The organism is Gordonia liuliyuniae, assembly GCF_021739025.1.
Taxonomy (GTDB): domain Bacteria; phylum Actinomycetota; class Actinomycetes; order Mycobacteriales; family Mycobacteriaceae; genus Gordonia; species Gordonia liuliyuniae.
On the sequence record NZ_JAKKOT010000002.1, the window covers coordinates 576,228 to 691,570 of the forward strand.

Sequence of the window (115,343 nt, forward strand, 5' to 3'; positions counted from 1 at the left end):
TACGAGGGAATGGACCTGTGGTCAGACACACAGTACGTCTTCGACTCTAGTCGTCTCGTGCTGAGACAGCAGACGTTCACCTGTGAACTCTCGCGTCGAAACGAATACATCGACGCAATGCGTGAAATCCGCGACTGGTTTATGACAATCGTGCAGTAGTGCAGATTGTATCTCCTACACGGCGGCTTCTTTGGGGGAGATGATCTGGACCATTGTGTTTACGCTCGTCGTTATTGGAATATTTGGTGTTGGGTTCGTCGCTGGACGGAGTGGAGGGTAGGTCAGCTTGTGGCCTCTATGGGCGTCTGCTTGTTCGATGGCTTCTCTTCTATCCGGTTGTGCGACGTTCGTGGAATCTCACGATCGATCGTTCATGAGACACCCCCGATCGCTGATCTGTTCGTGCAGGTCGTGGTGTGTAACCTGACTTTTATCAATTTAGTGCGCACTTCTGATCGCTCCGAGGGTCGCAGCCGGGTCGTCCGGTAGCGGGTCTGCGGCGGTGACGGTCTGATCGCCGACGCGGGTCTCGATGGTCCTGTAGCGGCGGGTGGTGGTCACGAACTTCTTGATCGACCAGCCCGTTCGTTCCTCGATCACGCGGGTCACCGCGAGCGCCATGACGATCGCCAGGCGTGCCCGGATGGAGTCCTCGGTCCGATGGTAGATCGGCCGTGCCGCCAAATCACCTTTTGACACGGGTGAAAGTCTTCTCGATCCGCCACAGCTGGTGGTGGGCGCCGATCACGAACTCCGGTGTCGGCGCATCGATGTTGGTGATGTAAGCCTTCCACCCAGCCACGTCCGTGCCTTCGTCTCCAACTCGCGATTGACGCTCTTATCCGCACCGGTGAGGGTGACGAACCGGTTGCGCTTGACCGGGGTCATCCCGGCTACGGCCTTCTCGGCCTTGCCGACCTGCTCGTTGACCCCACGCAGACATCCGGATCCGCGGCCAACACGTCATAGCCGAAACTCCACTCGAAGGCGACGCCGCCGACATCATCGCCAAACTCCGGGCGTCAGCAGGGCACTAAAATGGCACGAGTCAGGTCTGACTGAAATCCGGAGAGTCCTTAAACTGACCGCGCTTCTGTCATATCGATCGGCGGTGCGGCGGACCTGGACGCGTCTCGGCGAACCCGACCCGATGAGGCGCGGGGTGGACCGACTCAGGGACGCCGGCTCCCCCTGTAGCAGTAGTGACAGTCCCGCCGCGCCGGGAACTCGGTAGGGCCGGCCCAGGCCCCGGAGCTCGACATCCCAATGGACTTCCGAATACGTTCCGAATACGATTGACGCATGACCACACCAGCGTTCCGCACCACCACGCGTCGCTCCTCGGACTTGAGCAAGCACTCCGCAGAGGTCTTCACTGAGGCCGAGGACCACCCGGTGACCGTGACTCGTCGCGACGGCGAAGACCTCGTGCTGATGTCTCGGCGTCACCTCGAGAGCCGCAACCGAATGCTGGAGTTCGCGGCACAGCTGATTGGCGTGGCAGTAAACGACAACGGCTCCGTCGCCGACCGGATGGCGAACGCGTTCCCGTGGATGCTCGCACTGTCGGCGGAGGATCGGGAGACCTGCGCACAGGACCTCGTCGACGCCGCGCGTGCCTCGTTCTTCACCGACCAGCCACATCGTGTACTCGCGGAGCTGACCTCGTGGCGCGAGACGGCAACCGCACTGGCCGCCGGCCTCGGCCAGACTGATGTCGAGTGGCTCGATGACGACGATGCCGCCACGGTCGAGCGTCCGTAGTCGTGGGGCAGCGCGACGAGGCTGTCCCTCGGCCAACGAAGAAGTCTGAGTACGCGATCAAGTTCGCGTCAGCTGGCGCGAAGAAGGGATGGAGGGATCTCGCGGCGACGATTCGCGGCCCATTGGCCGACGCCTGGGATTTCCTCACCCGGACGCCGACTAGAGAAACTCCGACGAACTACCCGCTCCGCGGCGATCTCGAACGGGTCACGCGGAACGGGCAGACCCACGACCGCTGGCAGCACAAGCCGACGGCCAAGGGAGACGCTCGCATCTGGTTCTACGTGCAGGACCACGCGGTGTTCCTGGAGCAGGTGCATACCAATCATCCGAATGAGACCAAGTAACTCCTGTAGCACGGTCGACCAGGGCGACGCATACGCTGCCCGCGAACCGGCCCCGGTAGACGATGCCGTCGAGCTCGTCGTGAGCGCGGTGGATGGTGCGTCGGGCCGCAACGCAGCGATGTCCCCACTTTTTCAATCAATGATTGAAACGGTGGCGTACCCTTCGATCTATGGCTAGAACAAGTTCCTATCCGTACCTCCTCGGGCGGGGCCAGATCGGCCCGATGCCACTGCGCAACCGGGTCGTCCTGCCCGCGATGGACATGAACGTCTGCGTCGACGGCGTCATCGAGCAGGAGGACATCGATCACTACGCCGCACGCGCGGCCGGCGGTACCGGCCTGATCATCACCGGGGCGGCAGCGGTCGCGTACCCGATCGGCGCCACCAGCACGAAAGAGCCGGGGCTATCCGAGGACCGGTTCATCCCCGGCCTCAAGGCACTGGCCGATGCCGTTCACGAGGCGGGCGGCAAGCTCTGCGTGCAGAGCACGCACCACGGCAAGGTCGCCCGCATCGACACCCTCAACGACCGCCCGCTGCTGGTGCCGTCGAAGCCGAACTACACCTACGACATGTCTGCGCTCGTCGACAGCACCCCCGAAGAACTCGGGAAGATGGCCGCCGTCACCGGCGGCAAGACAGGGTCCACCCACACCGCCACCGCCGACGACATCGCCTGGCTGATCCAGACCTGGACCGAGGCCGCCGTCCGTTGCCGACAGGCGGGCGTCGACGCCATCGAGATCCACTGCGCCCACGGTTATGTCCTCGGCGCATTCCTCAACCGGATCGACAACCTGCGCGACGACGAGTACGGCGGCAGCCTGACCAATCGTGCCCGGCTGGCCTGCGAGGTCATCGCCTCGGTCAAGGCCGCGGTCGGTGACACGATGGCCGTGCTGGTGCGCGTCGCAGGGGCCGAGTTCGGCCAGGAAGGTGCGCTCACGAACGACGAGGCGTGCGCCGCGTCGGCCCTGTTCGAAGAGGTAGGCGCCGACGCCATTCACGTGACCGGCTGGGGGCGCAACCCGTTCTCCAACTTCACTGACGGCCCGCTGCCGAACAAGGTCGGCGCCTACCTCGATCTGGCGGCCGAGATCAAGAAGCATGTACAGATCCCGGTCATCGCCGTCGGGCGCATGCTCCCCGACGTCGCCGAGGAGGCGATCGCGGCAGGCCGCATCGACTTCGCTGCAATGGGCCGCCAGCTGTTGGCCGATCCGGAGTTGGTCAACAAGCTCGCCGCCGATACGCCCGAGCAGGTCCGCCCGTGCATCAACTGCTACGTGTGCGTGCAGGAGAACTTCTGGGATGACACCCCGCTGTGCGCGGTCAATCCGGCCCTGGGCGACGAGAGGCTCCTTCCGCTGCAACCGGCGCGTCGCGGTAAACGGGTCGTCGTCGTGGGCGCCGGACCGTCGGGCCTGGAAACCGCACGCCTGCTCACCCTGCGCGGCCACCACGTCACCGTCGTCGACAAATCCGATCGCCTCGGCGGGACCCTGTGGTTCTCGACTCTGACCACCCCGGACAACGAACGACTGCTCGACTGGCTGACCGCCGAGATGAAGCGGTTGAACATCGAGATCCGACTCAAGACCACCGCGACCCCGGAGCTGATTCGCGGCCTCGCCCCCGACCACGTCGTCGTCGCCACCGGCGCCGTGCGCCCCCGCCCCGACATTCCCGGTGGTGATCTACCGCATGTCCACACCGGCGATACTCTGCGAAACCTGATGTTGGGCAACGCCGCGGCTTCCGACGGGTCACTCGTCCTGCGCGCCATGGGCAAGCTCGGCAAGCTGTCGGGCGTCACCAAGAGTCCTACGGCGATTCGCCGACTCACGCGGTCGTTCCTGCCGATGGGGCACGACGTCGTAGTGATCGGCGGATCGCTGGTCGGCCTAGAGCTCGCGGAGTGGCTGGCCGACCGCGGACGCAACGTAACCCTTCTCGAATCCGGTACGCCCCTCGGACTGCCGATGGCCATGCCGCGCCGCTGGACCGCGGTGCGCCGGGCCGCCGAACTCGGCGTGCACGTGCACCGCCAGGCGACGGTCACCCGCATCACGTCCGATGCCGTCGAGTTCACCGTCAAGGATGAGGCACATACGGCGCCGGCCTCGATGGTGGTCTACGCCGCCGACACGGCGGCCGACGCTCCGCTCGCGCGCGAACTCGAGGCGACGGGAATCCCCGTCGAGGTGGTCGGCGACGCCGGGCAGGTCGACTACATCGAAGGTGCGATTCACTCGGCGTGGAAGTTCGCCACGGCGTACTGACCGGCCGGCTGGGGCGTCGGCCAGTTGGCTGATCCGGAAGTCGTTGCGGTGGAAAGCGAATAGACTCGAATGTCGTGAGCCGTAAACCGTCCCGGTGGACCCCCGCGCTGCTGATCAGCCTCGTCGTGACTCTCCTCGTGGCCGGTTGCGGCTCCGACGGCGGTGATCGGCAGACCGACGAATCGAAGCCGCCGGCCTCAGGTGCAGTCGATGCCGACCTGGCGGGCCGGGTCCCGGACGACATCCGGGCGGCGGGCGAGCTCACGGTCGGCACCAGCGCACCGTACGAGCCGATGGTCGGCATGGGCGAGGACGGACAGTTGACCGGCTTCGACGTCGACGTGTTGAATGGGGTCGCCAAACTCCTCGGCCTACGACTCAACCTGCAGCAGACCAAGTTCGAGCAGATCCTCCCGGGAGTCGTCGACGGAACCTATGACGTGGGTTCGCGCGGATTCTTCGACACTCGGGCCCGCCAGAAGACCATGGACATGGTGACCTACTTCCGTGGCGGCACCCAGTGGGCGCAGCGGTCCGGTGACACGGTCGACCCGAACAACGCATGCGGGCGCACCGTCGCAGCAGCGGCCGGTACCGTCCAGCACACGGTCGAGCTGCCCGCCAAGAGCAAGGCGTGCGTGACAGTCGGCGACAAACCCATCAAGATCGTCGCCGCACCCACCCAGGACGACGCGGTCCGTGCGCTCACCGACGGGTCGGCCGACGCGATGTCCGCCGACTCCGTCGTGGTCGCGACGACTGTCCGCCGAAGCGCCGACGAACTGACCGCAGCGGGCGAGGTGTTCGACTCCCAGCCGTACGGGTTCGCGATCGCGAAGAAGTCACCGTTGGGCGAGGTACTGCAGTCCGCCGTCCAGAAACTGATCGACCGAGGCGAGATGACGACGATCGCTCAGAAGTGGGGGCTCGACGGCGAGATCAACGCTTCGACCATCAACGGAGCGACCATATGAGAATGCGCACGCTCGGCCGTCTGATCACCGCGTCGACTGTCGCGGTAGCGCTCGCGCTGACGAGCTGCGCCGCGGATGACGACGCGGCCTCGGACGCCACCCCTGCCGAGCCGGCAGACCGCGGGGCTGCGGCCCGTGCTCTCGCGAACGTCGAATCGACGTCGGACGTGACCGTCGACCGATACCTGTATCCGACGACGACGGGCGACCGCGACGATCGACAGAACTGGGCGGACGTGTATCTGCCGCCCGGCGACCACGAGCCGGGCACCGTACCTCTGGTCGTGCTCGTCCACGGTGGCGGATGGCAGTCGAAACTCGGCGCCGATGTGTTCGTGTCGCTGTCTCGGCGGCTCGCCGAGCGAGGCCTCGCCGTCTACAACCTTGAGTATCGGCGGGTCGGCTCCGGCGGCGGATGGCCGACCACGTTCAAAGACGTCGCCGCCGCGCTCGACTTCGTTCCGAACGTTCAAGCGGCGCTGCCGGAGATCTCGACGGACGACGCCGTAGTCGCCGGACACTCGGCGGGCGGCCAACTGGCGATGTGGTCGGGGACTCGTCACAATCTCGAAGACGACGAGATCGGCGCCGGGCCGGAGTTCCGGCCCACCTATGTGATCTCGCTGGCCGGGACACTCGATATGCGGCAGGCGGCGCTCAATGGCAATCCGCGTGCCCGCAACGTGATGGGCGGTATGCCCAGCGAGGTGCCCGACCACTACGCGTCGGTCAGCCCGATCGAGAACATCGACCCCGACGTTCCGATCATCGCGATGACCGGCACCGCCGACACCGTTGTCGCACCCAGCATGGCGACGAAGTATGTGAGAGCGGTCAAGAAGGCTGGCGGCCGTGGAGCTCTCGTGAGGTTCCCCGGCGTCGACCACACCCAGATCGTCGCCTCAGATTCGGCGACCTTCCCGCAGATCATCGAAACGATCAGTCGGGCGGCGCACAACGCCCACCGTGACTGAACCGACGGGGATTGAATCGACGCCGAGGGAAGCTGACAGCCGAGGATGCTGACAGGCCGCGGCTTCAGTACACGGACATCGCGTCGACGACCTCGGTCTGCATACCGGCCAGGTACCAGACGAGCGCGAGCAGCGCCCACACGAGACATGAGGCCCCGGCCCAGACCGCGATGTTGGCGCGGCGGTAGTGGACCAGGCACGCCGTGTACTCGCGGAGGAACGCGGCGGGCAGATAGTAGGCGGCGGTCGGTGCGCCGACGACCGTGGCGTCCAGCCCGAGGCCGCGCGTCAGGGACGCAGTGCGCAAGACGTGGAAGTCGCTCGTGACGACGGTCAACTTCGGCGCGGCACAGCCGATGCCCGCGAGCACTGCACGCGAGTTGACCAGGTTCTCCTCGGTGGTCGTCGACGTGTCTTCGCGGACGATCCGATTCTCGTCCACGCCGGCGTCCACCGCGTACCGCGCCATCGCCTCCGCTTCGGAGACGACCTCGTCGTCGCCTTTGCCGCCGGACATCAGGAGCAGCGGCTCGTGGCTCGGATCCGTTGCCGCGTCGAGCATCTCGATTCCGCGGTCGATCCGGGCACCCAGCAGTGGCGTCACCGAGTCGCCGGAGAGTCCTGCGCCCAGGACGATGACGGCGTCGGACGGCGCAGGCCTGCTGAAACGTCCGTACACGGCCGCATACGCGGTGTAACCGCCGAGTGTGATCACCACGATGGCGATCGGGATCACGACGAACGGCACGAGCAGTGCGATCGTGAGGTACGAGTCGACAGTGGCCAACGCGATCCCGGTGGCGACCGTCGCGGCGAGAACCGCCAACAGGAACAGACCGAATGCGGCCGGCACCAGGGTCGCGACCCGAAGGCCTTCGCGGCGGACCACGACGACAGCGTTGAACAGCAGATACACACCCGTCGCGAACAAGACGACGAGCACCAGCATCACGGGACCGAAGACGGCGATGTCAGTGAGATCGGACTCCGGTGACAGTGCTGCGCACAGCAAGACGATGAAGACCCAGGTGGCGGTGGTGCATCCGATGATGGCCATGCCGTAACTCGTCCGTCGAGGCTCCCGAACGATCCGGGTCACCGTCACCGTCCACAGAGCAAGAGTGAGAACTCCGAAGCAGATTGTCGTGATCGTCATGACTGCACTCTATGGCCGGCGGTACCGGAGCCGTGGATGCACCGCGTACTGATCTCGGGCAGCGGGGTCACCACCTGAAATATTCACGCGTACCGATGTCGCCGACGTGGCACGTTTCCGCGAACCCGCTGGCGGCGGGTCGCGCCCGGGCGCGTCGATCGAAGGTCGCGATCGGGGCGGTGCCGGGTCTCCCGCTGTGGAAAGAATCCGCAGGTCAAACAGGCGATAGTGTCCGAATTTCCGCGATGGGAAGTGTCGCAGTCCGGATGGATCTGCCGGTCGCGCGCGGGACGATATCTCGTTCTGGTGCACCAGGGAGGCTCTTTGAAAAAGGACGCCGACGAGTCGGCGCTCATGTGCGCGCAGTCCAGCCGGGGCGATTCAGACCGGGGTTGCCTACCGTGCGGCAGGTAGATAGCGTGTGACCACCCCCACAATCCCAGGGAGATACCCACCGACTCCGAGGGAGACCGAACCTCGATGTACCTCCACCTATCTGATGAGATTCGCGAGTTGCGCCAGGCGCTTCGCGGCTACTTCACACGACTCCTCACTCCCGAGATCCGCAGCGCCTTGCTCAGCGAGGGCGAGGCAGGCGGCCCCACACGTGACCGAGTCCTCCGCCAGATCGGCAGCGACGGATGGCTCGGCCTCGGCTGGCCGGTCGAATACGGCGGCCAGGGTCGCGGCGAAGCCGCCCAGTACGTGTTCTTCGACGAGGCGTACCGAGCAATGGCGCCCATCCCGATGATCACGCTCACCACTGTCGGGCCCACGCTGATGAAATACGGAACGCAGGAGCAGAAGGCATACTTCCTCCCGCGGATCCTTGCGGGAGAACTGGTCTTCGCGATTGGCTACACCGAACCCTCAGCCGGGACCGACCTCGCCTCGCTGAGCACACGGGCGGTCCGTGACGGCGACGTTTACGTGATCAACGGCGGCAAGGTATTCACCTCGAGCGCCGACGGCGCCGACTGGATTTGGCTAGCGGCTCGCACCGATCCTGATGCTCCCAAGCACAAGGGCATCTCGCTGATTCTCGTGCCGACCACTGATCCCGGATTCTCGGTCACGCCCGTTCGCTGTCTCGGCGATGCAAGCACTACTGCCACGTATTACAGCGACGTGCGAGTACCGGCATCCAACGTCGTGGGTGAGGTGAACGGCGGCTGGCGGATGATCACGACACAGCTCAACCACGAGCGAGTCGGCCTCGCCGCGTACTCGGGGATGTGCGAGGGATTCCTCGACGACGTCCGCGCGTGGGCCAACGAGCAGCGCACTGCCGACGGCGGGCGGCTCAGTGACCAGGGCTGGGTCCGTTCGCTTCTCGCTGAGGCGACTGCGCAGTTGCGTGCGATGCGCCTGATGAACTGGCGGCTCGTCTCTGCCGCCGCCGATGGCGACGTCCATCCCGGCAACGCCTCGGCGGCCAAGGTCTTCGCGACCGAATCGGTGGTCGACGTGTATCGCAAGCTGCTCGAGATCACCGGCCCGCGAGGCCTGCGCGTGACCGACGAGCCGTGGCGGTTCGACGGCGGTCGACTGGCGCACCTGAACTTGTCGGCGCAGATCAACACCTTCGGCGGCGGTGTCGCCGAAGTCCAACGAGAGATTGTCGCGTGGACGCGACTTGGCATGACGAGGAGCGCACGATGACCGAGACGGTGACAACTGACCCCGCGCCGTGCATGGACTTTCACCTATCGGAGGAAGAGAACGGCCTCGTCGAGGCGGCAGTCGCGATGTTCTCCGAGCTCAGCACTGACGCCGCCGTTGTGGCAGGGGAGGAGGACGAGACTGCGTACGACGAGCGCATCTGGTCGCACCTCGTGGACGGCGGTCTACTCGAAGCGATCCTCCCATCCTCAGCAGGCGGCACCGGCCTCGGCATGTCGGGATTGGTCCAAGTCTTGCGCGTACAGGGCATGCACCTCGCTCGGGTTCCGCTCGCATCTACCGCGGTGGCCGCCCTCGCGATCGCTTCGCTGGGCGGGCCGTCGGCAACCCTCGCACAGATCGTCGCGGGCTCGGCACGGGTCGCGGCGCTGCTCCCTGAGGCGCTCACCCGCGTCGACGGAGCCGCAGCGTCCGCTGGCTTCACTCTCACCGGGGCAGTCGACTTCGGTTATCTGGCTCCGGCCGCCACCCATGTGATGGTCACGTTCCACACCCTCGACGGCGAACGGGTCGCCGTCGTTCCCGTCGACCGAATCGGAGTCTCGCTCGATCATTGGCGCGGCATCAGCGGCCAACTCCATGCCGCCGTAACCTTCATCGACGTGCAGATCGCCGCCGAGGAACTCGTCGGCGTCGGGTCGGATGCCGCTGGGTGGGTCCGGAGGCACTTGCTGGTTGCCGTGGCGGCATTGCAGGGCGGGGTGTGCCACGAAGCCGTCCGCCGCACAGCGTCGTACGTCTCCGAACGCGAGCAGTTCGGCCGTCCCCTCTCGACCAACCAGGGCGTCGCCATGCGCGCCGCCGACGCGTCGATCGATTCCGAGGTGATCGAGCTTACCGTTCTCGACGCCGCCTTCGGACTGGACGCGGCGCGTACCGAGCCCGGCGAGAGTGTCGACGTCCACGAGAGCGCTCTGGTCGCAGCGTGGTGGGCGAAGCAGGCTGGGATCCGGGTCGTCCACGCCACCCAACACTTGCACGGGGGCGCAGGCGCCGACCTGGACAACCACATCCATCGATTCTTCGTATGGGCGCGTGAGATCGACATCCTCTGGGGTGCAGCCGATTCGATCCGGGACGAACTCGGCGCGCTCGTGACGACCAAGGACGAACAGTGAGTACCCCACCGGTATCGACGCTGAAGGGCGGGGTCGTCGGCACCCTTGTCGTGCTTGTCTTCGCCGAAGTCGTCGCAGCATTTGAGACCACGATGGCGACCCAATTGCTGTACACCCCCGGAGAGTTCTTCACCAAAGACCTGTCGGCGCTGATCTGGATCGTCACCGTCTACGCGTTGGCCGCGGCGCTCGCGACCTGCTTCGTCGGACGTCTTGGTGACCAATTCGGTCGGCGGAACGTACTGATCGCCGTGCTGATCGTCTCTCTGGTCGGCTCGGTGATCAGTGCGTGCGCCCCGTCTTTGACCGTCCTCATCGCCGGCCGCGCTCTGCAAGGCGTCAGCGGGGCGATCCTTCCGCTGACGATCGGAATCGTCCGCGCGTCGTTCCCGGCGGGCCGGGTCGCGCTCGGAGTGGCCGTAGTGAGCACGTCAGCACTGGTCGCGGGCGCCTCGGGTTCCCTAGTCGGCGGCGTGCTGCTCGATCACGCAACCTGGCACTGGATCTTCTGGTCTGCCGCCATTCTCGCAGGAGTGTCAGCCTTCCTGGCCTGCACCATGATTCGGCGCGACCCGCCCGAGACCTTGGCGTCGGCGAAGGGTATCGACTGGTTCGGCGGCATCCTGTTCGGCGGTGGCATAGCTGCGACACTCTATGGCGCAACCACGAGCAAAGATCTCGGCTGGAACAGCACGCAGGTCCTGGTGTTCATCGTCATCGGTGTGGCAGCCCTGGTGCTCTGGTATCAGTGGGAGCGCCGCATCGCCGACCCGATGATCGATCTAGCCATGTTCGCCGACCGAAAATTCTCACTCGGTATGGTCGCGACCGCGTTGATCGCACTCGGCCCGATCGGCATGGGGACGGTCCTCTCGATCACCCTGTATCGCACGCCCAACGTCATCAACTCCCCGAGCGGCGACATTTCCCTGCCGGTCGGCCTGGGATACAGCGCGACGATGGCCGGCGTCCTCGGATTCCTCACCGCCGCAGCGTCATTCGCGATCGCTCCGTTGATCGGAAGAATCAGTCAGAACTATGGTGCTCGGACCGGCCTCATGGCCGGCTCGGGTCTGGTCATCGTCGGCTTCGGGATCGTCTCCTTTGCCCCGACGGATCCGGTCGTCGTCATCGCCGGGCTGCTGCTGAGCGTCTTCGGAAACGGATTCCTGTATGCGGGAATGCCGACGGTGATCGTCGAATGCGTCACTCCCGAGCACACGTCGACCGCCACCGGGATCAATGCGGTGGTGCGCACTACCTTCCAAGCGGTCGCCGCGTCGCTGGTGGCCATTCTGCTCACCGTGTCACCGATCATCCTCGGCGACAACAGTTTCACATCCCGAACCGGTCTGAACCTGGTGGTCGGCGTCTGCATTGCCGCCTGTCTGCTCACCATGGTGGTCGTCTCGCGGATCCCCGCGCAGCAGCCACCGCACGCGCAGGGCGAACCGTCCGCTGCCCCTTCCCCTGCTCTCGATGAGGAGATCCGATGAACACCGTCCTGACCACTCGCGATGCGTTGGACCGTCGCGCCGACGACGACCACGTCGGGTTGCTGTTCGAAGACGAGTCCTGGACCTGGCGCCAGTTCGTCTCCGAGAGTCGTCGGCGCGCGAACATGATGCTCGCCCTGCACGACGACGCACGCCCATTCCACATCGGTGTGATGCTCGAAAACGAACCGGAGTTCCTGTTCCTGGTCGGTGCGGCCGCATATTCGGGCGCGACAGCTGTCGGCGTCAACTTCACCCGTCGGGGCGAAGAGCTGGCCAGAGACATTCGCTTCACCGATGTCGAAATCCTCGTCACGACATCAGAATTGATGGCGCATCTCGACGGCGCCGACACCGGCATCTCGTCGGACCGCGTACTGTTGCTCGACGACCCCGCCTACGCCGACCTGCTCGGTCGCCACTCCGATGACCGGCCGGACGTGGAGTCGCCAGGGGATCCGCAGACCCAACTGCTGCTGATGTTCACCTCGGGTTCGACCGGGTCGCCGAAGGCGGTGATCTGCTCGACCGGACGCATGGCGCGCACCATCGACTACGCACACATGGGTGTGACCCGCGATGACATTCCCTATAACTGCATGCCGCTCTTTCACGGCAACGCGTTGTTCGCGTGCTGGGCTCCCGCCGTCAACGTCGGCGCGGCGTTCGCGATGGCCCGGAGGTTCTCGGCGTCGAGATTCGTCCCCGATCTGATCAAATACAACGTCACCTACTTCAACTATGTCGGTCGCGCCCTCGCCTACCTGCTGGCACAGCCCGAACGGGAGGAGGAAGCGCACACCAGGCTGCGAGCCTGCTTCGGCACTGAGGCATCGGATCTGGACCGTCGCGAATTCCATCGACGTTTCGGAGTCTGGCCGACGGAGTCGTACGGATCCAGCGAGGGTGGCTTGAGCATCAGCCGAACCGAGGACTCACCTCCCGGATCTCTCGGCCTGCCGCATGCGGGCACCGACGCCGCGGTGATGAACCGCGAGACGATGACCGAGTGCCCGCGCGCGCTCTTCGACGAGAAGGGACGCATTCGGAATGCGGACGAGGCGACAGGCGAGCTGGTGAATATGCGTGGCGCCGCTGGCTTCGAAGGGTATTACCGAGATCAGGCCGCGATGGACGAACGCATCCGCGGCGAGATCTTCCTCACCGGAGATCTCGGGTACCGGGACGAGCAGGGCTACTTCTACTACGCGGGCCGCGGAAGTGATCGGCTCCGGGTCGACAGCGAGAACTTCTCGGCGGCCCCGATCGAGAGGATTCTGGCCCGCTTCGACCACGTCCAGGTCGCGCTCGTCTACCCGGTGCCCGATGCGCGCACCGGTGACCAGGTGATGGCGACGCTGCAGGTCGCGGATCCGACGTCGTTCGATCCGGCCGCGTTCGCAGAGTTCCTCGCCGCCCAGTCGGATCTCGGAGCCAAGTGGGCTCCGAGATACGTCCGTGTGGTCGAGGACGTACCGGTAACCGCGACGCGCAAGGTCGACAAGCCTCGCCTGCGCCGGCACGGGTGGGACGTTGCCGAACCGGTGTACTACCGCCCGACTGCGGCACTCGCATACACCCCGATCGACGCGGGGATCCGCGACGACATCGCACAGCGGTTCGCCGAGTGTGGTCGCGCCAACCTCGTTCCCGAAGGTCAAACGAAGGAGATGCCATGATCAGCGACCCGTTGACGAGCGTCACGGCGATCATCGAGCGAGGCCACGAACGGGTGAGCGTCGCCCGTGACACCGTGAATCGACCGATGATTCATCATCTGTGTGAGGCGCTCGGGGACACCGATGCCCGCTGCTTCGACCCCGACGTGGCGCGGGCCGCCGGATACTCCGACGTGATCGCACCGGTATCGGCGCTGCAGGTCTGGAACATGACAAATCCGTCCGAGCCGGAGATTCGCACGGACGTCGAAGACGCGTACAGCGCGGTCAGCGACGCCGGATACTCGGCCGTGGTCGCCGTCAACAGCGACCAGGAGTACGACCGGGCGCTCGTGCCGGGCGACCTGCTCACCGCACACGAGCGCGTCGAGTCGATAGTCGGTCCGAAGACGACCGGGCTCGGTGAGGGGTACTTCATCACGACACTCGTCACCTATACCGACCAGAACGACGTACGCGTGGGAACCATGCGTTTCCGCACGCTCTGGTATGACCCCAGCAAACGCGACACAGCAGATCGAAAGGAAGAGCGATGACCGATGCGCTTCGACCCCGCCCGTCCGTCAACCTCGACAACGGCTTCGTCTTCGAGGCACTGAACGACGGCCGACTCGTCATCCAGAAGTGCGATGGATGCGCGGAACTCCGTCATCCGCCGGTGCCGATGTGCCCGTCATGCCACAGTCTCGACTGGCACGGCGAAGAGATGTCGGGCCGCGGAACGCTGTTCAGTTACGTCGTGCTGCATCACCCGGTGGTGCCGCCGTTCCGACCCGGATACGTCGTGGCGCTGGTCGAACTCGAGGAAGGCGCCCGTGTCGTGATGCCACTGGAGGACGTCGCACGCGATGACATCGAGATCGGAATGGCGCTGAGCGTCGCCCCCGAACGGATGGACGACGAACTGACCCTTCCCGTGGCGCGGGTGCGTGCGGAGGTGCCCGCATGACGCGCACGCTGAACCGTCCGCCCATCACCGACGTCGGAACGACGCTTCCCGAGTCGACGGTGCCGATCACGGCGACACTGATCGTCTCGGGCGCGATCGCGACCCGCGACTTCCAGAAGGTGCATCACGATCGTGACGTCGCTGTAGCCGCGGGCACCAAAGACATATTCATGAACATTCTCAGCACTAACGGACTAGTGAACCGATACGTGACGGAATGGGCGGGCCCGACGTCGCGGATCACCCGCATCAACATCCGACTCGGGGCGCCCAACTTCCCCGGCGACACGATGACGTTCACCGGCGAGGTGACCGCCCGCGACGGCGACGACCTCACGGTCGCGTTGGTCGGGACGAACAGCATGGGCGCGCATGTCACGGGAACCGTGCAGGTGGGGTTCCGGACCGACGAGACACAGGGGCAGAAATGAGCAATATCAGCGACAAAGCAGTGATCGCAGGCATCGGCGCCACCGAATTCTCGAAGGCGTCCGGTCGTTCCGAGCTCCAACTGGCGCTCGAGGCGAGTCTCGCCGCCTGCACAGACGCAGGTGTCGACCCGCGAACGATCGATGGGATGGTGACGTATTCGATGGACACCTCGCCGACCATCGACGTCGCTCGCGGCCTCGGTTGCGACAACATCGACTTCTTCAGTCTCGTCGACTACGGCGGCGGCGCTGCGGCCGGCACCATCGCGCACGCGGCGATGGCCGTCGCCTCCGGTATGGCGACGACCGTGCTCTGCTATCGCGCGTTCAACGAACGCAGTGGCGCCCGGTTCGGTCAGGCGATGAGCACCGAGGGGTTCGCGCCGGACGCGCGTGCGACGCACTTCTCGTGGTATCTGCCGTCCGGGCTGATGACGCCCGCCTCGTGGGTCGCGATGTTCGCCCAGCGGTACCTGCACTTGTCCGCCGCGACGAGCGAGGACTTCGGTCGCGTCGCCGTCGGAGTCCGGGACTTCGCGGCGACAAACCCGAAGGCGTGGTTCTACGGGCGTCCGATCACGCTGGAGGAACATCAGGCGTCGCGGTGGATCGCCGAACCGCTGCACCTGCTGGACTGCTGCCAGGAGTCCGACGGCGGTCAGGCGTTCATCGTCACCACACCCGAGCGTGCCAAAGACCTCGCAGGTGAGGCGGTGACCATCCGGTCCGCTGCTCAAGGCTCGGGCTACGACCAGCATGCGATGACGAGCTATTACCGCAAGGACGGTGATCGAGCGCTGCCCGAGATGGGGGGCATCGCTCGACGTCTGTGGGCGGACACCGGTCTCACCACGACAGACATCGACACGGCGGTGCTGTACGACCATTTCACCCCGTTCGTGCTGGCCCAGCTCGAGGAGTTCGGTTTCTGTGAGCCAGGCGAGGCGAAGGACTTCATTCGCGACGGGCACACAGTCCGCGGCGGCTCGCTGCCGGTGAACACGCACGGCGGCCAACTCGGCGAGGCCTACATCCATGGCATGAACGGCATTGCCGAGGGGGTACGGCAGATCCGAGGCACGGCCGTGAACCAGGTCGACAACGCGCGAAACGTGCTCGTCACCGCGGGCACCGGAGTGCCGACGTCAGCGCTCATCCTTGGTGGGGGCTGATCCTGGGTGCGCTGGAGTGACCCGCTGCACTCCAGCGGTCCGTTTAGTCCGGTCAGGACTGCAACAGTCCGCGGATCACGTCCACTGCGACTTCCTGACGAGACTGGTCGTCGACGTCGGCAAGCGGGATTCGGTCATGAGCGTAGGTGAACTCCCGCTGCAAGATGTCCATTCCGAGCATCACGCGCACGCGTGTCTCGGCGTCGGCGCCCGGCGGCGTCGCCAGCTCAATGGCGCGCTCGATGTGCTGTCGGAAGCGCTCGTCCAATCCGTTGTCGTCGAATTCCCATGACCGCTTGCTCAGCAGGGTGATGACCCGCCGGTCCGACTGCAGTAGCGCGCCGTATGTCATCACGAAACGCCACCGGTCCTCGAACTCGTCGTACCGCGCGGGCGTCTCGCCGAGAAAGACGTCGATGCGCTGAAGCAATGGCTCCACGATTGCCATGAGGAGGCTGTCTTTGCTCGGAAAATGGTAGTAGAGCGACGCCTTGGTAATCCCGGCCTCAGCTGCGATCGCGCTCAGTGGCGATTCGACATAGCCACGCGTGAGGAACAGCTCCGTGGCGATTTCGACGATTCGATCGCGAGTACTTCCGCTGATGTTGCTCGTGGTAGCCATCTATTCGATGCTATACGGCGGGTGAGCAGGCGCTCATATCCGATCAGGCCTCGAAGGGGCGCGGCCGCGCTCGCTTCACCGGATGTAGGTCGATTAGATCGATCGTGATCGTCCGGTCAGCGATCAGCCACCGTCCGGTTGAGTGGTCGTACTCGTCGGTGTAGCGAAGGTGCCAGGTCAAGTCGTCCGCACCCTTGCCCGCCGACGTGACGTGGTGGGCCACACACTTGACGCTTCCGCGCGCGCGGCCCGATCCGGCGGTGGAGACCACCGCTCCGGCGAGTGCGTGATAGGTGACGGCGAACGCACCTAGGCGGCTCAGCTCGTCTACGATTGCCGATCTTCCGCCGCACGCCCGGACGGGCCCCATCTCGTCGGGCGGGTCCGGCGCCGTAAGCACCGCGTTGGGGACGAACAGGTCACCGATGCGCTCGAACTCTCTCGCGTCGGCGAGGTGCGCGTACCCGGCAACGAGATCGTCAATCTGACGACGGTCATCGAGTGTCAGCATCATCGCAGTTGCAGCCTGTCGGCGCAGGCAGACACTTCGTCCTTGAGCTCGTCGAGGTCCGCGGTCTCGGTGGTCGCGAGCACGAGTCGGTTGGCGCCGATGCCCTCCAACGACGCCACGCCTTCCAAATCGATCCGCGACGCGAGGTGACCCAGGGACAGGTCGATGGCGTCAGCATCCCGGCCAGCAGCGTCGGCGGCCGTGCGCATCAGATCCAGGAGTTCAATCAGCTGCTTACCACGCACGCCGAGTGGCTGAAAACCGTCGCCCAACCGACCTGCGCGACGTGCGGCGGCTCGGCTGTGTCCGCCGATGTGGATCGGTACACCGGAAGCCTGTGCAGGCTTGGGGTAGCTGACTGCACCGTGGTACGAGAAGAACTCCCCGGCGTGGTCGACGCCCCCGGCTCCGCCCGCCCACAGCTGGCGAAGGACCGCGATCTGTTCGTCAGCGCGGCGGCCGCGCGCAGCGAACGGGACATCGCACGCCTCGAGCTCTTCCTGCATCCACCCCATTCCGACGCACACGCGCAATCGCCCTTTGGAGAGCCGGTCGAGTGTCGCCAACCGCTTGGCAAGCACCACGGGGTGATGGTTCGGCAGGACCAAGACGCCGGTCGCGAGCCCGAGCGTATCGGTGTGGGCTGCGAGGAATGACAGCAGATCGAGTGGGTCGGGCAGGTCGCAGTCTGCGCTCAGATCGACACGCCCGGAAGGGTCGTATGGATACTCGCTGGAGTACCGGCTCATCATCACGGTGTGCTCGACCAGCACCAGCGATTCGAACCCGCACGTCTCCACGTGCTGCGCGAATGTCGCCATCCAGTCGGGGTCGGCCGATTGTCCAGCTCCAGGAGGAGCGATCACCGCGAATTTCATACCTACACCCTTCAAATCCCAACCAAGCGCTTGTTTGGTCAGCATACGACTGTTGAGCGTTCCCCGCGTGGCCTCCGCGAACATTGACGTCACTGAAGCCAATGGCTACAGTGACTGGGGTCACCGATCGGCGACCACCTGAGTCTGCGCTTCCACAGTTCTGCGGCACGCCTAGGAAGGACCCCTGATCGCGGCCGAGCCTCATTCGCTTGAGCCCCAGTAGATCTCAACAATCAGGAGAATCATGACCCAAGTACGTCGGTTCGAAGGTAAGACCGCGTTCATCACCGGTGCAGCGCGTGGGCAAGGGCGAGCCGAAGCAGTCCGGTTGGCGAGCGAGGGCGCCGACATCATCGCCGTCGACATCTGCAAGTCCTTTGATTTCCCCGCCTATCCCGGAGCGACCTCAGACGACCTGGCTGTGACCGTCGGTGAGGTCGAAGCGCTCGGACGACGCATTGTGGCGACGGAGGTAGACGTTCGTGACTACGACGCACTTCAGCAGGCGGTGGCAGACGGGGTCGGCGAACTCGGCCGGCTCGACGTGATCATCGCGAACGCTGGTGTCTGCAGCGCGGCCACAACGTGGGAACACGCGCTGGACCAGTGGCAGGAGACCATCGACGTGAACCTGACCGGGGTGTTCCACACGGTGAAGGCCGCGGTGCCGATCCTGCTCAAGCAGGGACAAGGTGGAGCCATTGTGATGACGAGTTCCGTTGCGGGGCTGCGCGGGGTACCGTTCGCAGCCGCCTACTCGGCGAGCAAGCACGGGGTCGTCGGCCTGTGTAGGACACTCGCGAACGAACTCGGGCAGCACCGGATTCGCGTCAACACCGTTCACCCCGCCGGGGTGAACACCGATATGCAACCCGTCGATATGCAGCAGTTGATTACGGAGCACGCCGACACCTTGGGTCCCATCTTCATGAATGCGCTGCCGGACACCATGAGCGACGCCGAAGACATAGCCGCGACAGTGGCGTGGTTGGCCTCCGACGAGGCTCGCCATGTCACTGGATCGCAGATTCCCGTCGACCTGGGAACCCTCATTCGCTGACTGGGCGTTGCCGGGAAGGCCTTCCGATGGAACGAATCGGGGGCGAGGGCGACTCGCAACGCGTCGATCTCCCGCGCGAGGTGCGTCACTACCTGGCTCGTCGCCGACTACGGCGTCAGATGGGTCGGCGTTTTACCTCGCGATCGCGGGTTGCCCGACCCTGGTCGCACTGCTCGTCATGAAGGAGACGCGTGATGTGGACCTCGATCGCGTGTAGCCGGAAACCAGTGGGACGGACACGGCGCACAGAAACGGCAGAGCCGAGGCGCGGATCAACGGCCCGCTCGACGCGCCCCCGGGCCCGGTGCGGTATGGACACCCCGGCGGTCGTCGATCCGATGACCGGCTTCGCAGTGCAGTTCGAGGTCGACGCGGGCGCCGCAGTCGTCGTGCCGGACCTCGAGCGACGGTCCTTCTGGGCCGGCGCGATGGGCGTCGCCCCAGGCTCGCAACGACAACAGAACGGGCTGGAGGTCGAGTCCGGCATCGGTGAGCCGATACTCCTTGCGGCGCCGGGCGCCGGGTTCTGTGTAGTCCGCCGCATACAGGACTTCCTCGTCGACGAGCTTGTGGAGTCGGTGTGCAAGCACCGAGTCGGAGGCCCCGGTATGCTCTTTGATCTGGTCGAATCGGCGGATTCCGTTGAACACTTCGCGCAGGATCAGCACACTCCAGCGGTCGCCGATCACGTCGAGGCTGCGCTGGACCGAGCAGTTGTCGGTGTCGTAGTCGAGCCAGTTCACGTCGTGAATCCTATCTGACTTCGTGATTGACAGTCAGCATCTCTGGATCTAACTTCGATTACAGAAGTCAGATGTGGTGAAGGCGTCGTTGATAGGAGAGTGTTGTGGCAGACGGTTCCGGAATGCCTGATGTGGGTATCGACGCTGCGAGCGAGTTCTTGAAGGCCTCCGGGCTTGAGGTGACTCTCGCGACGGGCACGCGGGTGGAAGGTCACGTCGACCTGGACGAGCGCCATCACACGCCGTGGGGTGTGGTGCACGGTGGCGTCTACGCGACATTCGTCGAGAGCGCTGGCAGTATCGGTGCGAGTGCCGCGGTCGCCGACAGTGGTCAGTTCGCCGTCGGCGTGCACAATGCGACCGACTTCCTGCGGCCGTCGAAGGGCGGTCGGGCGACGGTGGTGGCCGAGCCGATTCAACAGGGGCGGACCCAGCAACTCTGGCTCGTCGAGGTCGCCGACGAGTCGACCGGGAAGACTCTCGCGCGCGGGCAGTTGAGACTGCAGAACGTTCCGTTGCCAGAATGATCAGGTGATCGATTACCTGGTACCGCACTGGGCGCGGTCCGCGCTCGTCCTGGTCGACGTCCAGCAGGACTTCGTCGAATCGGTGGCGGGGACGCGAGATGTGCTCCCCGCGCTCGTGCACTTGAGCGAGGCGTTCCGGGCGGCAGGCCGACCCATCGTGCATGTCGTCCGCTCCTACGTCGCCGGAGAGTCGGACGTCGACCTTGTTCGACGGGCTTCGATCGAAGCTGGGCATGCACCCGTCCGGCCGGGCACGGTCGGTGCCCAGATCCCGGCCGAGTTGCTCCCCGGCGCAGTCGACCTCGACTGGGATCTCCTGCGATCGGGAAGGCCGCAGGAGATCGGCCCCGGCGAACGTGTCCTCTACAAGCCTCGTTGGTCGGCCTTCCACCGCACGGTGCTGGATGACGTGCTGCGCACAGCCGGAGTCGACACGGTGGTCGTCGCCGGATGCAACCTGCCGAACTGTCCGCGCGCGACCTTGTTCGACGCGTCCGAGCGCGACTACCGGACGGTGCTCGTCGCCGACGCGACCTCGCAGGTCACCGATGGCCGTCTCGCTGACCTGGAGTTGATCGGCACCCGGTTGCGCAGCGTCGACGACGTAGTGCGCGGCCTGTCCTGACTTCACGGCTCGACAATCGCGCCCGGCCGCGTCGCGGACGCGATCAGGAGAGCGGCGAGCAGTGACCCCACTGCTCCGACCACCGTCAAATCGTTCGTGCGGCAAAGCTTCTCGACCGAATCGTCGACCCGCGAGCGGACCTCGTCGCCTTCGGGGAGGCGTGGTCGACTCCCGAGCCGGAGACTGCTCTGCATTTCGCGATGGTCCGGCAGGTCAACGCGGATGCCGAGCACATCGATCCGGGCGTCCTCGCCGCCTGGCAGGACGCGGGTCCCCGGCGCGTGCGCGACGCGATCGCGGGTCACCTGCGCAGGCACGCGGACGACGGCGTCTTTCACATCGACGACGAGCGGATCGCCGCGGTCCAACTCGTCCAACTGACCGCAGGTTCGGTCGACTCCGTCGCCGGTGTGGACGCCGGGCAGATGGTGCGAGCAGGTGTTGACGTCTTTCTCGCCGCCTACGGTGCAGCCCGGTCGTGAAGCAGATCGGGCGTGAGGGCCCCGATCGTGATAGATCATGACCTCATGAGCACACTGCGCGTCGCCGTCGAACCGGCTCCCGATCAGCACCTCGCCTCCGCAGTTCGGGAGGTCGGCGGATCGGTCGTTCCCCTCGCCCAGGCGCAGGTCCTGGTGTGGATCGGTGGACCCGACGGATTCCCCGACCTCCCGGACACCGTCGAGTGGGTCGCACTCAGCACTGCGGGCATCGAGCGGTTCGTCGACGCCGGCGTCCTCGACGACAAGCGGGTCTGGACCAACGCGTCCGGCTTCTACTCGCGCGGGGTCGCCGAACACGCTCTCGCGCTCCTGCTCGGCGGCACCCGGCAGATCGTCCGATCGGCCAAGACGCGCTGGGCGAAGGACGCCGTCGATCCGGCCGTGCGGACGCTGCGCGGCAGCACCGTCGCGATCGTCGGTGCAGGCGGTATCGGTCGCGAACTCACGCCGCTGTTGAAGGCGTGCGGGGCGACCGTCCTCGCTGTCAATCGGTCCGGGCGGCCGGTCGACGGCGCAGACGTCACCGTCGCGTCCGATCGAACCGACGAGGCGCTGGCGCAGTCGGACCACGTCGTGCTGGCCGCTCCCGACACACCCGAGACGCGGCACATGATGAACGATCGGACGTTGGCCCTGCTCAGACCGCACTCGTGGATCGTCAACGTGGCGAGGGGGCCGCTCATCGACGAAGCCGCACTGCATCGCGCGCTGACAGCGGGCGTGATCGGAGGAGCCGCTCTCGACGTCACCGACCCGGAGCCGCCTGCCGACGACCACCCGCTGTACGACCTGGACAACGTGGTCCTCACTCCCCACGTCGCCAACCCGACGGGTCGGCTCACCCAAGAGATGGCGCCGTACCTGGCCGAGAACCTGCGACGGTATGTGGCAGGCGAGGAACTGCTCGCCGTCGTGACCGCCGACCGAGGCTACTGACCGATACCCGGGCTCCGGGACCGATGCAGGGCCGGTCAGAGGATCTGGTCGAAGGCCTTCTCTTCGACGCGGCGGGTGATCCGCCAGCCGTCCGCGGTGCGGACGAACGCGTCGACGTACCAGATTCCGCAGTACATGACCTGTTTCGGCTCGTCGGACAGGACCATCGGGTTGAAGCACATGGTCCGCCCGGTCGCGGTGTCGCCGTCGATCGACAGATCGAAGTTGCCGAGCATGTGGGCGTACGCGGGGAACCTCGGCAGGATGTCGGCCAACCACGCCTTCACCTCGGGGAACGGTCCCTGTGTGCCGCCGGAGGCGCTGTAGTCGATGTAGGCGTCGGGCGTGAACAGTCGGTCGAGGTCATCGAAGCGGCGCGAATCGATCGCCGTCGAATAGTCGATCATCAACTGCTGGATCTCGAAGCGGTCTGAGATCTCCTGCAACTCCATCATGTGGGCGCCAACCTCCATCCGCGTCCGGTCATTCGCCTGCGGTCTCGGCTTCGGCCTGTTCTTTCGCCCGACGACGGTCTGCGTGCAACGACCGGACCCGGCGCTCCTCACGGAGCACCTCGACATGCTGCTCCCGTTCCGCGGCGAGCCAGTCGGGCATCTCCGCGAGAAGCGCGTTGATCTGTTCTGTGGTCAGTGCCTCGGTGATCTCGCCGCGCACCAGCCCGGAATTCGAGATGCCGAGCTTGCCCGCGACGAGATTCTTCGGGTGTGGGCCGTTGGCACGCAGGTCCCGCAGCCACTGCGGTGGATCGGTCTGCAGTGCAGCGAGTTCGGTACGACTGATGGTGCCATCGCGGAACTCGGCCGGGGTCGCGGGCAGGTACACGTCCAGCTTCTTGGCTGCGGTGGCCGGTTTCATCGACTGCGAACTCATGAGACCAGCGTATCGGGCGGTAGCCTCGTTTCGTGAGCACGGCCGATACCCCGCAGCGTTTCCGCTTGGCCTATGTGCCGGGCGCGACCCCCGCCAAGTGGGTGCGGATCTGGCAGGACCGGAGGCCGGACGCACCCCTCGAACTCGTCCCGTTCGACGTCGCAGCGACGGCGTCGGCCGTCGCCGACGGTGCCGTGGACATGGCGCTCACGCGCCTGCCTGATGCCCTCGACCACGCCGATCCCGGCCCGCACCACAGCATTTCGCTCTACCAGGAGACGACAGTCGTCGTCGTCCCGAAGGATCACCTGCTGACCGCGGTCGACGAACTCACTCTCGCCGACATCGCCGACGAACAGTTCCTGTGGCCCGCCGACGAACCGATCATCGTCCCAGACCGTCCGGGCAGTGCCATCGCGCATCGACCCGAGACCACGGCGGACGCTGTCGAACTCGTCGCGGCGGGCGTCGGCCTCCTGGTGGTCCCGCAGTCGTTGGCGCGGCTGCACCACCGGAAGGACCTCGTCTACCGGCCGGTGACGGATGCGCCGACCAGTACCGTCGGATTGCTCTGGCCGGATCCCACCACACCTCTCGCCGACGAGTTCATCGGCATCGTCCGAGGTCGGCGCGCCACCTCGTCGCGCGGAGACGCTGAGCCCGCACCCAAACGGTCCGCCAGGGAGAAGGCCGCAGCCAAGCGCGCCGCCCGCGAAGCCGCCGGAAAGGTGCCGGGGAGAGGCAAGGGCGCGAAGCGCCGTCGCACCCGCTGACCCACACGTCAGCCTCAACGACAACAGAACTGGGGCTGCGACGACGCCGCGCCCACGTGCGAGCCGGCCTTGATCTCACTCACGGACTGCGCACACCTGGAACTCGGGGAATCTGTGGAAGCCCTCGGCGGGTCTGCTGACCATCCGCCACACTTCGACGAAGCCTGCGGCGGCTAGGGCGTCGACGATGGTGTCGGGGTGCCAGCGCCAGGCTCGCGAGACCGCGTGGTCGAACTCCCGCACGCCCGGCTCGTCGGACGACTGCCCGGCCAGCAGGATGATCGAGCCCGGTCGGAGACGGGCGGCCCAGTCATGCAAGGTCTCTCGGACGGCCTCGGGCGCCAGGTGGATGAGGCTGTACCGGGCGATGACACCGGCCGCCCGACCCAGATCGACGGTGCGCAATGACGCGTCGTCGTCGACGGCGTCCAGGTCGGGGTGCGCCTGGCGAGCCTGGTCGCGCATTCCGCGGCTCGGGTCCACGGCGGTGACCGCGAACCGCGCCGTCTTCAGGTATGCCGCCACGTGTCCGATCCCGCAGCCGACGTCGACGACCCCGGTGCCAAGGCCTGCGGCGCGGACGTGGACGGCGAACGCGTCGACCGCAGACTGCTCCAACGGCGACTGGAACGCACCCTCGATGAGTTCGGCGTAGGTCTGGGCGAGCACGTCGTATCCGGGTTGATGGCTCACACCGAGTATCTAACGTGGTGGGTGTCCGGGTACGCGACTCGGATGCCCAGATCGGTGGGGTGAGGCTCACACCAAGCTGCCGCAGTTTTGGCTCGGGAGGGGACTGGCCGCCCTACCGCTTCTGGACGCCCTGGAAGCTGATTGAGAGCTGCTGCGAACCGTCGCTGTTTAGAGGCCTGCCTGCAGGGTGATCCACGGGCCGAGCATCTTCGACAGCAAGGAACCTCCGCAATGCCAGATCGCCAGCAGGTCCACGTCGGAATCGACGTCGGCAAGACCGCACACCACGTGTGCGCCATAGACGAGAACGGATCAGTGATCGTCAGCCGCCGGGTCCTCAACGACCAGTGCGACCTCGAAGAGGTCATCTCCCAAATCGTCCCGGCAGAAAGAGAGGTCGAGGCCACTTGGGCTCTCGACCTCACCAACGAACTCGCCGCCATGGTGATCACCACACTGCTCAACAGCGGTCAGACAATCAAGTACGTACCCGGGGTACTGGTCAACAGCATGTCTCGGACGTTCCGCGGTGAAGGCAAAACCGATGCACGCGACGCGAAAGTCATCGCCGAAACCGTCCGACTACGCGGCGACCTCGCCACCGTCAGCGGGCCAGACGGGCTCGTCAACACTCTCACCATCTTGACCAGCCACCGCGAAGAACTCAACGCCGAATGGGTAGCAGGGGTCAACCGGATCCGGTCACTGATCGTATCAATCTGGCTCTTCGCCTTTGAGAGTGCGTAGCTGATGTCCGGCGGTGTCGGCGGTGACCACAAGATGTAGGCGGGCCCTGGGGTGTGAGTATGAGAGTTCCTACACACCACACTCACACGACCAGGACCCATGGACGAGCCTACTTGCGCTGTTGCTGACACGATCTGCCGAACCATCGAACTTGGCGTCGCGATTACCGGAGCGGGGATCGATCGCGACGGTTCTACGCATATCTTCTGCGAGGTTCGCGATCCTGATCCGAGATGCCCCGAGTGCGCAACTGCAGGTCAAGCACGGGATCGAGTCGACCGGGTCTTGACTGACGCCCCGGCGGCCGGGCACCGGGTTCTGCTGCACGTGGCGGTCCCACGCTTCGTCTGCCACGCTGCGGACTGCTCGAAATCGATCTTCCGCGCTGACATCAGCGGCATTGTCCGGCCCCGAGCGGCGGTCACGAGGCGGACAGAACGTTGGATCCTGCGGCGCATTGTGATCGACAAGATGAGTGTGGCGGCCGTCGCCGCGAACCTCGGGATCGCCTGGAAGAGCGTCAATCAGATCGCTGTCGATGCGGCCCGCGGACTCGCCTACGATGGCGGTCATCTCGACGGTGTCCGCCACCTCGGTGTGGACGAACACAAGTGGAAACACGTGCGCGGACAAGGCGATTCAAGCTGGGTGACCGTGCTGATCGACCTGACCCCAGTCATCGACTGCACCGGTCCGGCCCGGCTGCTCGACATGATCGCCGGACGGTCCAAACAAGTCCTAAAAACGTGGATGACTGCCCGCGACCAGCGGTTCCGGGATCGAGTGAAGGTCGTGGCGATGGACGGGTTCACCGGCTACACGAGCGCCACCGCCGAAGAACTCCCGAAGGCCCGGATCGTGATGGACCCGTTCCACGTCGAGCTTCTCGCCGGCGAGAAGCTCGACCGCTGCCGCACTCGCATCCAACAGGCCACCTGCGGCCACCGTGGCCGCACAGGCGACCCCCTCTACAGAATCCGACGGATCCTGCATACCCGCACCGACCTGCTCACCGACAAGCAGAAGATTCTGCTGTTCGAGTCGTTGACCAGCCACGATGAACACGTCGCAGTCGACGTCACCCACCAAGTGTATTTGCAGGTCATCGCCGCCTACGAGCATCCGCGCCGTCGCGAGCGCAAGAAGCTGATGTGGAAGATCCTCACACGAATCCGCGCCGGCCTGCCTCCCGGCCTGGACGAGTTGGCTCAACTCGGCCGCACCCTGTGGAACCGCCGCAAGGAAGTCCTGGCCTACTTCGACGTCGGCGTCTCCAACGGACCCGTCGAAGCCATCAACGGACGCCTGGAACACCTACGCGGCATCGCACAAGGCTTCCGCAACCTCGACCACTACATCTTGCGGTCACTACGACACTCCGGACAACTCGCCGAACGCATCAACGCACTCTGAAATCCGAAGAGCCACAAATCGTGGCTTGCGTCACGTCGATCGGACATGAAGTCATCCTCAGCGAAGAGAACGTCGACGGCGACGATCTCATCACTCTCGAGGTCGACGACATGCTGATCGACATGGAGCACGAGCAAGCCCTTCGAATGTGGGCATCACTCGGCGCCATGCTCAAAGACATCCCGAGTCGACGGTGCATGACTAAGTGTGAGGTACCCCAGGTGATCTCGCTACCTCTGCCAGGGCTCGCCGGGTGAATTGAACGACGATAGGAGGCGCGGGCGCTCTCCTCCGACCAGCGAGAGGGGTTCGCCTGTCGGAGGCCGACCAGCCTCCTGTCGTCGCTTGGCGCCCGATCCTCGATAGGCAACAGGGGACCACCGCGGAGCGAGCGCAGCTTTCGTCAGCTCGAAAGGCACCGAAAAGACCGATCCGTGCAGCAGGCTACGGAAACGGTCCGTATTGCAGGAACCGTCGTATCCAAGGGTGGCGCTCCATCCATGCACTCATTCGGACACCGTTCTCGCTCTCGGCCTGCTGACGCAATCTCCCTTCGAGGAATTCGCGCATTCTCGAAAATATTCCACTTTTCCCCTCGGGGTTATTCGCACTCAATTCTTCCACTCCCTTTTCCTTTTGCTGTTGCCGCGACCCAGAGATCAACTGCGTTACCAATAATGCAGGCCACACCGATGCCGATTATAATTGATGAGAATATCGCACTGTCACCAATTGTGTATCTGAATGAGCCAAAGGAAACGAGCCCGACTCCCGCGGCGATACATAGCGAGGAGAAGACAAGCCCGGGGAGGAGCCAACGCAATAGGGCGATAACCCCTATAGCCACCAGAACAATAAGTGATAGCCACACTCCAGAGCCGATGGGCTGCGGATCGCGGAATATCCAGGACACTAGAACGCCGACTCCTATAAAGGCCAGCGCAACGACCACTATTGAGGCCACATGCTTGGGCGCCAACGTCGGCACATCTCGATCGTCTGCCATCTTCACCTTCTCGCCTCCCTATACCAGATCTCGGATGTCAGACTGCCCACCGTTTGGGCCTTGCGCCGAGTCGGGGTTATGATCTGGCCCACCCTGCCCCGGGGTGGGGCTTTCCTGGGGCTCCTTTTTCGGATCTTGCGCGAACGCTCCACCGTCACCCTCGTCCCCTTCGGTGCCGGACCCGCTTCCATTATGATCCGACTGGTCCGGCTGTTCCGTACTCCCCCCAAGATCTGGTTGTTCTGGTTGTTCCGGCTGGGTTGGTTGTTCTGGCTGGGCTGGTTGTTCCGGCTGGGTAGGTTGTTCTGGCTGGGCTGGTTGTTCCGGTTGTTCCGGCCGGGCTGGCTGTTCGGGTTCCGGGTCCGTAGGATCAGGCGCCTTCTGTGGGTGCCCGTCCAAGCCATTCTTCCACTCGAAGAACCCTCTAAGGAATGGATCCGTTAGGAATTCCTTAGCGCCCTCCGTAAGGAACTTCGATAGAAGCTTCCGAAGCACGCCCCAAACAGCCTGACCGAAGATCAGCTCGCCCAGGGATCTCGCTGCGAGGCCAGCCAGCCATGCAGCCGCCCCGGCAAGTGCGGTCTCTGGAAACGCCGCGAGAATACCTATTGCAAGTAGTGTCGTAATTGCCACCATGAGGATTGATTTCCCAATGACGCCCAGGACTCTTCCTGACGTACCCTTAAAGAGCCCTCCACCGACACAGCCGCCGTCGTCGTGGTGGCCTAGGATGCAGAATCCCATCTTTTGGATGGACCGTGTCCCTTCGTCTGGCGAAGGGTTGCGCAGGTTGAAGTTTCTGGGGCTCTCTGGGTTGTGGTTCGGCAGGGTCTGGACATCGGCCGGCGTGGGCTTGAGGTCCGGAATCGTCGAATCGGGGGCGGTGCGGTCAGGTGAGCCGGTCGAACCGGGGGCAGTCGTCCGGTACGGGTCGGATGGCTGATCGCCACGTGAGTCGGATTCTGATCGCTGCGCGCCCTGGGTAGGAACAATCGGTGTCCCGTTACCCTCCCCAGCAGATGGTCCCGCGTCTCCTCCGATAACCGGACCATTGCCCGACGGTGCGCCCGGTGCGTTCGGGGTGGTCGGCTGAGTGGGCATGGTCGGTGGCGGTGTGTAGGTCGGCACCGATATGCATGGCCAGGCCGGTCCATGCTCGGCGCGCATCTGGTCACACAGCGCATCGGCGCTCGCGCGGCCGGCGCCGAATCCCGACACTAGGACAGCGATCATCGCAGCGAGCAGGCCGACGCAGACGGTCACTGAGACCGCTTGCACCGTCCGGCGCCTACCTCCTGACCGACGGCCAGAGTTTCTGCTCACGCGCGATCGCCCAAGCACGTCTGGACAGACATCGTCTATCGCTGCGTCAGCATGATTGCTTCGCATCTTCACGCGCTCCTTACGAACGTGCCTGTCACCAAATGCCAGGTCATAGCAGGTGCGGCTTGCCGTAGAGGTTGAAGGTGTTGTCGTTGGCCTTAGTCGTCATGGCCACACGCACATACGCCCGTACTGCCGGGCGGGCGCCCACGCACCCGGAGATCTCCACGCGGACCCCGTCGAGCCGGACACCCGCCGCAGGACCCGCGAGAGCCTTCTGTCCGAACGGGACATCGACCGACACCCCGTTCTTGAGCGTTGTCGAGATGTTCGGCATGACCTGCGCGCCTAGAACGACGGCGGGCGGATACGAGATCGACATCTGGGCAGTCGGACCAGCAGTAATCCCGACGTTCACACCGTCCATCTGCCACTGACAGGACACCTGAAACCCGGTCGAGACTACGGCCGCGTCCACTGGAACTTTGCCCGATCCCGAGATCTCCGCGGCACCACGAAGGGACAGGAATGCTTCATACGATCCATGACCGCGACTGAGCGCCGGCACGCTCCTGATCTTCTCCCCAGACTTCGATAGCTTCACTGTCCAAGCATCGTCGGAATGCTTGGATAGTGACTGATCGGCAAACGCGCGGGCGGGTCCGGCCGACGCCTCACCGCCGCCAGCAAAACCTACAAACGCAACAAGCACCGCACCAATGACGCCAAAAACTCTCTTCGCCGAGACTCCCCTTGGGGGCAGTAGTATTTCGACGTTCTAAAGTACATACAGGGCTGTGCGATGATCTTAAAGGCCCCCGCAGCCCTGGCTGATTCCTCCCTGAACCGCCGAACTGGACAGTCTGGACGGTACGCCCGGCCTAGTGTCGGAGCAATCGCACGGCAAATAGTGTGACAGGCATCATACTTCGAATCCAACGGAAGCCGGTGGGGCGTCTTGCTACTCAATGAACCGCAAACTGCGCCCCAACTACTAGCGGTTCTCAATCAGCGCGGGCCTAGCCTGGCCGAGCCTAGGCTAGCGGGGTTCGCGGACACAGCGTCGTTCCCGAACGCGCGCAGCGGGCACAGCTCGAAGACACTCGGCGACTGAGGGCCCACTATCCCGCGTCGACGATCGGAACCGTGTCCGGATCGGCGACGGGTCGTGGACAATAGCGATGTTTGGACGATCGATGGTCACATATCTACCCGATGGAGTTGCCACCGCGATTGAGAGTCCTCCTCGCGATACGCACGAGATCGGCTGCCGGGCCGCGGAGTTCGCGCGGCGGACGCCAGACGGCGCGCAGCGAACGAGTCAGGTCGAGACCGTCGACGTCCACGGTCCGCACGGTGCCCGACCGAGCGTCGCCGGCGATCGCGAGGGTGCTCAAGACGGCGGGGCCGACGCCCGCAGCCACCGAGGTGCGGATCGCGGCGCTGCTGCCGAGCTCCAGGAGTGGGTCGGCCTGCGCATAGCCGGACAGGGCATCGTCGAGTGTCGTCCGGGTGCCCGAGCCCGGCTCCCTGACGAGGAGGGGAGTCGAGGCGAGCTCTTCCGCGGTCACCGTCCGTCGCCGCCTCGTCCAAGGATGATCGGGCGGGACCACCAGGACGAGACGGTCGCGGGCGACAACGGTGCTGCACAGGTTGGACGGGACCGTCGGCGACTCGACGAAGCCGAGGTCGCACGCGTCGTTCGCGAGCGAGACGAACACGGTTGACGAGTTCTGCACGCGCAGGTGGACGGTGACTTCGGGGAACCGGCCGCGGAACTCGCCGAGCCACCGGGGGGAGCAGATGCTCGGCGACGGTCATCGACGCGCCGACCGTGAGCTCGGCGGTGTGGTCGGTGTGCAGGCCGGAAGCGACGTCGAGCAGCCGTGTCGCGTCATCGAGGGTGCGCCGCGCCCAGTGCACGAGAACGGTGCCCTGGGGAGTGAGCGTCGAGCCGGCGGTCGCGCGCTTGAGCAACGGGACTCCGAGCTGTCGCTCCAGACGGCCGATCGATCGGCTCGCATTCGGCTGCGCGATGCCCGACGCACGCGCCGCCGCACTCAGGCTGCCGTGATCGTCGACGCCGACGAGTAGTTCGAGTGCGCCGAGGTCGAGCGATCGCAAGTCCACGCGATCACTGTACCTGGGTAGATGCGAAATTGATATGGTGCCGACATATCACATCGATATGTATATATATCGAGAAGTCGGGTTCCAGTCGGAGGTCGATCTGCCGAAGCTGAATACATGACGATCCTCAAGACGCAGATGTCCGGTGCGGCTCCCGGTCTGGTGTTCGCCGCCCTCGGAACCGCGTGTGCGGTGGCGATCAACACGGTGCTGCCCGCCGTCAGCCCGCTGTTGATCGCGATCGTGCTCGGGGCGGTGTGCGCGAACGTCGTGGCGTTGCCCGCGGCGATCCGACCGGGTTTGGCGATCGTGTCGAAGGGTGTCCTGCGCGTCGGCGTGGCGCTGTTGGGACTCCAACTCGTTCTCGGCGACATCCTCGGTCTCGGATTTGGGGTGATCGCCGTGGTCGTCGTCGTGGTCGGCGGTGGAATCGCCGGGACCCTCTGGATCGGAAAACGCCTCGGCATTCCCTTCAGTCAGCGACTGCTCATCGCGTGCGGCAGTTCGATCTGTGGTGCGGCCGCAGTCGCTGCCGTCGACGGCATTGTCGACGCCGAGGAGGAAGACGTGGCCGCGGCCATCGCGTGCGTCGTTGTATTCGGCACGCTGATGATTCCGACGCTGCCCTTCCTGGCGCACTTGTGCGGGTTGTCCGACGCCGACGCCGGAGTGTGGGTCGGCGGGTCGATCCACGAGGTCGCGCAGGTGGTCGCCGCAGGCGGAATGATCGGAGGCAGCGCGCTCGCCATCGCGGTCGTCGTCAAACTGGCGCGAGTCGTGATGCTCGCTCCGGTGCTGGCGGTGATCAGTATTCGTCAACGTTCGGCGAGCGGCGACGGCGGGAACCGCCCGCCGCTGGTCCCGCTGTTCGTACTCGGCTTCCTCGCCTGCGTGGCGCTTCGTTCCTGCGGCATTCTGCCCGACCGCGTGCTCGACGTGGGCGAGCAGATCCAGGTGTTCGCACTGACCGGCGCCATGTTCGCGCTCGGTGTCGGAGTTCGACTTTCGTTGTTCCGATCCGTCGGTTCGCGGCCATTCCTCTTGGCGGCGTGGGCGACGGTGCTCGTCGGCGCCCTCGGTCTGGGAGGCGCGCTCATCGTCGGGTGACTCCAAGCGCGATGAAGTAAGCGACAATTCCGCCGATGCGTAATTGTCGGACCCTGTTGCTAGTCTGCAGTCAGAAGGTAAGAACAGGTCCTGACCAGTGGAATCGATGGATTCGAGGGGGTGGTTTCGGTGAGTGAGTCAATATCCGACGACGTTCTCCCGGAGTCGCCTGTCGCTCTGCTGAAATTGATGAACGCGGCCGCCGCGAAGCTGAACGACGTCTCGTTCACCTCGGCGGCGGCCGGGGATCTGCTCGTTGCGGCGGAGACCAACGAGCAGATGCGCGCTCGTGTGGAGGCGGCGACGACGGGTCTGATGATCGAACTGTCGGATCGTTTCGCGTTCCAGGCTCAGGGCTATATGACGGTGCAGAAGTATCTGACCAATGGGCTGCGGTTGGGAGTGCGTGAGGCGAATGCGCGGATCGCGTTGATGTTCGCGACTGGCGAGTTTCGGTCGGTGGTCGGTGATCGGCTTACGGCGCGTAATCCGGCGGCTGCGAGGGCTTTGCGTGATGGTGTGATCAATCGTGGGCATGTCGCCGAGATCTCCGCGGTGATCGACAAGATTCCCGCCCGGGTCGATCCCGACACGGTCGCTGCCGCTGAAGCGCAACTGGCTGAAGTTGCTCGGACGCTCTCCCCGGAGGGGGTTCGCACGGCTGGGCGGCGTCTGCTCGGCCATCTCGACCCTGATGGGGAGCTGACCGATGATGCCGATCGTCGACGGACTCGGGGGTTCACGCTGGGGCCGCAAGATGCGCGGCTGATGTCGACGTTGCGGGCGTCGATCACTCCGGCGTTGCGGGCCAAACTCGATGTGGTGCTTGGCGCGTGGGCTGCGCCCGGGATGAACAACCCGGAGGACCCGGAGTCGCCGCATGGCGCTGTGGATCGGGGCGATCTGGATGAGGCCGTCCTGATCGCGGCGCGCGACCGCGACACTCGTACGACGGCGCAGCGCAATCATGACGCGCTGGCCGCGATGGTCGATTTCGTCCTCGGTCACGGCGCGTTGGGGCGCCCGGATCGGCTGCCGGCCGAGCTGGTGGTGACGGTTACTGATCAGGAGTTGGCCGCCGACGCCGGGGTCGCGTTGACCGCGACCGGCGCGCACATCCCGGTGAAAGAGCTCGTCGAGTTGGCTGCTCATGCGGTGCCGCGTCTGGCGGTGTTCAAGAACGCCACGTCGGAGGTGTTGTATCTCGGGCGTGGTCGGCGGTTCGCGTCGAAGGCCCAGCGGTTGGCGATGTTCGTCCGCGACCGTGGGTGCACCGCTCCCGGTTGCAATGTTCCGTTCTCGCGCACCGAAGCCCACCATGTGGTGCGGTGGGAGAACGGTGGTCGCACTGACCTGGTGAACCTCGGCGCCGCGTGTGGCAGACACAACCGCGCGGAAGGTGTCGGTCCCGGTAAATGGGAGACGGCCATCGTCGCCGGCAGGGGAGTCAATGTCGGTCGGGTCGGGTGGCGGCCGTCTGGAAGCGCTCGCGGTTGGCAGGTCAATCCGATCCATCACATCGGGCAGTGTCCGGGTCTGCTTCCGCACGGTCCGCCCCGCGGGGCGAGTTCGGCCGTGGAGACCCTGCTCTCCCGCCTCCTCTCCGCCGCCTGAGCCGGCGTTCCCTCGACCAGCTGGGGCGAGCGCCGGGCACAGGTGCGCGGGCGGATACGCCTATGCGCGCCAGCCGTCGACGACTGCGGTCGCCGCCCGCGCAGGGTCAGCTGCTGACGGCCAATGCCCGCGACTTCCAGCAACTCGTCGTCCGGTTCGATTCCCGCTGCTCGGCGCGGGACCCCATCTCCCCAAGTGGAGGGGATTCGTCAAGCGCTCCGCGGACAAGAACGCGGTCGGGCTCTGGCATGAGACCTATGTGATCGGGTGCAGCGACGTCGTCCCAGCGCATGGCGGTGTGAGTGCGGATCTTCCCGGCTGTGCCGTCACGCGATCGGCAGGTCGCCTTCGGCGTCGCGGAGGAAATCGCCGCTGACCTTCAGTGCGGGCGTCGAGCTGTCGCCGCCGACGACCAGAGTCGCGAACGCGAGATCGTCGACGATGCCTGCGAACCAGCCGTGCGAATGCTTGTTGTCGCCGAACTCAGCGGTCCCCGTCTTGCCGCCGAGCCCCGGAATGTCGCGCAGACTCGTCGCCGTCCCCGACATGACCGCTTCCCGCATCGCCGATCGGATCGGGGTCGCGACGTCGGCGGGAATCGTGGCGCGCTCGGTGTTCGACCCGGTGCGCAGCCCGTCGATCAGCGTGGGAGTTACCGTCTTCCGGTCCGCCAGCGACGCCTCGACGACCGCCATCCCGAAGGGCGACGCCGTGACCGCCCCCTGCCCGATACCGCTCTCCACCTTCTTCGCCGGAGTGTCGGCCGTCGGCACCTCTCCGGTGATCGTCGTCAGACCCGGCACCGTGTAGTCGACGCCCAGGCCGAAGGTGCGGGCCGTGTCGGCGAGATCAGTGTCGCCGAGCCTCGTCGACAACCCGGCCATCGTCGTATTGCACGAGCGAGCGAATGCAGTGTGCAACGGGACGGTGCCGAGATCGAACTCGTCCTCGTTCGGGATCTTCCGATCGCCGAACGTCTGCGTTCCGGGGCAGGCGAGCCGGGCGTTCGCCGTGGTCACCCCCGCTTTCAAGGCGCTCGCCGTCGTGATCGTCTTGAACGTCGACCCCGGCGCGTACAGGCCGGTCAGTGCGATCGGTCCGTCCTCGTCGGCCGCGGAATTCTGGGCCACGGCCAGGATCCCGCCCGTCGACGGCCGGATCGCGACAATCATCGCGGGACGCTTCTCTTCAGCGACGGCGTCGTTCGCCGCCTGCGTAAGCGCGACGTCCAGCGTGGTGCGCACCGGAGCCGGAGTCCTACCGGGGAACTTCTGGACATCGCTCGTAGGCTCGCCGTCAGCGTTCACCACGGTGACGGCGGCGCCCGCCGCTGCGTCGACCACCGTCCGCCAATGCTCTTCGAGGCCGCTCGTCGCAGGCGACCGCAGATTCTTCTCCGCGGTCAACAACCGCCCCTCGGTACGCGTCGTCACACCGTCGATGCGCTCGAGCGAACCGACCCGTTTCGCATCCGCTGCACGCAGCGCGACGACCGTCTGCGGACCCTGCTTCCCGCGAAGCCCGGCACGGATCGACGACGCGGACACCTCCGGTGCGACCGCCTTCAGCTTCCCCGCCAGCGCAGACGCCGACGCCGATTCGGCCGACTCCGATTTCCCGGCGTCGAGCGACACGACCGTCACCGTCTGCCAGGTGAGCAGCGGACGGTTCTGTCGATCCGTCACCGGAGTGTCGAAACTCTTCAGGTCGCTGTACAGCAGGCGGCCGCCCGCTTGGAGACTCCGGTGAATGAGGGTCGGCGACCACGTCACGTGGTCGCCCGACGTCTCGACTGGCGTCCGGTAGGTGACCGTGCGGTCCTTCGGGAGCGTCCATGTCCACGTGAACTCGGTGTCGTCGTCGTTCACCGAGACGTCCGCGGTGGCCTCGCCCATCCCGTCGAACGTGTCGGTGAACGCCTTCCTCGCGGTAGGTCCCTCGGTCGTGGTTTCGGCCGCCGCGACCGGATCGTGGCCGGTCAACGCGCCGGCGAGCCTCTCGGTGGGTGACTCATCGGATCCGCAGGCGACGCCGAAGCCTGCTATGAGCGCCACGACCGTCGCCGCGGCGATGCGTCGCGTCGTGATCAGCACGGTCGCCCGCGTTCGATGACGACGGCCCGGATGTGTCGAAGCATGTCCATGCCCCGAATCTAACCTGTCGGCGACTTCGTTGACGTGACGCACACCACGCCCTACGATATGACATCAATCAGAAAATGTATGACGTAAAGGTGAATGTGATGAGATTGGGAAGCCGTGCTGTCGTGCTCGGAGGAAGCGTCGCGGGAATGTGCGCGGCAGGCGCCGCCGCCGAGTACTTCGACGAAGTGCTCGTCCTGGAACGCGATGTGATCCCCGAGGACGCCGAGCACCGCCGCGGTGTGCCGCAGAGCAAACATCCGCACTTCCTGCTCAACTCCGGCCGCCGCGCGATGGACCGGATCTTCCCCGGATTCGAGGACGCGCTCATCGAGGCGGGCGCACTGCACATGATGCCGTCGCAGGCCGCGGCTCACTGCGAGGGCGCCGGCTGGGTCCCGCGCGGGGAAAGCACCATGTCGATGGTCTACTCGTCACGGCTCCTCATCGAGCGGACGCTCCGGGCCAAGCTCGCCGACGTGTCGAACGTCGAGGTCGAGGAGGGCGTGGCCGTCGTCGGACTCGAGACCGTCGGGGGCGGCTCCGACGCCGGACGGGTCACCGGCGTCTGGGTCACTGGACGCGAGACCGGATCGAGCCGAGACCTGGTGGACGCGGACCTCGTCATCGACACCCTCGGCCGCGGATCACAGGTCTCCAAGTGGCTGACCAAGGCAGGTTGGTCCGAAACGCCGATCCAGTCGCTGGACGCGGGCGTCACCTATACGTCGCGCTGGTACCAGAAGCCGGCCGACCTGCCCGACTGGTGGTGGTGGGCGCAGATGTCGGTGATGCCCACGGCCGAGACCCGACCGCATCCGCCCGAGCACGATTTCCTCTGCCAGATCTTCCCGATCGAAGGGGACCGCGTCCTGGTGACGATGGGTTCGTGGGGCCATCCGATGCCGCGCGAGGACGAGGAATTCGTCGAGACCGTCCACAAACTGCGGGCGCCGGCGTTCGGCCAGGCCGTCGATCTGTGCGAGCCGATCTCGGACGTGTTCGTCACGAAGTCGACGGGGAACCGTCGCAGGCGGTACGACGAGCTGGAGAACCCGCCCGCCGGCCTCGTCGTGATCGGCGACGCCATCTGCGGATTCAATCCGTTCTACGCGCAGGGTATGAGCTCGGCGAGCAAGTGTGCGGTGCTGCTGGCCGATCATCTGCAGGGCGCGTCGGCGGTGGACGGAGCGTTCACCAAGAACTACTTCGCGGCCCAGCGATCGCTGCTCGACGACATCTGGACGCTCGCCCTGGCCCGCGACCAGGGTTACGCGAACGCGGAGGGTACGGAGCTCGCCCCGCAGTGGCGGCAGCGGCTCGCGTTCCGCGGGGCATGGCCGATCTTCAACCACATCTCGGCGACAGTCCGCGAGGACGCGAAGGTCGAAGAGCACTTCACCGCGGTGTTCAACCTCGACGAGTCGGTCACCGACATGGTCAAGAGCCCACGCGTCCTGTTCGGGCTCGCCCGGCACGGGGTGAAACGACTGTTCGGCCGGACCCGACTGCCGATGGGCTTCGACTGCGAACTTCCCCCGCCGTCGGACATCTGGCGCGACGGCGTCCCGACGCCGGGCGGCCGCGCCCAAGTCATTCCGCGGGGCGTCGACCCGCGCAGCCTGGCGCGGGCGTAGGGGGCGACGATGGCCGTCTGCGACCCGGACACTCCGGCATTCGTCATCACCCGGTATCTCGGTTTCGTCTGTGAGGACGCGAACCCGATCGTAACCCTGCGCAATCCGCTCGATCTCGCGAATTGGACGCTGCCGATCCTCGAACTCCTGATCGTCGTCGGCGCGATCCTCGCGCTCGTGCACGCCGTGCGCAGGCTTCGCCGCGACGGCGACCCGACGAACCTCGCACTGTGGTTCGGGTCGCTGGTCTACCTGTTCATCATCGAACCGCCGCTGTACTTTCCGGAATGGTTCGGCATGCAGGACGCGATGGGCTTCATGTTCGCCCACAACGTCTTCACCGTCGACCTCATGTACGACAGACTGCCGCTCTACATCGTGTGCTTCTATCCGGCGATGAGTCAGGTGGCCTACGAGATCGTCCGCGCCCTCGGCTTCTTCGATGGCGGTAAATGGTCGGCGCTGCGCGGTTCGGTGGTGTTCGGTCTCGTCTACCAGGTGTTCTACGAGATCTTCGACCAGCTCGGACCGCAACTGAAATGGTGGGCGTGGAACGTCGACGAGCCGTTCTACGGCGCGCAGCCCGACGTCCTCGGGAATCCATCGGCCGTCCCGTTGTTCGAATCGGTCCCGTGGAGCAGCGCGTGGCTGTTCGCGACCGTCTCGTTCGCGGTCCTGACGTTCATGTGCGTCGTCTTGGTGAAGAATCCGACGACCCAGGGTCGTTCGGTTAGGGGCTGGTCGCTCACCTGGCGGATCGTCGTCGCAGGTGCGGTCGCGGTGGTGTCCATGCCGCTGCTGTCGATCACCACTGCGGTCTTCGGGCGGGGCGACGGAGCGAACCTGACCGCGCAGACAGTGGTGTTCGCGATCCAAGTGTTCGGTGTCTGGGTGATCGGACTGGCTCTGCTCGCGTGGCAGCTGCGTCGTCTGCCTGCGACGTCGGCCCGACCGGCACGCGAGGCTGCGCCGTTCCTACGCTTCTTCCCCTGGCTGTTCCTCGGCGTGCACGCGGTCCTCTGGATCGTCGTGCTGCCGTCGTACTTCGGGGCCGTAGACGGCGTGACCGGCTCCGACGCCTCGCCGGAGTCCGGGACGCCGACCGGCAGCCTCCCGTACGTGATCGGCTGCTATGTGATCGCGATCGGGGTTCTGACCCTCGCCGTTCGACGCGGCAGAGCCGAGCGTGTCGAGTCCGCAGAGTCCGATTCGGCGTCGGACGAGACGGCGACGACCGTGTGAGAACATGGCCGGTGTGAGGACTCGTGGTTGGCAGGGGGATCTGCCGCAGAGCGCCGATGAGGCCCGTGATCGGATCCTTCAAGCGGCCACCCGTTGTGTCGAACGGTTCGGGTTGCGAAAGACGCGTCTGGGCGACGTCGCCGAAGAGGCAGGCGTCACCCGGCAGACCGTCTACCGCTACTTCTCCTCGGTGCACGACATGCTCGCGGCTGTCGCCGCGGCCGGGGCCGGCGACTTCCTCGACCGGATGGGCGAGGAACTGGGGTGGGTGGAGACCGTCGACGACGCGATCACCGAGACGATCCTCTACTGCCTGCGCCGACTCCCCGAGGAGCCCGCCCTCGGGCTCATGCTCCGCGAAGGCGAAGGGGAGTTGTTCACGCGGGAGGCCACGTCGTCGGGCGCCGTCGCACTCGGTGCGGAGATGCTGCGCCGACTGAACGTCGACTGGAACGGCGAAGGCTACGACAGCACCGCCATGGAGGGGCTGGCCGAACTCGTCATGCGGATCTGGTTGAGCTTCCAGCTCTACCCGAACCATCCACCCAGGTCCGACGACGAGCTGCGGACGTTCATCCGGACCTGGGTGTGCGGGTAGGCAGCTCGACAACAGAGTTGAGGCTGCGCCGTCGGTGAACTGCGGGTCGGTGAGTTATTCGAAGTCGGCACCGACGTTCGGGGGCGACGCCGCGAGGAGCGCGTTCTCGTCGTCGCTGAAGGTGCGTGAACGCGACAGGAAGCGAACGCCCTCCGGGGCTTCCAACGAGAAGCCCGCACCACGCCCGGGAACGACGTCGAGAATCAGCTGGGTGTGCTTCCACAACTCGAACTGGTCGCCGTTGATCCAGACACGGACCTCGGGGAGCGGATCGGGGAGGCCGATCGTGCCGACCAGCACGTCGCGTTGCCCGATCCGGTACTCGCCGACCGGATAACACATGGGCGCCGACCCGTCACAGCATCCGCCCGACTGGTGGATCATCAGACCGCCGTGCAGTTCGGAGAGCTTCGTGAGGAGTTCGACGGCGGACTCCGTCGCCGTCACCCGATCCGGGGTCTCAGACATGACCGTTGTCCTTTCACCATCAGTGTTGTGTTCGAGGTTAGGCGCCTCGACCCGGCTCGACAGCGGGTTGGTACTCGCCCGGGCCGGGGTCGCCGGCCCGGGCGAGGTCTAGGGGGCTTAGAAGAAGCCCTTGGCGCTCTGTGCGTAACCGACCAGCAGGTTCTTGGTCTGCTGGTAGTGGCCGAGCATCATCAGGTGGTTCTCGCGGCCGACACCGGACTGCTTGTATCCGCCGAAGGCGGCGTGCGCCGGGTAGTCGTGGTAGGTGTTCGTCCACACACGGCCGGCTTGGATGTCGCGACCGGCCCGGTAGGCGACGGCGCCGTTACGGCTCCACACGCCCGCGCCGAGACCGTACAGGGTGTCGTTGGCGATCGAGATCGCCTCGTCGTAGTCGGAGAACGATGCGACCGACAGGACGGGGCCGAAGATCTCCTCCTGGAACACCCGCATGTTGTTGCTTCCTGCGAACACGGTCGGCTGAATGTAGAAGCCGCCCGACAGGTCGCCGCCCAGGTCGGCGGGCTCGCCGCCGGTGAGGATCTTCGCGCCCTCCTCCTTGCCGATCGCGAGGTAGGAGCGGATCTTCTCCCACTGGTCGCTCGAGGCCTGCGCGCCCATCATCGTGTCGGTGTCGAGCGGGTTGCCCTGCTTGATCGAGGCGACGCGTGCGACAGCCTTCTCCATGAAGTCGTCGTACATGCCCTTCTGAACGAGGGCACGGCTCGGACACGTGCAGACCTCGCCCTGGTTGAGGGCGAACATCGAGAAGCCCTCCAACGCGCGGTCGAGGAAACCGTCGTCGGACGACATCACGTCGTCGAAGAAGATGTTCGGGCTCTTGCCGCCCAGCTCGAGGGTGACGGGGATCAGGTTCTCGCTCGCGTACTGCATGATCAGGCGGCCCGTGGTGGTCTCACCGGTGAACGCGATCTTGCGAATCCGGTTGCTCGACGCCAGCGGCTTGCCGGCCTCCACACCGAAACCGTTAACGATGTTGAGGACACCGTCCGGCAGCAGATCGGAGATGAGGCTCACCAGGTAGAGGATCGACGACGGCGTCTGCTCGGCAGGCTTCATGACGATGGCGTTGCCCGCTGCGAGCGCAGGCGCCAGCTTCCACGTCGCCATCAGGATCGGGAAGTTCCACGGGATGATCTGTCCGACGACACCGAGCGGCTCGTGGAAGTGGTAGGCGACCGTGTCCTTGTCGATCTCCGAGATGCCACCTTCCTGGGCGCGGATGGCGCCCGCGAAGTAGCGGAAATGGTCGACGGCGAGCGGAATGTCGGCGGCGAGCGTTTCACGGACCGCCTTGCCGTTCTCCCACGACTCGGCGACCGCGATCTTCTCGAGGTTCTCTTCGATGCGGTCGGCGATCTTATTGAGGATCACCGCGCGCTCGGCGACCGACGTCTTGCCCCACGCGGGCGCTGCGGCGTGTGCGGCGTCGAGCGCGAGATCGATGTCCTCAGCGGTCGAACGAGCGACCTCACAGAATGTCTGGCCGTCGACCGGAGACGGATTCTCGAAGTACTGGCCCTTCACGGGCGGCGTCCACTTGCCGCCGATCCAGTTGTCGTAGCGGGACTCGAAACTCATGACCGAACCGGTGGTGCCGGGCTTCGCGTAGACAGTCATCGCTGACTCCTTCTCATGTCGCTTTGCAGGACGGTTAGTGATGTGAGGCACACAGTAGGCTCGAGATGGTTGCAGTGACGTTGCAACGGCGCAACTGACGGCAGGGCGATCACTCACGGAAGACTCAGGTGACATGGCCTAGCATCGACGCGATGCCTACTCCGACTACAGCGCGCGCTCGGACGTACGCGATCATCGCGGCTGTGGCCGGGACGATCGCGATCGCAGCAGCGGTAGCTACACCGTTCCTGCCGGTCACCCAGCACGATGCGGCCATTGACTGGCCGACCGGACAACAGCTCGACCCCGCGAACGGGTCGATCGTCGCCCCGTTGGCCACGCAAACGCCCGCAGGGCTCGATGTGACGATCGGGCGCGACACGCTCATGCAGGACGAGTCGACGACGATCGTCTCGACCATGCCGTCGTCAGCCGAAGGGTTCCGCGACAACGCGCTCGCGATCACCGCCTCGCCCCGTGGCGCTTCGGTCGTCGTCCGCGGCGTCGAGGTCGCGTCGGCCACCCGCGGTGAGCTCGCAGACGTCGACCGTCTGCACGTGTGGACCGACGGCCCGACGGTGTTCGCGCAGTTCGTCGGTCTCGGACCAGCCGCCACGGATGAGGACGCGCAGAAGCCGCTCGTCGCGGGCGTGTTCACCGGGCTCGACGCGGCGCAGGTCGGAGCGGCACAGCAGTCGGGTCTCGCCGTGCACGTCGACGTCGACAACCGGTTCGATCTGACGCCGACGATCCTCAAGTGGCTCGCCCTGGTCGTCGGCGTGATCGCCGCCGCGATCGCGTTGTTCGCGGCGTACCGACTCGACGTGCTCGGCGGCTACCGCCACCGGTTCGCTCCCAAAGGTCGTTGGCGACTCCTGATCCCGCGCACTGCGGACATCCTGGTGACGGCCGCGCTCGTCGTCTGGCATTTCCTCGGAGCCGGATCGTCCGACGACGGCTACATCCTGACGATGGGTCGCAACGCCGACGACGCCGGATTCCTCGGCTCCTATTATCGCTGGTTCAACGTGCCCGAAGCGCCGTTCGACTGGTACTACTCGTTCCTCGGTCACTGGGCCGAGATCTCGACCGCGACCGTGTGGATGCGGCTGCCCGCACTCGTCGCGGGCCTGGTGTCGTGGTTCATCCTGTCCCGTGTCCTCCTGCCGCGTCTCGGCGTCGCGCTGCGCCGCTCCCACCTCGCCGTCCTCACCGCGGCGGCAGTGTTCGTGGCATTTTGGATGCCGTTCGCGAGCGGTCTGCGCAGCGAGACCGTCATCATCCTCGGTTCGCTCCTCACCTGGTGGATGGTCGAGCGCACCGTCGCAACGCGTCAACTCCTGCCCGCGGCGCTCGCCGCCCTGTTCGCCGGCCTGACGATGGCCGTCGCACCGCATGGGATCATCGCGCTCGCCGTCCTCATCGCAGGCAGCAGGCCCATGCTGCGGGCGGTGCGCGCCCGCCGCCGCGACGTCGGGCTGGTGGCGCTCGTGGCACCGGTCGGCGCCGCGTTCGCGTTAGTCGTGCTGATCGTCTTCCGTCAGCAGACCATCGCGACCGTCGCCGAAGCCATCCGCGTCCGGTACACGGTCGGGCCGACCGCCACCTGGTACCAGGAACTGCTGCGCTACTACTTCCTGACGCTCTCGCACGACGACGGGGCCCTCGCCCGCCGTCTACCCGTCCTGATCTTGGTCCTCGCGCTGCTCGCGACGCTCGCTGTGCTGTTGCGGCGCAAGCACATCCCCGGGATTGCGCGCGGTCCCGTCTGGCGTCTGGTCGGCGCCACCCTGCTGACCGTCCTGCTCCTATCGTTCACGCCGACCAAGTGGACCGTCCAGTTCGGCGTCTTCACCGGACTCGGCTCCGCTCTCGCCGCCGTCGTGGTCGTCGTGATGGCGCAGCAGGCGCGTCGCAGCGCCCGCGACTTCTGGATCTACCTCGCTGCGTTGATGCTCGCGTGCGCCGGGGCGACGGCCGGAGCCAATGCGTGGGGCTGGGGTTTCGACCTCGGAATCTCGTGGTCGGACAAGATCCCCAGCCTGGCCGGGCAGCCGCTCCCGACGATCATCCTGGTCCTCACGGGAATCTGCTTCCTCGCCGCGATCTGGTGCCATGTGCGTCCGCCCCGCCCCGTGGCGGAGCGGTCCGGCTGGCGTGCCGCGATGCGGTCGGCGCCCATGCTGATCATCGTCGTCGCGCTGCTGCTCGCCGAGTTCGCGCTGTTCGCGCGGGCCGCAGTCGTCCGCTCGGACACGTACACCCACCTGTCCGCCGACCTGCGTTCACTCACCGGCGACACGTGCGGCATGGCCGACGACGTCCTCGTCGAGCCCGACTCGAACGCGGGCATGCTCACGCCGATCGGCACCGACAGCGCGTCGAAGGCGCTGGCCGGCGATGAGCGCGGGTTCTCCCCCGACGGTGTCGCCGACGACCTGGTCCCCGAGAACATCGGGATCGGCGCGGGCACCATTCATACCGGGCGCAAGGTCTCGCGGTCGTTCTCGGTGACCCTCGGAACGCCCGGCACCACCGGTGGGCGCGGCCCGACGACCGTCAACGGGTCGACGGCCGCCCTGCCGTTCGGCCTGAATCCGGCGACCACACCGGTCCTCGGCAGTTACGGCTATGACGACGGCACCGCGACGTTGACGTCGTCGTGGTACCGACTGCCCGCGCGTGACGTCTCGCCGCTCCTGGTGATCTCGGCTGCCGGATCGATCCACTCGATCGACGAGGACGACGCGAGTCGTCCCGGGCGGTCGCTGATCGTCGAGTTCGGCCGGGCAGGCGCCGGAAACGAGTTCCAGACCATCTCGCAGGTGATCCCGATCGACCCCGACTGGGGAGCGAACCGCCCGTGGCGCAACCTGCGGATCCCGATGGCTGATGTGCCGAAGGACGCGACCGCGATGCGGATCGTCGCCGACGACTCCAACGTCAATCCCGACGAGTGGCTGGCGATCACCCCGCCGCGCGCACCGCGACTGAAGACGCTCGACACGGTCGTCGGCCACGAGCAGCCGGTGCTCCTGGACCTGTCGGTCGGCGCCCAGTTCCCGTGCCAGCAGCCGATGACCGCGCACCGTGGCGTGTTCGACGTGCCTGCCTGGCAGATCGCGCCCGACCAGATCACCGCCGGGTCGAAGTCGAAGTCGTGGCAGCACATCTCCGGCGGCGGCATCGAGGGAGTCGTCGACGCGGCCACCGCGCCGTCCACCGCCTCCACTTATCTGGAGAACGACTGGCATCAGGACTGGGGCGCGTTGATCAAACTGACGCCGTTGATGCCCGACGCGCCGCAGGCGCACGTGAGCACCGATACGAGCACCGGCTGGGGCTGGCACCGGACCGGACCGATCAGGGCGGTGGAGCCGAGTGAGTGAGCGGTCGGAACCTATGAGCGAAGTGGAGAACGTGGACACGCCGCAGGAGGACGTTGCCGCCGGGTCGACCGGACCTGGCGCGCGCACCGTGAAGATCGCGAAGATCGTTGCGGTCGTGGCGGGTGCGCTCGGCGCGCTGCTCGCCGTGATCGCCCCGATCCTGCCGGTCTCGTACACGCAGACCGAGCTGAACTGGCCGCAGGCCACCGAACAGGGTGCGTCGCCGGTCGTGCAGAGTGTCGCCGCACCCAACGTCTCGTACGTGCCGGTCGACATGGACCTCGCCGTGCCGTGCCGTCTGGCCGCCGACCTCCCGAAGGACGGTGGCGTCCTCCTGTCGACCGTGCCCGCGCCCGGTGAGGACGCGGGGACCGTCGGCCTGTTCGTGCGTGCGACCGCCGATCGGATCCTGGTGACCCAGCGCAACGCAGTGGTCCTGAATGTGCCGCGCACCGACGCGCAGCGGTCCGCCGACTGCCGCATCGTCGTGCACGCCGACACCGACGGCACCCGCGGCGCCGTGGAAGGGTTCGCCGACGCGAACTCGCAGACGACGTTCGACGTGCCCGACCCGAACTCGCGTCCGCAGATCATCGGCGTCTACACCGACCTGCCGAAGACGGCGGCGACCGACGGTCTGAGCTTCCACTCGACCGTCGACACCCGATTCATCTCGAGCCCGACGACATTGAAGGGCGCGCTGCTGATCCTCGGCGTCCTGCTGACGATCGCGTCGATCGTCGCGCTCGCGGTCCTCGACGCCCGTGACGGCAAGAAGCTGCGCCGCATGTTGGCGCGTGGCTGGTGGCGTCCCCGTGTCCCGGATGTGCTGGTGACCGCCGTGCTCATCGTCTGGTTGTTCATCGGCGGCAACACAGCCGACGACGGATACCAGGTGACGGTGGGGCGGATCGCTCCCGGCGCAGGCTATCTCGACAACTATTATCGGTATTTCGGTGTGCCGCAGGATCCGTTCGGTTGGCACTACCAATACCTCTCGCTGTGGATGCAGGTCAGCACCTCGGTGCCGTGGCTGCGTCTCCTGCCGCTGCTGTTCGGCCTCGCCGGATGGTTCCTGATCAGCCGGTTCGCCCTACCTCGGTTGGGCCGCGCGGTCCGCACGTCGCACGCCGCGTACTGGGCTGCCGCCCTCGCGTTCCTCGCCGTCTGGCTGCCGTTCAACAACGGTCTGCGCGTGGAGCCCGCCATCACCGTCGGTGTGCTCGCCACCTGGATCCTCGTCGAACGCGGAATCGCGACGGGCCGCCTCGTGCCGTGGGCGCTGGCGATCATCGCCGCGGCGTTGACGTTGACGATCCACCCGGTCGGGGCGATCGCCGCCGTCGCGTTGCTCGCCGGACTGCGTCCGCTCATCGCGCGTCTGCGGACGCGCAGCGGCCGTGACGGGTGGCTGCCCATGCTGGTGCCGCTCCTCGCGTCCGGACTGGCGGTCCTCTACGAGATCTTCGCGGACCAGACGATCGCGTCGATCATCGAAGGCGTTCGCGTCCAGGGCATCGTCGGTCCCACCAACAAATGGTGGAACGAAGGCATGCGCTACTACGTGCTGCTCAATCCGACTCCGGACGGTTCCATCGCGCGCCGTATCGGCATCTTCGTGACAATCCTCGCGGTCTTGCTCATCGTCCTCGTCCTGCTGAGCAGACGACGGGTGCCCGGCGTCCCCAGTTCGCCGCTGTGGCGGCTGGTCGCCGTCACCGCGGGCGCCGTCGTCGTCCTGGCGTTCGTCCCGACGAAGGCGACCCACCAGTTGGGCGCCATCGCGTGTCTGACGGGGGTTCTCGCGGCCGCCGCGACCGCGATGGTGCGGCCGGCGGTGCTGACCCGTCGCTGCAATCGGACGTTCTTCGCCGCCGCTGCCGCGTACGCGCTCGCCGTCGCCTTCGCCGGACGAAACCAGTGGTGGTACGTCGGCAGTTACGGGATCCCGTGGGCCGACGACACCCCGCACATCGGCGGCGTCGGCCTGTTCTGGCCGATCCTGGCGGTCGCGGTCGCGATCACACTGCTGGGCGTGTGGCAGTACTACCGCGACGACCAACTCGACCAGAGCGGGAAGGCTCCGATCCCGGCGAACACCGGTCTCATCGGCCGGATGCCGACGTACTCGTTGTCGATCGTGTGCGCCATCGTCCTGCTCTTCACCTTCGCCTCGTTCGCGAAGGCCGCGCGAAGCGACTCGTGGACGTGGACCAGTTCGAACATCGACTCGTTCCGGGGCAAGCCGTGTGCCCTCGCCGAGGACGTGCTCGTCGAAGCAGACCCGAACGAGGGCCTGCTCGCGCCTGCCGACGTCGCGGGGCAACGTGACGTCGGTGTCGGAGCCGCGCTGGCCGGCGAGTCCGAGGGCTTCGCCCCGGACGGTGTGTCAGCTCATCTGGACGCCGACGCCGAGAACTCCGACTCCGGCTCCGACGACGACGATTCGAGTGGAGCGATCCAGCAGTCGAGCGACGAGGACGCCGACGACTCGTCGACGGACTCCGGATCGGGCGACACCGGGGGCGGTACCGTCGGCACCCGCGGCGTCAACGGTTCGGCCGTGAAGCTGCCGTTCGGACTCGATCAGAAGCGGGTGCCCGTGCTCGGCACCTACGGAGCCCCGGACAGTCGTGGGCACTTGACGTCCGACTGGTACGGCCTGCCCGAACGCAGCGACGACGCGCCGCTGGTGACCATGTCGGTCGCCGGACAGATCGAGTACATCGACGACCTGAACGTGCTCAACAGCGGACAGAAGGTCCGCCTCGAGTTCGGTCGAGTCGGCCGTGACGGGGCCGTCACGCCGGTCGCGTCGATGACGCCGTTGGATGCGGGCGGCGCCCCCGAATGGCGCAACCTGCGCTTCCCGTTGAAGGACGCGCCGCCACGCGCCACCGTGGTGCGAATCGTCGCCGACGACGTCTCGCCCGCCCCGAACCAGTGGGTGGCCGTCACACCGCCGCGGGTCACGAACTTGACGACGGTGAACTCTCTCGTCGGCAGCGAGGCTCCCGTCCTCCTCGACTGGGAAGTGGCGTTGGCGTTCCCGTGCCAGCGTCCGGCCGCGGCCGTCGACGGCGTTCTCGAAGTCCCGGAATGGCGGATCACGCCGGACGCAGAGGGTGAACGCGTCAACTCGCAGCGGTGGATGGCAGGCGACTACGGGGGTCCGCTCGGCATCACCCAGAACTCGCTGCGGTCCATCACCAAGCCCGGCTATCTGCGCAACGCGTGGGCCGAGGACTGGGGTTCCCTGCGCCGTCTGGTCCCGCTCGTCCCGCAGGTCACCGCCGAACTAGAGGTCAGCGAAACCAAGCACAACGGCCTGTGGACGCCCGGCCCGATGCGCCCGTACAAGAACTCGAACTGACCCTCAGACGCCGAAACGGCGGTTGAGCAGCCGGACCCGGCCCGCGGCTATCGCGGCGTCCGGGTGTCCGGGCGGCAGCGCGCGGTGCAGTGTCGTCCACGCCTGGAAATCGTCGTGGCCGTGGGGCGACGACGCCCAGGCCTGCAGCGTCGCGACATCCCGGCTGGCGAAGACGGCCGATCGGAGGTCCTCCCGGATCTCGTCGAACGCGTCGATGATGCCGGGCGCCAGCGAGTCCGCGAGCAGTCCGCCTCGACCCAGCGTGGCGACGGCGGCCCGCAGGTCGCCCGTCATGATGTTCTGGCGCACGTCCGTGACGTCGGAGGAGACGTCGCCGGTGAGCCGGTAGGGGCGGGAGGCGACCGCGTCGCCGACCTCGCGGCGCAGTCGGGAGATCTCGGCGCGGACGGTGACCGAGCCGAGGTCGTCGTCCGACAGCAGGTCGGCGAGACGGTCGGTCGACAGGCCTTCGGGATGCAGATGGAGCAGCAGCAAGATCTCGGCGTGCCGCGGCGACAGGACGTGCCGTCGTCCGCCGGGCGCGCACCACGTCGGCTCACCCGCCAACACCGTCAGCCGGGAGTCGAGCGAACAGTCCAGCATCGCTTCAGGGGAGAGGTCGACGGCCGTCGACCGGAGTTCGCGTTCGACCGCGGCCACCACCGACCGGACGGCGGCGAGCGCGAACGGTGCTGCGGCCGCGGCCCCGCCGGTCACGTCGATCGCGCCGATCACCTCGCCGGTCAGCGGGTCGTGGACGGGCGCGGCCGCACAGTTCCACTTCTGGACGGGGCTCGCATAGTGCTCGGGACCGATGATCTGGACGCCGCGGTCCAGACTGAGCGCGAGCCCGGGCGCGTTTGTCCCGACCTGATCCTCACTCCACACCGTGCCTTCGACGAAGTTGATCTTCGCGGCCTTTCCGCGCGTCGACCGGTCGCCGTCCACCCAGAGGAGACGGCCCCGGCGATCAGTGAGTGCGACGACGACTCCCGCGTCGGCCACGTCGTCGAGCATGAGTGAGGTGATCAGGGGCCGCACCTGCGCGAGACGGTGCGCCGCCCGATACTCGGAGAAGTCGTTGTCGGACATGTCGTCCGGCGTCACATCAGGGTCGTCTCCGACGCCGCGGCTCCGCGACCGGACCCACGATTCCTGGACCATGGAACGCACTGCTCCCTCGGATGGCGTCACACCCGACAGGAACTGTTCGTAAGCACGTTTCACCCGGGTAACGGTCGCCTTGCCATCCGACATCGCATCCTCCGGTCGCACTCTGCCCTTGATTGTGCCAAATGATCCGTGATCCGCGTCACGAAGCGTCTGCTACCCCTGACAGACGTCACGGGCAAGACGTGACATCTGCGCGAGGCGTCATGGTCGCCGGAGCGGAATCGTAGATGTCATGAACCACGTACCAGCCATCGAAGTCGCACAATTGACCAAGCGTTTCCGCGGACCGAAAGGCTCTGTGGTCGACGCGGTGAAGGGGATCGACCTCGCGATTCGTCCCGGCGAGATCGTTGCGTTCCTCGGCCCGAACGGCGCCGGGAAGACGACGACGATCGACATGATCCTGGGCCTCACGTCGCCCGATGCAGGCGACGTCCGCGTGTTCGGCCGGCCAGCCCGCGAAGCCGCACGTGCCGGGCGGGTCGCCACCGTTATGCAGACGGGCGGACTGATGGACGACTTCACGGTCGCCGAGACCGTCGGGGTCGTCGCGTCGCTGCACGATCGATCCGCTGACATCGACGCGGTGATGGTGCGTGCGGACATCGCCGACATCGCCGACCGCAAGGTGTCGCGGTGCTCCGGCGGCGAACAGCAACGCCTCAAGTTCGCGCTCGCGCTGCTGCCCGACCCGGACCTGATCGTTCTCGACGAGCCGACGGCGGGCATGGACGTCGAGTCGCGACGTACGTTCTGGGCGGCGATGCGCGCCGATGCGCGGCATGGTCGGACCGTCGTGTTCGCCACCCACTACCTGGAGGAGGCGGACGCGTTCGCCGACCGGATCGTGATGATCGCGGGCGGTCGGATCGTCGCAGACGGGTCGACCGCCGAGATCCGCACGCGTGCGAGTCGTCGCGTCGTGTCCGCGGTGCTCGACGACGGTGCGATCCCCGATCTGCGGCGAGTGTTCACCGACCTGGAGGTGCGTGAACGGCGCGGCGGCCGCCTCTACCTGTCGTCGCCCGACTCCGACTGCCTCGCCCGTTATCTGCTGACCAGCACGGACGCGCGGGACGTCGAGATCGCGGCGCACAACCTTGAAGACGCGTTCGTCACCCTGACTGCCACCGCCTGACTCGCCTCACCTCTTGCCCGCCTCACCTCTTACCCGCCTCACTTCATCGAAGGAACCTGACATGTCTGTTCTCACTGGCGCGGCCATCGCGCCGACCTACCTGAAGTTCGACGTCCGCCGCGTACTGCGGAACCGTCGCGCGATGATCTTCACCATCGCCATGCCCGCCCTGCTCTACCTGGTCTTCGGCGCCACTCAATCGAGTGAGGACAGTGTCGGCGACGGCAACGTCGCGTTCTACGTCCTCGTCGGCATGGCCGTCTACGGCGCGATCCTGGCAGCGGCGTCCAATGCGGCGGCGGTCGCCATCGAACAGCAGGCCGGCTGGACGCGCACCCTCATGATGACGCCCCTCAAACCGTCCGGGTACGTGTCGACGAAGATCGCGCTCGCGCTCGTGATGAGCGCATTGCCCGTCGTGGTGCTCGCGATAGTCGGCGCGATCAGCGGCGCAAGCGCCCCGATCTGGGTGTGGGTCGCTTGCCTCGGCATCGGCTGGCTCGGGTCGGCGTCGTTCGCGGCGCTCGGTCTCGCGCTCGGCAGCGTCCTCAAGTCCGACGGCGCGATGCAGGCTCTCGGCGGCGTCCTCGCGCTGCTCGCGTTCGCGGGCAACGTGTTCGTCCCGCTCAGCGGTGCGATGCTGCGGATCGCCGAGTTCACGCCGATGTTCGGCGTGGTCTCGCTCGCGCGGTACCCGCTCGACGACGGCATGACCGTGTACGGGACGCAGATCCCGGTGTGGGTGATGGTCGCGAACATCGTCTTCTGGGCCGGGGCGTTCGCCGTCGCGGCGGCGTTCTTCTACTCTCGCAGTAGCGCGCGCCAGTAGAAGAAACCGCCAGTCGAAGAACCTGAGTTGAAGGATCACCGATGAGTCCGCTCCTGTCCCGCGATCGGATCGTGACGTTCTTCGACGACGATCGGATGCCGTGGCGGCAGTGGCGTTGGGTGTTCGGAGCCGTCTGGATGATCTTTCTGGTCTATCCGGTGGTCTCGGTGGCGCAGTCGGACAACACGACGTTCGTGAAGGCGCTCGGACTCGTCGATCTCGGAGTCTTCGCGACCGTCTACCTCGTGGCGTGCATGCTGCTGATGGATGCGGTGCCGAGCGCCGCATACAAGAGCAGCATGCACGCCGACCAAGACGGGGGGCGGTGGCCGGTCGCCGGTGTTCTGGTCGTTCTCGCATGCCTGCTGTTCCCGATCATTCACGAGGAGACCTTCGCGCTGGCGGGCTTCCTCATGGCGGCCGTGTCGTTCATCGCGCCCCGCCGGGTGCAGGTCGCCGCCATCTTCGCGCTGATCGCCGCGTCGTACCTGGTGCCGCGACTGCTCGGGTGGGACGTCGACTTCGGGGTGATCGCGATCATGGTGGCGATCGGTATGACGATGATCGCGATCCGTGCGGTCAGCGAACGCGAACGCGACCGGGAACAGAGCGTGGAGCGTCAACGCGAACTCAACGCGGAACTCGCGGTGGTCGCCGAACGGGAGAGCGTTGCGCGCGACGTCCACGACATCCTCGGCCATTCGTTGACCGTCATCTCGGTGAAGAGTGAACTCGCCTCCCGGCTCATCGACCTCGACCCGGAGCGCGCGAAAGCGGAGATCGCAGAGGTCAACGCGCTGTCGAGGGAGGCGCTCGCCGAAGTGCGTTCGACGGTCGGACGGTTGCGGACACCGGAACTGCCGAGCGGTCTCGCGTCGGCGGCCAGCGCATTGGCCGCGGCGGGGATCGTCGCGGACCTCCCCGACCCGGCCGAGGCCCGGACGCCGCACGCCACGCTGTTCGCCTGGGTGCTGCGCGAGGCGGTCACGAACATCGTCCGCCATAGTGGGGCGTCGTCGTGCCGGGTGTGGGTGGGCTGCGACGAGATCACCGTGGCCGACGACGGAACGGGTTCGGCGATGCTCGCATTCGGAAACGGTCTGCGCGGGCTGTCCGAACGGGTCGCCGACGCGGGTGGGGAACTTCGGGTCGAGTCCGACGAGCACGGGACGCTCGTCACCGCGACTATGGTCACCGCGACCGTCCGCGCCACTACTGTTCGTGACCGTGTCGGGCGTGAACGCGACGGGGCCGCTCATGATGGGATGAACCGGTGAGTGAGACGATCCGGCTGCTGTTGGCCGACGACCAAGCGCTGGTCCGCGGTGCGCTAGCCGCACTCCTCGATCTCGAATCGGATCTGCAGGTGGTGGCCCAGGTCGGGCGCGGCGACGAGGTCGTCGACGCGGCGCGGGACTGCGGTGCGCACGTCTGTCTGCTCGATATTGAGATGCCGGGCATCGACGGCATCGATGCGGCCGCGCAGGTGTCCGCGACGCTGCCCGGCGTGCGGTCGTTGATCGTGACGACGTTCGGCAGGCCCGGCTATCTGCGGCGTGCCATCGACGCGGGCGCCTCGGGGTTCGTTGTGAAGGACACGCCTGCCGCCGAACTCGCCGACGCCGTCCGCCGCGTCCACGCCGGGCTGCGCGTCATCGATCCGACCCTCGCGACTGAGAGCCTGACGAGCGGGGAGAACCCGTTGACGCGCAGGGAGTCGGACGTGCTGACCGAAGCGCTGTCCGGCGGCACGGTCGCCGCGATCGCCGCCCAGGTCCATCTGTCGCACGGCACCGTCCGCAACCACCTGTCGTCGGCGATCGGGAAGACGGGTACGTCGACGCGCGCCGAGGCCGCCCGGGTCGCCCACGAGCGAGGCTGGATCTGATCGCGTCGGCCGGTGGGGCGCCGGACTCGGGACGCAAGCCTGCGCTCACCGGAATCCGCACGGTCGCCGCGGCGACGGTGTGCCTCACCCACGCGGCGTTCTGGACCGGCCACTACACCGACGACTACGCGGGCAGGCTCTTCGCGCGGTTCGAAGTCGGGGTGACGATCTTCTTCGTCCTGTCCGGGTATCTGCTGTTCTCGCCGTGGGTGCGGTCGCTGCGAGCCGAGAGCAGCGTTTATCCGCCGCTTCGCCGGTATGCGTGGCATCGGGTCCGTCGGATCATGCCCGCGTACGTGATGACGGTCGGCGCGGTCTACGTCATCTTCGTGTTCCGCACCGACTCGTCGGATCTCGGCCACGGGATGTCGGGGCTGATTCGGAACCTCACGTTGACGCAGGTGTACGGGTTCGGCCACTTGCACACGGGACTCACCCAGATGTGGAGTCTGGCCGCGGAGGTCGTCTACTACGTCGCGCTGCCGGTGATCGCCTGGCCGTTGGCGCGTTACGTGTGCCGGGGCAGGTGGCGGCCGGATCTGTTGATCGTGGTCCTCGGCGGGCTGCTGCTCGTCTCGCCGGTCTGGACGTTCGCGACGCACGGCGACGGAGTGGATCCGACCGCTCGACTGTGGGCGCCGGCGTTCGCCAGTTGGTTCGTCGCAGGCATGCTGCTCGCTGTGCTCGGCCGGCTGATCCGTTCGTGGCCGGCCACCCCGAGCGTCGCGGTCGCCGCCGGCGCGTTCGTCCTGTCGGCGGGGGCGTTCGCGGGCGAGGCGACGATCGTCCCGAACGATGCGGGTGCGGCGGTCGCCAAACACACGCTGTACGCGGTGGTCGCCGTCGGTCTGATCGGCCCGCTCGTGGTCGGCTCGTCCGACTGGTGGTCCCGGTTGTGCCGGTCGCGACCGATGGTCTGGCTCGGCGAGATCTCGTACGAGTTCTTCCTGGTCCACGTCATGGTGTTGGAACTGGTGATGGACCTGCTCGGCTATCGGGTGTTCACCGGCTCGGTGTTGTTCGCGTTCGTGGTGACCAGCGCGATCAGCGTGCCGATCGCGTGGGTTCTGCATCGGGCGACGTCGCCCCTATGGAGGTGATGCTGTGGAGGCGATGTTGGGGAGGTGATGCTGGGGAGGCGATGTTGGGGAGGTGACGTGCTCACGCACCGGCCACCAGTGACGCAGACCTCCTGGAGCACGGGCCGACCACCGGTAACATGAGGTCATGTCTGCACCCATCCGTTCGGTCACCGCTGCCGACCTCCGGCAATGGACCAGCGACGCTCGGGTGCCCGGGCAGCCGCCCGAACTCTCCGACCTCGGAAGTCTGCTCATCGCGTCCGGCTATTTGACGCCGACCGCGCGCGGCACGCTCGTGCGGCGCGCGTCCTTGAATCTTCCGCTGCCGTCTCCGTCGAACGGTTACAGCGAACTGCGGCGCGTGCAGCGCAGCATCTTGCATGCGGAGAAGTACCTCGACACCACGGTGCTGCCCGGCCTCGTCGTGCCGATCGTCCGGTCGCGGTTGGCGGCGCTGAACCGTCGCCGCGAGGACGCACACCGCGCCGTCGTCGTCGCCAAGGGGGTGATGCCGAGCGGGACCCGTGCGGTGCGACGGGAACGCCGCGAGAACGTCTACCTCGAGATCGACGAGCGTGAGCAGTTGTTCTCCGGACTGCTGTGCACGCCCGTCCCGAATCGCCCGACCGGAGCGCGCAAAGCCGGCACGGATGTGTTCGACAAGTTCGTCGGAGTCGTCGGACAGGTCGGTGGCCGCGGACCGCGCAGGCAGGTGGAGGAGATGGCGGCGCAGGTGTTCGGTCCCGATGCCGTCGCCGCCGGAACATCGTCGCGCGGCGCCTCGTTCGCCGACGGCTACGAGACGCTGCTGTTCGTCGCGGGCCACTACTACGACCGGATCCGCGCCAACCCCGCGTGGCTGTCGGACCACTTCGAGATGCAGCGCGTCCAGGTGAATCTGCACGCAGAGCTCGCTGAGATCGCGTCGGACATCGTCGCGCTGCGCGCGCTGCGCGTCGACCTCGACCAGGCCAGGCACAACGGCGGATTCGACGCCGGGTTCATCGCGCACATCGAGGCCCGTGAGAACGCGCTCCGGCCGGTGTGGTCTGAGCTGGTCGACCGCGTCCACGCGTTCAGTGAGATCGCGGCGACCGTCGAGTCCGCGGCGAGCGAACTCCGGCTGCTCGACGAGTTCGACAGGGCGTCGACGATCGACGCCCGCATCGATCACCTGTTGTCGCGGTCCGGGGACCGGGAGCTCGGGGCCGACCACACCCGCCGCCTGTCCCAACAGGTCCGCAGCGGTGAAGAACAACTCCGCGTCTACCGAGATGTGTTGCAGGGCAACATCGCCCAGCTGGGGCCGGGCGTGCAGCGTGAGCTTGGGCAGCGCTACGAGCCGTAGAGCAGCTCATGGCGTCCTGCCCCAATCCTTCAAGTGTCCCTTCTCCACATCGGTCAGTCGCCGCAGTCGGTGGTTCTCGATGTCGACGACGGCCATCTGTGTGCTCGCCACGCACTCGGGCTTGGTGTCGTCGCCGGTCTGTGCGCCGCGGATCTCGTACCCGATGGTGAAGTCGACGGAACGGTGCCCTTTGATCCACATGCCGATGCGCACCGGCGAGTCGGCGTGGCGGAGCTGTCCCTGATAGCGGATGTCGACGTGGACGATCATCGCGCTCTTGATGAGCGGCGCGTACTCGTCGCCCGCGCTGAGCAGCCACGAGATCCGCGCTTCTTCCATCAGGGTGACGATGCGTGCGTGGTTGATGTGCCCGAACGCGTCCATGTCGGACCACCGGACGGGAACCTGAGCGACGTACGCGAACGCGGGATCGGCCATCCGCGCAGTCTAGCCACGGTGCGACCTAGCCACGGTGCGACGAAACGACCGCGTAGGAAAGTCTTTAAAGTACGGACATCGGTTTTCCGGTTCGATTAGGTACTCTTAGCGTCCATGTGGTCCATTCGATCTACCCGACGTGTCGCAGTTGTAGCTGCTGTGGCTGCTGTTGCAGCATTGGTTCCGGCTACGGTCGCTGACGCTGCTCCGTCGAAGAAGGACGTCGCGCGGATCGTGGCGCTGAAGAAGGTGACGACGTATCGCGTCGACCTGACGGTGAACTCCCCGTCCATGGGCAAGAAGATGAGGGTCACGGTACTGACGCCGGGAGGCACCGCCGACCGCCCGGCGTTGTACATGCTCGACGGCGCCGACGCGGGCGAGAAGGTGAGCGACTGGATCACCAAGGGCGGTGCGGGCCGCTACTTCGCCGGACGCAACGTGAACGTCGTGCTCCCCGCGGGCGGTGAGGCGTCGTTCTACACGAACTGGAAGAGCAAGGACAAGGCGGTCGGCAAGCCGCAATGGGAGACATTCCTGACCAAGGAGCTGCCGCCGCTCATCGACAAGAAGTTCTCCGGTTCGGGCCGCAACGGTGTGCTCGGTCTGTCGATGGGTGGCCAGGCGGCGTTCGCCCTGGCCACTCGGCATCCGGACCTGTATCAGGGGGTGGCCTCGCTCAGCGGATGCCCACCGGTGACCGGCCCCGCGAACGAGGCCTACGTCCGTGCGACGCTCGCACAGAGCGGCGCAGACGCCACCAAGATGTGGGGCAGGCCCGGCGGTGCGACCTGGCGGGCGCACGACCCCGCGTACCGGATCGACGCTCTGCGCGGCAAGGCGATCTTCCTGTCGTCGGGTTCGGGTGCGGTCGGCCCGCTCGATTTGACTGCGGACATCGACCCTAAAGACGGACCGGTGGACGCCCAGATTGCCGCGGGCTCGGCGCTCGAAGTCGGTGCGAATCGCTGTTCGCTCGAGTTCGCCGCCAAGCTGCGTGTCGAGAACGTGCCGTTCCAATCGAACTTCCGTCTCATCGGCACGCACCGCTGGGACTACTGGAAGCGGGACCTGCCTCTCGCGTGGCAGGCCATCGCCCCAGCTCTCTGACGCCTACCGCTGAGCCCACTCCTGCGCGAACGCCAGGAACGCGTCGTTCTCGGCGGTGTCGGTGACGGTCACGCGCACACCGTCGCGGGCGAACGGGCGGACGATCACGCCCGCGTCGGTGCTTGCGGCAGCGAACGGCACCGCATCGTCGCCGAGGGCGAGCCAGATGAAGTTGGCTTGCGAGTCCGGCACGGGGTATCCGAGAGCGCGGAGTCTGGCGGTCACGCGGGTCCTCTCGTCGACGACGGCGTCGGTGCGGGCCAATAGTTCGTCCTGGGCGCGCAGGGACGCCACCGCGGCGGCCTGGGCGACGCTGCCCACGCTGAACGGCACGTGGATCTTGCCGAGGGCGGTGATGACCGTCGGATCGCCGACCGCGTAGCCGATGCGCAGCCCGGCGAGCCCGTACGCCTTCGAGAAGGTGCGCAGCACGACGAGGTTCGAGAATTCGCGGCGGAGTTCGAGGGCGTCGTATGCGAGCGGCCCGTCGAGTCGCATGTATTCGTAGTAGGCCTCGTCGAGGGCGACGACCACATGGTTGGGCACGGTTTCGAGGAAGCGGCGGAGCGCCTGTGCTTCGACGACTGTGCCGGTCGGGTTGTTCGGGTTGCACACGAAGATCAGGCGGGTGCGCTCGGTGATCGCCGCGGCCATCGCATCCAGGTCGTGGACGCCGTCCCCCGTCAACGGGATCTGTACGGGCGTCGCGCCGGAGATTCGCGTGGCGAGCGGGTACGTCTCGAACGACCGCCACGCGAACAGGACTTCGTCGCCGGGACCCGACGTCGCGGTGATGAGGTTCTGGCACAGGATCACCGATCCACAGCCGACTTGGATCTCGGCCGGGGTGACCCCGACCGATTTCGCGAGCTCGTCGGTCAACTCCACCATCCCGTTGTCCGGGTAGCGGTTGGCGTTCGACGCGGCGTCGGCGATGGCTGTCAGGACGCTGGGCAGCGGGGGATGGATGACCTCGTTGCTCGCCAGCTTGATCGCTCCGGGAAAGGTCTTGCCGGGAACGTAGACGGGCAGGGATTCCAGGTCGGGTCTCATGCGCGGTGTCACCCTTTGAATGTATGCCTGACCAGGGCGTCGATGCACATCCGCCCGCCGATTTGCGTCTGCTGGAGTTGTCTGTGTAATGTTTTGCCTCGGCAGTTCGGAAAGAACTCCGCTGGAGGCGTGCCAGAGCGGCCGAATGGGACTCACTGCTAATGAGTTGTCTCGCTTAAAACGGGACCGGAGGTTCAAATCCTCTCGCCTCCGCCGACCGAGGTCACGCCTTGGAAGAATTGAATATCGGATCGGGTACACTCGATCCGGGCCACGCGCCCGTAGCTCAACGGATAGAGCATCTGACTACGGATCAGAAGGTTTGGGGTTCGAATCCCTACGGGCGCACCAGATAGTCCCCAATGAGGACATCGCAACTGTAGCTATTCACAGTCGCGGTGTCCTCATTGGCGTTTCCGGCTAAGCGCGGGCTTCATCGACATCCGCGGCGTTCAGAGATGCCGCGGATGTCGACGAGACCCGCGGATACGAGATCGGCGCCGCGACAGCGGTCAGTTCGGGGCGCTTCGGGGTGCGGCCGTCGCCCAGCGATCGGCCGCGCAGCTTCCGGACGATCCACGGGCTGAAGAACTCGACGAGCCAGCGGGCGTCGTCGGCGGTGCGGCGTATCGGGTGCGGGTCGCCGACGAGATCGAGCGGGCGGCCCCATTCCGGGTCGGCGCCGGGCAGGCCGAGCGCGTGGGCGGCTCCGGCCGCGAACCGTTCGTGGCCGAGGCTCGACGCGTGTAGCCGGTCCGTCGACCACGAACGGCGGTCACGCAGGATCGGCGCGGCGAAAAGGTCGACGAGCACGAATTCGTGGCGACGCGCGAAGCCGCGCATGATGTCGTTGATCTCGAACAGTCGCGACTCGAAGAGGCGGCCGAGCGGATTGATCTGGGCGATGTCGGGGAACGTCGAGACGATCACCGTTGCACCGGAATCGGCGAGCGCATCGTAGATCTGCTCGAGGTCGGAGTGGACGACGTCGAGGTCGGCCCGGCCGATCACGTCGTTCATGCCCAGCGGCGCGGCGACCAGGTCCGGCTTCAGGGCGAGTGCGGGCTCGAGTTGCTCGTTGAGCGTGTTCCGGGTGTTCTTGCCGCGGATCGCGAGGTTCGCGTAGCGCACCGCTGGGTTGTGCGCGGCCAACTGGTCGGCGAGTCGGTCCGCCCATCCTCGATACATGTCGGGGGCGACCTCGTCGCACATGCCTTCGGTCTGGGAGTCGCCGATCGCGACGAATCTCGAAAACTCCATGCGCCGATCTTAGTGCCGAGTGTCGTCGAGGAATGGACGACACCCGATACCGACGATCGACCGATCGACTCCCATTCTGTTTACAAACTAAGCCAAATGTATAGACAACGTACGTAACAACGGTTAATGTCAACATCACCTGATCGTCAGCCGAGGAGGAGAATGATGGCGAACCCGACACTCGACGAGAGCCCCGTCGATGCGACAGCGTGGCGCGACAAGAAGCGTCACCTCTGGTTGCTGGGGCTGATCCCGCCCACCGCGGTCTTCGTGGCGACCGGACTGATCGCATTGATGAACTGGCTCGGCGACACACTCGATGTGGGATGGCTCGGAACCGTCTCGCCGGTCTGGTGGTGGATCGGCCCGATCCTGATCTACGTGCTGCTGCCGATCCTCGACATCTTCTTCGGGCCGGACGGACAGAATCCGCCCGAGGAGCTGATGGAGCAGTTGGAGGCGGACAAGTATTACCGCTACTGCACGTACGCCTACATCCCGTTTCAGTTCGCGAGCCTCGTCTTCGCCGCGTATCTGTGGACGGCCGGGCCCGGCGGGCGATTCGGCGACCTGAGCTGGCTAGGAGTCGACGGCGGTTCGCTGGGGATCGCCTCGAAGATCGGCCTCGCCATCTCGATCGGCGCGATGGGCGGCATCGGCATCAACACCGCGCACGAGCTCGGCCATAAGAAGGTGTCGATGGAGCGCTGGCTCTCGAAGATCACCCTCGCGCAGACCTTCTACGGGCACTTCTTCATCGAGCACAACCGCGGCCACCACGTCCGCGTCGCGACTCCCGAGGATCCGGCGAGCTCGCGGTTCGGTGAGACGTTCTGGACCTTCTTGCCGCGCAGCGTGTTCGGCAGCCTGAAGTCGGCATGGGCCCTCGAAGCGAACCGTCTGCGAAAGGTCGGCAAGCCGGTTTTCCACCCGACCAACGACGTCCTCAACGCGTGGGCCATGTCGGTGGTGCTGTGGGGTGCGCTCGCCGCGATCTTCGGCTGGCAGATCCTGCCGTACATGGTGATCCAGGCGATCTACGGTTTCTCGCTGCTCGAGACCGTCAACTACCTCGAGCACTACGGGCTGCGCCGCAAGCAGAACGAACGCGGCCGCTACGAGCGCTGCTCACCGTTGCACAGTTGGAACAGCGATCACATCTGCACCAACATCTTCCTGTACCACCTGCAGCGACACAGTGACCATCACGCGAATCCGACCCGCCGCTACCAGACGCTCCGCAGTTTCGACGAGGCGCCGAACCTGCCGTCCGGCTATGCCAGCATGATCACCGTCGCCTACTTCCCGCCGATCTGGCGGAAGATCATGGACAAGCGGGTCGTCGCCCATTACGACGGTGACCTGACCCGGGCGAATCTGCAGCCGGGCAAGGAGACTCGCCTCCTCGCGAAGTACGGGCAGGCGTGATCATGGCCGCCTACCGCTGCGACGTCTGCGACTACACCTACGACGAGACGATCGGCGCACCGCGCGAGGGATACCCCGCGGGGACCGCGTGGACCGCCATCCCCGACGACTGGCCGTGCCCCGACTGTGGGGTCCGTGAGAAGGCCGACTTCATCGAGATCGGAGCATGACATGAACTTCAAGCTGTATCAGTGCGCTCAGTGCGGATTCGAGTACGACGAGGCGGAAGGCTGGCCGGAGGACGGGATCGAACCCGGCACCCGCTGGGACGACATCCCCGACGACTGGACCTGTCCGGACTGCGGCGCCGCGAAGGTCGACTTCGACATGGTCGAGATCGCACGGCCGTGACCGACGAACCCATCGTCATCGTCGGCGCCGGCACCGCCGGTGTCACCGCGGCGACGACCCTGCGCAGCAGCGGATTCGACGGTCCGATCACGCTGATCGGAGAGGAGGCCGAGCATCCCTACCGGCGTACCGCACTCACCAAGGACCTGCTGGCCGCAGACCTCTCACTCGAGCGGATCACGCTGCAGAAGCCTGCTGTCTGGCCTGAGCGGGGCATCGACCTCGTCCGCGGGGTCGCCGTCACCGCGATCGACACCGCGCGACGCGTCGTCGTCTGCGACGACGGGCGGCAGATCGGTTACCGGGCACTGGTTCTGGCGACCGGAGCGGACTCGGCGAGGCCGGACTGGCTCGCCGGGGATGTGCGTTCGGTGCGGACCCTGTCCGATGCGCTCGCGGTGCGTCGTGCGGTCGACGAGTCCGGTCGACTCGCGGTGGTCGGCGGCGGGCTCATCGGACTCGAGCTGGCGGCGTCGGCTGCCACGCACGGTGCGTCCGTCGACGTCGTCGAAGCAGCCGACAGGCTCCTCGGGCGGGTGGCGCCCGCCGTCGTGTCGGACTGGTTCCTGCGACTCCACGAGAGCCACGGGGTGTCGGTGAGGCTCGGCGCCCGAGTGCGCGCGGCATCGGCGCGGGCGATCAGGCTCGACGAGGGCTCCGAGATCGAGGGCCCGGTCGTCGCGGCGGTCGGGATGACGCCGAACGTCACCCTCGCGCAGGCGGCCGGCCTCGAAACGGTTGGTGAAGGGATCATCGTCGACCGGTGCTTCGCGACCGCTACCCCGAACGTGTTCGCCGCCGGTGACGCGGCCGCTCTGCCCGATGCGTTGACCGGCCGGCCGTCGCTCGGCGGACACTGGTTCGGGGCGACCGATCACGGCAGGGCCGTTGCGGTCTCGGTGCTCGCACACCTCGACGGGGGTCGACCCGACGGCTTCGTCGACGTGCCACGCGCCTGGACAGTGCAATACGGGATCAACGTTCAGATGGTCGGATGGCCGTCGGTCGACGGCACGGTGCACGTCGACGGGTCCCTCGACGACGCCGACGCGAGCATCCGTGTGAGCGTCGACGGCCGCCTGGTCGGCGCGGTGACCGTCGGTCGGGCGGCGGCCGCGCGGGAGCTCCGCTCCGAGATCGCCGTAGGCTTGTCCGAGATCGCCGTAGGCTTGTCGATGTGAGTACTCCGACCCGGGACCGACCGTCGTACGCGACGGCGAGCAAGCAGCTCCTCCGAAACTCGCTGCTGGACGGTCTCCGGGAACTCCTCATGGAGAAGGACTGGGCGCAGGTCACCATGAACGACGTCGCGCGGTTCGCGGGCGTCAGCAGGCAGACCGTCTACAACGAGTTCTCCTCCCGCAACGGCTTGGCGCAGGCGTACGCGCTGCGCCTGGTCGACGAGTTCACCGCGGAGATCTCGGCCGCTGTCGAAGCCACACCGGACGACGTCGAAGCAGCGTTCACCGCCGGGTTCGCGGGATTCTTCGCCAGCGCCGGGCAGGACCCCATGATCGCCTCGCTGCTGAGCGGCGACGCGAAACCCGACCTGCTCAGACTCATCACCACCGACTCGGCCCCACTCATCGAATCGGCGTCGGCCAACCTCGACGCACTCCTGCACGAGTCGTGGATCGCGTTGCCTGCCGAGGCGTCCGGTCGGATCGCGCGCATGATCACGCGGATGGCGCTCAGCTACGTCTCGATGCCGCCCGAAGCGGACTTCGACGTCGCCGCCGACCTCGCTTCGGTGATGACGCCCGCCATCACCGGAGCGAGGCGTGCCCAGTAATTCACTGGGCCCAGTAGTTCACTGGGCCAGCAACATTCACTGATCCAGGAACGCCGTCACTGACGCCTCGAACGCCGCCTTCGCCTCGATCATCACCCAGTGGCCGCACTTGGGGAAGATGTTGAGCTGGGCGTCGGGGATCAATCGCATCGGCGCGAGCGACATGTCGGGCGGGCTGACCCGATCGTCGCGGCCCCACGTCAACAGGGTCGGGCACTTGACCTTGTGCATCATCGCCCAGTAGGGCGGGAAGTCGGCGTCGGCGAGGAACTTCTGCTGCATCTCGAACGCCGCGGACCCGTACATCATGGCCGCGGTCTTGGCCGCGTCCGGGTTGATCGCGGCCTCCCATCGTTCCTCGATCAGCTCGTCGGTGACGAGGGCACGGTCGTAGACCATCGCGTTCAACCAGCGGACCAGCTTGTCGCGATCGGGGGCGTCGGTGAACTCCTGGAGTAGGCGCAATCCTTCAGAAGGGCTGGAGCTGAAGATGTTCGGCCCGACACCGCCGATGGTGACGAGCTTCCGCACGCGGTCTGGGTGCTTGATCGCGAGGTTGACGCCGACGACGCCGCCCATCGAGTTGCCGATCATCGCGGCCGATTCGATGCCGAGCGCATCCATGAATCGGATGACCGACGAGCCCGCGGTCAGTACTGGGTGGCCCTCGACCGCGTCGGATACCCCGAATCCGGGGAATTCGACGATGTAGCAGTGGTGCGTCCGGGCGAAGTACTCCAGGTTTCCGCGGTAGTTCCGCCACCCGGTGACGCCCGGGCCGCTCCCGTGGAGAAGCAGCAGTGCGTCGTTGTTATGTTCGCCTGCCTCGTGGTACACGATGACGCCGTCGTCGGTGGCGATTTCGCGTCGGGTTCCCTCATATGTCACGTCCATACCAACAGAATAGAACCTGTTCTACTTTTCTGCCCGGAGTATCCTGGCGAGTATGCAGATCGATTCTTCAGTTCCCGTCGTCGCGGCAGGTCTGGTCGGTGGTTACACCGTCGCCCGGTACTCGGGTCGACGCGCATTCGGGGGCGCAGTGTTCGCGGCGGCAGGTGTCGCAGCGGGCCGGTCGTGGCTCGCCCGAGGTCCCGTGGTGACGGTCGGTCTGGCTGCCGCTTACCTTGGTGCGTTCGGAGCGTCTCATCCGCTCGCCAAGAAGATCGGTGCCTGGCCGTCGGTGCTCGCAGTGACGGCGGCAGCGGCAGCGGGCACCGCGGGCGTTCTCACGGTCGTCGACGGCGAGCGGTGATAGTGCGGAAGTACTCGCGCGTCGTCGTCGCACTGTGCGTGTTCGCGGTCGCGCTCCTCGCGGCGGCCTGCGGCGCCGATGAGGCCCCCGCGGCGCCTCCCGCACAGGTCTCGTTGGCCAGTCCGGCGAAGAAGCTCAATCCGACCGACGAAATCCTGGTGCGGGTCACCGGCGGCGACCTCGCGACGGTCACGGTCAGCAACGGCAGCGGCAAGAAGGTCGACGGCGTCTCGACCGAGGGCGGTGCGGCCTGGCGCACCACCGAGGATCTCGGCTATGGAACCGAGTACACGGTGGCCGCGGACGCGGTCAACAACGACGGCAAGCACACCCGCAAGACGTTCACCGTCTCCACCATCGACCCGGCCGACACCGCGTACGCCAACGTGGTGCCCGCGCCGGAGGTCGTCGCGGACGAGGGGATCGGCGTCGGTCAGCCGATGGTCTTCCAGTTCACCAAGCCGGTGACCAACAGGGCGGAGGTCGAGAAACGACTGAAGGTGACGACCACTCCGAACCAGCCCGGAGCGTGGTACTGGACCGACGACCAGAATGTCCACTACCGCGCCAAGGACTACTGGGAGCCCGGCACCAAGATCCACATCGAGGCGAACATCTACGGCCTGGACCTCGGTGACGGGATCTACGGCGCCGAAGACACCGCGGTCGACTACACGGTCCACGATTCGTGGGTCGCGAAGGCCGACGGCGCGACCGAACTGCTCACCGTCTTCCACAACGGCGAGCAGGTCAAGCAGATGCCGATGAGTCTCGGTGAACCGAGCACACCGTCTCACGTGGGTCCCCATGTCGTTTCCGAACGACTCGACAGTGTCGTGATGGACTCCTGCACGTACGGTGTCTGCGCAGGCGATCCAGGCTATTACAAAGAGACCGTCTACAAGAATCTCCGCATCTCCAACGACGGCGAGTTCGTGCACGCCGCGCCGTGGTCGACGAGCCAGCAGGGGTCGTCGAACGTGTCGCACGGCTGCGTCAACCTGAGTGACGAGAACGCGCAGTGGATGTTCGACCACTTTCACATCGGCGACGTCGTCGAGATCACCAATTCGGGTGGGCCCGAACTGCCGGTGTGGGACACCTACGGCGACTGGGCGGTGCCGTGGAAGACCTGGAAGGCGGGTAACGCCGACGCGTGACGACGTCCGTGCGCTGGACGGCTCACGCAGGCATCGGGAAGCTGGCGTTGTGCAGCATCTCGACGCGTTCGGGACCGAGTTGTTCGCCGAGAACCTTGGTGATCGTCTCTCGAACCTCGGTGCGGGTCCGTTCGGTGTAGGCGACGCCCAACTGGATTGCCGGAGTCGGCGGCGCGCAGCGCAGTGCGACGACGCCGTCGGGCAGTCGGTCGAGAACCGGGACCAGCATCGCGCCGACGCCTGCGCGGGCCGCTTCGAGTCCGGTGGCCAGATCAGTGACTTCCGCCGCGACATGCCAACCCCCGGGCGTTCCGCTGAACGCGTCGAAGCTCGGCTGACGGAGCGTGCACGGCGCCGAGAATGTGATGATCGGCATCACTGTGCCCGGATCGGGTTGCCCGTGGTGGGCCGACCACAGCCAGCGCAGCCGAAACCCTTCGGTGCGTGCCCGCAGTTCAGGTGCGATCCGGGTGGTGACGGCGACGTCGACGCTTCCCGAGTCGAGCATGGATCGGACGGTGGCGTTCCGGTCGAGATGGATGCGGACCTCGGTGCCGGGGAAACTCTCGCGCAGCCTCCCGATGACCATCGGCAGGACCACTGCGGAACTGTTCTGCGCGGCCCCGATCACCACGGCCGTTTCGCGTGTGGACTCGAAACGGGCGACCGCGGCGTCGTGTGCGACGAGGATCGCGCGGGCGTGCGACAGCAGTTCTTCGCCCGCCGGAGTGAACGCGATACCGCGGCCGTCCCGTCGGACGAGTGGGCGTCCCGCCTCACGTTCGAGCCGTCGAAGGTGTTGGCTGACCGCTGACTGGGTGAGCGCCAACGACGTGGCGGCACGATGGACTCCGCCGGTCGCGGCGACGGCGACGAGTGAGCGCAACGGAGTGATGTCGAACGTCCTGCCCATGACGTCGAGTGTAGCCACACATGCGCGAACGATAAGTATCACTGATCGGATCGAGTATTGATCGTCGTTGGACGGGGCGACCCGGCGGCGGTCACCGTTGAGGGGTGAGACTCTCCGTTCCGCTCGGTGCATCGACAGCCTTCTTCTACGCGCTCGGTTACCCGGTCGGTGCCGCGGCCGTTCGCGCGGCGACGCCCGGCACGGTGCTTGTCTCACGGTTCGTGGCGTCGGCGGTGATCCTCGCGGCGATCGTTGCGGTCGCGCGACTGGAGTGGCCGCGTGGCATCCAGGCGTGGCACGCGGTCGTCGTCGGATTCCTGAGCCAGGGAGTGCAGTTCGTCGGCTGCTACGAGGCGATGTACGCGGGAGTGTCACCGGTCCTCGTCGCGCTCGTCATCGCGATGAATCCGGTGGTCACCGCCGCCGCGGCCGGGATGATGCTCAGGGAGAGGTTGTCGCGGCGCCGGATCGCGGCGACGGTGCTGGCGCTGGCGGCTGTCGGCATCGCGTTCGCCGGGCGCGTCATGGATGTCGGACACGTCGACGCCGCGGTCGCCTGGGTCGTCGTCGCGGTGATCGGCCTGGCCGTCGGCGGTGTCTATCAGCAGCGCTACCTGACGCAGGGGCATCCGATCGCAGTGAACACCATCGGTGTCGGCGTCGCCCTCGTGCCCGCCCTCGTGTTCGCGATGGCCACCCCGCAGCACGTCTCCGACCCGGCCCAGGCCGTCTGGACGATCGTCGTTCTCGTGATCGCGAACTCGGTGATCGCGGCCACCCTGTACCTCGCAGCCATACGGCAGGCGGGCGCGGCCGCCGTATCGCTGCTGTTCGGCGTCATACCGTCGATCGCAGCACTGTTGACATGGGCGATCCTCGGCGAACGTCCGGACATCGGGGTCGTGCTCGGTCTGGTGGTCGGTGCCGCCGCGTGCTTCGTCGGCAACGACCAGGCGCCGGGCCGTGGCGAAGCGGTGAACGTTACTCCTTCGACAGTTTCGACGGGAACCAGATCCGGCGTCCGACGTCGAGGGTGACGGCCGGAACCAGCAGGGACCGAACGATCAGCGTGTCGACGAGGACGCCGAACGCGACGAGGAACGCGACCTGGGCGAGGAACAGCAGCGGGATCACCGCCAGGGCGGCGAACGTCGCCGCGAGCACGATGCCCGCGGCGCTGATCACCCCGCCGGTGCTCGTCAACGCCGACAGCATGCCGTCGCGTGTGCCGATCCGCCCAGCCTCCTCGCGGGCTCGCGTCATCAAGAAGATGTTGTAGTCGACGCCGAGCGCGACGAGGAACACGAACGCGAACAGCGGGACGACGGGGTCGGCGCCCGGGAAGTCGAACGGGCCGTTGAACAGCAGAGCACCCACACCGAGCGTGGTCGCGAACGACAACACCGTGGTGCCCAGGAGCAGCAGTGGTGCGGCCAACGACCGTAGAAGCAGGATGAGGACCGCCAACACCACGATCAGCACGAGCGGGATCACCAGATTCCGGTCGTGACGCGCGGTGACACGAGTGTCGAGGTCGATGGCGGTCGGGCCGCCGACCATGACGTCCTCCCCGACGGCGTCGCGGATCGTGACGACCGTGTCCTGCGCGGTCAGCGAGTCCGGGTCGTCGGCGAGCGTGGCCTGCACCGCCGCGAGCGCGTGCGTGCCGTCCGCTCCGTGGACGACCGGTGCACCGTCGGCGGTCAGCACGTCGGCTGAGGCGACGCCCGGCACCTGGCGGACGGTCGCTGCGGTCTGGTCGGCGTCGGCGGCCGGCGTGATGACCCACGTCGGGGATCCCGCCCCGGCGTCGAAGTGCGCGTCGTGCAGTTCGGCGCCCGCGACCGATTCGGCGTCGCCGAGGAAGAAGTCGGTGGTCGCGACACCGTCGGACCGGAACATCGGAGCGAACGCCGCGCCGATGACCAGGACGACGAGTGTCGCGGCCCAGGTGCGGCGGGGCGCCGCCGCCACCGTGTCGGCCACCCGTTTCCACAGGCGATGCGGCTCAGTGGTGTCGCCGGTCGTCGGGCGGCGCGGCCAGAACGCGGTACGGCCCAGGAGCGCGAGCGCTGCGGGGAGGAAGGTGATGGACACGAGGAAGGACGCGGCGACGCCGATCGCCGCGATCGGGCCCAGGCTCCGATTGGAGTTGAGGTCGGAGAACAGCAGGCACAGCACGCCGAGGATCACCGTGCCGGCCGATGCCGCGATCGGCGGCAGCGTAGCCCGCCACGCGGTCATCAGCGCCCGCCGCGGATCGTCTTCCTCGGTCAGGTGCTCCCGATAACGGGCCACCAGCAGCAGCGCGTAATCGGTTGCGGCGCCGAACACGAGGATGAACAAGATGCCTTGGCTCTGCCCGTTGAGTTCGAGGGCACCGCTCTCGGCGAGTGCGTAGACGCAGCCGCAGGCGAGCGCGAGGCCGAAGACCGCGGACAACAGGACGACGATCGGCAGGATCGGCGACCGATAGACGACGACCAGGATGATCAAGACGAGGACCCCGGCCACCAGCAGCAGGATGCCGTCGATGCCCGCGAACGCCCCGGAGAGGTCCGCGGCCTGCACCGCGGGGCCGGTCATCGCGACCGTGACTCCGGACGGCGGATCGGCGAGCGCATCCTGCAGCTTGTCGACCGCATCGGCGGTCTCGCCGTCCGTGGCGACCGGGACGATCAACTGTGCGGCCTGCCCGTCGTCGGAGACGATCGGCGGCGAGAATCGCGGCGCGAAGTCCTCGGCGCCCTGCAGCGGTGCGACCGCGTCGGACAGATATGCGGAATCGGCAGCCGTCCACCCGCTCGTGTTCTCGGCGACGACGATCGCCGGGAAGTACTCGGTATCGGTGAACTCGGGAAGCAGTGCCTGCACCTGCGTCGATTCGGCTGACGACGGGAGGAACGCGCTCGCGTCGTCGGTGGTGACCTGGCTGAGTTTACCGGCGAGCGGACCGGTGACCGCGGCGAGGACCAGCCAGACGAGCAGCGCCAGTGCGGGAACGAGGACGCGGACTGGCCGACGAGAAGTCATGTGAACTGTCTACCGCTCGTGACCGGCATTTCCCAAGAACCGTGGTGGGCGTTACCAGATTCGGACGCGCTCAGCAGGATCCAGGTACAGCGCATCGCCGGGGGTTACGTCGAATGCCGCGTAGAACGCGTCGACGTTGCGGACGACGCCGTTGCATCGGAACTCAGGCGGGCTGTGCGGGTCGATCGAGAGACGGCGAATGGCTTCGGCGTCGCGGGTCTTGGTCCGCCAGATCTGCGCCCAGCTGAAGAACACACGTTGCTCGCCGGTCAACCCGTCGATCACCGGCGGCTCGCCCGCGCCCTCGGTCGAGATGGCGTAGGCGACGAGCGCGATCGACAGTCCGCCCAGATCGCCGATGTTCTCGCCGAGGGTGAACTCGCCGTTGACCTTGTACTTCTCGTCCAACCCGTCGGGTGTGAACTGGTCGTACTGGTCGGCGAGGGCAGCGGTGCGCTTGCCGAACTCCGCGCGGTCGTCATCGGTCCACCAGTCGACGAGGTTGCCGTCTCCGTCGTACTTGGCGCCCTGATCGTCGAAGCCGTGGCCGATCTCGTGGCCGATCACCGCCCCGATGCCGCCGTAGTTCGCGGCGTCGTCGGCATCCGGATCGAAGAACGGTGCTTGCAGGATTGCGGCGGGGAACACGATCTCGTTCATGCCAGGGTTGTAGTAGGCGTTCACCGTCTGCGGTGTCATGAACCATTCGTCGCGGTCCACCGGCTGTCCGATCTTCGCGAGCTCGCGCGACGTCTCGAACGACGACGCGCGACGCAGGTTTCCGATCAGGTCGCCGCGGTCGGCTGCCAACGTCGAATAGTCGATCCACGTCGCCGGGTAGCCGATCTTCGGGGTGAACTGTTCGAGCTTGGCCAACGCGCGTGCTCGGGTCTCCGGCGTCATCCACTCGAGGTCGGAGATGTTGCGGCGGTACGCCTCGACGAGATTCGCGATCAACTCGTCCATCCTGGCCTTCGCCGCGGGCGGGAAGTGCTTCGCCACGTACAACTCGCCGACCGCGAAGCCAGCACTCGACTCGACGAAGCCCACACCGCGCTTCCACCGGTCGCGGATCTCCTCGGCTCCGGTCAGCGTCGTCCCGTAGAACGCGAAGTTCTCGTCGACGAACGCACTCGACAGGTAGGGGGCCGCCGAGTTCAGCAGCTTCCACCGCAGCCACGTCTTCCAGTCGTCGAGCGGACGCGACGCGATGAGCTCGCCTGCACCGGCGAAGAACGACGGCTGGCCGACGACGACCTCGGCGAACGTCTCTTCGGTCGGCGCGGCCAACCCGAGCAGCCATGCCGCGACGTCGAAACCCGCAGCGCCGTCGGTGAATTCGGTGAGCGTCCGCAGGTTGTAGGTGGCCTCGGCGTCGCGGCGAGCCACCACGTCCCAGTGGTGGCCGGCGATCTGTGTCTCCAGGTCGACGACCGTCGCCGCGGCGCCGTCCGGATCGTCGATGCCTGCCAGCGCGAACATCGCAGCCACATGCGTGCGGTACGCGACCAGGGTCTGCGCGTGGTTCTCCTCGCGGTAGTACGACTCGTCGGGCAGCCCGAGACCGCCCTGGCCGACGTGCACGAGGTAACGGTCGGACTTGCGGGCGTCCGTGTCCACGTAGAAGCCGAACAGGCCGCGCACACCGACCCGCTGCAACGAGCCGAGGGTCCGGGCGAGGTCGGCGGGGGAGGCGATGGTCGCGATCGCCGTGAGGTAGTCGTCGATCGCGGTGAGGCCGAGCTCCTCGATGCGCTCGGTATCCATGAACGAGGCGTAAAGATCACCGATCAGCGTCGACGTCGCATCGTCGCCGGGGTTGTCGGCGCACTCCTCGACAATCGCACGGACATCGGCTTCGGCGTTGTCGCGCAGCACGTGGAACGCGCCGTCGATGCTGCGGTCGCCCGGGATCTCGTGCGTCTCAAGCCACTTGCCGTTCACGTGCGAGAAGAGGTCGTCGGCGACGCGCACCGCGGGGTCGACCCATTCCAGGTCCAGTCCGGAGGTCTGTTCGATAGTCACGCACTCCATAGTGCATGGTGTCGACTCTGTTCGACTAGCGACGGGGCCTCGACCAGCGGTGGCGGCCGGTCACCACTGCCCCAGACGCTTGGACATGGACCAGATGAGGACTTCGGCTTCGGTGGCGGCGCGGAGCGCCGTACCGCCGAAGTCGGTGGCACGCAACGCATCGGCTGTGTCGAGACGCTCGCCGTCGACGGTGATCGAACCGGAGGTGACGAACAGGTGGGTGAAGCGTCCGGCCGGAATCGTGGCCGACCCTCCGGCGTTCAACCGGAGCGCGTACAGCGTTGCACCCGAATTGGCGATACGGATCGCCGAGTCGTGAGACGGGTCGCCGGACGCGACCGGAACGAGAGACCCGGGAGTGAGGTCGGCGGTGATGTCGCGCTGTTCGTACCCCGGGTCGAGTCCGCTCTCGTCGGGCCACACCCACATCTGGATCAGATGCACCGGGTCCGTCGATTCCGCGCGGTCGTTGCGCTCGGAGTGCAGGATGCCGGTCCCCGCGCTCATCCGCTGCGCGAGGCCCGGATGGATGACGCCGGAGTTCCCTTCGGAGTCCTGGTGGACGAGCGACCCGGACAGCACCCAGGTCACGATCTCGGTCTCGGCGTGCGGATGGGTGTCGAACCCCTGTCCGGCGCCGATCGTGTCCTCGTTGTGCACCATCAGGGCGCCGTGGTGGGTGTTCGACGGATCGTAGTGGTCGCCGAACGAGAAGCTGTGCGCCGACGTCAGCCAATCGGTCTGGGTGGAGACACGTTCGGCAGCGCGCTGAATCGTCGGACACATACATCTATTATGCGGACAGGGCCACGTTGCACCATTCAAGCGGTGGCGATGCGGAATCGTGACCACAACGAGTCACGAATGTAAGGCCACGTGCGATGAAACGCATGTGAAACGAGTGAAAATTGGTGTCATGGTGTGGAGGGGATACAGCGCGGCAGCTGCGGCGGTGGCCGCTGCCGTCGCACTGACAGTGGTCACGGGGTGCGGGTCGGGGGACGGCACCGACGTGGCGAGCATCGTCGGCGATTTCGCCTCGGCGATCGGAGACCAGGACGTCGAGGCCGCGTCCGGCCTGACGACGGCGCCCGCGCCCGCCGCGGAGACACTCGGCGCGACCTTCGCGGGCATGGGGGCGAAGACCGTCGAGACGACGGTGAACAAGCCGATCGAATACAGCGACGGCACGGCGTCGTTCACCATGAAAACCACGTGGGTCTGGCCTGGCCAGGGGACGTTCGAGACCGACACCTCCGGCACGGCGCGCGAACTCTCGAGCGGGTGGAAAGTCCAGTGGGAGCCCGGCCTCGTCTACCCGGACATGCCTGCCGGATCCCGGCTGCAGAAGGTTCGCACCGACGCGACGCCCGCACCGACGGTCGACAGCCGGACCGGCAAAGTCTTCATGAAGATGGAGCCGGTCAACGAGATCGTCTTCGATCCGAAAGCCGCGGGACGCAAGTCGGACGCCGCGATCACCTCGCTCGCGCACGCCATCGAGCCGATCGCTCCGCTGATAACCGCACCGGTGATCCGTAAGAAGGTCGATGAAGCGGGCGGGCGTCCCGTGACCGCCGTGGTGCTGCGCGACCCGGACATGAAGATGCTCGCCGCCGATCCGGAGAAGATCACCGGCGTCACCGTCGATCACGCAGGCAAACTCGTGATGGACGATCGCCGCTTATCGAGCCCCCTCGAGGACGGGCTGACGAACTACTGGACCGCTGTTCGCGATGCGACAGCCGGCTGGCAGGTCCAGCTGGTGACGCCGGGGAGCAAGCCCAGACGATTGGCGCACGAGCAGGGGCCGCCCGCCAAGGACATCCCGACCACCGTCGACCAGAATGAGCAGCTCGTGTTGGGCGACTCCGTCGTCGACGTGGCGCAACCCGCGACGATGATGACCTTCGACGCGTCGACCGGTGGAATCCTCGCGATGGCCCAGAACGACGAGGCGGCGCGTCGCAAGGTGGCCGCTGGAACGTCGTACGCGACCGGGTCGACCCTCGACCCCGTCTTCGGGGCGATTGACCGCGCCACCAGGGGGGACTCCGGCAGCGCCGACGACATGCTGTACCACTTCGGCCTCGGAGTGAAGTTCACCGCGCCGGGTGTGAGCCTGCCGCGTGGGACGGCGATCCGGCCGAAAGTGTCGAGCGCCCAGTTCAAACCGAACGACTACCAGGCGTCCATGCTGAACATGGGAGCGTTGGGCGTCGCGTTGGCCAGGGCGTCCGCGGGGGAGACCGGAGCCGTCGCGCCGTACGTCATCAAGGGGGCGACGACGAAGGTCACCGGCGGCGCGCTCGGACAGTTCACACCGGAAGTCGCGCGCGACATCCTGCAGTCGATGACGCAGGTCGCGAAGACCGGCGACGCGAGCGACCTCACCGGGGCTCCCGGCCTGCGCGCTCTCGTCGGCACCAACGGCCCGCAGGGGCCGGGCTGGTTCGTCGGCCTGCACAACGGCAAGGTCCTGGTGATCTACTGCGAAGGCGACAAGTCGGGGACAGCGGCACTACAGGTGGCGCAGAAGTACTTCACGGTGTCGAAACGCTAGCGCTAGCGCCGCGAGGACAGCGCCGCGATCGCGCGCCAGCCGAGCAGTAGGACGCCGGTGGCGAGGGTCGCGACGATGACGAACGACGTAGCGGTGCCCTGGCCGGAGACGACTCGCAAGATCATGCCGACGACGACGGCAGACACCCAGACGACGACGCCGGTGGGGACCAGAGCGTTCGGCGCGAACCGGCGCCCGGTCGCGACGACGGTGATGCACCAACCGAATGCGGCGCCGGCCAGGAACGGCCAGAGCGTCGTCAGGAATCCGGCGAACGACCCCGCCTCGTCGTGATTGCGTCGGCCGATCGCGACGAACACGCAGATCGCGATGAGGTCGGCGATGCCTGCGACGGCGAGAGCTGTGCTCCGGGCGTGCCGCGATGCGGTGGGTGCAGGGGAGGTCATGCCTCTACGGTAGTCGGGGAGCCTCACCCGGCGCTCGGGCGATCCTCGTCCTGATCGGTCGGCTGCGTCGACGTCGACTCACCCTTGTCCTGGTCGACGAACCGTGCGCGATCGTCGGCCATCTCCTTGTCGAGGGCCACATCGGATTTGACCGCGCCGCGGTATCGGACGGCGATCACGATCCAGCCGACGACGGCGACGAGGATGTAGCTGATGAGACGGTAGACGAGGATCGCGCTGAGCGCGACACCCGCAGGCATGCCGGCAGAGGTGAGCGCCAACTGCATGGTGATGTCGACGACGCCGATACCGCCGGGCAGCAGCGGTATCGCGGTGCCGACCGCCTTGCCGGCCGCATACGCCACCATGAGGCCGGCGAACGACGGGTGCGCGTTCACCGCGTAGCACGCGAACGCGAGGCAGGCGACGTCGGCGACCCAGTTGAAGAAGCTCCAGCCGAACGCGAACGCGCCGTCGCGCCGATTGAGCTGGACGGCCTCCAACTGTTCGATGATCTGCTTGAGGCGCGCGGTCCCGTGATCGTCCGGCTTGTCGCGGATGTTGTTGACCCAGGAGAGGACACGGAGTCCCGCATTCTCGAGCATCTGCGGATGGCTGGCCAGATACTGCACGGCGACCGCGAAGACGAGGAACCCGGCGATGCTGAAGATGATCGAGAACGGGCTGGTCTTGGCGCCGGCGAGCAGCGCGCCGCCGAGCCCCAGGACCGCGAGGCCTGCGCCCGCGAGCAGCCCGGACATGACGACCTGCCAGGACGCGATCACCGGGGTGGCGCCCCACTTGCGACTCTCCCGGTAGACGAACGCCGGAGAGAGCACCTGGCCGCCCGGCATGGTCTGCGACAACGAGTTGGACGCGAGAATGACCGCGAGCGACTCGCGCTGGCTGACCTTCACGCCGGCCGAACGCATGAGCGCCCGCTGGACCTGCGCGTAACTGTCCATCGACAGGCCGGCCGCGAGGATGCAGGCGATCACCCACTCCCAGCGGAGCTCGCCGATGTGGTACCAGGTCTCCTTCAGCCGCGGCCAGATGTAATAGCCCTCAACGCCGAGGATCACGACGACCGCGACGGCCGCCGCCCAACGAAGCCAGAGACGCCACGGCCGACGCTGGCCCGACGATGAGTCGGGGGCGTCGGCCGATGAGGCGGCGTCGTCGGGCATGTCGTACACCCTACGGGGGAGTCAATCCTCGTTCGACTGATGACCCCTGCTGCGTCGCAGGAGCTCCTGCACGCTGATCTGGTTCCCTTCGCTGCCGCGGTCGGGGCGAAGCTCCCGCGCCGACCGCGCGTCGTCCGAGTCCGGCGACTGTTGCTCGGCGTCGGGAGCCTGCGGGGGCCGTGCAGGCCGGGGCGGCTCCTGCTGCGGTGTCGGCCGTGGTCTCGGCGTCGGCCGAGCGGGCGTCGCCGGAATCTGGGTAGTCGCAAGCTTGTTGTTCGACGCCGCCTGGTTGTTCGACGCCGCCTGCTTGTTCGACGACGGTGCGGGCTGCGGCCGCTGCGGGGTCGGCTGCGCGGGTTTCGCTTGTGGCGGCTGCGCTGCCGGCGGCGGGCCGACCCGTCGGGCGGGCGCCGGACGCTGCGCGGGCAACGGCGCAGACGTCGGTCGCTGCGGCGTACGGGATCCGGGCTGCCGGGCAGCCGGGGGCTGTGGACGTCGCCCCTGGCCCGGCCCCTCGACCGGCGCGCCTTGACTCGGTTGGGGTCGGGGGCGCATGTCGCGCGACGTCTGGCGGACACCGCCCGCTCCGAGCTTCCACGAACCGGTGTCCGGACCGTCGCTCGTGCGTTTGGTCGACGCCGGTGTCGGCGCGGCCGCAGCGGGCTTCGGCTTCGGCTCCGACCACTTCTTGGCTTCGGGCGCCTTCACGGGGTCGGCAGCGTCGTCGGAGATCAGTTCGTCGAGCGTGCTGTCGGTGCCGTGCACGTCGTCGAGCTCGCCTGCCGCGGACGCACCGGTGCGGTCGGCCTTGACGAGTGCGCGTCGCGCACCGGTCGGCTCGGCTCGACCGGCGACGGAGCGTTCGGAGATCCGTTTCATCGCGGTCGTCGGAGCCTCGGCCGCGGCGACCACGCCGCCCGACGATGCGCCGACTGCCGCGAACGTGCGGTCCTCCTTCTCGTCGGGTTCATCGAGGAGAGTCGTCTCACCGAGCCCGATCTTCTGCTGCAGACGCTGCATCCACCGCGGCGACCACCAGCAGTCGTCACCGAGCAGCTTCATCACCGACGGCACGAGGAGCATGCGGATGACCGTCGCGTCCAGGATGAGCGCCGCGATCATGCCGTACGCGATGTACTTCATCATCACGATGTCCGACAGGCCGAACGCGCCGGTGACCACGACGAGGATCGCGGCTGCCGCCGTGATGATCCGACCGGTGTTCGCGGTACCGGTCCGGATCGCCTCCGTGGTGGACGCGCCGTTCTGTCTGGCCTCGACCATGCGGGACAACAGGAATATCTCGTAGTCGGTCGACAGACCGTAGATGATCGCGATGATCAACACGAGGATCGGAGCGAACAGTGGTCCCGGCGTGAAGTTCGCGAGCGATGAGCCGTTTCCGTCGACGAAGATCCAGGTCAAGATGCCGAGGGTGGAGCCGAGGCCGAGCGCGGTCATCAACGCAGCCTTGATCGGCAGGATGACCGACCCGAACGCGAGGAACATCAGCAGTCCAGCCACCACGACCAGGAGAACGGCCATGTAGGGGAGCTTCGTCATCAGTCCGTCGATGGAGTCCTGGGTGAGCGCAGGCGTGCCCGCGACGTAGATCCGCAGCCCCTGAGGATCGATGTCGCGCAACGCGTCGATGGCGTCGGGCGCGTTGTTTCGGTCGACCAGGCCCGCTGACATCTGGGTGACGCCCCACCCGCTCTCCTCGTCGCCGTAGATGCCGTCGAGGGCTCCGCCTTCGGCGGTGGGCGAGAAGGTCTTGGTGAAGCCGGGGATCTCGTTGGCTTCGTCGGCGATCGTCTGCAACTTGCCTGCGACGTCGTCGCCGTTCTGGTCGTAGACGACGACCAGCTTGAGTTCTTCGGTGCGTTCGGTCGGGAACAGTTCGTCGAAGTGCTGCTGGGCCACGCGGTTCTGGTTGTCCGGGGGCAGCAGTTTCTCGCTGAGCCCGGTGAACGCGATGTTGCCGAACGGGATGATCAGCGCCAGGAGCAGCAGGACCGTCGGAATCGCGGTTTTGAGCGGATGTCTCATCACCCAGGTGGCGAGCTTTCCCCAGAACCCTGCTTCCACCTCTTCCCTGGTCTTGTTCCGGTTGAGGAACGGCACGCTGAACGCGTCCACGCGTCGACCCAGGATCGCCAACAGCGCGGGGAGCACGGTGATCGACAGGACGGCTGCGAGACCGACCGAGGCGATGGCGCCGTACGCCACGGATTTGAGGAACGCCTGCGGGAACATCAACAGACAGGCGAGGGCCGCGACGATGATCGTCGCCGAGAACACGACCGTCTGACCCGAGGTCATCACCGTTCTTCGGACCGCGGCCTTCACCGTGTAGCCCTCGGCTAGCTCCTCACGGAACCGACTCACCATGAACAAGCCGTAGTCGATGGCGATGCCGAGGCCGATCAGCGTGATGACCGACTGCGCGAAGATGTTCAGTTCGGTCATCTGCGCGATGATCTTGGTGATGCCGAGCGACCCGGCGATCGTCAGACCGCCGATGAACACCGGCAGGATGGCGGCGACCACCCCACCGAACACGAACAGCAACATGACCGCGACCACCGGCAGGGCGATGACCTCGGCGCGGCGGATGTCGGCGTCCATTCCTTCGGACATCGCGTTGGCGACCGGCTGGAGGCCCGCCAATTCGAACTGGGTGCCCGGCAGGTCGTACTTCTCGGCGAGATCGTCGAAGAACGGCTCTATCTCCTGGTAGTTCTTCAAGATCGAGGTGTCGTCGTTGCCTGCGACACCGATCGAGATGAAGCCGTGTTCGCGGTCCTGAGTCCACATGCGGCCGCGCTTCTGCTCCGCGGCGATCTGGTTCGCGGAGTTCGTCACCGCGTCGAACGGACTGATCAGACCCGCGTGGTTCTCGTCGACCTCCCGGCTGACGACGTCGGGGTGCGCGGCGATGAGGTCGTCGGTCATCTCCTGCATCTTCTGACCGAACGCCTCGTCGTCGATGCGGGTGCCCTCGGCGGGTGTGATCAGCAGGATGACGTCGGATTTGTGGTCGCGGCCGAGTGCGCTGTCGGCGATCTCCGAGCCGGTCACCGACTCCGACTCCGGGTCGAACCAGCCGCTCTGCGAGAGGTGGTTCGACAGGTCCATGCCGTACAGGCCCAGGCCGCCCATCAGTGCGATGAGCACAGCGATGACGGCGAAGCGCATTCGGTACACGAATGAGCCGATGGATCCGAACACGCCGGCTTCCTTCCTTCTCGCGAACACTCGAAAGTGCGATTGTCTCAGCTACACCTGAGAAAACACGACAACGACCTGGGGTGAAACGTTCAGTTTCAGATGCGTGGCGTCCAGTTTCACTTGAGGAGCGCGCTGAGCGGTCGGAACGGGGTGAGCCACGCGCCGTCGTCGGGCAGAGAGTCGAGGCTGATGCGGGGGAGCGGCTCCCGGAACACTCCGGGGATCTCCTCGAGGTCGACGAACTCCAGCTCATCGGCGGTGAGCGCCCAACTCGCGTGTTCGCGGAAGCCGATCACGGTGACTGGCACGCCTTCGGCGGCGAGCTCCAGCAGCGGTTCCCGGAAGGCCTGACCGTCGGCGGAGGCGACGATCACCCCCGCCAGCCCGGGAGAGTGTCGTCGCACCTGCAGATGATTCAGCATGTCGTCGTCGACATCGCTGTCGTCGGCGAGCTTGGGTTTCGCGAACACCGCGTAGCCGACGTTGCGCAGCGCTTCCACCCATGGGCGCACGACGTCGGCGCTCCCCGGAGCGATGTTGGTGAACACCGTCGCCTCCGGTTCGACCTCGTCGTGGGCGGCGGCGCCGATCGCCGCGGTCCGTTGAAGCACCCAGCGGCCGAGCGCGTCGAAGCGCGGACGGTGTGCAGCGGTCGGGCGGCCGCCGAGGAGACTGCCCAACCCCATGTCCATGTTGGGAGCGTCCCAGACCAGCAGGACCCGGCGGGCCGCGCTGGTACCGGTGATCGCTTCGGCGAACTCGGGTGCGGTCATGACGGATCCTCCTGATCGCGGTCGCTCGTCCCTGTTTGTTCGAAAGGCTTCCCTGTGTGCTCGAAAGGCTTTACGTAGACGAACTCGTTGACGTCGCGGCCCTCCACCTGGGCGCGTCCTTCGAACTTAGTCGTCGGACGCTCCAGCAGGATGGGCGAATCGAATGTCAACGGCACCACATGGGGGCGGTCCGGACGCTGCGTGGCGAGCAGTTCGGCGATCCACAGCGCGTAGTCGGCGTGGTCGGTGGCGATGTGCAGGACGCCGCCCGGCTTCAGCCGGTCGGCGATCAGCTCGATCGTCCCGGACTGCAGGAAGCGACGCTTGTGGTGGCGCGTCTTGGGCCACGGGTCGGGGAAGAACACTCGGACGCCGGTCAGGCTGTCGGACGCGACTAGTTCACTGAACACGACGGTTGCGTCACCGCGGACCATCCGGACGTTCTCGAGGCCGCCGCGATGGACGAGTCCTACCAGTTGGGCGAGACCCGGCTGGTAGACCTCGACGGCCACCACGTCGACGTCGGGTTCGGCTTCGGCCATCGCCGCCGTCGAGATGCCGGTGCCGCTACCCACCTCGATCACGAGCGGGGCGTCCCGGCCGAACCAGTCCGCCGTGTTCAGCGGCGGCTCGTCTGCGGCGTCCGGCCCGGTGCGCAGATCGCGGCCGAGGGTGGGCCACAACGTCTCCCAATTGTGCTGCTGGCCTTTGGTCAGCGAACCGCGGCGGAACCGGAAGCTCGTGACACGAGGGTAGAGGCGCGAGTTGTCACGGGGCGCGGACGGGCCGGCGACGGGGTTCTCGTCGTTATTCACGGTTCCATCGTGTCGCACTTGCGGCGAGTGTGGACAACCGACACCCGGATGTTCGCAACAGGCTCCGTGCGCGGACCACGGCGCGTAGCGTCGTATCCGACCTTGGGGGAGGCGTTCGACATGGGGGACAGTCAAGCGTTCAGGGAAGCTCAGCGACGGCGCCTGGCGCCGTTGGCCGTGGCCGTCGGCGGGCATCGCGGCGTCGGCTCGTCGACCGTGGCCGCAGCCTTGCGGGCGCGATTTCGCCTGTCGTGCACGGTGGTCGGCGATGCAGAGTCGTTCGATGTCGATCCGCCGGGCGAGGCAGACCTGCTGGTCCGAGTGATCGGTGCGGCGCCGCGCCGGTGCGACGTACGGGCGTGCGCGACGGCCGCTCCGTTGATCGTCGTCGCGGGAAAGGCCGACGTCCGAGACGACGCGCGGGCGGCGGCGTTCGCGGCCGAGGGTGCGCTTGGTCGCCAGGTTCTGCCGGTGTCGGCGCTGTTGGCGTCGGCGACTGTCGGGCCAACCGACCTGGACGCGCTCCTCGCCCGCGAACCGGCCGACGACCTGGTGCGTCGCTACGGGTTGTACGGGGTTGGGTTGGCCAGGGCCCGGTTGGCGGCCGAACCGGGCATGACGGCAGACGCGCTCGCGGCGAGCCTGCACGCGGCGAGCGGCATCGACGCCGTCGCCGTCGCGATCCGGGCCGCGTCCACCGCGGTCGCGAGGCGGCGCGATGCCCGCCTGTGTACGGATCTGCGCCTGCTCGCGGCACGGGACTCCTCGCGTGACGAGTCCGAGCATGCCCTGGTGGGAGCTCGCCCGTGATCGGCCCCGTCGATTCGGTGCCAGACAAGACCGGGCCAGACAAGACCGGGCCAGACAAGACCGGGCCAGACAAGACCGGGCCAGACAAGACCGGAACAGTCGTGGTGGGGACCGCCGGGGGCGACCCCGGCGCGCTCGCGGCGGCGATCGGCGGCGATGTGGACGCGGACCCGGCCGGCCGTTGCGCAGTGGTGGTGCTCGATCTGTCGTGCGACCCGGGAGCAGAAGAGCGTGAACTGCTCGCGATGCTGGCAGACCGTGGAACGTCGACGGCACTCGTCGCGACCCGGGTGGAGCGGTATCCGGACTGGCCCGCTCTCGCCGAACGGGCACGGGACGTCCTCGACCCCGACCGCCGTCTCGCGATGTTCGCCGTCTCGGTCGCGACCGGCGGCGGCCTCGATGAGCTGCGGCAGTGGTGCTCGACCCTGGGCGCGGCAGCGGCCGCGGGATCGTCGGTGCCGACCCGCCCACCGACCGAGGTCATCGCGCTCGCGTCCGCCGAACCCCGCAGGGCGCCACAGCCCGCGCCGACCCGCGCCGACCGTCTGGCCGGCGTCCGCGCCGGAGTGACGGCCGCACGAGCCGACGTCGTCACCTCCGCACGCGAAGCGTTCCAAGGCCTCGGGGTGACTGCCGAACGGGTGTGCGGTGGCCTCCGACCCCGTGACGCCGACGCGTATACCCGCTGGTTGAGCAGTGCGATCGCCGCCGTCGACGCGGCAGCACAGTCCCTGCTCATCGACCGGCTCGACCGGGTCCACACCGTCGCCGCGCTCGGTCTCGACGACGAGGCGGGCGGTCCGCTGCGGCAGTCGCCGCCGTCGACAGGAACGGTCCCGTCGCCGCCGGAGCGCCGACCGAGTGCCGAGGACGCCGTGGTCTTGCTGTTCGGAGTCACCGCCGGATTCGGTGGCGGGCGGATGCTCGTGACGCCGATGGTGCAGTGGGCCGGACTCGGGTGGGCCGGCGCGGTGCTCACCGCGCTGACCGGTCTCGCGGTCGCCGCCTGGATCGTGGGCGTCCGACGGACGGCGTCGGTTCGCGCGGCGCTGCGCAAGTGGACCGCCGACACAGTGACATTGAGTAGAACGGCAGCGGAGCACCGCTTGGTCGCGCAGTTGAGCGCAGTCGAAGTCGGGGTCGGACGCCACACGTGGAACCGAATGCCGGTCCGGCGCGTCTAACCTAGTAGAGGGTGACGGAAGGCGCGATGGAGGACTGGTTCGGTACTGAACCCGCGGACGACGCGGTCTCCGCGGAATCGGTCGCTGCCGTCGACGCCGGTGACGACCTGTGGATCTACGACGACGGTCAACTGTGGGATCTCGGCCCGCCAGACCTGGACGCCGACGCGGACGGTGTGCCCGACTCGATCCTCACCGACATCGCGGGCGATCCGGCGATCCTCACCGACACCGACAGAGACGGGCAGGTCGATCGGGTGACTCGACTGGAAACGGCAGGTGGTGTCACCGTCACCGCAGAATCCGACGAACCGCTCCCATGGAGACCCACATCACTCGGTCGCCTGCCGTGACGAATTCCTCGCCCAACCGACTGCCGGACCGCGGTACACAACGCGTATCCTCAACGACAACTGCGCCTGGACGGAACTACTGGCCCAGGCATTGCCGTTACTGAGGAGATCCGCATGACCGCTGCGACCATTCCGGGCCTCGAGCCCGGGAACGCCCCGACCACACACGCCGGACTGCTTGCCTGGGTGGCGGAGGTCGCCGAACTGACGCAGCCCGACCGGGTGGTCTGGTCGGACGGCAGTGACGAGGAGTGGGACCGCCTGTCGGCCGAGCTGGTCGAGTCGGGCACCATGGTGAAGCTGAACGACGAGAAGAAGCCGAACTCGTTCCTCGCGCTCTCCGACCCCGCCGACGTCGCCCGCGTCGAATCGCGCACCTTCATCTGCTCCAAGACCGAAGAGGCCGCCGGACCGACCAACAACTGGGTCGACCCCAACGAGATGCGCGCGACGATGACCGAGCTGTACCGCGGATGCATGCGCGGACGCACGATGTACGTCGTTCCGTTCTGCATGGGTCCGCTCGGCTCGGACGACCCGAAGCTCGGTGTCGAGATCACCGACTCCGCATACGTCGTCCTCTCTATGCGCGTCATGACGCGGGTGGGCCCGAAGGTCCTCGAGACGCTCGGCACCGAAGGCTTCTTCGTGAAGGCCCTCCATTCAGTGGGCGCACCGCTTGAGCCCGGGCAGCAGGACGTGCCGTGGCCGTGCAACCCGGACAAGTACATCGTCCAGTTCCCCGAAGACCGCGTGATCTGGTCGTACGGCTCGGGTTACGGCGGCAACGCCCTTCTCGGCAAGAAGTGCTACGCGTTGCGCATCGCGTCGGCGATGGCGCACGACGAGGGCTGGCTGGCCGAGCACATGCTCATCCTCAAGCTGATCTCACCCGAGGACAAGGTCTACTACATCGCCGCCGCGTTCCCGTCGGCCTGCGGCAAGACCAACCTCGCGATGATCCTGCCCACCCTGCCGGGCTGGCGCGCCGAGACCGTCGGCGACGACATCGCGTGGATGCGTTTCGGTGCGGACGGCCGCCTGTACGCGGTGAATCCCGAGTTCGGCTTCTTCGGCGTCGCACCCGGAACCGGTATGGACTCGAACCCGACCGCGATGCAGACCATCGAAGCAGGCAATACCCTGTACACGAACGTCGCGCGCACCGACGACGGCGACGTCTGGTGGGAGGGCATCGGCGACGCCCCCGACCACCTCATCGACTGGCACGGCAACGATTGGACGCCGGAGTCGAACGAGAAGGCTGCCCACCCGAACTCGCGGTACTGCACCCCGATGTCGCAGTGCCCGACGCTGGCCCCCGAGTGGGACGACCCGCAGGGTGTGCCGATCTCGGCGATCCTGTTCGGTGGACGCCGTAAGACGACGGTCCCGCTGGTCACGCAGGCCCGCGACTGGGAGCACGCCGTGTTCATGGGCGCCACGGTCGGTTCCGAGCAGACCGCTGCGGCCGAGGGCAAGGTCGGTACCACGCGCCGCGACCCGATGGCCATGCTGCCGTTCCTGGGCTACCACGTCGGCGACTACTTCGAGCACTGGCTCAACATCGGTCGCCGCAACGGCGCTCAGCTGCCCGCCGTGTTCTACGTCAACTGGTTCCGGCGCGGTGCTGACGGTCGCTTCCTGTGGCCGGGATTCGGCGAGAACACCCGTGTCCTCAAGTGGATGGTCGACCGCATCGAGGGCAACGTCGAGGGTGTCGAGACCCCGATCGGCGTCGTCGCGAAGCCGGAGGAACTGGACCTGACCGGTCTGGACGTCTCCGTCGACGATGTCGCCGAGGCTCTCGCCGTCGACGTCGACGAGTGGCGCGACGAACTCCCGAGCATCGAGGAGTGGTTCGGCTTCGTCGGCGACAAGCTGCCCACCGCCCTTCGCGACGAGCTCGACGGCTTGCGCGAACGCCTGGCCTGACAGCAGCCCCGGTTCGCGCCTAGTTTTTGCTGGTCGAGCCCTAGTTCTTCCGATCGAGTGGAGTCGAGATCCCCCCGGGGACCTCGACTCCACTCGTCTCGTGTGCGGCGGTCGACTCGTCTCAGGGAAATTCCCGATAGCGCTTAGCCTCCGGGTTTGGAACCCTGGGACCTATGACACACGCAGCTGGAGACGACCAGCGTGAGCAGATCGCCGCACGTGCCGAGACACTGACCAAGACGTATGGGTCAGGTGACACCGTCGTACACGCGTTGGGTGGCGTGACGATCGACTTCAAGGCGGGTGAGTTCACCGCGATCATGGGCCCGTCGGGTTCGGGCAAATCCACTCTCATGCACTGCCTGGCAGGCCTCGACACGGCGTCCAGCGGCCGGGTCCAGATCGGGTCGGTCGACCTGGAGGGGCTCTCCGACAAGGACATGACAAAGTTGCGCCGGGACCGTATCGGTTTCGTCTTCCAGGCGTTCAACCTGGTGCCGACGTTGACGGCGGAGGAGAACATCACCCTGCCGCAGGGGATCGCGGGACGCGACGTCGACCGCGAATGGTTCGACACGGTGATCGGTAGGCTCGGCATCGGCGACCGGCTGGCGCATCGTCCGAGCGAGTTGTCCGGTGGGCAGCAGCAGCGTGTGGCGTGCGCCCGTGCCTTGGTCGGCAAGCCCGACATCATTTTCGGCGACGAGCCGACCGGCAACCTCGACTCCCGGTCGTCCGGCGAGGTCCTCGACATCCTGCGGGCGGCGACCGACGAGTTCGGTCAGACGGTCGTCATCGTCACCCACGACCCGCGGGCGGCGGCGTACGCCGACCGGGTGGTCTTTCTCGCAGACGGGCAACTGGTCCGTGAGCTACGCCAGCCGACAGCCGACGACGTCTTCGAAGTGATGAAGCATCTCGACGACGCGACACCCGGCGGCTCCACCACCGGGGAGCACTGACGATGGGGTCGTCCGTGATGCGCCGCGTCTCTGTGCGGAGCCTGTCCTCGCATAAGCTCCGGCTCCTCCTGACCGTGTTCTCGGTGGTTCTCGGCACGAGTTTCGTGGCCGCAGCCCTCATCTTCACATCGACTGTCTCGCAAGCGTTCAACTCGATCTTCGACAGTGCGGCGCGGGGGGTCGCCGTCGAGGTGACGGCCGCCGAGTCCGATGCTCCCGGCGTGCCCGTCGAGCTCGTCGACGAGCTCAGGAACAAGAAGGATGAGCTCGGCATCGACCGTCTCGTCGAGAACGTCGGTGGACCCGTCACCGTCGCCGACTCGTCCGGCAAGCCCATCCAGACCGGTGGCGCACCGAGCGTCGCTTCGGCGTATCTGCCGCCGGACCGCGCGATCGGCGATTCGGCGAATACCATCGTCGACGGCCGCGCGCCGGCTCACGCCGACGAGATCCTCATCAACAACGACGCCGCGGAGAAGGCCGGACTGCACGTCGGGTCCACGACGACCGTCGTCCTCGGTACGGGTGTCTCCGATCCTCTCCAGGTGACGGTCGTCGGCCTCACGGACATGCCGACGTCCACCGGCGGTTTCGTGGGCATCGCATTCGACGAGGAGACCGCGAACCAGTACTTCTCCGACGGCGAATACGTCTCCGTCGTCGATATGTCCGCGAAGCCCGGTGTCTCCGACACCCAGCTGCGGGACGCCGTGCACGCGGCGCTCGGTGACGCGAAGACCGTCGACGACCTGTACAAGGTCCGCACCGGGGATCAGGTTCGCGAGGACCAGAAGGCCCAGGTAGGCGAATTCTTGACGATCATCCAAGCGGTGTTCCTCGCATTCGCGGCGATCGGCCTGCTCGTCGGCACATTCATCATCTACAACACGTTCTCGATGATCGTCGCCCAGCGGAACAAGGAGTTGGCGCTGTTGCGCGCCATCGGCGCGAGTCGAAAGGACGTGTCCCGGTCGGTGCTGTTGGAGGCATCGATCGTCGGCGTGATCGGCGGCCTCGTCGGCCTCGGCCTCGGTATCGGGATCGCGGCCGCACTGCTTGCGTTCACCGAGTCGCAGGGGCTGCCGTCGAACGGCATCCAGATCGGTGCGACCGCAGTAATCGCGGCCCTTCTGGTCGGCGTCGTCGTCACGATGCTCAGCGCGTGGATCCCGGCGCGTCGCGCGTCGCGGATCCCGCCGGTCGAGGCGATGCGAGCGAGCACGGTGGAGCCTGGCGCCGGATCGCTCCGCAAGCGGACGCTCGCCGCAGCGATCGTCGGCGTGCTCGGTGTGCTCGCGCTCGTCGTCGGCGGGCTCGGCGAGGGCACCGGCCCAGCGCTGATCGTCGGGCTCGGAGCACTCCTCGCCGTCATCGCCGTGGTGCTCGGCGCGCCCGCGCTGTCTCAGCCGATCGTCGGCGGCTTCGGTGCGGTGTTCGCGAAACCGTTCGGGACCGTCGGTCGGCTCGCGCGGACCAACGCCGTGCGGAACCCACGGCGGTCGGCGGCCACCGCGTTCGCGTTGACGCTCGGGTTGATGCTCGTCGTCGTCATCGGCACCATCGGCACCTCGTTCAAAGGCACCGTCAACGACGCCGTCGACAAGGGTGTGACAGCCGACTTCATCATGTCGTCCACCAACAACGGACCGTTGCCGATCGGCATCGCCGACACGGTTCGTGAGAAAGTCCCAGACGCGGGAGTCGTCATCAGCCAGGCGGTCGCGACCGCGAAACTCGACGACAAGCCGTTCTGGATGACCGCGGCGCTCGGCGGATCGCTCAACGACGTCGCAGTCGTCAAGACGGAGCAGGGCAGCCTCGACGTGCCGGGCGACGGGCTCGCGGTCGACGAGTCGACGGCCCGCGACCAAGGGTTCGCGCTGGGCGACAAGGTGTCGCTCACCGCGCTGACCGGTGACGTCGTGCCCGTCACGATCACCGGGATCTACGAGGACAGCGAGGTGATCGGACCGCGGATCGTCGGAGCCGACGCCTACCGGAAGCTGGTACCGGTCGAGACGATGCGTCAGGCCGTGCCAATCTGGGTGAAGGGCAAGCCCGGTACCGATGTCGACGAGTTGCGCAGCCAGATCGAGGACGTGACCAAGCAGTATCTGGTCGTCCAGATCCAGGATCGTGAAGAGTTCAAGAATTCGGTGTCGTCGACTGTCGACCAGATGCTCGTGACGCTGTACGCACTGCTGGCGCTGTCACTGGCGATCGCGGTGCTCGGCATCGTCAACACGCTCGCGTTGTCGGTGGTGGAGCGTAAGAAGGAGATCGGGATGCTTCGCGCGGTCGGGATGGCGCGGTCGCAGGTCCGCCGCTCCATCTATCTGGAGTCGACGTATATCGCCGTGTTCGGTGCGCTGTTGGGCGTCGTCCTGGGGCTTGCGATCGCCATCCCGCTCGTCCGGACGCTCGCCTACTGGGGGCTGGACGCCGTCGTCATCCCGTGGACTCTGATCGGCGGAACGCTGGTCGGCGCGGCGGTCGTCGGTGTCATCGCCGCGCTGTGGCCTGCGGTCACCGCCGCACGGACGCGACCGCTCGAAGCGATTGTCGAGTCATGATTTGTCGAATCATGATCGTCGAGCCGTGATCGTCGTGACTGTCACCGCACTGAGTCGGGTGCCATGAGCAACCGGAGCACAGCGCGGACAGCCGTGCTGTCCGTGGTGGTGTTCGTGGCGCTGATCGCGCTGATCGTGGTCGCGGTGCTGGTGGTCAGGGACAAGACGTCGTCGACTTCCGGTGCCGCTCCCGCGACGACCACCGTCCCGGCCACGAGTGAGTCGACGAGGGCTCCGACGTCGACCACGTCGACTCCGGCGTCGACACCGACGACGCCGGAGTCCACGCATACGAGGCCGACGGGTGAGCCGGGCACCGTGATCTACCAGCTCACCGGTGACGGCGACGTCGTCGGCGTCGGCTACCGCGCGGGCAGCCGGTCGCGGGTCGTCGTGGTGACCGGAACGCCCTGGCAGCAACGGACCACCGTCGTCGACCGTCGCGCCGAGGTCTCCGGCATCGTCGTTCGCGGCCGGATCACCTGCACGATCATGCAGGGCGAAGAACTGCTGGCGTCCTCGACGTCCGGAGTGGGCCCCTTCAGCTGTCGGGCGACGCTGCCCCGCTGACCATCGCGGCAGAGGACGCCTGCTCACCCCGGCGTCGCGGACCGTTTCTGTAACACCAGCACGAGGTTCGTGGCGCCCACCTCCCGTACCCCGGGGACCTTGACGACCGGCCACGTCCATCGCGGCAGGTAACGGGGGAATGCGAGACGGAGGTCCACGTCGCCCGCTCCACGCGCCCAGCGCAGGCCCGCGGCCGCGGTGATCGGGAACAGGGACACCCCGAACAGATTCTTCGGCGGGTGCCCGTGCCGCCGGGCGTACATGCGTGCAGCGCGGTGCCCGCCGAGGTAGTGGGTGAGTCCCATCTCGTGGCCGCCGAACGGACCCCACCACAGGGTGTAGCTGAGGACGACGGTGCCGCCGGGTCGTGTCACACGGACCATCTCGTCGGCCATGTCCCACGGGCGATCGGTGTGCTCAGCGACGTTCGACGAATAGCAGACGTCGACGCTGTCGGCCCGAAACGGCAGATGCTGGCCCTGCGCCCGGACCGCCGTCCGGTGGTCGAGTCCCGCGGCGTGCATCTCGCCTGCGTCGGGCTCCACCGACAGGTAGCGCGCGCCCAGGTCGGTGAACGCGTCGGCGAAGAAGCCGGGACCGCCGCCGACGTCGAGAACCGTCGAACCGTCGAGTGGCGCAGGGTGCAGGTCGGCGATCATCACGGCGGTGTCGTCGGCCAGCGCACTGTAGAAGCGGTCGGGTTCGGTCTGCTCGTGGCGGAACTCCCGGAACAGTCGAACCGAGCGGGCGACGGTGGCCCGGCGCGCGAATCTCGACGTCGACATTTCACTAGCGTGGCATACCCTTGTTCGGGTGACCCCGCCGACCGACGTGCTGCTCTTGTGCTGGCGCGACACCGGTCACCCGCAGGGCGGAGGCAGTGAACGGTACCTCGAACGGGTCGGCTCCCAACTGGCGCGACGAGGTTTCCGCGTCACTCTCCTGACCGCGTCGTATCCGGGCGCACCGCGCCGTCAGATGTCCGACGGGGTCCGGGTGCTGCGGGCGGGCGGGCGCCTCACCGTCTACCTCCGTGTCGCGGCGACCCTCACGGCTGCCAGGTTCGGTCGGGGCAGGCTCGCCCGCTACCGCCCGGACGTCGTCGTCGACACGCAGAACGGCGTCCCGTTCTTCGCGCGGCTTCTGGTCGACGCGCCTGCCGTCGTCCTGGTGCACCACTGTCACCGGGAGCAGTGGCCGGTGGCCGGCCCGGTGCTGTCGCGGGTCGGTTGGTTCGTCGAGTCGCGGCTGTCGCCACGCGTGCACCGCGCAAGCCGGTACGTGACCGTGTCCGAGCCGTCGGCGTCGGAGCTGGTGGATCTCGGCGTCGACCGTTCCCGGATCACGGTGATCCGCAACGGCGTCGACCCGGTGCCCGACGGGATCGGGGGGCGGACGCGACGTCCCGGCGTGCGGTTGATCGCGGTGTCGCGACTCGTCCCGCACAAGCAGGTCGAGCACGCGTTGCACGTGGTCGCCGCACTCGCCGGTCGAGGCGTCGACGTCCACCTGGACGTCGTCGGCGGTGGCTGGTGGCACGACGAACTGCGCTCTGCAGCAGCGGAGCTGGCGATCGGAGAGCGTGTGACGTTCCACGGCCACGTCGACGAGACCCGCAAACACGAGCTCCTGGCGGACGCTGATCTGCACGTGATGCCGTCCCGCAAGGAAGGGTGGGGACTTGCTGTCGTGGAAGCCGCACAACACGGCGTGCCGACCGCCGGCTACCGGAGTTCGGCGGGTCTGACCGACTCGATCGTCGACGGGGTGACCGGGGTCCTCGTCGACGATGTCGACGAGCTCACCGAAGCTGTGGCCGACCTCGTCGCCGACCGTGATCGGCTGGCGCGGCTCGGCGGTGCCGCGATGAAGCGTTCGCGCGACTACTCGTGGGCGGCGACGGCTGACGGGTTCGAGACCCTGTTCGGTGAGCTCTAGTGTCGCGAACACTGTCGCGCAACGACTCCGAGCAGCACAGTGAAGGCTATGCGGCTCGGGACCGTCGAACGCAGGCGAGCGCGCCTGCGGCGAGTGCGACGAACCACAGGGCGAGCGCGAAGATCGCCGCGGCCCAGGCCGCGGCACTCGGCGACGGCGCGGGCTCGGCGCCGGAGATGTGGAACAGGCGCAGGTGATCGCCGGTGACGACCTCGTCGGCGCCCGCGGCGAGTAGCGCGGGCGGATCGGCCTCCTCGCTGACCACCCAGCCGACGCCGAGCCGGGCGAGGCGGGTCGGGTCGCCGCCCTCGTCGAGGACGGCGACGATGTCGGCGGTCCGACCGCTCGGCGCGTCGAGCGATTCACCGTCGACGACGAGGGTCCCGTCGACGACGACGGGCGCGTCGATCATGCGGGGCAGAGGCGAGAGCGATGGCCCGCCGGTCCACGACAGCGACCGGACCGTCGCCGTCGGCCAGAGGGCGACGGACCCGCCGCCGCCGTCGCCGATCACGTCGGCGACCTGCGTGTAGTCGGTGGGGATCGTGACCGACCGGATCTGACCGCCGACGCCCCAGGCGAGATCCGGGAGTGGAGCAAGCATCAGCAGGCCGATCGCGGCGGCCGCGAACCCGCCGGGCACCCACCGCCGTAGCGCGCCGACCGCAGCCGCCACGGCGAGCGAGGCGAACGGGACCGCCAGCGCCAGATACTTCTGCGAGTCGCGCAGCAGACCAGCGCCCGGGACGTGGGCGAGGAGCGCATCCATCACGGCGACGCCGGGGCCGGTCGCGAAAGCCGTGACGAGAACGACGACGACGAGTGCGAGGACGGCGAGCACGAGGACGGGATCCCGGCTGCGCGTGCGCTCGCCGGAGCGGGTGGGCTCGGCCGACGCGAACAGCCGAACGCTTCCGGCGACGATCACGGCGAGGAACACGACGGTGGCGACCACTGCCCACCACGTCGTGCGACTCGCAGGCACCGCGTCGGCGTTCCAGATCCCGCCCAGACCTGCGGCGGTGCCCAGCGGTCCGAGCCCGGGTTCGGCTCTCAGCGTGAACGCGCTCGCACCGCTCGATGACTGGGAGGCGTCGGACACCGCGGCAGCGACCAGCCACGGCGACGCGGTCACCACCCAGCCGACACCGCAGGCCAGGCTCGCGCGCAGTCCGGGCCGCGCCGCGATCGCGGTGACGCCGGCGATCGTCAACGCCAGGATCGAACCGGTCGGGGTGAACCCGGCGGCCGCGAACAGACCGACGAGCAGCACGGCGGGACGCCACGACCGTCGGTCACCGAGATCGAGGACGGCCAGCACGATCGGACCGAGCGTCGCGTACCCGATCAGCAGACTCCAGTGCCCCTGCAGGAGCCGTTCGGCGACGAACGGATTCCAGATCCCGACGGCCGCAGCGGCGACCGCGCCCGCGGCGCCCGCCTGCGGCACCAGGCGGCGTGCGAGTCGGCCGAACCCGACGCCCGCGCCGAAGACCGCGGCCGTCGTCAACAGAGCGACGAGCCAGCCGCCGTCGACTATCCGTGAGGCCAGGCCCAGGACCGCGTCCTGCGGGACGGCGCGCGGCGCGGAACCGTCGACGCCGAACGCGGCCGCCGACAACGAGAACTGCGGCACCGCCACCGCGTCGCGATACACCAGGTGCCCGCCGTACAGGGGCCCACAGATCAGCGCCGTCAGAAGTGCGCTGACCAGGTACAGCATGCGTTCAGTAGTGGAACGTGTCGGTGGACGCGTGCGACTGGTCGGAGACGCCGTAGTCCTTCGACACGATGTTGTACGAGCGGGCCAGGTCGAGGATCTTCGTCGCGCGGGCGATGCGCGGCAGGTCGGAGCCGTTGCGGATCTCGCCGCCGTCGCCCTCGAACTCGGCGAAGAACTCACGTGCCCAACTGATGTCGTCCAGCGACGGCGACAGGCCGTCGTTGACCGCTGCGCACTGGTCTGGGGTGAGACAGATCTTGCCGGTCATGCCGAACTCGGAACTGACCGCCGTCGCCTCGTTCAGCTTGAGCGGATTGGAGCCGACAGTCGGACCGTCGATGGCCGACGGGAGCCCGGCGGCCTTCGCGGCGATCGTGAACCGCGACCGTGCGTAGGCGAGCGTCGTCGGGTTGTCGCCGAAACCGGTGTCGCGGCGGAAGTCGCCGATGCCGAACGCGAGGCGGAACGTCCCCTTCGCCGACGCGATCTCCGCGATGCGTTCCAGACCGCGCGCCGTCTCGACGAGAGCGACCACGGGGATGTTCGGGAGTCGTCGCGCCGTCTCGGTGACGTGGTCGACGGATTCGACCATCGCCAGCATGACGCCGCCGATGGAGGTCGACCCGAGCGCAGCGATGTCGGTGGACCACCACGGCGTGCCGAAACCGTTGATGCGCACCCAATCGGTGTTGCCGTCGCCGAGCCACTGCACGACGTTGTCGCGGGCGGCGTCCTTGTCCTTCGGGGCGACGGCGTCTTCGATGTCGAGGACGACGATGTCGGCGCGCGAATGCGACGCGGCTTCGAAACGCTCGTGCTGGGCTCCGTTGACGAGCAGCCAGCTGCGCGCGAGTACCGGGTCGATCCGGGATCCGATGTCGGAGGGATCGGGCGCGGTAAATTCGGTGTCGTACATCGACTCTCTGCCTACTGGGTCTCTACGGTGCGGGATGCTCTACGGGTATTGGGGCGGATGCCGCCGCGCAAGTCTACCCGCCGGTACAGGCACACTGGTGCCATGACGATCACCGCGCGTGCGCAGCGACCGGGCGCCACCGTGCGTGCGCTCGGCGCGGTCACCGTCGGAACGTTGCTGGCGAACCTGCTCGCCTACCTCGTCCAGGTTCCGGCGAGCCGAGTCCTGGGGCCGGACGGGTTCGGCGAGTTCTCCGTTCTCAACGCGGCGATGCTCGTCCTGTCGGTGCCCGCGCTCGCGGTGCAGGCCGTGGTCGCCCGCGAGGTGGTGACCGGGACGTCGCGTCGACGGCTGTGGCGATTGATCGGCGTAGTCGGCGTCCTCGTCGCGGTCGGGTCGGCGGTCGGCGTCGGCGTGATGATGCAGATCGCGCACACCTCGTGGGCGGCGACGGTCGCCGCGCTGGCCGGCGCCGCGCCGCTGGCCGTCATCGCGGGCGGGCAGGGGCTCTTGCAGGGGGCCGGCCGGTTCGGTCTGCTCGGCGGCGTCCTCGCCGGGGTCGGGGTCGCCAAATCGGTGCCGGTCGTCGCAGCGGTGTGGGCGGGTGCCGGCCCGACCGGTGCGCTCGCTGCGGGAACCGTCGGAACCGTCGTCGCCGCGCTCGCCGTCGCGGTGGTCGCAGGTCGGGTCGGCGGCGCCGCGGGCGGGCGGACGAGGTCGTCGGTGTCGATGGGTGACGTGCTGTCGGCGTCGAGCGTGCAGTTCGTGATGATCGTCGCAGTGTCGGTCGACCTGCTGCTGTCCCGGTCGGTCCTGTCAGCGGGCGACGCGGGCGTGTACGCGTTGGGTGTGGTCGCGACGAAGGGCGCGTTCTGGCTGCCGCAGGCGATCGGCGTCGTCGTCTATCCGCGTCTGGCCGACCCGGTCCGGTCCGGCGCCGCGCTGCGCCGCGCGGCAGGCGTCTTGGCGGGCATCGGCTGCGCGGTCACCGCGCTCGCTGCCGTCTGCGGACCCCTGGTGCCGATCGCGATCTCCGACGACTATCGACCGGTCGCCGGTCTGATGTGGCTCTTCGCGGCGACCGGATCACTGCTCGCCGTGCTGCAACTGATGCTGTTGGCGGCGATCGCCCGCAACCGCGCGCGCGGCGCCGCTCCAGCGTTCGCCGTCCTCGTCGTCGAAGTAGGCCTGATCTTCTCCGTCGCCGACTCCGTCGTCTCACTCGCGGTGATCGCCGCGGGCGCTGCCGTGTCGTCGGTGGTCGGCACGTGGGCCTGGGTGAGGATGGCTGACGATTAGCCGGTAGTTCACTGTCACCAGGCGACAGTGAACTACCGGCTAAGGACGATTCCGCCGGTCGCGCAGCGTGACGGCGACGCCGAAGACCAGCGACGCGACGCCGAGCACACCGAACACGATCGGCAGGATCAGCGTTGTGAGCGTGACCGGCCAGTCGCGTGACGATGCGGCGTCGGCGGCGTCCTGAAGGCTCTGCGGGTCGCTGTGCAGCGTCGTGTCGACATTGGTGAGCCGGAAATCGGCGAGCTCAGGCGACCGCGACGCGGTGTCCGAGGTGAAGCGATACTCCTCGACCAGTCGAACCCGCTCCTCGACGACTACGCCGGTCGTTTCGTCGACGAACAGGTCGCGCTGAGCCGAATGGTGAAGCGCAGCCGTCAACGGTTCGTCGGGCCGTACCCCGCGGAACGATCCGAACCACGATGCCGGGCGCGTGATGACGGCGCGCGTATCGAACCGCGACAGGTCCGCATCCTCGACTGACGCCGCGAGGTGGACGGTCTCGCGGCCTGCGACGGTCTGCGTCCCCTCCCGGATCAGCGGGACCGGCGTGCGGCTCACGATGTCGAAGTACGTCAGATCCGAGCCGGAGAACTCGAACGGCAGGACATAGGTGAAGCCCTTCCGGTCGGGGAGCGTCACGGCGCCCTTCGTGTCGTCGTACTGGACTTCCGACGGCTGCCCGGACGGCAGCGCGGTACGGCGGTCGATCGTCACTCGGTCGACCGTCGCGGACAGGGTCTCGGTGTCGCACACATCGTCGGCGTCGACCGCCTCGCCGTCCACCCGGTATTCACTGACGCCGAGCGAGGTGCCCGCCTGAAGTGTGACGACGTCCGAGTCGGCAGGACGCACCGCCACGATGCGCCGCCGCTGTTGCACCTGGGCGGCGAGCACCTGGGCACGTGGCTCGCCGATGGAACAGCGGTTCAACACGCGCGAGCCGTCCGAACCGTCGGCTACCCACGTCAGGTCGACGTCCAACGGGATCTTCTTCAACGACGCGCCGACCACCGGGCCCAGCGCGATCGCACCTGCCAGCAACAGCGCGCCGAGGAACAACGCGGACGGCGCCAGCAGATCTCGCGTGCGCAGACGCGGCGACGGGGTCTCGATCATGTGTTTCTACTGTAGGGCACGCATCGCGACCGGGCCGCTACTGTGGACCCGACGATGAAGGACCACACATGAGTGCTGCGACCGCGCCCGCCAGGCGCTTCTACCCGCAGCTCGAAGGGATGCGGGCGGTCGCCGCCATCGGCGTCCTCACCACGCATGTCGCCTTCCAGACCCGTTCACTGCACTGGCCGGTGATCGGTCCCGTCCTCGGCAGACTCGATCTCGCCGTCGCACTGTTCTTCGCGTTGAGCGGATTCCTCCTGTGGCGGCCCTATGCGAGTGCTGCCCGCGGGCGGACCGAACCGCCGAACGTCCGCCGCTACCTCCGCCACCGGTTCGTACGCATCTGGCCCGCGTACGCGATCGTCGTGACCGCGGTCCTGCTGCTGTTGCCGCAGGCGCGCGACGCGTCGCCGACCGTGTGGATCGCCAACCTCACCCTCACCCAGGTGTTCGTCCCGCTCACCCTCGCGCCCGGCCTCACTCAGATGTGGAGTCTGTCCGTCGAAGTCGCGTTCTACCTTCTTCTCCCGATCATCGGATACGGCCTCGTCGCGTTGCGGGGACGGCGCGCACGCCTGCGCATCCCGCTGATCCTCGCGGTGAGCGTGCTCAGCCTGGGCTGGGCATGGCTGGCGAACCTCCTACCGCTCGCCGACGGCGTCGAAGGAAAGAACTGGGTCTTCGGGCACCTGCCGTGGTTCGCGGGCGGGCTGCTGCTCGCCGAGATCGTCGCCGCCGTCCGTGCGGGCGTCCTCGACGCGGCGTCCCCGATCATGCGGGCGTCGTCGAACCGGCCGCTGATGTTCGCGGTGTTCGTGATCGCCTACGGTCTCGCGTCCACCCCACTCGCAGGCCCCGTCGGACTCGCCCCCATGAACGACGCGCAGTACGCAGCCAAAATGGTGCTCGGCGGAATCGGCGCCTACGCGATCCTCGCACCACTCGTCCTCCGGGACGGACCGTTCCGGTTCCTCGACTCGCCGGTCATGGCTGCGCTCGGCCGCTGGTCGTACGGCATCTTCATCTGGCACGTCGCCGTCCTCACCGCCGTGTTCGGACTGTTCGGGATCGTCGCGTTCGACGGCCACTTCGTCGAGGTGTGGCTGTTGACCGTCGCCGTCACGGTGCCGGTCTCCGCCGCCAGCTACACGTTCGTGGAAGAGCCGTGCCGGCGGGCTCTCGCCCGCCGCGAGAGGCGTCGCTCGAACACGGCCGAGAACAGCGCGGCCGACACCGAGACCAGCGCCGCCAGCTGAGGCAGCACACCGTACCCGGCGTACGCGGTGCCCGAATGCCACGGGCCCGTCGCGAGCGCGACCGTCGCGAGCGACATCGCCGCGAAGACCAGCGTGACACGGGTCGTCGCCGACGCGTAGGCGACGACGACGCCGGTGACCGCTGCCGCGAGCAGGCCCCACACGCCGGTCAAGAGATATGCGGTGACGAGAGCTAGAGCCGCGAGAGGCAGGGAGGCGAGAGGCAGGAGCGCGAGCCGGGTGGCCGACAGCAACGAGTTCTTGACGTCCGGTGTCGTCAGCCGGGTCTCGACTGAGTCTGAACGAAGTGGAGGGCTTGACTGGGATGCGGTGCCTGACTGGGATGCAGGGCTCGATCGGCGTGTGGGCCAGAACGCTGCGGCGAACAGCGCGGCGACGAGGATGAGCCCGACGAGAAGGACCCAGCGGTACGGCGTGTCCAAGTCGAAGGTGAGAGCGATCGTTCCCGCGGCGCCGGCGGGGACGATCCAGCCCTGCTGCCAGCCGTTGACGACGATCGGCTCGAGGTCGTGGCCGTCGAGTCGAGCATGCCAGCCGGTGTTGGTGCTCTCCGGGACCGACAGGATGCGCGGTGCGTCGGCGGCGTCGACGATCGCCTCGCGCGAGGTCGCATCCCATGTGCGCGTCTGGGCGGGGACACTCGTCCCGACCGGGTCGGGCCCGGGCGTGTGGAGCTCCACCGAGTCGACGGTGAACGCGTCGCCGGGATTCACCGTCACCTCCTGCTCGCCTGCGGGAAGGCGCAGCGGCTCGCTCGGACACACCGTCGCGACCACCGGATCGCCGTCGCGCAGCGCCCGCGCCGTCGTCGACACCTGCAGCCGTTGGATCCGTCCCGCCGCCGACAGTCCGAGGCCGAGCGGCCCCCGCGGATCGGTGTCGCAGCCGACCACGATCGGACGATCCACGTCGGTTGCGGCCGGGCCGGACCGGGCCGTCGCGGGACCTGCGACGGTCGGCAAGACGTCGACCTCCGCGATGCCCGCAGGCGACTGCCGCGCGAAACCCAGATCGTTGACGTCGATCAGATCGTTCGTCTCGTCGACGGTCACCACGATCCGGTCTGTCCGCGTAGGCGTCAACGGCACGGTGCCGTCGTCGCCGACCCGCACCGTCTGCCTCTTCTGGCCGCCGTGCTTCTCCTCGCCGCCGCTGAGGTCGACGGTCACGCGGGTCGGGCTCGCCGGATAGTCGTCGGGCAGCGTCAACTTGAGTCCGGACACCTCGCGCACCGACGGCAGGTGCAGGGTGAGCGACGGCTTCCGCGGCTTCTTCTTGCCAGTCGCCGCCGTCGTCTCGGGTGCGGTCCACACGGTGCGGGGGTCGCCGTCGACGGCGGCCGACGCGTTTCCACGTGGATCGGTCACGGCTGCCGCACCCTCCGCCGTGATGACGCCGGCCCGTGCGAGCAGATCGTTCAGTGCGCCGCCGGCTTTCGGCCGCAGCACGACGCTCGGTGTCACGTCGGTGTCCGACGGAACCGACACCGCACGTCCGAAGGCTCCGGGAGCCTCCGGGGCGATCCCGAGCGTCGGCGCACAGCGGACACGGTCGTCGTCGGTGACGCATTCGGCGCGGCTGCCGAGCTCGTTGGACAGCACCCATCCGTCGACGTGATCCGCCGCATCGAGTTCGGGGAGAACTACCCGGTGCCGGACCGAGTAGTCCAGCCCGCTGCCCGCATCCGACAGTGCGACCTCCGCGAGCGCGAACTGGTTGCCCGCCGTGCCGTCCGCAGTCCGGATCGCACGGACCTCGACACGCCGCGTCTGGCCTGCCGGAGCGACGATGCGCGTCGGCACCCCCGGTTCGACGTCGGTGACCACCGTGCTGCCCGCATCCGTCGTCACCAGCAGCGACGACACGTCAGAGCCCAACGCCTTCGCCGTCGTCACCGTCAACGCGAGGTCGCGGCGCGGCTGCGTGAACTCGAGCGCCACCCAGCGCCCGACCGCCGACTCGAGGCCGCGGCTCACCCACGCCGTGTTCACGTCGCCGTCGAACGCCGCCTTCGTCGAGGCCGCCGGAACTGTTCGACCGGGCTGCGTCGCGTCGGCCGCCGACCCCGACGAAGTCACCCGCACCTCACCGGGCTGGTTGTTGAGCAGCCATTGCCCGCGCACCAGCGGCGTGCCGGCCACGGGATAGTCGGCGACGGCGTTCTTCGTGAGCCTCGGGTCGCCCAGCGCCCGGATCCCCGACGAATGGTCGTCGACGCGGCCGAAATCGGTCTCCCGGTCGGCGGGCGCGTCGGTGACGATCGCCCCGGGGCCGTCGCCGACGCCCGCGCGCCGCGCATCGGCGGTCAGAAGGGCGGTCCCGAGTGCGGGACGTCCCGTGCGGGCGCGCGCCTCGCTGATCGCGGCCAGCGACTCGGGACCGCCGTTCACCCTCGGCGTCTCGTCGAGCGGGGTCAGTAGCGGGCCGGTGCCGCGCCCCGCCCCGACGCGGTACACGGTCACCGCGGGCATCGTGGGCCGCAGGCCGTCGTCGACCACCACTCCGTCGACGGTCGGCGGGGCGACCTCGGGGCCGAACTGTGCGACCTCGGTGAGCCCGGGGGAGCGGCGCAGCGCGTCCGCGACGACGATCGGCCGCGCCGACCGTGACGACGCCGGATCGAGGTCGGCGCGGAGGACGACGTAGCCGACGCCCTGAGCGGTGAGGGTGTCGGCGAGGGCCGCCGAGCCACGCCCGGACACGAGCGTGCGCTGCACCGAGTCCATCGCGCGGATCGCGCCGGGCGGCGTCAACGGAATCGCGTCTCGCACCGCCCACGGCGCGTCCGAGAGCGCTTGCAGCGGCTCGTCGCGCGTCAGACCCCAGATCTGGTCCGCGAACGGGGCCCCCGGAACGACGAGCGCGCGGGAGTCGCTCGCATGCTCGTCGAGCCAGTCGGCCGTCTGATGCCAGTAGGCGGGAATCGCGTCGTAACTCGACGTCGGCGCCAGCCCGCCCGTCCACGCGAGCGACCCGGCACCGACCACGGCGGTCACCACGACCATCGCCGCAGCCGCCGGGCGAGCCCACCCGTTGGCTTTCGACGGCACCGCCAGCAGCGACCGGAACGGCACGCGTGCCAGCAGGTGGGCGACTCCGAAGACCAACGGCAGCCGGATCAGTGGCTCGAACTTGTGCACGTTGCGCAGCGCGGCGCCGCTGCCGTCGAGGAATCCGCGGACCGTTTCGGCGATCGGCGACCCGAGCGCGCCCGGGTAGCCGAGGCACATGGCGGCGAGACCGATCACCAGGAGCGCGAGCCATCGGCGACGGTGCGGCATCGCACGCATCGCCAGACCCGCCAGCCCGGCGGCGGCGAGCACACCGGTCGCGAGGACAGCCGCCGACTCGGACACGAGCACCGCGCCAGCCGCGCGTTCGCCGGACACGAACGGCGTCCACGACCCCGTCCCCCGCAGCACTTCGGTGAGCGACGTCCACTCGGTGGTCACCTGCGCCGACTCGATGAAGTCCAGGAAGGGCGGCGATACCCGCGCCAGCATGAGCAGCGGAACCGTCCACCACAGGCAGGCGGCGGCGAGCGCGGGAACCCAGCCGCAAGTGAACCGTAGGCCCCGGCGACGGCGGTCCCGATCACGCGAGCACGTGGCGGCCGCCCACCACAGGACGGCGACGCTCACCGCCGCGCCGGTGGCGACCGCGTTCACGGCCCCCATCAGCGCGACAGCGCACCCGGACCGCGCGGCCTCCCGCCATGCGGGCCTCGTCGGGGTGGCGTCGAGCGCTCGGATCACCGGCAGCAGGACCCACGGGGCCAACATCAATGGCAGCGTCTCCGACGAGATGGTGCCCAACGTTGTGACGACGCGCGGCGACGCGACGAACACGGCCGCCGCGATCAACCTCGATCCGAACGAGCCGATCCGCAGCGCTTCGGCGACGCGGACGACACCGACGAACCCCACGGTCAGCAGGATCGCCCACCAGAGGCGTTGGATGATCCACGGCGGGAGGTGGGCGAGGTCGCCGAGCGCGAAGAACGCGCCGTGCGGGAAGAGGTAGCCGTACGCCTGGTTCTGGATCTGCCCCATCGGCATCGTCGGCGACCACAGGTGGGTCGCGTTCGCGAGAAAACCGATCGGGTCGACGGTCAGATCGAGTTTCGTGTCCGGGGACACCTTGCCGGGCGCCTGCCAGAACGAGACGAGCGTGAGGATCAACGCGGTCACGCCGAGACCGCGTCGCGATAGACGCCGGTCGGGGCTCACCGTGATGACAGGAGTGGTCGGGACGTCAGGAGTTGTCGGACCCGGAGCCGCCCCGCGAACCGTATTCGACGGAGCCCTGCACGAAACCGTCCTGGCCGTTGAAGCTGTTCACGTCGGTCGACGGCTTGGTCTCGGAGGCGAGGACGCCGCCCAGAAAGACGCCGCCGACGCCGACGACTACGCCGACGACCGCGGCGATAATCCCGTAGATCAAGCGGTCGCGAACCATGAACCACAAGGTACCACCCGGGAACAGTCGGCCGGTCGTGCGAAACTGGTCACATGCGTGCACCCCGCCGTCTCACCGCCGTCGTCGCGGCCACAATGCTGCTGTCGGCGTCCGCCTGCAGCAGTTCCGACCCGGACGCCGCGCCGCCGACTTCGCCGACGTCGAGCAAGTCTGTGTCGTCGAATCCGTCGTCGACGGCGTCGAGTACGTCGGTGGCACAGACATGCGGAGCGTCCGACTTGAAGTCGATGTCGTTGCGGGACAAGCTTGCTCAACTTCTCGTTGTCGGTGTCACCGGAGCTGCCGACGCCAAGCAGGTCGTCTCCGACGAACACATCGGCGGGGTGTTCGTCGGCAGTTGGAGTGACCTCGGGATGCTCACCGACGGGTCGGTGAGAAAGCTCTCGAAGGCGCAGAAGTATCCGCTGATGGTGACCGTCGACCAGGAGGGCGGCCGGGTGAGTCGCCTCGCGAAGCTGGGCATCGACATGCCGTCGGCGCGCGTCCTGGCCGAGACCAAGACGCCCGCTCAGGTTCGTGCGCTCGCGAAGGACGCGGGCGAGAAGATGGCGAAGCTGGGCATCACCGTCGACTTCGCGCCGAGCGCCGACGTCAGCGACGAGGCCGACGACGAGGTGATCGGCGACCGCTCGTTCTCCGACGATCCGGCTGTCGTCACCGAATACGCGGGAGCATTCGCGAAAGGCCTGCAGGACGCCGGGATCATGCCCGTCTACAAGCACTTCCCCGGACACGGTCACGGGTCCGGCGACTCGCACACGGGCAACGTCAGGACACCGCCGTTCAGTCAGCTCATCGAGTCCGATCTCGTCCCCTATAAGACCCTGTTGACGGATCCGGGCGACGCCGGCGTGATGGTCGGGCACCTCATCGTCCCGGGACTGACCGGTCCGGAGACGCCCGCGAGCATCAGCCCGCGGGCGATCGGCATGCTCCGCAGTGGCAAGCGGTACGGCGGAGTCCCGTTCGATGGCGTGGTCTTCTCCGACGATCTGTCGGGGATGAAGGCGATCAGCGAGAAGTACCCGATCCAGGTCGCCGTCCGGAAGGCGATCAACGCGGGATCCGACATCGCATTGTGGCTGAGCACCGATGAGGTCGGCTCCGTCCTCGATGCGCTCGAGAAGGCCGTCGCCGACAAGAAGCTGTCGACTAAGCGCGTCGATCAGTCGGTCGTCCGGATTCTGCGAGCTAAGGGTGCGATTACCTGCTGACGCAACTTACCCAATGGTAAGTTTTGGGTATGGCGAGCGGGACGAAGCGGCTGCCCCGTGCAGTTCGCGAGCAGCAGATGTTGGACGCGGCGATCACGGTGTTCTCCGAGCACGGGTACTCCGCCAGCTCGATGGACGCCATCGCCGCTCAGGCCGAGATCTCCAAACCGATGCTGTACCTCTACTACGGTTCCAAGGACGAACTGTTCAGTGCGTGCATCGCGCGTGAGTCCGGCCGTTTCATGGAGGCGATGAGTGCGGGTTTCGATCCCGGCCTCCGGCAGCGTGAGCAGGCGCGGACGCTGGTCCGTGAGTTTCTGCGGTTCGTGTACGAGAACGCGCAGTCGTGGCGGGTGCTGTACCGCGTATCGGTCGGTACCGCCGCGTTCGCCGACGTCGTGATCGAGAGCCGCCAGGCGATCACCCGGATGATCACCGCCTTGATCCGTCGCGGCACCACGGTCGAGGGCGCCCGCGACATCGACTTCGAGTTGACGGCCGTCGCGCTGGTCGGTGCGGGGGAGGCGGTCGCCGACCGCATCTCCGACGGCGACATCGATCTCGACGATGCCACCGACCTGCTGCTGAGCATCACCTGGCGCGGCCTCGTCGGCGTCGGCTCGACACTCGGCGACGAGCACTGAGGCCTGAAACGACTTCGGCACTTTCTTTCGGCCATACGCCGAAAGAAAGTGCCGAAGTCGTTTGAGCTCGTGTGTCAGCCGCGCGGACGGACCGTCCCCGTCAGGTGCGGGTAACCCTTTCGTCGGTTGAGCAGCGACACGTCGTATCCGCCGTCGACGGCCTCGGTGTAGGCGTTCACCTTGGCGGGCAACAGGATCGGCTTGCCGAACCGCACTGTGTAGGTGACGGCTCCGGGGAGCGAGCCTTCGATGTTCGCCACGGCGGTGGCCGCCGACCACATGCCGTGGGCGATCGCCTTGGAGAAGCCGAACGCCTTGGCCGACAAATCGGCCATGTGGATCGGGTTCCGATCGCCGGACGCGTCCGCGTACTGGCGGATCAGACCCAAATCGACCGACACGATGCGATCGGGCGGTGGCGGGACGGTCTCCTTCGGCGCGGGGCCCCGTGCTCCGTCGGACAGGCTCGTCCGCTGCTGCTTGAGGAACGTGCTCGTCTGGACCGCCACGCGCTCGGCACCCACGAAGAACTCCGAGACCATGTCGACGAGCATGCCCTTGCGGTGCTCACGCAGGCGTTCCGCGTGAGTCTCGATCGTCAACGGCTCGTCGACGCCGATCGCGCGGAACCGCTCGATCGTGTTCTCGATGTGCACGGAACCGATTGCTCCCAGCGGGAACTTCGGGTCGACCATCACAGTCATCGCGAGCGGGAACGACAGCACGAACAAGTACGTGACCGGGACGGTCGCGCCGAACGGCAGCCCCGTCGTGTGGCAGTACTTCTGCAGGCTGTCGCGGTCGATTCGGATGTCCTCGAGCCGGAAGACGGTGTCGGGCAGGCCCGCGTCCGTTGCGACCTTCGCCGGCTTGCCGATCACCGGGAGCATCGCGCTGACGGCCTTCGGGTAGATCGTCGCAGGCCCGGGAACGGCGGAGAGGGTGACGGTCGACATCAGGCGCCCAACAGGCTCTGGCCGCACACCCGCACGACGTTGCCGGTCACCGCGTTGCTGGCCGGGTTGGCGAAGTAGGCGACGGTCTCGGCGACGTCGACCGTCTGGCCGCCCTGCTGCAACGAGTTCATGCGGCGGCCGACCTCGCGGGTGGCCAGCGGGATCGCGGCGGTCATCGCCGTCTCGATGAAGCCCGGTGCGACCGCGTTGATCGTGATGCCCTGTTTCGCGAGGATCGGCGCGTACGCGTTCACCACGCCGATGACGCCCGCCTTCGAGGTGCCGTAGTTGGTCTGCCCGCGGTTGCCTGCGATGCCTGCGATCGACGAGACGTCGATGACGGCGCCGCCTGCGTTGAGCGCCTGACGCTCCACGAGTTCGTTCACCAGCGTCTGCGGTGCGATCAGGTTGACGCCGATCACCGAGTTCCAGCGGCCCGAGTCCATGTTGGCGAGCAGCTTGTCGCGGGTGATGCCCGCGTTGTTGACGATGATGTCCAGCCCGTTGTGGCGCTCCAGGACATGCTCGGCGACCTTCGCGCCCGCGTCCTCGGCGGTCACGTCGAGCGGCAGCGCGGTGCCGCCGACCTTGTTCGCCGTCTCCGACAGCGCTTCGCCCGCCGCCGGGATGTCGGCGGCGATCACGTGCGCGCCGTCGCGGGCGAGTACCTCGGCGATGGTGGCGCCGATGCCGCGTGCGGCGCCGGTGACCAGGGCGACCTTGCCCGCGAGCGGCTTGTCCCAGTTCTCGATCGCGGCGCCGTCATCGGCGCCGATCCGGATCACCTGAGCGTCGACGTACGCCGACTTGCCCGAGAGCAGGAAGCGCAGCGTCGACTCGACACCTGACAGGCCGGTCTTGGCCTTCGGCGACACGTACACGAGCTGCGCGGTGGCGCCGTTGCGAAGCTCCTTGCCGAGCGAACGGGTGAAGCCCTCGAGGGCGCGCTGGGCGACCTGTGCGTCGGGAGTCTTCGCGAGCTCGGGAGTCGTGCCGAGGACGACGAAGCGTGCCGAGTTGCCGGTGGAGCGCATGACCGGGGTGAAGAATTCGAAGAGCTGCTCGAGCTCGGCGGGCTTGGTGATGCCGGTCGCGTCGAAGACGGCGGCACCGAGCTTGTCGGCGCTGCGGCCGCCCGTGTTGTTCTCGACCAGCTGGTAGTCGTCGCCTGCCGAGAGGATCTCGCGGATCGGTTCGACGAGGCGGCCCGAGCCGCCGAGCAGGACGGGGCCGCCGAGTGGAGGCTTGCTCGCCGAGTGACGGCGCAGGTGCGGCGGCTGGGGGAGGCCGACGCGGCTGGCGATGAAGCCGCCGGGGCCCGAGTTCACGAGGGACGAGTAGAGGTCGGTGTTACCTGCCACGACTGACTCCTTTGATAGGTCGGTGACGATTCGAGTCGATACCTTCTGTGGTGACCGTAGGCGTCGAGTCGTCGCCTGCACAGAACGGATGCTGTGACGATCGACGCAGATCACTGAGGTCGACAAACAACTTACTCGGGAGTAAGAATGTTGACAACAGTCGGTCCGATCACAGGAGAGCACGTGGCCTCGTACACGCCCCGCAAGCCAGAAACCCGTCAGCTGCGCCCGGTCGCCATCCTCGGCGGCAACCGCATCCCGTTCGCCCGGCAGGACCGTGCGTACGCGACCGCGAGCAACCAGGAGATGTTCACTGCAGCACTCCAAGGCCTGGTCAGTCGCTTCAACCTGCAGGGCGAGCAGCTCGGCATGGTGGCAGGCGGCGCAGTCCTCAAGCACTCGCGTGACTTCAACCTGATCCGCGAGTCGGTCCTCGGCTCCGGTCTCTCGCCGTACACCCCGGCGTTCGACCTCCAGCAGGCATGCGGCACCGGCCTGCAGGCGATCGCCGCCGTGGGCGACGGCATCGCCTCGGGTCGTTACGACGTCGCTGTCGGAGGCGGCGTGGACACCACGTCGGACGCGCCGATCGGCGTCTCGGAGGAGATGCGTCGCCAGATGCTCGAGGTGAACCGCGCCAAGAGCACGGCCGATCGCATCAAGGCCGCTCTCGGTCTCGCGACCAAGCTCGGCATCGAGATCCCGCGCAACGGCGAGCCCCGCACGGGGATGTCGATGGGTGAGCACGCGGCGATCACCGCCAAAGAGTTCGGCGTCAAGCGTGAGGATCAGGACGAGTTGGCCGCGGCGAGCCATCAGAAGATGGGCGCGGCATACGACCGCGGGTTCTTCGACGACCTGGTCACCCCGTTCATGGGTCTGACGCGCGACGAGAACCTCCGCCCGAACTCGTCGGTGGAGAAGCTCGCCACTCTCAAGCCGGTGTTCGGCGTCGGTCTCGGCGACGCCACGATGACCGCGGGCAACTCGACCCCGCTGACCGACGGAGCGTCGACCGTCCTGCTCGCCAGCGACGAGTGGGCCGCCGAGCACAAACTGCCGGTCCTCGCGTACCTGCGCGACACCGAGACGGCGGCGGTCGACTACGTCAACGGTCCCGACGGGCTGCTCATGGCCCCGACCTACGCGGTGCCGCGTCTGCTCGAGCGCAACGGCCTCACCTTGCAGGACTTCGACTTCTACGAGATCCACGAGGCGTTCGCGTCCGTCGTGCTCGCGACCCTCGGCGCGTGGGAGTCTGAGGACTACTGCCGTGAGCGTCTCGGCCTGGACAAGCCGCTCGGCGCGATCGACCGCAGCAAGCTGAACGTGAACGGCTCGTCGCTCGCGGCGGGACACCCGTTCGCCGCGACCGGCGGTCGGATCATCGCCCAGGCCGCGAAGCAGATCAAGGAAAACGGTGGCGGTCGCGCCCTCGTCTCGATCTGCGCCGCGGGCGGTCAAGGCGTCACCGCCATCGTCGAAGGCTGATCGATCCCGCACTGACTCGATCCCGCACTGACTCGATTCCGTTGCCGCATGCTCCGTTCTCTCGTCGCACCATCGATGCGTCTTAGCAGCCTCCGCGCAGGTTGCCAAGACGCATCGAGGCTGTGGAACGTGAGACGAGCGTGCGGCACTTTGTCTTGAGCGCCCGACTCGTCCGTCGGCTCCGCGTATCTTTCCTCACATCTCGTGGCTCTCCATTAGCGCGACGAATCAAGCCCTTGATTCAATGGCCCGATGAGTGTGAAGAGTGAGGCGACGACGCCACCCGAGATCGTTGACAAACCGCGACCGCGCACGGCTGTCGTCGCCGCGGTGGCGTGCGCGGGCATCTTCGTCGGGTACCTGCCGATCATGGCGGCGACCGTCGGACTGTCGGCGATCGCCCAGGAGACCCGGGCGAGCGCGTCCGACCTCGAGTGGGTCGTCTCGATGCTCGTCCTGCCGATGGCCGCGCTCATCCTCGCGTTCGGCGCGTGGGCCGAGAAGTGGGGCCGTCGACGAGTCCTGGTCATCGGTCTCGTGCTCGCGATGCTCGGCGGACTCGTCGCCACCTCGGCGGGCCTCGTCGACGGCGACGCGGCCATCTACTTCATCTGGATCGGGCAAGGCATCGCAGGCATGGGCGCCGCGGCGCTGATCCCGACGACGTTGGCGATCATCAGCGTCGCCGAGCCGGACCACCGGCGTCGTGCCGTGCTCATCGCCGCCTGGTCGGGAGCGATGATGGCGGCGATGGCGGTCGCCGTCTACATCTCCGCCGCGATCCTCGACGTGCTGGCGTGGTACTGGCTGTTCATTCCGGTCGTCGTCGCGTCCGCGCTCGTCCTCGCGTTCGGCGTCCGGTTGGTGCCGGAGAGTCGAGGCGCCACTAGCGGACGGATGGACGTTCCCGGACAGATCCTCACCGCCGTCGGTGTCGCCGCACTGGTCTACGCGGTGATCGTCGGTGGGGCCGACGGGTTCGCGAGCCCGAAGTCGGTCACCGGACTCGTCGTCGCAGTGGTTGCGATCGCCGGCTTCATCGTCGTCGAACTGCGGTCGGACGCACCGCTGCTCGACCTCCGCGTGTTCTCGAACGTCAACTTCTCGATGTCTGCTCTGGTGGCCGCGATCGCCATGTTCGCGTACCTCGGCGTCAACTTCGGCCTCGCGCTCTACTTCAGCGCCCTCGAGTTGAGCCCGATCGAGGTGGCGAACCGCTACATCTTCCTCATCGGCGGGTCCGTCGTCGGGTCGAACATCGCCGGTCGTGCACTGCACCGCTTCAACGCGCAGAGCGTGCTCGCCGCGGCGTGCGGATGGACTGGCCTCGCCATGGTGTTCCTGTCGTTCATCGATGGGGATGCGCCCGTGTGGCAAGCCGATCTGCGGCTCATCCTCACCGGCGTTGGCATCGGCGGTGTGCTCGCCACCGTCACCGCGGCAGCGGTGAACGCCGTCCCGTACCGCCAGGCGGGCATGGCGAGCGCCGCGATCAACGCCGTCCGCCAGACCGGCGGTGCCCTCGGCCCGGCGGTGTTCTCGATCCTGTCGGCGTCGTGGGCGCTCAGTGCGCTGCCCGACAAGCTGTTCGACGCGGGCATCGATGAGAAGTCCGCGGCGGTCGTTCACGAGATCGTCGACGAGCAGGGAGTGCAGCACGGTGGAGCCGTCGCACAGTCGCAGTTCCCCGAACTCGGACTGCACGACGCACTGAGTGCCGCTCAGGCGCACGGATTCAGCCTCTCCGCTGTCGCCGCGGCCATTGTCTTCTGCGTACTGGCCGTCAGTTGCGCAGTCCTGCGCGTCGTCGGCCGTGAACCCGATGTCGAAGAGCCGGTGCAAGTCTGATGACTCGGCTGTTTTCGGGGACGGCGACCGAGCCGGGGTTGAAGTTCGCGTTGATGATCCGGGACCTCAATCTGGCGTTGTCCCGTCACTCCTCGCCGGACCTGGCGGAGCTCGGGCTGTCGCAGGCGCAGATCCCCGTCCTGGCCGCGATCGACGAACTGCCCGGAAGTACCGGGTGCGAACTGGCGGAGGCCACGCATACAACGCCCCAGGCAGTCAGTCAGATTCTGGCCCGACTCACCGAATGTGGGATGGTGCGCCGTGAATCGCTCGGCGGCCGCGCCATGGGTCACCACCTGACCGACAAGGGCAGGACCGCGACGTATGCCGCGCGTGCACGATTCGGGAGCTTGACGGAGAGCTTCCTCACCGTCCTCGACGACGACGACCAAACCGTCATGATCGACGCGCTGTGGCGGGTCCTCAACGCGATGGTCGATGCCGATGACGAGAAACCCCAGTGTGAGGCCGGTCCGTAGAAAAGTTTCGACGGATGTGTAACGCCTACGGGCTGCCGATCTATAGACCAGGTAGCTCCGGCTGAACCGCCAGACCCCCGACCCGGCGGTTCAGCCGGAGTCTTGCTATCCGCATATGATCGAGCTGCTGTGATTTCACGACGACGCGAACGCCGCGCGGGCGCCAGATGGTGGATCGTGCGAGGACTCCTCGCCGCGATCCTCCTCGTCGGCCTCGGCTTCGCTCTTGATTACGCGCTCGGACACGGCAAGACGGCGCGCGGCGTCCACATCGCCGAGTTCGACCTCGGGGACAAGTCCGACGCCGAAGCACGCGAGATCCTCAACAGACTCGACGTCGTCTCGCACGGCCCGATCACCGTGCGGACAGCGTCGGGTACGGCCTCGATCGATCCGGGGGCGCTCGGTGCCCGATTCGACGTGGACGCCACTCTCGACGTGCTCAAGGTGCAGCCGCGGAACCCGCTCACCAGGCTGACCGCGCTGTTCGGCGGCCACCGCGACGTCCACCCCGTGGTCCGTGTCGATCGGGCCGCGTTCGACGCCGAACTCGACAAGCAGAAGTCGGTTCTGGAGAAGGCCGCGGTGGAAGGCGGAGTCCACTTCGACGGGATCACCCCGGTCGCCGACTATCCGGCCAAGGGCATGCGGATCGACCGCGACGCGGCACTGCGGGCCGTCGAAGACGAGTGGCTCGCGGGCGGACCGATCGATCTCGCGATGGAACCGTTCTCGCCGACGGTGTCGGCGCAGACCGTCGACGCCGTCGTCGCCGACCAGGCGCAGACCGTCACGGCGTCTCCGGTCCGGCTCGACGGCCGGGGCGCGACGATCTCGGTGAGCCGCCGCGAACTCGGCCGCCTGGTGACGTTCGTCGCCGACGGCAAGGGCGGGCTGACACCGCATGTCGATGTCGCCGCGGCCAAGAGGGAGCTCGGCGAGCGGACTGCACCGACCGAATCCGAACCGGTCGAAGCCACCTTCCGACTGTCGGGCGGATCGCCTCGGGTGGTCCCGTCAAGCGACGGCGCCCGCGTCGACTGGAACAAGACGGCGTCGACGATCGCCGCCGCCGCTGTCGTCGAGGAGGATCGCGCGCAGAAGCTCCCGTACCGGGTGCGCAAACCGTCCCTCGACACAGCGGCTGCTCGCAGACTCGGCGTCGACGAGGTGGTCTCCGAGTTCACGACGGGCGGCTTCAGCGGGCCGTCGGGCGAGAACATCCGACTCGTCGCCGAGCAGGTCAACGGTGCTGTCGTCCTGCCGGGGAAGACGTTCTCGCTCAACGGGTACACCGGGCCCCGAGGCACGGCCCAGGGATACGTCGAGTCGGGCATCATCGACCACGGACGACCGTCGAACGCGGTGGGCGGCGGAATCTCCCAGTTCGCGACGACCCTCTACAACGCTGCCTACTTCGCCGGACTCGAGGACGCCGGGCACACCGAGCACGCCTACTACATCTCGCGGTACCCCGAAGCGCGCGAGGCGACGGTGTTCGAAGGTCTGATCGACCTGCAGTTCAAGAACAACACGAAGCACGGCGTGTACATCGAGACACAGTGGTCGTCGTCGAGCATCACCGTGCGCATGTGGAGTACGAAGACCATGGACGTCGAATCAGTGACCGGGCCGCGGACGGCCGCGACCTCGCCGGAAGTCGTGAAGGTCCCGGCAGGTGACGACTGCGTTCCGAGCAGTGGTGCGGGCGGCTTCACCGCGTCGGACACGCGGATCATCACCGACCACAAGACCGGTGAAGAGACCTACCGCCACACGCGGACCGTGAAGTACGCGCCGGAGCCGATCGTGCGTTGTCGATAGCCGCAGCGGGAGGGTGCGCGCTTCACTGCACCGAGTTGCATACCCGACCCGTGTCGCCGGTCACTGATTCGTTAAGCTCCGAACATGGAACTCACTGGAGCAAGTGCAATCGTCACCGGTGGCGCGTCGGGTATCGGCGCGGCATCAGCCCGTCGTCTCGCCGCACGCGGCGCCAAGGTCGTCATCGCCGACCTCAAGGCTGAGGACGGCGAAGCCCTCGCCAAGGAGATCGGCGGCGTCTTCGTCACCGTCGACGTCACCGACACCGCCCAGATCGAAGCCGCCGTCAACAAGGCCGTCGAGCTCGGTCCGTTGAAGGCCGTCGTCAACTCGGCAGGCATCGGCTGGGCGCAGCGCACGATCGGCCGCGACGGCGAATTCGCGTCCGCGCACAACCTGGACCTGTACAAGAAGGTCATCGCCATCAACCTGATCGGCACCTTCGACTCCGTCCGTCTCGCGGCGACCGCCATGGGCCGCAACGAGCCGAACGAAGACGGTGAGCGCGGTGCCATCGTCAACCTCGCCAGCGTCGCCGCGTTCGACGGCCAGATCGGCCAGGCCGCGTACTCGTCGTCCAAGGGCGGCGTCGTCGGGATGACCCTGCCGGTCGCGCGTGACCTGTCGGCCATCGGCGTCCGCGTCAACTGCATCGCTCCGGGCCTGATCAACACGCCGATCTACGGTGAGGGCCCCGACTCCGAGGCGTTCAAGGCCAAGCTCGGTGAGAGCGTTCTGTTCCCGAAGCGTCTCGGTGTGCCGGACGAGCTCGCGTCCATGGTCGAAGAGCTCATCACCAACTCGTACATGAACGCCGAAGTGATCCGCGTCGACGGCGGCATCCGGATGCCACCGAAGTAGGGTCTCGACTCCAGACACCGAGCACCCAGACACCGAATACCAGAGATTCCCGCCGATCGATCCGATCGGCGGGAATCCCTGTTTCGCTCCCGATACGCTTGCGGCATGCGGAATCTGGTGTTGTCAGTCATCGGCGATGATCGTCCCGGACTGGTGTCGGCTCTCGCTGATGCGGTCGCGGGAAACGGCGGCAACTGGGAGCGCAGCCAGCTCGCGCAGTTGGCGGGCAAGTTCGCGGGCATCGTCGCCGTCGCGGTCCCTGCGGAGCGCGCCGACGGGCTGATCGCCGCCGTCACCGGACTCGACGGACTCCTTGAGGTGGCCGTCCACGCAGGCGGCGAGCCGCCCCGCGACGGAGAGTGGACCGCGTTGACGATCGACGTCCTCGGGAACGACCGTCCCGGGATCGTGCAGGAACTGTCGACCGCGTTGAGCCTGCACGATGTGAGCATCGAGAAGCTGACCACCCGAACGCGTGAAGCGCCGATGGCGGGCGGCATGCTGTTCGAGGCGACGCTCGACGTGCTTGTGCCGTCGGGCACCGACCTTGCCGCGGTCCGCGCCGACGTGGAACGCATCGCTGCTGAGTTGTTGGTGGACCTGGAGTTCGGCGGAGAGTGAGCCGGGCGAGCGACCGAGACGACGAGAGCCCCCGCCGATCACGGCGGGGGCTCTCGTTCAGCTTCTTTCTCGGCTGGTGAGGACCGATCAGAAAGCGGCTTCGTCGAGCTCCATGAGCTCGTTGTCGACGTTGTTCTCGACGATGTGGCGGATCGCGGTGAGCTGCGGGAGCATGTTCTTCGCGAAGAAGCGGCCCGAGGTGACTTTGCCCTGGTAGAAGGCGACGTCATCGCCGGTGGCGCCGTTGTCGAGCGCGGCCTGCGCGACCACGGCCTGGCGCAGCAGCAGCCAGCCGATGAGCAGGTCGCCGACCGACATCAGGAAGCGGACCGACGCGGTACCCACGAGGTAGAGCTGCTTCGGATCCTCCTGCGCGGCCATCAGCCAGCCGGTCAGCTTGGCGGCCATCGCCTGCACGTCTTCCAGAGCGGTCTTGAGCAGCGCACGCTCGTCGGCGAAGCCCTCGCCGCCTTCGATGAACTGCTGGACCTGGCCTGCGACATGCGCCAGCGCCTGGCCCTTGTCGCGGATGATCTTGCGGAAGAAGAAGTCCTGCGCCTGGATGGCGGTGGTGCCCTCGTACAGCGAGTCGATCTTCGAGTCGCGGATGTATTGCTCGATCGGGTAGTCCTGCAGAAAGCCCGAACCGCCGAGGGTCTGCAGCGACTCGGTGAGCTTCTCGTACGCACGCTCGGAGCCGACGCCCTTGACGATCGGGAGGAGCAGGTCGTTCACCTTGTGCGCGAGCTCGGCGTCGGCGCCCGACACGATCTCGGCGGCGGCCGGGTCCTGGTGCGACGCGGTGTACAGGTAGATGGCGCGCAGACCCTCGGCGTAGGTCTTCTGGGTCAGCAGTGCCCGACGCACATCCGGGTGGTGGGTGATGGTCACGCGCGGAGCGGCCTTGTCCATCATCTGGGTCAGGTCGGCGCCCTGGACACGCTCCTTGGCGTACTCGAGAGCGTTCAGGTAACCGGTCGACAGGGTCGAGATGGCCTTGGTGCCGACCATCATGCGAGCGTGCTCGATGACGTCGAACATCTGGGCGATGCCCGAGTGGACCTCGCCGACAAGCCAACCCTTGGCGGGTGTCCCGTGCAGGCCGAAGCTGAGCTCGCAGGTCGCCGACGCCTTGATGCCCATCTTGTGCTCGACGTTGGTGACGAAGGCGCCGTTGCGGTCGCCCAGCTCGCCGGTCTCGTGGTCGAAGTGGAACTTGGGGACGAAGAACAGTGACAGGCCCTTGGTGCCCGGGCCGGCACCCTCGGGGCGCGCGAGCACCAAGTGGAAGATGTTCTCGGTCATGTCCTGGTCGGCCGAGGTGATGAAGCGCTTCACACCCTCGATGTGCCACGTGCCGTCTTCCTGGCGCGTCGCCTTGGTGGTGCCCGCACCGACGTCCGAACCGGCGTCCGGCTCGGTCAGGACCATGGTGGCGCCCCAGCCGCGCTCCGCGCAGATCGTCGCCCACTTCTTCTGCTCATCGGTGCCGTTGTCGTAGAAGATGTTCGCGAAGCCCGAACCGGCCGCGTACATGAACACCGGCGGGTTGGCGCCGAGAATCATCTCGCCGATGGCCCAGTACAGCGAGCGCGGGGCCGGAAGTCCGCCCAGTTCCTCGTCGACGCCGACCTTGTCCCAGCCGGCTTCGATGAGTGCGTGGTACGACTTCGCGAAGGTCTCCGGGACGGTCACGCTGTGCTCGTTCGGGTCGAACACCGGCGGGTTACGATCCGCATCGGTGAAGGAGTCGGCGATGACGCCCTCGGACAGGTTCTTGACCTCGCGGAGCATGTCGACGGCGGTCTCGTGATCGAGGTCGCCGAACTGTCCGGACTCGAGGACCTTGTCGAGTTCGTACATCTCGAAGAGGTTGAAGTGCAGATCGCGGAGGTTGGACTTGTAATGGCCCATGGGAACGTTCCTAACCGATGATTGAGAGGCTGTCCGGCTATGTTACTTGCCGGTAACTATGGACAGATTATCGCTCGATACTTGCCGAGGCAACTACAGACGGGTG

101 protein-coding genes, 2 tRNA genes and 2 pseudogenes (1 of these 105 only partly in view) are annotated in these 115,343 nt (G+C 67.2%); 66 read left to right on the forward strand and 39 right to left on the reverse strand.

Features of this window, described 5'->3' with window-relative positions; translation table 11 throughout:
• On the forward strand, positions 1-159 hold the 3' end of the coding sequence (locus L5G28_RS03670) for a hypothetical protein (protein ID WP_237000332.1). The gene continues 339 nt to the left of window position 1, outside the view; only the last 159 of its 498 coding nucleotides appear in the window; the start codon falls outside the window, past its left edge; it ends in the stop codon at positions 157-159.
• Positions 160-438: 279 nt separating this feature from the next.
• Here the strand turns inward: L5G28_RS03670 and L5G28_RS03675 are convergent.
• A pseudogene (locus tag L5G28_RS03675) lies at positions 439-954 on the reverse strand (IS1634 family transposase); the annotation flags it as partial.
• A 348-nt stretch (positions 955-1,302) separates the two neighbouring features.
• Between L5G28_RS03675 and L5G28_RS03680 the strand changes: the two are divergent.
• The 5 genes from L5G28_RS03680 to L5G28_RS03700 all read left to right on the forward strand — a co-directional run bounded on the left by L5G28_RS03680 (position 1,303) and on the right by L5G28_RS03700 (position 6,344).
• Positions 1,303-1,764, forward strand: coding sequence for a prevent-host-death protein (locus L5G28_RS03680; RefSeq protein ID WP_237000333.1), 462 nt, complete (start codon positions 1,303-1,305; stop codon positions 1,762-1,764).
• A 2-nt stretch (positions 1,765-1,766) separates the two neighbouring features.
• Positions 1,767-2,111 (forward strand): hypothetical protein, encoded by a 345-nt coding sequence (locus L5G28_RS03685; RefSeq protein ID WP_237000334.1) that lies wholly within the window; start codon positions 1,767-1,769, stop codon positions 2,109-2,111.
• 170 nt (positions 2,112-2,281) lie between these two features.
• Positions 2,282-4,396, forward strand: a complete 2,115-nt coding sequence (locus L5G28_RS03690; RefSeq protein ID WP_237000335.1) for an FAD-dependent oxidoreductase — start codon at positions 2,282-2,284, stop codon at positions 4,394-4,396.
• Between the two features lie 74 nt (positions 4,397-4,470).
• On the forward strand, positions 4,471-5,370 hold the full coding sequence (locus L5G28_RS03695) for an ABC transporter substrate-binding protein (RefSeq protein ID WP_237000336.1): 900 nt from the start codon (positions 4,471-4,473) through the stop codon (positions 5,368-5,370).
• Between the two features lie 2 nt (positions 5,371-5,372).
• Entirely contained in the window at positions 5,373-6,344 is a 972-nt protein-coding gene (locus tag L5G28_RS03700; RefSeq protein WP_237000337.1) for an alpha/beta hydrolase family protein, read from the forward strand.
• 64 nt (positions 6,345-6,408) lie between these two features.
• On the opposite strand, the gene L5G28_RS03705 is transcribed toward L5G28_RS03700, so the two are convergent.
• Complete coding sequence (locus L5G28_RS03705) at positions 6,409-7,500, reverse strand: YdcF family protein (protein ID WP_237000338.1); 1,092 nt, start codon at positions 7,498-7,500, stop codon at positions 6,409-6,411.
• A 480-nt stretch (positions 7,501-7,980) separates the two neighbouring features.
• Here L5G28_RS03705 and L5G28_RS03710 point away from each other — a divergent pair, with 480 nt between their 5' ends.
• The 8 genes from L5G28_RS03710 to L5G28_RS03745 are packed head-to-tail and all read left to right on the forward strand — an operon-like array spanning position 7,981 to position 16,028.
• Positions 7,981-9,162: an acyl-CoA dehydrogenase family protein gene (locus L5G28_RS03710; RefSeq protein ID WP_237000339.1), complete on the forward strand. Its 1,182-nt coding sequence runs from the start codon at positions 7,981-7,983 to the stop codon at positions 9,160-9,162.
• Positions 9,159-10,301: an acyl-CoA dehydrogenase family protein gene (locus L5G28_RS03715; RefSeq protein WP_237000340.1), complete on the forward strand. Its 1,143-nt coding sequence runs from the start codon at positions 9,159-9,161 to the stop codon at positions 10,299-10,301. The genes L5G28_RS03710 and L5G28_RS03715 overlap by 4 nt, the downstream gene beginning before the upstream one ends.
• The gene (locus L5G28_RS03720; RefSeq protein ID WP_237000341.1) at positions 10,298-11,797 is read left to right on the forward strand and encodes an MFS transporter; all 1,500 of its coding nucleotides are present in this window, start codon (positions 10,298-10,300) and stop codon (positions 11,795-11,797) included. Before L5G28_RS03715 ends, L5G28_RS03720 begins: the two co-directional genes overlap by 4 nt.
• Positions 11,794-13,476: an AMP-binding protein gene (locus L5G28_RS03725; RefSeq protein ID WP_237000342.1), complete on the forward strand. Its 1,683-nt coding sequence runs from the start codon at positions 11,794-11,796 to the stop codon at positions 13,474-13,476. Before L5G28_RS03720 ends, L5G28_RS03725 begins: the two co-directional genes overlap by 4 nt.
• Positions 13,473-14,012, forward strand: a complete 540-nt coding sequence (locus L5G28_RS03730; protein WP_236998079.1) for an FAS1-like dehydratase domain-containing protein — start codon at positions 13,473-13,475, stop codon at positions 14,010-14,012. Before L5G28_RS03725 ends, L5G28_RS03730 begins: the two co-directional genes overlap by 4 nt.
• Positions 14,009-14,425 carry a Zn-ribbon domain-containing OB-fold protein gene (locus tag L5G28_RS03735; protein ID WP_237000343.1) on the forward strand — a complete coding sequence of 139 codons (417 nt, stop codon included), beginning with the start codon at positions 14,009-14,011 and terminating at the stop codon, positions 14,423-14,425. The genes L5G28_RS03730 and L5G28_RS03735 overlap by 4 nt, the downstream gene beginning before the upstream one ends.
• Entirely contained in the window at positions 14,422-14,856 is a 435-nt protein-coding gene (locus L5G28_RS03740) for a MaoC family dehydratase (protein ID WP_237000344.1), read from the forward strand. The genes L5G28_RS03735 and L5G28_RS03740 overlap by 4 nt, the downstream gene beginning before the upstream one ends.
• Entirely contained in the window at positions 14,853-16,028 is a 1,176-nt protein-coding gene (locus tag L5G28_RS03745; RefSeq protein ID WP_237000345.1) for a lipid-transfer protein, read from the forward strand. The genes L5G28_RS03740 and L5G28_RS03745 overlap by 4 nt, the downstream gene beginning before the upstream one ends.
• 52 nt (positions 16,029-16,080) lie before the next feature.
• Here L5G28_RS03745 and L5G28_RS03750 read toward each other — a convergent pair whose 3' ends face one another.
• From L5G28_RS03750 to L5G28_RS03760, 3 genes are read right to left on the reverse strand one after another with little or no spacing between them, the layout of a single operon-like run.
• Complete coding sequence (locus L5G28_RS03750) at positions 16,081-16,650, reverse strand: TetR/AcrR family transcriptional regulator (protein WP_237000346.1); 570 nt, start codon at positions 16,648-16,650, stop codon at positions 16,081-16,083.
• Positions 16,651-16,693: 43 nt separating this feature from the next.
• A complete protein-coding gene (locus tag L5G28_RS03755) occupies positions 16,694-17,164 on the reverse strand; it encodes a nuclear transport factor 2 family protein (protein ID WP_237000347.1) in 471 nt (156 codons plus the stop codon).
• A complete protein-coding gene (locus L5G28_RS03760; protein WP_237000348.1) occupies positions 17,161-18,039 on the reverse strand; it encodes an LLM class F420-dependent oxidoreductase in 879 nt (292 codons plus the stop codon). The genes L5G28_RS03755 and L5G28_RS03760 overlap by 4 nt, the downstream gene beginning before the upstream one ends.
• Positions 18,040-18,283: 244 nt before the next feature.
• On the opposite strand from L5G28_RS03760, the gene L5G28_RS03765 reads away from it, so the two are divergent.
• On the forward strand, positions 18,284-19,099 hold the full coding sequence (locus L5G28_RS03765) for a mycofactocin-coupled SDR family oxidoreductase (protein ID WP_237000349.1): 816 nt from the start codon (positions 18,284-18,286) through the stop codon (positions 19,097-19,099).
• Between the two features lie 272 nt (positions 19,100-19,371).
• On the opposite strand, the gene L5G28_RS03770 is transcribed toward L5G28_RS03765, so the two are convergent.
• A complete protein-coding gene (locus L5G28_RS03770; RefSeq protein WP_237000350.1) occupies positions 19,372-19,842 on the reverse strand; it encodes a winged helix-turn-helix transcriptional regulator in 471 nt (156 codons plus the stop codon).
• 122 nt (positions 19,843-19,964) lie between these two features.
• Here L5G28_RS03770 and L5G28_RS03775 point away from each other — a divergent pair, with 122 nt between their 5' ends.
• Positions 19,965-20,369: a PaaI family thioesterase gene (locus L5G28_RS03775; RefSeq protein WP_237000351.1), complete on the forward strand. Its 405-nt coding sequence runs from the start codon at positions 19,965-19,967 to the stop codon at positions 20,367-20,369.
• 4 nt (positions 20,370-20,373) lie between these two features.
• The gene (locus L5G28_RS03780; protein ID WP_237000352.1) at positions 20,374-20,994 is read left to right on the forward strand and encodes a cysteine hydrolase family protein; all 621 of its coding nucleotides are present in this window, start codon (positions 20,374-20,376) and stop codon (positions 20,992-20,994) included.
• Between the two features lie 2 nt (positions 20,995-20,996).
• On the opposite strand, the gene L5G28_RS03785 is transcribed toward L5G28_RS03780, so the two are convergent.
• Entirely contained in the window at positions 20,997-21,188 is a 192-nt protein-coding gene (locus L5G28_RS03785; protein ID WP_237000353.1) for a hypothetical protein, read from the reverse strand.
• Positions 21,189-21,194: 6 nt separating this feature from the next.
• On the opposite strand from L5G28_RS03785, the gene L5G28_RS03790 reads away from it, so the two are divergent.
• Positions 21,195-21,476 carry a TetR/AcrR family transcriptional regulator C-terminal domain-containing protein gene (locus L5G28_RS03790; RefSeq protein WP_237000354.1) on the forward strand — a complete coding sequence of 94 codons (282 nt, stop codon included), beginning with the start codon at positions 21,195-21,197 and terminating at the stop codon, positions 21,474-21,476.
• Positions 21,477-21,521: 45 nt separating this feature from the next.
• Positions 21,522-22,433: a D-isomer specific 2-hydroxyacid dehydrogenase family protein gene (locus L5G28_RS03795; RefSeq protein WP_237000355.1), complete on the forward strand. Its 912-nt coding sequence runs from the start codon at positions 21,522-21,524 to the stop codon at positions 22,431-22,433.
• Between the two features lie 35 nt (positions 22,434-22,468).
• Here the strand turns inward: L5G28_RS03795 and L5G28_RS03800 are convergent, their stop codons facing one another.
• Both L5G28_RS03800 and L5G28_RS03805 read right to left on the reverse strand, forming a co-directional pair.
• The gene (locus L5G28_RS03800) at positions 22,469-22,888 is read right to left on the reverse strand and encodes a nuclear transport factor 2 family protein (protein WP_237000356.1); all 420 of its coding nucleotides are present in this window, start codon (positions 22,886-22,888) and stop codon (positions 22,469-22,471) included.
• Between the two features lie 28 nt (positions 22,889-22,916).
• The gene (locus tag L5G28_RS03805; protein WP_236998219.1) at positions 22,917-23,309 is read right to left on the reverse strand and encodes a DUF5997 family protein; all 393 of its coding nucleotides are present in this window, start codon (positions 23,307-23,309) and stop codon (positions 22,917-22,919) included.
• Between the two features lie 47 nt (positions 23,310-23,356).
• Here L5G28_RS03805 and L5G28_RS03810 point away from each other — a divergent pair, with 47 nt between their 5' ends.
• Complete coding sequence (locus L5G28_RS03810) at positions 23,357-24,097, forward strand: LysR family substrate-binding domain-containing protein (protein ID WP_237000357.1); 741 nt, start codon at positions 23,357-23,359, stop codon at positions 24,095-24,097.
• Between the two features lie 75 nt (positions 24,098-24,172).
• On the opposite strand, the gene L5G28_RS03815 is transcribed toward L5G28_RS03810, so the two are convergent.
• Complete coding sequence (locus tag L5G28_RS03815; protein ID WP_237000358.1) at positions 24,173-24,790, reverse strand: class I SAM-dependent methyltransferase; 618 nt, start codon at positions 24,788-24,790, stop codon at positions 24,173-24,175.
• A gap of 231 nt (positions 24,791-25,021) precedes the next feature.
• On the opposite strand from L5G28_RS03815, the gene L5G28_RS03820 reads away from it, so the two are divergent.
• From L5G28_RS03820 to L5G28_RS03830, 3 genes are all read left to right on the forward strand, one after another.
• A complete protein-coding gene (locus tag L5G28_RS03820; RefSeq protein ID WP_237000359.1) occupies positions 25,022-25,537 on the forward strand; it encodes an IS110 family transposase in 516 nt (171 codons plus the stop codon).
• Between the two features lie 99 nt (positions 25,538-25,636).
• Positions 25,637-26,950 carry an ISL3 family transposase gene (locus L5G28_RS03825; protein WP_237000360.1) on the forward strand — a complete coding sequence of 438 codons (1,314 nt, stop codon included), beginning with the start codon at positions 25,637-25,639 and terminating at the stop codon, positions 26,948-26,950.
• Between the two features lie 20 nt (positions 26,951-26,970).
• A complete protein-coding gene (locus L5G28_RS03830) occupies positions 26,971-27,207 on the forward strand; it encodes a hypothetical protein (protein WP_236998060.1) in 237 nt (78 codons plus the stop codon).
• Between the two features lie 344 nt (positions 27,208-27,551).
• Here L5G28_RS03830 and L5G28_RS03835 read toward each other — a convergent pair whose 3' ends face one another.
• The 3 genes and pseudogenes from L5G28_RS03835 to L5G28_RS03845 all read right to left on the reverse strand — a co-directional run bounded on the left by L5G28_RS03835 (position 27,552) and on the right by L5G28_RS03845 (position 31,409).
• On the reverse strand, positions 27,552-27,962 hold the full coding sequence (locus tag L5G28_RS03835) for a hypothetical protein (RefSeq protein ID WP_237000361.1): 411 nt from the start codon (positions 27,960-27,962) through the stop codon (positions 27,552-27,554).
• 1,426 nt (positions 27,963-29,388) lie between these two features.
• On the reverse strand, positions 29,389-29,991 hold the full coding sequence (locus L5G28_RS03840; RefSeq protein WP_308191940.1) for an MspA family porin: 603 nt from the start codon (positions 29,989-29,991) through the stop codon (positions 29,389-29,391).
• 496 nt (positions 29,992-30,487) lie between these two features.
• Positions 30,488-31,409: pseudogene (locus L5G28_RS03845) on the reverse strand (LysR family transcriptional regulator).
• A 117-nt stretch (positions 31,410-31,526) separates the two neighbouring features.
• Between L5G28_RS03845 and L5G28_RS03850 the strand changes: the two are divergent.
• Positions 31,527-32,516: a YeiH family protein gene (locus tag L5G28_RS03850; protein ID WP_237000362.1), complete on the forward strand. Its 990-nt coding sequence runs from the start codon at positions 31,527-31,529 to the stop codon at positions 32,514-32,516.
• A gap of 129 nt (positions 32,517-32,645) precedes the next feature.
• Positions 32,646-34,130 carry an HNH endonuclease signature motif containing protein gene (locus tag L5G28_RS03855; protein ID WP_237000363.1) on the forward strand — a complete coding sequence of 495 codons (1,485 nt, stop codon included), beginning with the start codon at positions 32,646-32,648 and terminating at the stop codon, positions 34,128-34,130.
• A 326-nt stretch (positions 34,131-34,456) separates the two neighbouring features.
• Here the strand turns inward: L5G28_RS03855 and L5G28_RS03865 are convergent, their stop codons facing one another.
• Complete coding sequence (locus L5G28_RS03865; protein WP_372477172.1) at positions 34,457-36,217, reverse strand: penicillin-binding transpeptidase domain-containing protein; 1,761 nt, start codon at positions 36,215-36,217, stop codon at positions 34,457-34,459.
• Positions 36,218-36,372: 155 nt separating this feature from the next.
• On the opposite strand from L5G28_RS03865, the gene L5G28_RS03870 reads away from it, so the two are divergent.
• From L5G28_RS03870 to L5G28_RS03880, 3 genes are read left to right on the forward strand one after another with little or no spacing between them, the layout of a single operon-like run.
• Positions 36,373-37,908 carry an NAD(P)/FAD-dependent oxidoreductase gene (locus tag L5G28_RS03870; RefSeq protein WP_237000365.1) on the forward strand — a complete coding sequence of 512 codons (1,536 nt, stop codon included), beginning with the start codon at positions 36,373-36,375 and terminating at the stop codon, positions 37,906-37,908.
• Positions 37,909-37,917: 9 nt separating this feature from the next.
• Positions 37,918-39,150: a hypothetical protein gene (locus L5G28_RS03875; protein ID WP_237000366.1), complete on the forward strand. Its 1,233-nt coding sequence runs from the start codon at positions 37,918-37,920 to the stop codon at positions 39,148-39,150.
• Positions 39,151-39,163: 13 nt separating this feature from the next.
• A complete protein-coding gene (locus L5G28_RS03880) occupies positions 39,164-39,748 on the forward strand; it encodes a TetR/AcrR family transcriptional regulator (RefSeq protein WP_237000367.1) in 585 nt (194 codons plus the stop codon).
• 54 nt (positions 39,749-39,802) lie between these two features.
• On the opposite strand, the gene L5G28_RS03885 is transcribed toward L5G28_RS03880, so the two are convergent.
• Both L5G28_RS03885 and exaC read right to left on the reverse strand, forming a co-directional pair.
• Positions 39,803-40,216, reverse strand: a complete 414-nt coding sequence (locus L5G28_RS03885) for a DUF779 domain-containing protein (RefSeq protein WP_236998049.1) — start codon at positions 40,214-40,216, stop codon at positions 39,803-39,805.
• A 117-nt stretch (positions 40,217-40,333) separates the two neighbouring features.
• Positions 40,334-41,857: an acetaldehyde dehydrogenase ExaC gene (exaC, locus tag L5G28_RS03890; protein WP_237000368.1), complete on the reverse strand. Its 1,524-nt coding sequence runs from the start codon at positions 41,855-41,857 to the stop codon at positions 40,334-40,336.
• A gap of 152 nt (positions 41,858-42,009) precedes the next feature.
• On the opposite strand from exaC, the gene L5G28_RS03895 reads away from it, so the two are divergent.
• Positions 42,010-45,246 carry an arabinosyltransferase domain-containing protein gene (locus L5G28_RS03895; RefSeq protein WP_237000369.1) on the forward strand — a complete coding sequence of 1,079 codons (3,237 nt, stop codon included), beginning with the start codon at positions 42,010-42,012 and terminating at the stop codon, positions 45,244-45,246.
• Between the two features lie 13 nt (positions 45,247-45,259).
• Positions 45,260-48,619, forward strand: coding sequence for an arabinosyltransferase domain-containing protein (locus L5G28_RS03900; RefSeq protein WP_237000370.1), 3,360 nt, complete (start codon positions 45,260-45,262; stop codon positions 48,617-48,619).
• 3 nt (positions 48,620-48,622) lie between these two features.
• On the opposite strand, the gene L5G28_RS03905 is transcribed toward L5G28_RS03900, so the two are convergent.
• Positions 48,623-49,876: a sigma-54-dependent transcriptional regulator family protein gene (locus L5G28_RS03905; RefSeq protein WP_237000371.1), complete on the reverse strand. Its 1,254-nt coding sequence runs from the start codon at positions 49,874-49,876 to the stop codon at positions 48,623-48,625.
• A 148-nt stretch (positions 49,877-50,024) separates the two neighbouring features.
• Between L5G28_RS03905 and L5G28_RS03910 the strand changes: the two genes are divergently transcribed.
• From L5G28_RS03910 to L5G28_RS03935, 6 genes are all read left to right on the forward strand, one after another.
• A complete protein-coding gene (locus L5G28_RS03910) occupies positions 50,025-50,930 on the forward strand; it encodes an ABC transporter ATP-binding protein (protein WP_237000372.1) in 906 nt (301 codons plus the stop codon).
• A gap of 61 nt (positions 50,931-50,991) precedes the next feature.
• The gene (locus tag L5G28_RS03915) at positions 50,992-51,759 is read left to right on the forward strand and encodes an ABC transporter permease (protein ID WP_236998043.1); all 768 of its coding nucleotides are present in this window, start codon (positions 50,992-50,994) and stop codon (positions 51,757-51,759) included.
• Between the two features lie 41 nt (positions 51,760-51,800).
• A complete protein-coding gene (locus L5G28_RS03920) occupies positions 51,801-53,036 on the forward strand; it encodes a sensor histidine kinase (protein ID WP_237000373.1) in 1,236 nt (411 codons plus the stop codon).
• A complete protein-coding gene (locus L5G28_RS03925; RefSeq protein WP_236998041.1) occupies positions 53,033-53,647 on the forward strand; it encodes a response regulator transcription factor in 615 nt (204 codons plus the stop codon). Before L5G28_RS03920 ends, L5G28_RS03925 begins: the two co-directional genes overlap by 4 nt.
• Entirely contained in the window at positions 53,647-54,747 is a 1,101-nt protein-coding gene (locus L5G28_RS03930; protein ID WP_308191945.1) for an acyltransferase family protein, read from the forward strand. Before L5G28_RS03925 ends, L5G28_RS03930 begins: the two co-directional genes overlap by 1 nt.
• 127 nt (positions 54,748-54,874) lie before the next feature.
• Positions 54,875-56,077, forward strand: coding sequence for a hypothetical protein (locus tag L5G28_RS03935; RefSeq protein WP_237000375.1), 1,203 nt, complete (start codon positions 54,875-54,877; stop codon positions 56,075-56,077).
• 6 nt (positions 56,078-56,083) lie between these two features.
• Here the strand turns inward: L5G28_RS03935 and L5G28_RS03940 are convergent, their stop codons facing one another.
• Positions 56,084-56,515: an acyl-CoA thioesterase gene (locus L5G28_RS03940; protein ID WP_237000376.1), complete on the reverse strand. Its 432-nt coding sequence runs from the start codon at positions 56,513-56,515 to the stop codon at positions 56,084-56,086.
• 114 nt (positions 56,516-56,629) lie between these two features.
• On the opposite strand from L5G28_RS03940, the gene L5G28_RS03945 reads away from it, so the two are divergent.
• Positions 56,630-57,625: an alpha/beta hydrolase gene (locus tag L5G28_RS03945; protein ID WP_237000377.1), complete on the forward strand. Its 996-nt coding sequence runs from the start codon at positions 56,630-56,632 to the stop codon at positions 57,623-57,625.
• A 3-nt stretch (positions 57,626-57,628) separates the two neighbouring features.
• Here the strand turns inward: L5G28_RS03945 and hisC are convergent, their stop codons facing one another.
• Positions 57,629-58,690, reverse strand: a complete 1,062-nt coding sequence (hisC, locus tag L5G28_RS03950; RefSeq protein ID WP_237000378.1) for a histidinol-phosphate transaminase — start codon at positions 58,688-58,690, stop codon at positions 57,629-57,631.
• A 111-nt stretch (positions 58,691-58,801) separates the two neighbouring features.
• On the opposite strand from hisC, the gene L5G28_RS03955 reads away from it, so the two are divergent.
• Both L5G28_RS03955 and L5G28_RS03960 read left to right on the forward strand, forming a co-directional pair.
• Positions 58,802-58,891 (forward strand) — tRNA-Ser (locus tag L5G28_RS03955).
• Positions 58,892-58,953: 62 nt separating this feature from the next.
• A tRNA-Arg gene (locus L5G28_RS03960) sits at positions 58,954-59,029 on the forward strand.
• Positions 59,030-59,098: 69 nt separating this feature from the next.
• Here L5G28_RS03960 and L5G28_RS03965 read toward each other — a convergent pair.
• The gene (locus L5G28_RS03965) at positions 59,099-59,938 is read right to left on the reverse strand and encodes an SGNH/GDSL hydrolase family protein (protein ID WP_237000379.1); all 840 of its coding nucleotides are present in this window, start codon (positions 59,936-59,938) and stop codon (positions 59,099-59,101) included.
• A 165-nt stretch (positions 59,939-60,103) separates the two neighbouring features.
• On the opposite strand from L5G28_RS03965, the gene L5G28_RS03970 reads away from it, so the two are divergent.
• Genes L5G28_RS03970 through L5G28_RS03990 form a run of 5 tightly spaced genes read left to right on the forward strand, consistent with a single transcriptional unit; the run spans position 60,104 to position 63,509 of the window.
• Positions 60,104-61,366, forward strand: coding sequence for an alkane 1-monooxygenase (locus L5G28_RS03970; protein WP_237000380.1), 1,263 nt, complete (start codon positions 60,104-60,106; stop codon positions 61,364-61,366).
• Between the two features lie 2 nt (positions 61,367-61,368).
• Complete coding sequence (locus tag L5G28_RS03975) at positions 61,369-61,536, forward strand: rubredoxin (protein WP_237000381.1); 168 nt, start codon at positions 61,369-61,371, stop codon at positions 61,534-61,536.
• Between the two features lies 1 nt (position 61,537).
• Positions 61,538-61,717: a rubredoxin gene (locus L5G28_RS03980; protein ID WP_237000382.1), complete on the forward strand. Its 180-nt coding sequence runs from the start codon at positions 61,538-61,540 to the stop codon at positions 61,715-61,717.
• Positions 61,714-62,898: an NAD(P)/FAD-dependent oxidoreductase gene (locus L5G28_RS03985; RefSeq protein WP_237000383.1), complete on the forward strand. Its 1,185-nt coding sequence runs from the start codon at positions 61,714-61,716 to the stop codon at positions 62,896-62,898. Before L5G28_RS03980 ends, L5G28_RS03985 begins: the two co-directional genes overlap by 4 nt.
• Positions 62,895-63,509 carry a TetR/AcrR family transcriptional regulator gene (locus L5G28_RS03990; RefSeq protein WP_237000384.1) on the forward strand — a complete coding sequence of 205 codons (615 nt, stop codon included), beginning with the start codon at positions 62,895-62,897 and terminating at the stop codon, positions 63,507-63,509. Before L5G28_RS03985 ends, L5G28_RS03990 begins: the two co-directional genes overlap by 4 nt.
• Positions 63,510-63,545: 36 nt before the next feature.
• Here the strand turns inward: L5G28_RS03990 and L5G28_RS03995 are convergent, their stop codons facing one another.
• Positions 63,546-64,403, reverse strand: a complete 858-nt coding sequence (locus L5G28_RS03995) for an alpha/beta fold hydrolase (RefSeq protein WP_237000385.1) — start codon at positions 64,401-64,403, stop codon at positions 63,546-63,548.
• Positions 64,404-64,455: 52 nt separating this feature from the next.
• Between L5G28_RS03995 and L5G28_RS04000 the strand changes: the two genes are divergently transcribed.
• Together L5G28_RS04000 and L5G28_RS04005 are read left to right on the forward strand one after the other, a co-directional pair.
• Positions 64,456-64,764, forward strand: coding sequence for a hypothetical protein (locus tag L5G28_RS04000; RefSeq protein WP_237000386.1), 309 nt, complete (start codon positions 64,456-64,458; stop codon positions 64,762-64,764).
• Positions 64,761-65,924, forward strand: a complete 1,164-nt coding sequence (locus tag L5G28_RS04005; RefSeq protein WP_372477160.1) for a L,D-transpeptidase — start codon at positions 64,761-64,763, stop codon at positions 65,922-65,924. The genes L5G28_RS04000 and L5G28_RS04005 overlap by 4 nt, the downstream gene beginning before the upstream one ends.
• A gap of 22 nt (positions 65,925-65,946) precedes the next feature.
• Here the strand turns inward: L5G28_RS04005 and L5G28_RS04010 are convergent, their stop codons facing one another.
• Positions 65,947-66,837, reverse strand: coding sequence for a LysR family transcriptional regulator (locus L5G28_RS04010; RefSeq protein WP_237000387.1), 891 nt, complete (start codon positions 66,835-66,837; stop codon positions 65,947-65,949).
• A gap of 104 nt (positions 66,838-66,941) precedes the next feature.
• Between L5G28_RS04010 and L5G28_RS19390 the strand changes: the two genes are divergently transcribed.
• Positions 66,942-67,874: a DMT family transporter gene (locus L5G28_RS19390; protein WP_237000388.1), complete on the forward strand. Its 933-nt coding sequence runs from the start codon at positions 66,942-66,944 to the stop codon at positions 67,872-67,874.
• On the opposite strand, the gene L5G28_RS04020 is transcribed toward L5G28_RS19390, so the two are convergent.
• From L5G28_RS04020 to L5G28_RS04030, 3 genes are read right to left on the reverse strand one after another with little or no spacing between them, the layout of a single operon-like run.
• Positions 67,819-69,870, reverse strand: coding sequence for an MMPL family transporter (locus L5G28_RS04020; RefSeq protein ID WP_237000389.1), 2,052 nt, complete (start codon positions 69,868-69,870; stop codon positions 67,819-67,821). The genes L5G28_RS19390 and L5G28_RS04020 overlap by 56 nt on opposite strands.
• 51 nt (positions 69,871-69,921) lie before the next feature.
• Positions 69,922-71,904, reverse strand: coding sequence for a M13 family metallopeptidase (locus L5G28_RS04025; RefSeq protein ID WP_265743691.1), 1,983 nt, complete (start codon positions 71,902-71,904; stop codon positions 69,922-69,924).
• A gap of 60 nt (positions 71,905-71,964) precedes the next feature.
• The gene (locus tag L5G28_RS04030; protein ID WP_237000391.1) at positions 71,965-72,690 is read right to left on the reverse strand and encodes a pirin family protein; all 726 of its coding nucleotides are present in this window, start codon (positions 72,688-72,690) and stop codon (positions 71,965-71,967) included.
• 130 nt (positions 72,691-72,820) lie between these two features.
• Here L5G28_RS04030 and L5G28_RS04035 point away from each other — a divergent pair, with 130 nt between their 5' ends.
• Positions 72,821-74,467, forward strand: a complete 1,647-nt coding sequence (locus tag L5G28_RS04035; protein WP_237000392.1) for an NTF2-like N-terminal transpeptidase domain-containing protein — start codon at positions 72,821-72,823, stop codon at positions 74,465-74,467.
• Between the two features lie 2 nt (positions 74,468-74,469).
• On the opposite strand, the gene L5G28_RS04040 is transcribed toward L5G28_RS04035, so the two are convergent.
• From L5G28_RS04040 to trmB, 5 genes are all read right to left on the reverse strand, one after another.
• On the reverse strand, positions 74,470-74,874 hold the full coding sequence (locus tag L5G28_RS04040; RefSeq protein ID WP_237000393.1) for a DUF3054 domain-containing protein: 405 nt from the start codon (positions 74,872-74,874) through the stop codon (positions 74,470-74,472).
• 23 nt (positions 74,875-74,897) lie between these two features.
• Complete coding sequence (locus L5G28_RS04045) at positions 74,898-76,061, reverse strand: lysylphosphatidylglycerol synthase transmembrane domain-containing protein (RefSeq protein ID WP_237000394.1); 1,164 nt, start codon at positions 76,059-76,061, stop codon at positions 74,898-74,900.
• A 21-nt stretch (positions 76,062-76,082) separates the two neighbouring features.
• On the reverse strand, positions 76,083-79,292 hold the full coding sequence (locus L5G28_RS04050; RefSeq protein WP_237000395.1) for an MMPL family transporter: 3,210 nt from the start codon (positions 79,290-79,292) through the stop codon (positions 76,083-76,085).
• 116 nt (positions 79,293-79,408) lie between these two features.
• Entirely contained in the window at positions 79,409-80,065 is a 657-nt protein-coding gene (locus tag L5G28_RS04055; protein WP_237000396.1) for an NYN domain-containing protein, read from the reverse strand.
• A complete protein-coding gene (trmB, locus tag L5G28_RS04060) occupies positions 80,062-80,898 on the reverse strand; it encodes a tRNA (guanosine(46)-N7)-methyltransferase TrmB (RefSeq protein WP_372477161.1) in 837 nt (278 codons plus the stop codon). The genes L5G28_RS04055 and trmB overlap by 4 nt, the downstream gene beginning before the upstream one ends.
• Positions 80,899-81,000: 102 nt before the next feature.
• Between trmB and L5G28_RS04065 the strand changes: the two genes are divergently transcribed.
• The 7 genes from L5G28_RS04065 (at position 81,001) to L5G28_RS04095 (ending at position 89,270) form a co-directional block, all read left to right on the forward strand.
• Positions 81,001-81,690 carry a hypothetical protein gene (locus tag L5G28_RS04065; protein ID WP_237000398.1) on the forward strand — a complete coding sequence of 230 codons (690 nt, stop codon included), beginning with the start codon at positions 81,001-81,003 and terminating at the stop codon, positions 81,688-81,690.
• A complete protein-coding gene (locus L5G28_RS04070) occupies positions 81,687-82,877 on the forward strand; it encodes a GTPase domain-containing protein (RefSeq protein WP_237000399.1) in 1,191 nt (396 codons plus the stop codon). The genes L5G28_RS04065 and L5G28_RS04070 overlap by 4 nt, the downstream gene beginning before the upstream one ends.
• Positions 82,878-82,888: 11 nt before the next feature.
• Positions 82,889-83,230 carry a DUF6802 family protein gene (locus L5G28_RS04075; RefSeq protein ID WP_236998013.1) on the forward strand — a complete coding sequence of 114 codons (342 nt, stop codon included), beginning with the start codon at positions 82,889-82,891 and terminating at the stop codon, positions 83,228-83,230.
• A gap of 114 nt (positions 83,231-83,344) precedes the next feature.
• Complete coding sequence (locus tag L5G28_RS04080) at positions 83,345-85,165, forward strand: phosphoenolpyruvate carboxykinase (GTP) (protein WP_236998012.1); 1,821 nt, start codon at positions 83,345-83,347, stop codon at positions 85,163-85,165.
• A gap of 173 nt (positions 85,166-85,338) precedes the next feature.
• Positions 85,339-86,127, forward strand: coding sequence for an ABC transporter ATP-binding protein (locus L5G28_RS04085; protein ID WP_237000400.1), 789 nt, complete (start codon positions 85,339-85,341; stop codon positions 86,125-86,127).
• Positions 86,128-86,129: 2 nt separating this feature from the next.
• Positions 86,130-88,700 (forward strand): ABC transporter permease, encoded by a 2,571-nt coding sequence (locus L5G28_RS04090; protein ID WP_237000401.1) that lies wholly within the window; start codon positions 86,130-86,132, stop codon positions 88,698-88,700.
• Positions 88,701-88,763: 63 nt separating this feature from the next.
• Positions 88,764-89,270 (forward strand): hypothetical protein, encoded by a 507-nt coding sequence (locus tag L5G28_RS04095; protein ID WP_237000402.1) that lies wholly within the window; start codon positions 88,764-88,766, stop codon positions 89,268-89,270.
• A gap of 23 nt (positions 89,271-89,293) precedes the next feature.
• Here L5G28_RS04095 and L5G28_RS04100 read toward each other — a convergent pair whose 3' ends face one another.
• Positions 89,294-90,055 (reverse strand): class I SAM-dependent methyltransferase, encoded by a 762-nt coding sequence (locus tag L5G28_RS04100; RefSeq protein WP_237000403.1) that lies wholly within the window; start codon positions 90,053-90,055, stop codon positions 89,294-89,296.
• Between the two features lie 28 nt (positions 90,056-90,083).
• On the opposite strand from L5G28_RS04100, the gene L5G28_RS04105 reads away from it, so the two are divergent.
• The gene (locus L5G28_RS04105) at positions 90,084-91,208 is read left to right on the forward strand and encodes a glycosyltransferase family 4 protein (protein WP_237000404.1); all 1,125 of its coding nucleotides are present in this window, start codon (positions 90,084-90,086) and stop codon (positions 91,206-91,208) included.
• Between the two features lie 46 nt (positions 91,209-91,254).
• Here L5G28_RS04105 and L5G28_RS04110 read toward each other — a convergent pair whose 3' ends face one another.
• Positions 91,255-92,931 (reverse strand): MmpA family trehalose lipid delivery protein, encoded by a 1,677-nt coding sequence (locus L5G28_RS04110; protein ID WP_237000405.1) that lies wholly within the window; start codon positions 92,929-92,931, stop codon positions 91,255-91,257.
• A 4-nt stretch (positions 92,932-92,935) separates the two neighbouring features.
• Positions 92,936-93,847 (reverse strand): HpcH/HpaI aldolase/citrate lyase family protein, encoded by a 912-nt coding sequence (locus tag L5G28_RS04115; protein ID WP_237000406.1) that lies wholly within the window; start codon positions 93,845-93,847, stop codon positions 92,936-92,938.
• A gap of 102 nt (positions 93,848-93,949) precedes the next feature.
• Here L5G28_RS04115 and L5G28_RS04120 point away from each other — a divergent pair, with 102 nt between their 5' ends.
• Entirely contained in the window at positions 93,950-95,146 is a 1,197-nt protein-coding gene (locus L5G28_RS04120) for a polysaccharide biosynthesis protein (RefSeq protein WP_237000407.1), read from the forward strand.
• A 39-nt stretch (positions 95,147-95,185) separates the two neighbouring features.
• Here L5G28_RS04120 and pgfA read toward each other — a convergent pair whose 3' ends face one another.
• Entirely contained in the window at positions 95,186-96,265 is a 1,080-nt protein-coding gene (gene pgfA / locus L5G28_RS04125; protein WP_237000408.1) for a cell envelope lipid trafficking protein PgfA, read from the reverse strand.
• A 68-nt stretch (positions 96,266-96,333) separates the two neighbouring features.
• Between pgfA and L5G28_RS04130 the strand changes: the two genes are divergently transcribed.
• The gene (locus tag L5G28_RS04130) at positions 96,334-97,524 is read left to right on the forward strand and encodes an acyltransferase family protein (RefSeq protein WP_237000409.1); all 1,191 of its coding nucleotides are present in this window, start codon (positions 96,334-96,336) and stop codon (positions 97,522-97,524) included.
• Here L5G28_RS04130 and L5G28_RS04135 read toward each other — a convergent pair.
• The gene (locus L5G28_RS04135) at positions 97,413-101,774 is read right to left on the reverse strand and encodes a DUF3367 domain-containing protein (protein ID WP_237000410.1); all 4,362 of its coding nucleotides are present in this window, start codon (positions 101,772-101,774) and stop codon (positions 97,413-97,415) included. The two genes, L5G28_RS04130 and L5G28_RS04135, sit on opposite strands and share 112 nt — an antisense overlap.
• Positions 101,775-101,799: 25 nt before the next feature.
• A complete protein-coding gene (locus tag L5G28_RS04140; protein WP_237000411.1) occupies positions 101,800-102,003 on the reverse strand; it encodes a DUF2613 family protein in 204 nt (67 codons plus the stop codon).
• Between the two features lie 53 nt (positions 102,004-102,056).
• Between L5G28_RS04140 and L5G28_RS04145 the strand changes: the two genes are divergently transcribed.
• Together L5G28_RS04145 and L5G28_RS04150 are read left to right on the forward strand one after the other, a co-directional pair.
• A complete protein-coding gene (locus tag L5G28_RS04145) occupies positions 102,057-103,238 on the forward strand; it encodes a glycoside hydrolase family 3 N-terminal domain-containing protein (protein ID WP_237000412.1) in 1,182 nt (393 codons plus the stop codon).
• A 29-nt stretch (positions 103,239-103,267) separates the two neighbouring features.
• Positions 103,268-103,882 carry a TetR/AcrR family transcriptional regulator gene (locus L5G28_RS04150; RefSeq protein ID WP_236997996.1) on the forward strand — a complete coding sequence of 205 codons (615 nt, stop codon included), beginning with the start codon at positions 103,268-103,270 and terminating at the stop codon, positions 103,880-103,882.
• 74 nt (positions 103,883-103,956) lie between these two features.
• Here the strand turns inward: L5G28_RS04150 and L5G28_RS04155 are convergent, their stop codons facing one another.
• Positions 103,957-104,838: a MaoC/PaaZ C-terminal domain-containing protein gene (locus L5G28_RS04155; RefSeq protein ID WP_237000413.1), complete on the reverse strand. Its 882-nt coding sequence runs from the start codon at positions 104,836-104,838 to the stop codon at positions 103,957-103,959.
• Positions 104,838-106,199 (reverse strand): 3-oxoacyl-ACP reductase, encoded by a 1,362-nt coding sequence (locus L5G28_RS04160; RefSeq protein ID WP_236997994.1) that lies wholly within the window; start codon positions 106,197-106,199, stop codon positions 104,838-104,840. The genes L5G28_RS04155 and L5G28_RS04160 overlap by 1 nt, the downstream gene beginning before the upstream one ends.
• Positions 106,200-106,346: 147 nt before the next feature.
• On the opposite strand from L5G28_RS04160, the gene L5G28_RS04165 reads away from it, so the two are divergent.
• The 6 genes from L5G28_RS04165 to L5G28_RS04190 all read left to right on the forward strand — a co-directional run bounded on the left by L5G28_RS04165 (position 106,347) and on the right by L5G28_RS04190 (position 113,323).
• Positions 106,347-107,690 (forward strand): acetyl-CoA C-acetyltransferase, encoded by a 1,344-nt coding sequence (locus L5G28_RS04165; protein WP_265743697.1) that lies wholly within the window; start codon positions 106,347-106,349, stop codon positions 107,688-107,690.
• 252 nt (positions 107,691-107,942) lie between these two features.
• Entirely contained in the window at positions 107,943-109,538 is a 1,596-nt protein-coding gene (locus L5G28_RS04170; protein WP_237000414.1) for an MFS transporter, read from the forward strand.
• The gene (locus L5G28_RS04175; protein ID WP_237000415.1) at positions 109,538-110,017 is read left to right on the forward strand and encodes a MarR family winged helix-turn-helix transcriptional regulator; all 480 of its coding nucleotides are present in this window, start codon (positions 109,538-109,540) and stop codon (positions 110,015-110,017) included. The genes L5G28_RS04170 and L5G28_RS04175 overlap by 1 nt, the downstream gene beginning before the upstream one ends.
• A 129-nt stretch (positions 110,018-110,146) precedes the next feature.
• Positions 110,147-111,841 (forward strand): VanW family protein, encoded by a 1,695-nt coding sequence (locus L5G28_RS04180; protein WP_237000416.1) that lies wholly within the window; start codon positions 110,147-110,149, stop codon positions 111,839-111,841.
• An 84-nt stretch (positions 111,842-111,925) separates the two neighbouring features.
• Entirely contained in the window at positions 111,926-112,702 is a 777-nt protein-coding gene (locus L5G28_RS04185; RefSeq protein WP_237000417.1) for an SDR family NAD(P)-dependent oxidoreductase, read from the forward strand.
• Positions 112,703-112,807: 105 nt separating this feature from the next.
• Positions 112,808-113,323 carry a glycine cleavage system transcriptional repressor gene (locus L5G28_RS04190; protein ID WP_237000418.1) on the forward strand — a complete coding sequence of 172 codons (516 nt, stop codon included), beginning with the start codon at positions 112,808-112,810 and terminating at the stop codon, positions 113,321-113,323.
• A gap of 87 nt (positions 113,324-113,410) precedes the next feature.
• Here the strand turns inward: L5G28_RS04190 and L5G28_RS04195 are convergent, their stop codons facing one another.
• Complete coding sequence (locus tag L5G28_RS04195; protein WP_237000419.1) at positions 113,411-115,237, reverse strand: acyl-CoA dehydrogenase; 1,827 nt, start codon at positions 115,235-115,237, stop codon at positions 113,411-113,413.
• Positions 115,238-115,343 lie beyond the last annotated feature (106 nt).

Coding starts and splice junctions, on each gene's coding strand:
- L5G28_RS04085 (WP_237000400.1), top strand. CDS start 85,339: ATGACACACGCAGCTGGAGACGACCAGCGTGAGCAGATCGCCGCACGT.
- L5G28_RS03995 (WP_237000385.1), bottom strand. CDS start 64,403: ATGGACGTGACATATGAGGGAACCCGACGCGAAATCGCCACCGACGAC.
- pgfA (WP_237000408.1), bottom strand. CDS start 96,265: ATGATCGAGACCCCGTCGCCGCGTCTGCGCACGCGAGATCTGCTGGCG.
- L5G28_RS04170 (WP_237000414.1), top strand. CDS start 107,943: ATGAGTGTGAAGAGTGAGGCGACGACGCCACCCGAGATCGTTGACAAA.
- L5G28_RS03775 (WP_237000351.1), top strand. CDS start 19,965: ATGCCTGATGTGGGTATCGACGCTGCGAGCGAGTTCTTGAAGGCCTCC.
- L5G28_RS03725 (WP_237000342.1), top strand. CDS start 11,794: ATGAACACCGTCCTGACCACTCGCGATGCGTTGGACCGTCGCGCCGAC.
- L5G28_RS03870 (WP_237000365.1), top strand. CDS start 36,373: ATGAGATTGGGAAGCCGTGCTGTCGTGCTCGGAGGAAGCGTCGCGGGA.
- L5G28_RS04045 (WP_237000394.1), bottom strand. CDS start 76,061: ATGCCCGACGACGCCGCCTCATCGGCCGACGCCCCCGACTCATCGTCG.
- L5G28_RS03800 (WP_237000356.1), bottom strand. CDS start 22,888: ATGATGGAGTTGCAGGAGATCTCAGACCGCTTCGAGATCCAGCAGTTG.
- L5G28_RS03875 (WP_237000366.1), top strand. CDS start 37,918: ATGGCCGTCTGCGACCCGGACACTCCGGCATTCGTCATCACCCGGTAT.
- L5G28_RS03730 (WP_236998079.1), top strand. CDS start 13,473: ATGATCAGCGACCCGTTGACGAGCGTCACGGCGATCATCGAGCGAGGC.
- L5G28_RS04140 (WP_237000411.1), bottom strand. CDS start 102,003: ATGGTTCGCGACCGCTTGATCTACGGGATTATCGCCGCGGTCGTCGGC.
- L5G28_RS04040 (WP_237000393.1), bottom strand. CDS start 74,874: ATGACCTCCCCTGCACCCACCGCATCGCGGCACGCCCGGAGCACAGCT.
- L5G28_RS03850 (WP_237000362.1), top strand. CDS start 31,527: ATGACGATCCTCAAGACGCAGATGTCCGGTGCGGCTCCCGGTCTGGTG.
- L5G28_RS03820 (WP_237000359.1), top strand. CDS start 25,022: ATGCCAGATCGCCAGCAGGTCCACGTCGGAATCGACGTCGGCAAGACC.
- L5G28_RS03690 (WP_237000335.1), top strand. CDS start 2,282: ATGGCTAGAACAAGTTCCTATCCGTACCTCCTCGGGCGGGGCCAGATC.
- L5G28_RS03975 (WP_237000381.1), top strand. CDS start 61,369: ATGGCCGCCTACCGCTGCGACGTCTGCGACTACACCTACGACGAGACG.
- L5G28_RS04145 (WP_237000412.1), top strand. CDS start 102,057: ATGCGTGCACCCCGCCGTCTCACCGCCGTCGTCGCGGCCACAATGCTG.
- L5G28_RS03765 (WP_237000349.1), top strand. CDS start 18,284: ATGACCCAAGTACGTCGGTTCGAAGGTAAGACCGCGTTCATCACCGGT.
- L5G28_RS03825 (WP_237000360.1), top strand. CDS start 25,637: ATGGACGAGCCTACTTGCGCTGTTGCTGACACGATCTGCCGAACCATC.
- L5G28_RS03940 (WP_237000376.1), bottom strand. CDS start 56,515: ATGGCCGATCCCGCGTTCGCGTACGTCGCTCAGGTTCCCGTCCGGTGG.
- L5G28_RS04025 (WP_265743691.1), bottom strand. CDS start 71,904: ATGGAGTGCGTGACTATCGAACAGACCTCCGGACTGGACCTGGAATGG.
- L5G28_RS04100 (WP_237000403.1), bottom strand. CDS start 90,055: ATGTCGACGTCGAGATTCGCGCGCCGGGCCACCGTCGCCCGCTCGGTT.
- L5G28_RS03700 (WP_237000337.1), top strand. CDS start 5,373: ATGCGCACGCTCGGCCGTCTGATCACCGCGTCGACTGTCGCGGTAGCG.
- L5G28_RS03885 (WP_236998049.1), bottom strand. CDS start 40,216: ATGTCTGAGACCCCGGATCGGGTGACGGCGACGGAGTCCGCCGTCGAA.
- L5G28_RS04130 (WP_237000409.1), top strand. CDS start 96,334: ATGAGTGCTGCGACCGCGCCCGCCAGGCGCTTCTACCCGCAGCTCGAA.
- L5G28_RS04115 (WP_237000406.1), bottom strand. CDS start 93,847: ATGTACGACACCGAATTTACCGCGCCCGATCCCTCCGACATCGGATCC.
- L5G28_RS04065 (WP_237000398.1), top strand. CDS start 81,001: ATGGGGGACAGTCAAGCGTTCAGGGAAGCTCAGCGACGGCGCCTGGCG.
- L5G28_RS04190 (WP_237000418.1), top strand. CDS start 112,808: ATGCGGAATCTGGTGTTGTCAGTCATCGGCGATGATCGTCCCGGACTG.
- L5G28_RS04175 (WP_237000415.1), top strand. CDS start 109,538: ATGACTCGGCTGTTTTCGGGGACGGCGACCGAGCCGGGGTTGAAGTTC.
- L5G28_RS03935 (WP_237000375.1), top strand. CDS start 54,875: ATGTCTGCACCCATCCGTTCGGTCACCGCTGCCGACCTCCGGCAATGG.
- L5G28_RS04185 (WP_237000417.1), top strand. CDS start 111,926: ATGGAACTCACTGGAGCAAGTGCAATCGTCACCGGTGGCGCGTCGGGT.
- L5G28_RS03905 (WP_237000371.1), bottom strand. CDS start 49,876: ATGTCGGATGGCAAGGCGACCGTTACCCGGGTGAAACGTGCTTACGAA.
- L5G28_RS03980 (WP_237000382.1), top strand. CDS start 61,538: ATGAACTTCAAGCTGTATCAGTGCGCTCAGTGCGGATTCGAGTACGAC.
- L5G28_RS04155 (WP_237000413.1), bottom strand. CDS start 104,838: ATGTCGACCGTCACCCTCTCCGCCGTTCCCGGGCCTGCGACGATCTAC.
- L5G28_RS03945 (WP_237000377.1), top strand. CDS start 56,630: ATGTGGTCCATTCGATCTACCCGACGTGTCGCAGTTGTAGCTGCTGTG.
- L5G28_RS04120 (WP_237000407.1), top strand. CDS start 93,950: ATGACGATCACCGCGCGTGCGCAGCGACCGGGCGCCACCGTGCGTGCG.
- L5G28_RS03795 (WP_237000355.1), top strand. CDS start 21,522: ATGAGCACACTGCGCGTCGCCGTCGAACCGGCTCCCGATCAGCACCTC.
- L5G28_RS03900 (WP_237000370.1), top strand. CDS start 45,260: ATGAGCGAAGTGGAGAACGTGGACACGCCGCAGGAGGACGTTGCCGCC.
- L5G28_RS04055 (WP_237000396.1), bottom strand. CDS start 80,065: ATGACCGCACCCGAGTTCGCCGAAGCGATCACCGGTACCAGCGCGGCC.
- L5G28_RS04000 (WP_237000386.1), top strand. CDS start 64,456: ATGCAGATCGATTCTTCAGTTCCCGTCGTCGCGGCAGGTCTGGTCGGT.
- L5G28_RS04030 (WP_237000391.1), bottom strand. CDS start 72,690: ATGTGTCCGACGATTCAGCGCGCTGCCGAACGTGTCTCCACCCAGACC.
- L5G28_RS03760 (WP_237000348.1), bottom strand. CDS start 18,039: ATGAAATTCGCGGTGATCGCTCCTCCTGGAGCTGGACAATCGGCCGAC.
- L5G28_RS03705 (WP_237000338.1), bottom strand. CDS start 7,500: ATGACGATCACGACAATCTGCTTCGGAGTTCTCACTCTTGCTCTGTGG.
- L5G28_RS03965 (WP_237000379.1), bottom strand. CDS start 59,938: ATGGAGTTTTCGAGATTCGTCGCGATCGGCGACTCCCAGACCGAAGGC.
- L5G28_RS03680 (WP_237000333.1), top strand. CDS start 1,303: ATGACCACACCAGCGTTCCGCACCACCACGCGTCGCTCCTCGGACTTG.
- L5G28_RS03805 (WP_236998219.1), bottom strand. CDS start 23,309: ATGAAACCGGCCACCGCAGCCAAGAAGCTGGACGTGTACCTGCCCGCG.
- L5G28_RS04035 (WP_237000392.1), top strand. CDS start 72,821: ATGGTGTGGAGGGGATACAGCGCGGCAGCTGCGGCGGTGGCCGCTGCC.
- L5G28_RS03710 (WP_237000339.1), top strand. CDS start 7,981: ATGTACCTCCACCTATCTGATGAGATTCGCGAGTTGCGCCAGGCGCTT.
- L5G28_RS03920 (WP_237000373.1), top strand. CDS start 51,801: ATGAGTCCGCTCCTGTCCCGCGATCGGATCGTGACGTTCTTCGACGAC.
- L5G28_RS03750 (WP_237000346.1), bottom strand. CDS start 16,650: ATGGCTACCACGAGCAACATCAGCGGAAGTACTCGCGATCGAATCGTC.
- L5G28_RS04195 (WP_237000419.1), bottom strand. CDS start 115,237: ATGGGCCATTACAAGTCCAACCTCCGCGATCTGCACTTCAACCTCTTC.
- L5G28_RS03970 (WP_237000380.1), top strand. CDS start 60,104: ATGGCGAACCCGACACTCGACGAGAGCCCCGTCGATGCGACAGCGTGG.
- L5G28_RS04110 (WP_237000405.1), bottom strand. CDS start 92,931: ATGCTGTACCTGGTCAGCGCACTTCTGACGGCGCTGATCTGTGGGCCC.
- L5G28_RS04090 (WP_237000401.1), top strand. CDS start 86,130: ATGGGGTCGTCCGTGATGCGCCGCGTCTCTGTGCGGAGCCTGTCCTCG.
- L5G28_RS03745 (WP_237000345.1), top strand. CDS start 14,853: ATGAGCAATATCAGCGACAAAGCAGTGATCGCAGGCATCGGCGCCACC.
- L5G28_RS03715 (WP_237000340.1), top strand. CDS start 9,159: ATGACCGAGACGGTGACAACTGACCCCGCGCCGTGCATGGACTTTCAC.
- L5G28_RS04095 (WP_237000402.1), top strand. CDS start 88,764: ATGAGCAACCGGAGCACAGCGCGGACAGCCGTGCTGTCCGTGGTGGTG.
- L5G28_RS04150 (WP_236997996.1), top strand. CDS start 103,268: ATGGCGAGCGGGACGAAGCGGCTGCCCCGTGCAGTTCGCGAGCAGCAG.
- L5G28_RS03895 (WP_237000369.1), top strand. CDS start 42,010: ATGCCTACTCCGACTACAGCGCGCGCTCGGACGTACGCGATCATCGCG.
- L5G28_RS03785 (WP_237000353.1), bottom strand. CDS start 21,188: ATGCAGAGCAGTCTCCGGCTCGGGAGTCGACCACGCCTCCCCGAAGGC.
- L5G28_RS03735 (WP_237000343.1), top strand. CDS start 14,009: ATGACCGATGCGCTTCGACCCCGCCCGTCCGTCAACCTCGACAACGGC.
- L5G28_RS03915 (WP_236998043.1), top strand. CDS start 50,992: ATGTCTGTTCTCACTGGCGCGGCCATCGCGCCGACCTACCTGAAGTTC.
- L5G28_RS03910 (WP_237000372.1), top strand. CDS start 50,025: ATGAACCACGTACCAGCCATCGAAGTCGCACAATTGACCAAGCGTTTC.
- L5G28_RS03740 (WP_237000344.1), top strand. CDS start 14,422: ATGACGCGCACGCTGAACCGTCCGCCCATCACCGACGTCGGAACGACG.
- L5G28_RS04020 (WP_237000389.1), bottom strand. CDS start 69,870: ATGACTTCTCGTCGGCCAGTCCGCGTCCTCGTTCCCGCACTGGCGCTG.
- L5G28_RS04010 (WP_237000387.1), bottom strand. CDS start 66,837: ATGGGCAGGACGTTCGACATCACTCCGTTGCGCTCACTCGTCGCCGTC.
- exaC (WP_237000368.1), bottom strand. CDS start 41,857: ATGACTGTCTACGCGAAGCCCGGCACCACCGGTTCGGTCATGAGTTTC.
- L5G28_RS04165 (WP_265743697.1), top strand. CDS start 106,347: ATGTTGACAACAGTCGGTCCGATCACAGGAGAGCACGTGGCCTCGTAC.
- L5G28_RS04080 (WP_236998012.1), top strand. CDS start 83,345: ATGACCGCTGCGACCATTCCGGGCCTCGAGCCCGGGAACGCCCCGACC.
- L5G28_RS03790 (WP_237000354.1), top strand. CDS start 21,195: ATGGTCCGGCAGGTCAACGCGGATGCCGAGCACATCGATCCGGGCGTC.
- L5G28_RS03755 (WP_237000347.1), bottom strand. CDS start 17,164: ATGATGCTGACACTCGATGACCGTCGTCAGATTGACGATCTCGTTGCC.